The organism is Neisseria sp. HMSC065C04 (assembly GCF_001815375.1).
In the GTDB taxonomy this organism is placed as follows: domain Bacteria; phylum Pseudomonadota; class Gammaproteobacteria; order Burkholderiales; family Neisseriaceae; genus Neisseria; species Neisseria flavescens_D.
In genome coordinates, this window is the sequence record NZ_KV820393.1 from 1 (window position 1) to 82,067 (window position 82,067).

Annotated in this window: 74 protein-coding genes and 2 pseudogenes; 37 read left to right on the top strand and 39 right to left on the bottom strand. The window is 48.2% G+C overall.

Translation table 11 applies throughout. The annotated features are described in order from the left end of the window. Positions 1-109: 109 nt before the first annotated feature. From HMPREF3022_RS02055 to HMPREF3022_RS11235, 8 genes and pseudogenes are all read right to left on the bottom strand, one after another. Positions 110-847: pseudogene (locus HMPREF3022_RS02055) on the bottom strand (IS110 family transposase); the annotation flags it as partial. Between the two features lie 407 nt (positions 848-1,254). After that, positions 1,255-2,244 (bottom strand): zonular occludens toxin domain-containing protein, encoded by a 990-nt coding sequence (locus tag HMPREF3022_RS02065; protein WP_239669536.1) that lies wholly within the window; start codon positions 2,242-2,244, stop codon positions 1,255-1,257. Then, positions 2,241-2,426, bottom strand: a complete 186-nt coding sequence (locus HMPREF3022_RS11840; protein ID WP_239669537.1) for a zonular occludens toxin domain-containing protein — start codon at positions 2,424-2,426, stop codon at positions 2,241-2,243. Before HMPREF3022_RS11840 ends, HMPREF3022_RS02065 begins: the two co-directional genes overlap by 4 nt. Before the next feature lie 12 nt (positions 2,427-2,438). Beyond that, complete coding sequence (locus HMPREF3022_RS02070) at positions 2,439-2,717, bottom strand: DUF2523 domain-containing protein (RefSeq protein ID WP_004520288.1); 279 nt, start codon at positions 2,715-2,717, stop codon at positions 2,439-2,441. A gap of 2 nt (positions 2,718-2,719) precedes the next feature. Continuing rightward, a complete protein-coding gene (locus tag HMPREF3022_RS02075; protein ID WP_160311356.1) occupies positions 2,720-3,634 on the bottom strand; it encodes an IgG-binding virulence factor TspB family protein in 915 nt (304 codons plus the stop codon). Next, positions 3,603-3,785, bottom strand: coding sequence for a hypothetical protein (locus tag HMPREF3022_RS02080; protein WP_049330979.1), 183 nt, complete (start codon positions 3,783-3,785; stop codon positions 3,603-3,605). The genes HMPREF3022_RS02075 and HMPREF3022_RS02080 overlap by 32 nt, the downstream gene beginning before the upstream one ends. A gap of 16 nt (positions 3,786-3,801) precedes the next feature. Then, positions 3,802-4,706 (bottom strand): annotated as a pseudogene (locus HMPREF3022_RS02085) (phasyl DNA replicon protein arp). Then, positions 4,703-4,921 (bottom strand): hypothetical protein, encoded by a 219-nt coding sequence (locus HMPREF3022_RS11235; RefSeq protein ID WP_079454217.1) that lies wholly within the window; start codon positions 4,919-4,921, stop codon positions 4,703-4,705. Before HMPREF3022_RS11235 ends, HMPREF3022_RS02085 begins: the two are co-directional and overlap by 4 nt. 208 nt (positions 4,922-5,129) lie before the next feature. Between HMPREF3022_RS11235 and HMPREF3022_RS02090 the strand changes: the two genes are divergently transcribed. Both HMPREF3022_RS02090 and HMPREF3022_RS11680 read left to right on the top strand, forming a co-directional pair. Continuing rightward, positions 5,130-6,566 (top strand): NAD-dependent succinate-semialdehyde dehydrogenase, encoded by a 1,437-nt coding sequence (locus tag HMPREF3022_RS02090; protein WP_049330980.1) that lies wholly within the window; start codon positions 5,130-5,132, stop codon positions 6,564-6,566. Positions 6,567-7,056: 490 nt separating this feature from the next. Next, positions 7,057-7,197 carry a hypothetical protein gene (locus tag HMPREF3022_RS11680; protein WP_168166409.1) on the top strand — a complete coding sequence of 47 codons (141 nt, stop codon included), beginning with the start codon at positions 7,057-7,059 and terminating at the stop codon, positions 7,195-7,197. A 68-nt stretch (positions 7,198-7,265) separates the two neighbouring features. On the opposite strand, the gene HMPREF3022_RS02095 is transcribed toward HMPREF3022_RS11680, so the two are convergent. Together HMPREF3022_RS02095 and HMPREF3022_RS02100 are read right to left on the bottom strand one after the other, a co-directional pair. Beyond that, a complete protein-coding gene (locus HMPREF3022_RS02095; RefSeq protein WP_049330981.1) occupies positions 7,266-8,252 on the bottom strand; it encodes a malate dehydrogenase in 987 nt (328 codons plus the stop codon). 121 nt (positions 8,253-8,373) lie between these two features. Next, positions 8,374-9,348: a PhoH family protein gene (locus HMPREF3022_RS02100; RefSeq protein WP_003746557.1), complete on the bottom strand. Its 975-nt coding sequence runs from the start codon at positions 9,346-9,348 to the stop codon at positions 8,374-8,376. 102 nt (positions 9,349-9,450) lie between these two features. Between HMPREF3022_RS02100 and HMPREF3022_RS02105 the strand changes: the two genes are divergently transcribed. The 3 genes from HMPREF3022_RS02105 to rlmB all read left to right on the top strand — a co-directional run bounded on the left by HMPREF3022_RS02105 (position 9,451) and on the right by rlmB (position 11,278). After that, the gene (locus HMPREF3022_RS02105; protein WP_049330982.1) at positions 9,451-10,161 is read left to right on the top strand and encodes an AzlC family ABC transporter permease; all 711 of its coding nucleotides are present in this window, start codon (positions 9,451-9,453) and stop codon (positions 10,159-10,161) included. Continuing rightward, positions 10,158-10,466, top strand: coding sequence for an AzlD family protein (locus tag HMPREF3022_RS02110; RefSeq protein WP_049330983.1), 309 nt, complete (start codon positions 10,158-10,160; stop codon positions 10,464-10,466). Before HMPREF3022_RS02105 ends, HMPREF3022_RS02110 begins: the two co-directional genes overlap by 4 nt. Before the next feature lie 62 nt (positions 10,467-10,528). Continuing rightward, positions 10,529-11,278 (top strand): 23S rRNA (guanosine(2251)-2'-O)-methyltransferase RlmB, encoded by a 750-nt coding sequence (gene rlmB / locus HMPREF3022_RS02115; RefSeq protein ID WP_049330984.1) that lies wholly within the window; start codon positions 10,529-10,531, stop codon positions 11,276-11,278. 53 nt (positions 11,279-11,331) lie between these two features. On the opposite strand, the gene HMPREF3022_RS02120 is transcribed toward rlmB, so the two are convergent. The 3 genes from HMPREF3022_RS02120 to pdxH all read right to left on the bottom strand — a co-directional run bounded on the left by HMPREF3022_RS02120 (position 11,332) and on the right by pdxH (position 15,016). Next, positions 11,332-12,924: a vWA domain-containing protein gene (locus tag HMPREF3022_RS02120; RefSeq protein ID WP_049330985.1), complete on the bottom strand. Its 1,593-nt coding sequence runs from the start codon at positions 12,922-12,924 to the stop codon at positions 11,332-11,334. A 241-nt stretch (positions 12,925-13,165) separates the two neighbouring features. Further along, positions 13,166-14,224 carry a pseudouridine synthase gene (locus HMPREF3022_RS02125; protein WP_070765065.1) on the bottom strand — a complete coding sequence of 353 codons (1,059 nt, stop codon included), beginning with the start codon at positions 14,222-14,224 and terminating at the stop codon, positions 13,166-13,168. A gap of 159 nt (positions 14,225-14,383) precedes the next feature. Next, on the bottom strand, positions 14,384-15,016 hold the full coding sequence (gene pdxH / locus HMPREF3022_RS02130; RefSeq protein WP_003686383.1) for a pyridoxamine 5'-phosphate oxidase: 633 nt from the start codon (positions 15,014-15,016) through the stop codon (positions 14,384-14,386). Positions 15,017-15,127: 111 nt separating this feature from the next. Between pdxH and dut the strand changes: the two genes are divergently transcribed. From dut to guaA, 3 genes are all read left to right on the top strand, one after another. Beyond that, a complete protein-coding gene (gene dut / locus HMPREF3022_RS02135) occupies positions 15,128-15,580 on the top strand; it encodes a dUTP diphosphatase (RefSeq protein ID WP_003680707.1) in 453 nt (150 codons plus the stop codon). A gap of 186 nt (positions 15,581-15,766) precedes the next feature. Next, on the top strand, positions 15,767-16,093 hold the full coding sequence (locus HMPREF3022_RS02140) for a hypothetical protein (protein WP_039862324.1): 327 nt from the start codon (positions 15,767-15,769) through the stop codon (positions 16,091-16,093). 148 nt (positions 16,094-16,241) lie between these two features. Next, positions 16,242-17,807 carry a glutamine-hydrolyzing GMP synthase gene (gene guaA / locus HMPREF3022_RS02145; RefSeq protein ID WP_049330986.1) on the top strand — a complete coding sequence of 522 codons (1,566 nt, stop codon included), beginning with the start codon at positions 16,242-16,244 and terminating at the stop codon, positions 17,805-17,807. Positions 17,808-17,877: 70 nt separating this feature from the next. Here guaA and gloB read toward each other — a convergent pair whose 3' ends face one another. The 8 genes from gloB to HMPREF3022_RS02185 all read right to left on the bottom strand — a co-directional run bounded on the left by gloB (position 17,878) and on the right by HMPREF3022_RS02185 (position 30,768). Then, positions 17,878-18,627 carry a hydroxyacylglutathione hydrolase gene (gene gloB / locus HMPREF3022_RS02150; RefSeq protein ID WP_049330987.1) on the bottom strand — a complete coding sequence of 250 codons (750 nt, stop codon included), beginning with the start codon at positions 18,625-18,627 and terminating at the stop codon, positions 17,878-17,880. A gap of 23 nt (positions 18,628-18,650) precedes the next feature. Beyond that, positions 18,651-19,736, bottom strand: a complete 1,086-nt coding sequence (locus HMPREF3022_RS02155) for a hypothetical protein (RefSeq protein WP_070765066.1) — start codon at positions 19,734-19,736, stop codon at positions 18,651-18,653. Between the two features lie 362 nt (positions 19,737-20,098). After that, on the bottom strand, positions 20,099-20,917 hold the full coding sequence (locus HMPREF3022_RS02160; RefSeq protein WP_070765088.1) for an HNH endonuclease: 819 nt from the start codon (positions 20,915-20,917) through the stop codon (positions 20,099-20,101). 125 nt (positions 20,918-21,042) lie between these two features. Next, on the bottom strand, positions 21,043-24,969 hold the full coding sequence (gene purL, locus HMPREF3022_RS02165; protein ID WP_070765067.1) for a phosphoribosylformylglycinamidine synthase: 3,927 nt from the start codon (positions 24,967-24,969) through the stop codon (positions 21,043-21,045). A 306-nt stretch (positions 24,970-25,275) separates the two neighbouring features. Beyond that, on the bottom strand, positions 25,276-27,276 hold the full coding sequence (gene rep, locus HMPREF3022_RS02170) for a DNA helicase Rep (RefSeq protein ID WP_070765068.1): 2,001 nt from the start codon (positions 27,274-27,276) through the stop codon (positions 25,276-25,278). A gap of 90 nt (positions 27,277-27,366) precedes the next feature. Then, positions 27,367-28,302, bottom strand: coding sequence for a dihydroorotate oxidase (locus tag HMPREF3022_RS02175; RefSeq protein WP_070765069.1), 936 nt, complete (start codon positions 28,300-28,302; stop codon positions 27,367-27,369). 227 nt (positions 28,303-28,529) lie between these two features. Continuing rightward, complete coding sequence (locus HMPREF3022_RS02180; RefSeq protein ID WP_070765070.1) at positions 28,530-29,711, bottom strand: aspartate aminotransferase family protein; 1,182 nt, start codon at positions 29,709-29,711, stop codon at positions 28,530-28,532. A 112-nt stretch (positions 29,712-29,823) separates the two neighbouring features. Further along, positions 29,824-30,768, bottom strand: coding sequence for a class I SAM-dependent methyltransferase (locus HMPREF3022_RS02185; protein ID WP_070765071.1), 945 nt, complete (start codon positions 30,766-30,768; stop codon positions 29,824-29,826). A gap of 336 nt (positions 30,769-31,104) precedes the next feature. On the opposite strand from HMPREF3022_RS02185, the gene HMPREF3022_RS02190 reads away from it, so the two are divergent. Then, positions 31,105-32,514 carry a DEAD/DEAH box helicase gene (locus tag HMPREF3022_RS02190; RefSeq protein WP_049330994.1) on the top strand — a complete coding sequence of 470 codons (1,410 nt, stop codon included), beginning with the start codon at positions 31,105-31,107 and terminating at the stop codon, positions 32,512-32,514. A 127-nt stretch (positions 32,515-32,641) separates the two neighbouring features. Here HMPREF3022_RS02190 and leuB read toward each other — a convergent pair whose 3' ends face one another. The 7 genes from leuB to leuC all read right to left on the bottom strand — a co-directional run bounded on the left by leuB (position 32,642) and on the right by leuC (position 38,260). Beyond that, entirely contained in the window at positions 32,642-33,712 is a 1,071-nt protein-coding gene (leuB, locus tag HMPREF3022_RS02195; protein ID WP_049330996.1) for a 3-isopropylmalate dehydrogenase, read from the bottom strand. A 250-nt stretch (positions 33,713-33,962) separates the two neighbouring features. Further along, the gene (locus tag HMPREF3022_RS02200) at positions 33,963-34,424 is read right to left on the bottom strand and encodes a NanQ anomerase/TabA/YiaL family protein (RefSeq protein WP_049330997.1); all 462 of its coding nucleotides are present in this window, start codon (positions 34,422-34,424) and stop codon (positions 33,963-33,965) included. Between the two features lie 35 nt (positions 34,425-34,459). Beyond that, on the bottom strand, positions 34,460-35,185 hold the full coding sequence (locus tag HMPREF3022_RS02205) for an SH3 domain-containing protein (protein ID WP_049330999.1): 726 nt from the start codon (positions 35,183-35,185) through the stop codon (positions 34,460-34,462). A 127-nt stretch (positions 35,186-35,312) separates the two neighbouring features. Next, positions 35,313-35,954, bottom strand: a complete 642-nt coding sequence (gene leuD / locus HMPREF3022_RS02210) for a 3-isopropylmalate dehydratase small subunit (protein WP_049331000.1) — start codon at positions 35,952-35,954, stop codon at positions 35,313-35,315. A gap of 48 nt (positions 35,955-36,002) precedes the next feature. Then, complete coding sequence (locus HMPREF3022_RS02215; RefSeq protein ID WP_049331002.1) at positions 36,003-36,368, bottom strand: VOC family protein; 366 nt, start codon at positions 36,366-36,368, stop codon at positions 36,003-36,005. Between the two features lie 103 nt (positions 36,369-36,471). Beyond that, positions 36,472-36,726 carry a hypothetical protein gene (locus tag HMPREF3022_RS02220; protein ID WP_049331004.1) on the bottom strand — a complete coding sequence of 85 codons (255 nt, stop codon included), beginning with the start codon at positions 36,724-36,726 and terminating at the stop codon, positions 36,472-36,474. A 124-nt stretch (positions 36,727-36,850) separates the two neighbouring features. Continuing rightward, complete coding sequence (gene leuC, locus HMPREF3022_RS02225; protein ID WP_049331005.1) at positions 36,851-38,260, bottom strand: 3-isopropylmalate dehydratase large subunit; 1,410 nt, start codon at positions 38,258-38,260, stop codon at positions 36,851-36,853. A 264-nt stretch (positions 38,261-38,524) separates the two neighbouring features. Here leuC and gshA point away from each other — a divergent pair, with 264 nt between their 5' ends. The 7 genes from gshA (at position 38,525) to HMPREF3022_RS02260 (ending at position 47,941) form a co-directional block, all read left to right on the top strand. After that, on the top strand, positions 38,525-39,883 hold the full coding sequence (gshA, locus tag HMPREF3022_RS02230) for a glutamate--cysteine ligase (protein ID WP_049331007.1): 1,359 nt from the start codon (positions 38,525-38,527) through the stop codon (positions 39,881-39,883). A gap of 102 nt (positions 39,884-39,985) precedes the next feature. Continuing rightward, entirely contained in the window at positions 39,986-41,056 is a 1,071-nt protein-coding gene (gene corA / locus HMPREF3022_RS02235) for a magnesium/cobalt transporter CorA (protein ID WP_049331008.1), read from the top strand. Positions 41,057-41,170: 114 nt separating this feature from the next. Continuing rightward, the gene (locus tag HMPREF3022_RS02240) at positions 41,171-41,653 is read left to right on the top strand and encodes an acyl-CoA thioesterase (protein WP_049331010.1); all 483 of its coding nucleotides are present in this window, start codon (positions 41,171-41,173) and stop codon (positions 41,651-41,653) included. A gap of 127 nt (positions 41,654-41,780) precedes the next feature. Further along, positions 41,781-44,552, top strand: a complete 2,772-nt coding sequence (gene gyrA / locus HMPREF3022_RS02245) for a DNA gyrase subunit A (RefSeq protein WP_070765072.1) — start codon at positions 41,781-41,783, stop codon at positions 44,550-44,552. A gap of 64 nt (positions 44,553-44,616) precedes the next feature. Then, positions 44,617-46,458: an excinuclease ABC subunit UvrC gene (gene uvrC, locus HMPREF3022_RS02250; RefSeq protein WP_049331012.1), complete on the top strand. Its 1,842-nt coding sequence runs from the start codon at positions 44,617-44,619 to the stop codon at positions 46,456-46,458. A gap of 27 nt (positions 46,459-46,485) precedes the next feature. After that, positions 46,486-47,235: a type I 3-dehydroquinate dehydratase gene (aroD, locus tag HMPREF3022_RS02255; protein WP_049331014.1), complete on the top strand. Its 750-nt coding sequence runs from the start codon at positions 46,486-46,488 to the stop codon at positions 47,233-47,235. A 136-nt stretch (positions 47,236-47,371) separates the two neighbouring features. After that, the gene (locus tag HMPREF3022_RS02260; RefSeq protein WP_049331015.1) at positions 47,372-47,941 is read left to right on the top strand and encodes an acetate uptake transporter; all 570 of its coding nucleotides are present in this window, start codon (positions 47,372-47,374) and stop codon (positions 47,939-47,941) included. Positions 47,942-48,017: 76 nt separating this feature from the next. Here the strand turns inward: HMPREF3022_RS02260 and yfaE are convergent, their stop codons facing one another. From yfaE to nrdA, 5 genes are all read right to left on the bottom strand, one after another. Beyond that, positions 48,018-48,317, bottom strand: a complete 300-nt coding sequence (yfaE, locus tag HMPREF3022_RS02265; RefSeq protein ID WP_049331016.1) for a class I ribonucleotide reductase maintenance protein YfaE — start codon at positions 48,315-48,317, stop codon at positions 48,018-48,020. Between the two features lie 61 nt (positions 48,318-48,378). Continuing rightward, complete coding sequence (locus HMPREF3022_RS02270; RefSeq protein WP_049331018.1) at positions 48,379-48,756, bottom strand: DUF6979 family protein; 378 nt, start codon at positions 48,754-48,756, stop codon at positions 48,379-48,381. A 75-nt stretch (positions 48,757-48,831) separates the two neighbouring features. After that, positions 48,832-49,965: a class Ia ribonucleoside-diphosphate reductase subunit beta gene (nrdB, locus tag HMPREF3022_RS02275; protein ID WP_049331034.1), complete on the bottom strand. Its 1,134-nt coding sequence runs from the start codon at positions 49,963-49,965 to the stop codon at positions 48,832-48,834. 153 nt (positions 49,966-50,118) lie between these two features. Continuing rightward, complete coding sequence (locus HMPREF3022_RS02280) at positions 50,119-50,871, bottom strand: hypothetical protein (RefSeq protein ID WP_049331019.1); 753 nt, start codon at positions 50,869-50,871, stop codon at positions 50,119-50,121. 66 nt (positions 50,872-50,937) lie between these two features. After that, entirely contained in the window at positions 50,938-53,217 is a 2,280-nt protein-coding gene (gene nrdA, locus HMPREF3022_RS02285) for a class 1a ribonucleoside-diphosphate reductase subunit alpha (RefSeq protein WP_049331020.1), read from the bottom strand. Between the two features lie 392 nt (positions 53,218-53,609). Here nrdA and HMPREF3022_RS02290 point away from each other — a divergent pair, with 392 nt between their 5' ends. Further along, on the top strand, positions 53,610-53,942 hold the full coding sequence (locus HMPREF3022_RS02290) for a hypothetical protein (RefSeq protein ID WP_049331022.1): 333 nt from the start codon (positions 53,610-53,612) through the stop codon (positions 53,940-53,942). 51 nt (positions 53,943-53,993) lie between these two features. Here the strand turns inward: HMPREF3022_RS02290 and HMPREF3022_RS02295 are convergent, their stop codons facing one another. After that, the gene (locus HMPREF3022_RS02295; protein ID WP_049331023.1) at positions 53,994-54,728 is read right to left on the bottom strand and encodes an epoxyqueuosine reductase QueH; all 735 of its coding nucleotides are present in this window, start codon (positions 54,726-54,728) and stop codon (positions 53,994-53,996) included. Positions 54,729-54,828: 100 nt separating this feature from the next. Further along, a complete protein-coding gene (locus HMPREF3022_RS02300) occupies positions 54,829-56,286 on the bottom strand; it encodes a patatin-like phospholipase family protein (RefSeq protein WP_070765073.1) in 1,458 nt (485 codons plus the stop codon). A 139-nt stretch (positions 56,287-56,425) separates the two neighbouring features. Here HMPREF3022_RS02300 and recO point away from each other — a divergent pair, with 139 nt between their 5' ends. The 10 genes from recO (at position 56,426) to HMPREF3022_RS02355 (ending at position 68,403) form a co-directional block, all read left to right on the top strand. Beyond that, positions 56,426-57,169 (top strand): DNA repair protein RecO, encoded by a 744-nt coding sequence (gene recO, locus HMPREF3022_RS02305; protein ID WP_049331026.1) that lies wholly within the window; start codon positions 56,426-56,428, stop codon positions 57,167-57,169. A 70-nt stretch (positions 57,170-57,239) separates the two neighbouring features. Beyond that, positions 57,240-57,968 (top strand): pyridoxine 5'-phosphate synthase, encoded by a 729-nt coding sequence (gene pdxJ, locus HMPREF3022_RS02310; protein WP_049331028.1) that lies wholly within the window; start codon positions 57,240-57,242, stop codon positions 57,966-57,968. Between the two features lie 88 nt (positions 57,969-58,056). Continuing rightward, on the top strand, positions 58,057-58,434 hold the full coding sequence (acpS, locus tag HMPREF3022_RS02315) for a holo-ACP synthase (RefSeq protein ID WP_070588493.1): 378 nt from the start codon (positions 58,057-58,059) through the stop codon (positions 58,432-58,434). 156 nt (positions 58,435-58,590) lie between these two features. Continuing rightward, positions 58,591-59,394, top strand: coding sequence for an NUDIX domain-containing protein (locus tag HMPREF3022_RS02320; RefSeq protein WP_283119031.1), 804 nt, complete (start codon positions 58,591-58,593; stop codon positions 59,392-59,394). A 1-nt stretch (position 59,395) separates the two neighbouring features. Further along, the gene (locus HMPREF3022_RS02325) at positions 59,396-59,818 is read left to right on the top strand and encodes a hypothetical protein (RefSeq protein ID WP_070765075.1); all 423 of its coding nucleotides are present in this window, start codon (positions 59,396-59,398) and stop codon (positions 59,816-59,818) included. Between the two features lie 764 nt (positions 59,819-60,582). Next, positions 60,583-61,458, top strand: coding sequence for a methylisocitrate lyase (gene prpB / locus HMPREF3022_RS02330; RefSeq protein ID WP_070765076.1), 876 nt, complete (start codon positions 60,583-60,585; stop codon positions 61,456-61,458). An 86-nt stretch (positions 61,459-61,544) separates the two neighbouring features. Beyond that, positions 61,545-62,699, top strand: a complete 1,155-nt coding sequence (prpC, locus tag HMPREF3022_RS02335) for a bifunctional 2-methylcitrate synthase/citrate synthase (protein ID WP_070765077.1) — start codon at positions 61,545-61,547, stop codon at positions 62,697-62,699. A gap of 400 nt (positions 62,700-63,099) precedes the next feature. Then, complete coding sequence (gene acnD, locus HMPREF3022_RS02345) at positions 63,100-65,706, top strand: Fe/S-dependent 2-methylisocitrate dehydratase AcnD (protein ID WP_070765079.1); 2,607 nt, start codon at positions 63,100-63,102, stop codon at positions 65,704-65,706. 102 nt (positions 65,707-65,808) lie between these two features. Continuing rightward, complete coding sequence (gene prpF, locus HMPREF3022_RS02350; protein ID WP_049330884.1) at positions 65,809-66,978, top strand: 2-methylaconitate cis-trans isomerase PrpF; 1,170 nt, start codon at positions 65,809-65,811, stop codon at positions 66,976-66,978. Between the two features lie 213 nt (positions 66,979-67,191). Next, complete coding sequence (locus tag HMPREF3022_RS02355; RefSeq protein WP_049330885.1) at positions 67,192-68,403, top strand: acetate kinase; 1,212 nt, start codon at positions 67,192-67,194, stop codon at positions 68,401-68,403. A gap of 74 nt (positions 68,404-68,477) precedes the next feature. On the opposite strand, the gene purM is transcribed toward HMPREF3022_RS02355, so the two are convergent. After that, positions 68,478-69,512: a phosphoribosylformylglycinamidine cyclo-ligase gene (purM, locus tag HMPREF3022_RS02360; RefSeq protein ID WP_049330887.1), complete on the bottom strand. Its 1,035-nt coding sequence runs from the start codon at positions 69,510-69,512 to the stop codon at positions 68,478-68,480. Positions 69,513-69,714: 202 nt separating this feature from the next. On the opposite strand from purM, the gene HMPREF3022_RS02365 reads away from it, so the two are divergent. Together HMPREF3022_RS02365 and HMPREF3022_RS02370 are read left to right on the top strand one after the other, a co-directional pair. After that, positions 69,715-70,785 (top strand): AI-2E family transporter, encoded by a 1,071-nt coding sequence (locus tag HMPREF3022_RS02365; RefSeq protein WP_049330888.1) that lies wholly within the window; start codon positions 69,715-69,717, stop codon positions 70,783-70,785. Between the two features lie 65 nt (positions 70,786-70,850). Then, the gene (locus tag HMPREF3022_RS02370; protein WP_070765080.1) at positions 70,851-71,567 is read left to right on the top strand and encodes an S-methyl-5'-thioinosine phosphorylase; all 717 of its coding nucleotides are present in this window, start codon (positions 70,851-70,853) and stop codon (positions 71,565-71,567) included. 46 nt (positions 71,568-71,613) lie between these two features. On the opposite strand, the gene HMPREF3022_RS02375 is transcribed toward HMPREF3022_RS02370, so the two are convergent. The 3 genes from HMPREF3022_RS02375 to HMPREF3022_RS02385 all read right to left on the bottom strand — a co-directional run bounded on the left by HMPREF3022_RS02375 (position 71,614) and on the right by HMPREF3022_RS02385 (position 73,989). After that, positions 71,614-72,108, bottom strand: a complete 495-nt coding sequence (locus HMPREF3022_RS02375; RefSeq protein ID WP_049328665.1) for a hypothetical protein — start codon at positions 72,106-72,108, stop codon at positions 71,614-71,616. 146 nt (positions 72,109-72,254) lie between these two features. Beyond that, on the bottom strand, positions 72,255-72,689 hold the full coding sequence (locus HMPREF3022_RS02380) for a hypothetical protein (protein WP_049322347.1): 435 nt from the start codon (positions 72,687-72,689) through the stop codon (positions 72,255-72,257). Next, complete coding sequence (locus HMPREF3022_RS02385; protein WP_070765081.1) at positions 72,682-73,989, bottom strand: homoserine dehydrogenase; 1,308 nt, start codon at positions 73,987-73,989, stop codon at positions 72,682-72,684. Before HMPREF3022_RS02385 ends, HMPREF3022_RS02380 begins: the two co-directional genes overlap by 8 nt. 206 nt (positions 73,990-74,195) lie before the next feature. Between HMPREF3022_RS02385 and HMPREF3022_RS02390 the strand changes: the two genes are divergently transcribed. The 8 genes from HMPREF3022_RS02390 to HMPREF3022_RS02425 all read left to right on the top strand — a co-directional run bounded on the left by HMPREF3022_RS02390 (position 74,196) and on the right by HMPREF3022_RS02425 (position 81,974). After that, positions 74,196-74,570: an Mth938-like domain-containing protein gene (locus HMPREF3022_RS02390; protein ID WP_070765082.1), complete on the top strand. Its 375-nt coding sequence runs from the start codon at positions 74,196-74,198 to the stop codon at positions 74,568-74,570. A gap of 151 nt (positions 74,571-74,721) precedes the next feature. Next, entirely contained in the window at positions 74,722-75,609 is an 888-nt protein-coding gene (locus HMPREF3022_RS02395; protein ID WP_070765083.1) for a ParA family protein, read from the top strand. Beyond that, positions 75,606-77,156, top strand: a complete 1,551-nt coding sequence (locus HMPREF3022_RS02400) for a ParB family protein (protein ID WP_070765084.1) — start codon at positions 75,606-75,608, stop codon at positions 77,154-77,156. Before HMPREF3022_RS02395 ends, HMPREF3022_RS02400 begins: the two co-directional genes overlap by 4 nt. Beyond that, positions 77,156-77,758: an STY4526/YPO1902 family pathogenicity island replication protein gene (locus tag HMPREF3022_RS02405; RefSeq protein ID WP_083315820.1), complete on the top strand. Its 603-nt coding sequence runs from the start codon at positions 77,156-77,158 to the stop codon at positions 77,756-77,758. Before HMPREF3022_RS02400 ends, HMPREF3022_RS02405 begins: the two co-directional genes overlap by 1 nt. 8 nt (positions 77,759-77,766) lie before the next feature. After that, positions 77,767-78,513 carry a hypothetical protein gene (locus HMPREF3022_RS02410; protein ID WP_283119029.1) on the top strand — a complete coding sequence of 249 codons (747 nt, stop codon included), beginning with the start codon at positions 77,767-77,769 and terminating at the stop codon, positions 78,511-78,513. Next, positions 78,513-80,036 carry a hypothetical protein gene (locus tag HMPREF3022_RS02415; protein ID WP_070765086.1) on the top strand — a complete coding sequence of 508 codons (1,524 nt, stop codon included), beginning with the start codon at positions 78,513-78,515 and terminating at the stop codon, positions 80,034-80,036. The genes HMPREF3022_RS02410 and HMPREF3022_RS02415 overlap by 1 nt, the downstream gene beginning before the upstream one ends. 247 nt (positions 80,037-80,283) lie before the next feature. Beyond that, positions 80,284-81,333 (top strand): AcaB family transcriptional regulator, encoded by a 1,050-nt coding sequence (locus HMPREF3022_RS02420; protein WP_070765087.1) that lies wholly within the window; start codon positions 80,284-80,286, stop codon positions 81,331-81,333. Positions 81,334-81,428: 95 nt separating this feature from the next. Further along, on the top strand, positions 81,429-81,974 hold the full coding sequence (locus tag HMPREF3022_RS02425) for a hypothetical protein (RefSeq protein WP_283119030.1): 546 nt from the start codon (positions 81,429-81,431) through the stop codon (positions 81,972-81,974). The last annotated feature ends 93 nt before the right edge of the window (positions 81,975-82,067 follow it).

Consider the following 82,067-nt stretch of genomic DNA (forward strand, 5'->3'; position numbering starts at 1 on the left):
GTATCCAAGGGGGAATTAAGGGGGTATTTGAGTATAATCAGTGCAAAAACAGCCGAAAATCTGTGTTTAAGTTTCGGCTGTCTGGGGAAGGACTTTTTTGCAAAGGTCTCATTCTGCTTTTTCTGTTTACGCTTGTTCCTGATTGATATTTTCTAGGGTCTAATCCTAGATAAGCCGTGAACTGTTTTGCATTTTTAAATTCATGTCTTTTATAGGTTGATAGTAATACGGCTGTAGCTTGCTCGCCTATGCCTGTTATTGTTTTCAGCCTTTTGCGCAGGTTGTTGTAACTTGGATTGTCTTTGTAGAACTGAAGTAATTGCTTTTTGACTGTCTGTATTTGTGCTGTCAGATTTGAAATAGTTGTTTGAATATGGGATTTGATGTAGTCGGGTGCTTCGTGTTGTTTGGCTTTTTCTGTTGCGCGTTGCTGTTTCAGATAGTCTAAATATCGGGCGATTTCTTGTAATTGCTTCTGTTCTTTTGCCGGCGGTTGCCATGCTTTTAATTTGTGCTTTCGGTCTTGGCAATATTGCGCTATCAACTTTGCGTCTTGTGTGTCTGTTTTGGATCGTTGTAGTTCTGCTATCGCATATCCTTTTATCTTTCGTGGATTCTCTACGGTAATTGTATATCGTGAATAAAGATATTCGGCTAATGCTTCGTAATATGTGCCTGTTGCTTCGCAAACGCAATGGAGCTTATCGGTTACTTTATGACTTTGTAGCCACTTTATTAATTGTTCAAATCCTCCTTTATTGTTCTGAAACTTCTTTTGATGATTTTGGCCGTCTGCAATCAAACAACAATCTATTGTGAGCTTTGAAACGTCTATTCCTAAGTACATGGTTTAACCTTATTAATTCGGGCTTTTTGCCCTAGATAGTGTTCAAACTTAAGATGTACGAAAGCCCACGCTTCTATCTTTGCTACAAGCTGTACGCTTTGGCCGTACTTACGAAGTCGTGGGCTTTACTTGGTGTTTCGTCAAACGCCAAGCCCTCAATGGGCTGATTTACTCATTCAGGGCTTGAAGCTTATCGTGTGCTTGCCTTCGGCGACATTCGCCATGTGGCAGGGGTTGGCGCAAAAAACCGCACCAACCCTTCTTTAAAGCGTTTTGGGGTGGGCTAGCGTCAAGGGGGTATCCAAAAAGATTTATAAAGACGATAAAGCTGTCTTTACACATCTTTCTGGACGTCCTCCCCCTGACTTGATTAATGGTTATTGGTTTAGGTTCAATCCTGATCGGATTCATGAACCTGTTTTAGCGCCATTTTGTGCGCCTATTTCGTTTCCTTTTTCAACATAGCCTTCATACATTAGATTCTGTTGACTTTTACCGCCCATAGATGAAACTTGTGGCTTTTCTATTTCTTGTTCGGTTTCTTTAACTTCTGCTGTTTCGGTCTTTTTGGCTTTATAAGGATTGAACGGCAAGCCATCTTTGATATAACTTAAACAGGTTTTTTTGCTTATTTCCGCAATCTTAGAGCCTTGGTATGTATAGCAATTACAGCCATTATCACTTTTTACGCACGCGGACGGCCAAGGCATGGCAGCTATTGATTTGTTCATGCCGTCATATATTGGCGCAGTTTCGGGTCTATCTTCAATTCTCGGCTTGTAGTCATCTTCTGATAGATGTGGCTTTGGCGGTTCAGGAATAGCCGTTTGTGGCGTGTATTGCCCTTCTGCGTTGGTGCCGTTTGCTGTTGGAACAGCAACCGCCCCCACCGCTTCAGGGCTTGAGGCTTGCGCCTCAATTTTTGGCTTTTCCTGTTCTGACTTCATCGTATCTATCCGATTATTCCAGCTTGAATAGATATACCAACCAGCGGTAATTAATAGGGCAAGCACAGCAGGGAAGATATATACAACACGGCTGATTTTGGTGTGTTCTTCGGCTGATTTATATACGCCAAAGGCTTTTTTATCCAACGTATAAACGCTTTTTACAGCAGATGATACGTCTCTTGCTGATGTTGGGTCTGCGCACCTTTCCCATTCCAGCATACGGCGAACGCCTAAATTTGTTTTTCCGATATGGCAATGATGGCCAACCAAGGTGCGGACGTTACTATCAATTAATCTAGGATGTTGGGTTAATAGAAAGATATCAATGCCTTTATGGCGGTGTGTTTCTAGTTCGGCCACGAAATCGGGGACTTTTGAACCGCTTGGGCATGGCCTAAATACGCGCTGGCATTCGTCAATAACGAGTATTACGCAGTGGGTGCTCATTTGTGCCACGTCTGCATTGTTTCACCTTCAGGAATAGGCAAATTTGGAATAATTTTTTCATCTACTTCAGGAATGCCGTCAAGATATAAAGGACGGTTTTTTAAGTCTTGACGTGTCATCAAGTCTGAAATCATCTTCAGGGTCTTACCCGAACCCGGAACACCTGTAATTAAATAAAGCATACGTTACCCTTTTTATTTTTTACTGATAGAAGCTGACAATTTAGAAAGACTTTTAAGCGAAACAACAAATGCGAATGTACCAAAAATCCAGTTCAGACAAACACCAATTCCAGCAATATAAGCTAGGTTCATGGCGTCTGAAGGAATACCGCCTATCTGCGATTGAACATGCGACAACAGAAAGCCTTGAATTTCATTTAGCCCTACATAACTGACGAATGACAGGCCAAGCGCGGTTATAACTTTTCCTGCAACGGTCATTAAAACGCTTGTGATTAATTTGCCCCACATGATTAAAGCTCCTTAACTGCGTTGAACGCAAAGAATCCGCACATTATGATCGTACCTAGAATTAATATAGGACGAAGCAATCGGGCGATATTACAGAAATAATCATAGGGAATATCAAACGTTCCTAATACGCCTAAACTAAAAGTCGGGTTTGCTGGACAGGTGCCGTTTGTGCTAAAAACGTCCAGCGGTTTCAGTTCAAGGTTAATTGCTTTTTCAGGGATTTCTAAGTCTTTATAGTCAGTATCTCCTAAGTCTTTACATGCCGAGGCTTCGGGGTGTTTTTCACAAAGTTCTTGGGCGTCTTTGCCGTCCTTACCGTCTTTGCCATCAGGCTTATCATCGGGTTTGCCGTCAGGATTGCCATCAGGTTTACCGTTAGGATTGCCATTAAGTGCAGGACTTGTATTGGTTTGAACAGTAGCTTCGCTACTTCCGCCATTAGTTGGATTTGTGAAGGTTACTGTATAAGTCTTTTTACCTTTGGGCGTTTCAATAGGGCCGATTGTAACGACTGTTCCGGCAGGGACTTTAATGTTTTCTTTATATTCAGGTTTACCCGTGCCTTCTACAAAAGGCGTAGGGTTTGCGTCAATATATGGGGTAGCGATTTGTAGGAATTTTTCATTGTCGAGGACTTCTGTGTCTCTTATTTTTAAAGAAAATCCAACGCTTCGTCTGTAATCATTTCCCAGTTTCACATCACAATAACCACCATTCCAGTCAAAATGACAAGAATCTAAAACATATTTAGTCCATTGAACTCCTCCGAAAGTGTTGCTTTTTCCTCTTTTTCTTTTTCCCAAAATGGAATAGCCAGTTTTTCCATTTGAGCCTGCATCAAATACTCTACTTCTTTTTGTTTTATCTATTGTTCCCTTTAATCTAACAACAAGGGTGTTTGGTGCGAACTTCACAAAGGCGCGTTTCAGTTTCGCTACGGATAATCAGGCCGACATAATGCGTCTTGGTAAATGTGCCGTCTTGGTTTTTGCGTTCACGCGTGAACATTCGGTCAAAAGAGGCGATAACAAACATACCTTGTCGGCGTTCGGTTTCTTGTGTCATGTTTTTTCCTTTCTGTTTAAATCAGATTTACTATGGTTTCTCGGTTTTTAAATGCCCATTTCGGGCTTAGGTAATCAGATAAAATGTGGTTGTAATTGTCCTGATTGATTGCTTCGTATGGGCGCAATTTATAAAGGGGCATTGACTTTAAATAAGAGTCAATGCGACTAATCCATTTCCTTAGCTGTTCTCGCCATTTGCGAGAACCAGCAGATACAAACGAAAAATTACTGTTTGCCATCTTCCAAAGGTGCTTTTTGTCAATTGTCGTTCTAATCAGGCGGAATCCTTTATCTTCAGGCAAACGGCTATCGATATGCTTTGCAATGTATTTCGCAACATATCGGGCAAGACCTTTACTATTGGTTTTAACCGGCAGTAATTCAGAACGGCCAAAGCCATATTTACCCATGTTTTCACGGAGAAAGACCCAAAGCTGGCGAAGTGCTTTGCTTGCGCTTGAGTAATTTTTAGCTTGAATTTGGCGGAAATTGAGACCGTTTCTGATGTTTTGTCTTGTGTTTACGATTAAGTGAAAGTGAATACGACCGCTTTTCATGCGCTCGTAAACGCAGATATAGTGTTCAAAATGGCGTTTCAGAAAGTTTGTTCTAAGGCTATGAAAACGGCGACTTGCTTCTTTCACGTCTTGAACATCATCGGTAAAAGTCAAAGTAAGGAAGCCCACGTTATCAATTCCGAAAGCTTCGATGAATTGATGAACATTCATTTCTAAGGCTGAAGCAGATTTTTTGTGCGAAGTTGAAAATTCGTTTAGGTTTTCATTTGATTTAGTGAATTTTTCCGCGTTTACTGGAAATTGTTTTCCTTGTTTTCCAAAGAGTTTTCGATCTCAATGCAGTTGTTACTATTTAGACAAGGAAGAGCGCGTTCCGCGCTTGCTGAAGCTGAACGGTTCATGCGTTTTCCTCCTGATTCATGAAATCAGTAACGCATAACTCGCCATATAAAGAAGCGGTTTCTTCTGTTGCTTTTGGATTTTGGGGATTAGTTACAGGGAAGGCTCTTGTATTAATGAGCTTGGAATAGCCGTTTTTATCGGAGAAAAGACGGACGATGTAGGCAACTGGATTTTGTTCCGGTTGTGGTGTGATAGTGTAGAAACAAATTGACATTTTAGACCCCTCTCAAATATCGGTTAAAAATATTTGTCAAGGGGTTTTAACTAAGATTTAGGCCCCTTGCTTGAGGCGTAATATATAAGGCCGTCTGTAAGATATTCAGACGGCTTTTGCTGTTGTCTTATTTTGCGATTCAGTTGCGCTTTCATGGTATGAATATGATAATGAACACATATTCCAGATTTTAGAAAGTTAGTTTCTCATGAAAGATTTTGCCCGTTTGCTCAATCATCCCGATATTTCCTTTGTTTCGATTCCAGATGCCATTAGAGTTGATAACCCTGCAACAGGTGAGGCTTTGGCGTTTGTCCGTAAGACTGATTCAGACGGCCTGAAGCTTTTGATTCAAAAGGCAGAGGCGGCACAAAAATTATGGGCGGCAAAAACCGCGTTGGAGCGCGCTGATGTGTTGTGGCGTTGGTATTTTTTGATTAAGGAAAACAAAGAAAAACTAGCGCGCATCATGACGATGGAACAGGGCAAAAGCCTGACTGAGGCGCGTGGTGAAATTGATTATGCGGCTTCGTTTGTGCGCTGGTTTGCCGAAGAAGCGCGGCGGATTGACGGCGATGTGCTGACGAGTGTGAAAGCGTCGCAAAAACTGGTTGTATTGAAACAGCCCGTCGGCGTTACCGCTGCGATTACGCCGTGGAATTTCCCATCCGCAATGATTGCGCGCAAGGCTGCACCTGCTTTGGCGGTGGGCTGTGCGATGATTGTCAAACCTGCATCGCTCACGCCTTTGAGTGCGTATGCATTGGTCGTTTTGGCTTATGAAGCCGGCGTGCCGCAGGATTTGTTGCCTGTTGTCAGCGGTAGTGCTTCGGAAATCAGCCATGAATTTGCCACAAATCCGACTGTACGCAAAATCAGCTTCACCGGATCTACCGAAGTTGGCGCAAAAATTTTTGCCGACAGTGCGGCAGACATTAAAAAACTCAGTTTGGAACTGGGCGGCAACGCGCCGTTTATCGTGTTTGACGATGCCGATTTGGACAAAGCCGTTGAAGGCGCGCTTGCCAGCAAGTTCCGTAACAGCGGTCAGACCTGCGTCTGCACCAACCGCGTTTACGCTCAATCAGGTATTTACGACGAATTTTGCCGCAAATTAAGTGAAAAAGTGGCTGCGCTCAAATTGGGCAACGGCTTGGAGGATGGAGTGAACCAAGGGCCGCTGATTGAGGAAAAAGCGGTGGAGAAAGTCGAGCAGCACATCGCCGACGCGCTTGCTAAAGGCGCAAGTTGCCTGACCGGCGGCAAACGTAGCGCGTTGGGCGGAACGTTTTTTGAGCCGACTGTTTTAAGCGGCGTTACGGCGCAAATGGCGGTAGCTTGCGAGGAAACCTTCGGGCCTTTGTGTCCGGTGTTCCGTTTTGAAACCGAAGCCGAAGTCATTGAGGCTGCGAACAATACGGAATACGGTTTGGCGGCCTACCTCTTCACCGCCGACACTGCCCGCCAATGGCGCGTCGGCGAAGCTTTGGAATACGGTATGGTCGGTATCAATACGGGCTTAATCAGCAATGAAGCGGCACCTTTTGGCGGCGTGAAACGCAGCGGTCTGGGACGTGAAGGCAGCAAATATGGTGCGGATGAATATTTGGAATTGAAATATTTGTGCATTGATGTAGCGGAATAAAGCTGCACAGTAAAGGCCGTCTGATAGTTGGTTTTCAGACGGCCTTTTTTAAACGCAGAAAAGGTATTGGGTAATTTTCATATTATGAGAACGAGCTTTATAAAGAAGCAAAACCATAAGAAACAAAGTTGCAAAAAATTTGTCACATGTCTATAAAATTAGTTTGATAACTATTTTATATGTTTTTAATTGCATTAGATGTGTATTCCAAATTTCTGGCAGTAGTTTTTCTTTGAGTGATGGCAGCGAAATTTTGGCACATATATCGGCGGCACAATTAGTTATATACACAAATGTGGGCAAGGCGAGATTGGTTCTTTTTGCTCACACGGTGTGGCTCATATCGATAGCGTGGGAACTTTATCTAGGTTGCAATTTTTGGGTATGATTTTTATAAAAAAGGTGATGTGAATGTTGAAGAAATTTTTAATCCTGTTTTGCGTAGCTTTCACCGGCGCATGCAGTTCCTTTGATGGAGACGGTTTGACAAATGGCTCATATTCTCAAGGGAAACGGCTTGACCCGAATTGTGATCATTATGCTGTCGGCGGTAGTGGTGGCGGTTGTACACCGTCAGGCCGATGGCATCTTAAAGATAAGCAAGGACAAAGAGTGCCATTCTAGCTTTTAAAAATGATTGTAGAACGGGCATTTAATTATTTAGGCCGTCTGAAATTTGGTTTTCAGACGGCCTTTGTTTTAGAGTAGATCTTGGATGGCTGAACGTTCTTCTTCTAATTCGGCCAGTGTGGCGGCAATACGTTTTTGGCTGAATTCGTCCGACAAATCTAAGCCTTGGACGATGCGGTAGCTGCCTTCGTCACAAATGACGGGGAAGCCGAAAATCAAACCTTCGGGAATGCCGTAAGAGCCGTCGGATGGAACGCCCATGGTTATCCATTTGCTGCTGCTGCCGAGCAACCAGTCGCGCAGGTGGTAGATGGCGGCATTGGCGGCGGAGGCCGCGGATGATGAGCCACGTGCGGCGATAATGGCGGCACCGCGTCCGGCGATTTTCGGCATGAAGACTTCGGTGTTCCAGTCGGGTTCGGTAATCATGTCTTGGACGGACTCGCCGTTGCTGGTGGCGTAGCGGTAGTCGGCGTACATGGTCGGGCTGTGGTTGCCCCAGACGCACATTTGCTCGATGGAAGTAATCGGGCGGTTGATTTTTTCGGCAATTTGGCTGACTGCGCGGTGGTGGTCGAGACGCATCAGGGCGGTAAAATTTTCCGGCGGGATGTCGGGTGCGGATTTCATGGCGATGTAGGCGTTGGTATTGGCCGGATTGCCGACGACGAGGACTTTAACGTTGCGATGGGCAACTTTGTTCAACGCCGCGCCTTGTACTTTGAAAATTTCGCCATTGGCGTGCAACAAGTCGGCACGCTCCATGCCTTGCGTGCGCGGACGTGCTCCAATCAAGAGGGCAATGTCGGCATCTTTGAAGGCGACTTCGGGGTCGTCTGTGGCAAAGATGTCGGCAAGGAGCGGGAAGGCGCAATCCTGCATTTCCATAATCACACCGCGTAATGCCTGTTGTGCCTGCGGCAGGTCGAGCAGCTGCAGGATAACAGGTTGGTCGCGTCCGAGCATGATGCCGCCGGCAATACGGAAGAGGGTGGCGTAGGCGATTTGGCCTGCCGCGCCGGTAACGGCGATTCGGACGGGTGGCTTGAGGGTCATATTTTTCCTTTTGAAGTCGTTGTTTTACTTGGTTTTCGGATTATAGCAGTGTTATGTGGCGAATGATGTAGAAAGGCCGTCTGAAATTTAATTTTCAGACGGCCTGAAGTGTTTGAAAAGATTATTCGTCGTTTTTCTTTTCAGCTTGTTCTTCCGCTGCTTCATAGGCTTCGACGATTTTTTGCACCAAAGGATGGCGGACGACGTCTTCGCTGGTGAAAGTGTGGAAATACAGGCCTTCTACGTCGCGCAGTTTTTCTCGTGCATCTTTCAAGCCGGATTTGATGTTGCGCGGCAGGTCGATTTGGCTGATGTCGCCGGTAATGACTGCTTTGGCACCGAAGCCGATACGGGTCAGGAACATTTTCATTTGTTCGGGCGTGGTGTTTTGCGCTTCGTCCAAAATGACATACGCGCCATTTAAGGTGCGGCCGCGCATATAGGCCAGCGGCGCAATTTCAATCAAACCTTTTTCCATCAGTTTGGTTACGCGGTCGAAACCCATCAAATCATACAGTGCATCGTAAAGCGGTCGCAGGTAGGGATCGACTTTTTGTGCCAAATCGCCCGGCAGGAAGCCTAATTTTTCGCCTGCTTCAACTGCTGGGCGCACCAAAACGATGCGTTCGATTTGATGTTTTTCCATGGCATCGACGGCGGCGGCAACGGCAAGATAGGTTTTGCCCGTACCGGCCGGGCCTAAGCCGAACACGACATCGTGGTTGAGCAAGGCGCGGATATAGCCGTTTTGGCGCGGGGTACGGCCGCCAATACTGCCGCGTTTGGTGCGGAAATAGTATTGTTGGTCGTGGTGTTTTTCTTCGTGTTTTTCATCTGCGGTTTTTGCTTCAACGGCCGCAAGACTGATGGCGTTGTCGTCCAAGTCGCCTTTTTCTGCGGCTTCGGCAAGCGACAGCAAGGCACGACGGCCGGCGTGTGCCAGTTCTCCCATGAAGGTGAAATGTTCGAAGCGGCGGCTGATTTGGATATCAAGGGCTTTGCCTAAGGCTTCGAGATTGCTGTCGAGCGCGCCGCACAGGCGTTGCAACACGGTATTGTCAATTTCTTCAAACTGCAGATGGACGGTGTGGGTCATATCGGTTTCCGTAAATAAATCTAATTTTTCCGTATTATACCCTTGTTCAGACGGCCTGATTTATAATACGTCGCTTCTTTTTAATAAACCGTTTCAATCAAAATGAATCACACTGCTTCTCCTCAATCGGAATTTCTGCGCGGTATCAAAGAATGTTCCCCCATGCTGATCGGCTTGTTGCCGTGGGCGCTGATTTTGGGCATGCAGGGCGGGCAGAAAGGCATGAGCTGGCTGGAAATGCTGCTGATGACGGGCATGAACTTTGCCGGAGGTTCGGAATTTGCCGCAGTCAATTTGTGGGCAAATCCCTTGCCGATTATACTGATTGCAACGGTTACATTTATGATTAATTCGCGCCATATCCTGATGGGGGCGGCGATTGCGCCGTATATGAGGGATATGTCGCTGAAAAAGGCAATGCCCGCGCTGTTTTTTATGTGTGATGAAAGCTGGGCGATGGCATTTGCTGAAATTCAAAAGCGTAAGGCGGCAGGTTTGCCAGCGTTCAATATGCCGTTTTATGCCGGTGTGTGCTTTATTTTGTATGTAACGTGGATTGGTTTTGCTGCATTTGGCGCGGCAGTCGGCCCGATGTTCGGCGATGTGGCGGCTTGGGGCTTCGGCATGGCGTTTCCTGCGGTGTTTTTGGTGTTGCTGCGCGGGATGTGGAAGAGCTTTGCGGCTTCACGCCCTTGGTTTGTTAGCCTGATTGTGGCGTGCGCAACCTATTTGACCGTGGATAGTGCATGGTATGTTCCAGCCGGAACGTTGTCGGGCTTGTTGGCGGCGTATGTGTGGGGAGAGCAAAAATGAAGGATTTGTTGTCGCTGCAATCGTTTCTGCTGTTTTTAAGCATGTTGGCCGTTACTTATTCAACCCGATTAATCGGCTTTTTTGCATTGCGCAACCGTACATTGAGTCGTCGTGCGCAAGTGGTGATGGAGGCTGCGCCGGGCTGCGTGTTGATTTCTGTGATTGCGCCTTATTTTGTATCGGACAAACCGCATGAGCTGATTGCCATTGCTTTGACGGTATTGGCCGCCAGCCGGTTTTCAATGTTGGTGACGGTAATAATCGGCGTTGGTACTTCAGGCATACTCGGTTATTTGATGAAATAAAAAATTTTCAGACGGCCTTACTTGCTATAATGGCCGTCTGAATTTTTTGATAAAGCAAAAACATGGCAAACCAACGACTCATCTATGGCTTTCACGCCGTCAATGCCCGTTTGTGGCAAAACCCGAAATCGATTACCGAACTCTATATCCAAGAGGGCAAATCCGATGCGCGCACCCGCGATGTATTGGATAAAGCAGCCTCTGAAAACGTACGTGTGCATTTTGCTGATGCCGACCGCCTGAATGCCATCAGCAAAGGGGCACGTCATCAGGGCGTGGTCGGGTTTATCGATGCTTCCAAAAACCATGTTCATTTGGAAGATGTATTGGAAAACCTGAGCGAACCGCCGTTTTTGCTGGTATTGGACGGCATTACCGATCCGCACAACCTCGGCGCGTGTCTGCGTACTGCCGATGCGATGGGCGTACATGCCGTGATTGCGCCCAAAGACAAAAGCGCCGGCCTGAATGCGACTGTCAGCAAAGTTGCCTGTGGCGCGGCGGAAACCGTGCCGTATATTACCGTAACCAATCTTGCACGTACTTTGCGTGAGCTGAAAGAATACGGTATTTGGATTGTCGGCACGGACATGGGCGGCGACTCCGACCTTTACCACTGCGATTTGCCCGACAGCGTGGCCTGGGTAATGGGCAACGAAGGCGAAGGCATGCGCCGCCTGACGCGCGAGCATTGCGATATGTTGGTATCGATTCCGATGTTTGGTACAGTCGAAAGCATGAACGTTTCCGTCAGCGCAGGCATGGTATTGAGCGAAACCTGCCGTCAGCGGGTGTTGAAATCGGAAAAATAAAAAGTTTAATTAAAAGGCCGTCTGAATGTTTTTCAGACGGCCTTTTTCAGGTTTTATTCTTTAACCAAAGGACCTGATTTCTTTTCGCTACCGGCGGCAATGCGGACCAATTGTAGAAATTCCGATTTCAGTTCAAACGGATCATCGCCTTGGACTTTCTGTACCATTTTTTCAATGTCGCTCCAGCCAAGTTTGCCGTTGTATTCGCCGCCGCGCAGGGCTTGGGCATAGGAAGCTGCGGCCAGGGCGAGCAGGGTGTCTTTATCGGCTTGCTCCAGCGGTTTGCTGCCAACGGGAATTGCTTGTTCCATCAGCTTACTGTCTTTTTCCCCAGGCAGTTTGTAGCGTACTTTGACAAAGGCGTATTCGTTTTTACTGCCTTTAACGGCAGGGGCTTTTTGATAGCGTGATTCGTTCAGCCAGCCGTTTTTGCCAGCCGGAATGATTTCATAGATGGCGGTCACGCTGTGGCCTGAGCCGATATCGCCTGCATCTACTTTGTCATTGTTGAAGTCTTCATTGCGCAAGGTGCGGTTAGTGTAGCCGACCAAGCGGTATTCTTTGACAGTGGCAGGATTGAATTCGACTTGGATTTTGACATCTTGCGCAACGGTGGCAAGCGTGGAAGTCAGTTGCTGCTGCAGAACTTTTTTCGCTTCTTTTTCGTTGTCGATATAGCTGTAATTGCCGTCGCCTGCATCGGCAATTTGTTCCATCATGTCTTCGTTGTAATTGTCCGTACCGAAGCCTAGCGTGCTGAGTGAAACGCCGGTTTTACGTTTTTCGGCAACCATGGATTTGAGCGTTTCGGTATCAGATACGCCAACGTTAAAGTCGCCATCGGTCGCCAGCAGGATACGGTTGATGCCGTTGTGTACGAAGGCTTTTTGCGCTTGCTCATAAGCCATTTGCAGTGCGGATTCGCCGTCTGTTGCGCCGCCTGCTCGCAGCTTGTCGATGGCGTTCAGGATGGTTTCTTTATTTGCACCTGATGTGGGCGGGAGTACCAGATCTTCACCTGACGCATAGGTAATCAAGGTCACTTTGTCTTGCGGGCGCAGTTGTCGGGTTAGGATGCGCAGGGTTTCTTGAACCAGCGGAAGTTTGTTTTCTGCATTCATACTGCCGGATACGTCCACAAGGAAAACGAGGTTGGCAGGCGGCAAGTCTTTCTTTGCCGTGTCTTGTGCTTGGATACCGATTTTGATCAGCTTGGCTTCCGGTTGCCATGGAGAATCAATGGTTTCAGTATGAACGGCAAATGGACGGCCGTCAGTAGGCAGCGGATAGTTATAAGGGAAGTAATTGACGATTTCCTCAATCCGTACAGCATCTTTAGGCGGCTGTTTGCCGCTGTTCAGAAATCGGCGGACGTTGGCGTAGCTACCGGTATCGACATCGATGCTAAATGTGGAAACGGGTTCTTGAGCAACGGATTTGACCGGTTGGTCGGGTTGGTCTTGGTAGCGTTCGGTGTTTCGAACCTTGACAGTAGGTGTTTTAACCTTCTGTATGGCAACAATTTGGCTTTCCTTGAATCCTAGAGAGGGACCAAAAGAGGGGTTCGAGTATTCTTTTGAGTCAGAACATGCGGTCAAGGCTGTCAAAGTGAGTATGGAAACGGTTTTCAGGAAGAAACGGGGCATGATTTAAGCTCCTGGGAAATATCACATGCTGATTATTAAAAGTGTTGATGGCAGTGTATTGGCAGAGTTAACGCTGGCGCTGAGTCACTTTTTTTGAGTTTTAATGTGTGAATATTTAAATCAGGACAAGGCGGAGCAATGCGGTACTGGTTTAAACTTAACCCACTATGTTTATGACTTGTGCAAGATTTTGTCGGGCTGAGACGATTTTGTAAAGGCCTCAGCCCCGATTTGTCTTACATTAACTTTTCTTCCGTCGACGTTCGCCCGGCAGCAGCATATCCGCCCATTTGATGATGTTGGCGACTTCTGCCGGATTGAGTTCGTAGAACTGGCCGCGTTTGAGGCGGTTTGGCAGGCCGATGGGGCCGAAGCCTACGCGGACGAGGCGGCTGACGGTCAGTCCTTGGCTTTCAAAAATGCGGCGTACTTCGCGGTTTCGGCCTTCTTTGATAACAACGTTGTACCATTTGTTCGCGCCTTCGCCGCCTTGTTCGTAGATGCGTTCGACTTTTGCCAAACCGTCTTCGAGCATGACGCCTTCTTCAGTCAGGACGCGCATTTGTTCGGTGGTCAACTCGCCCAATACGCGCACGGCGTATTCGCGTTCGACTTCAAAGCTGGGGTGGGCAAAGCGTTGAACCAGTTCGCCTGAAGTGGTCAGGATCAAAAGGCCGCTGGTATTGATGTCCAAACGGCCGATGGCCACCCAGCGGCTGCTGGCTGCTTGCGGCAGGCGGGCGAAAATGCTGACGCGGCCTTGCGGGGCATCGCGAGAAACGATTTCGCCTTCTTGTTTGTAGTAGAGGATGATGCGTGGCAGGCGGTCTGCCCATTTGAGTTTGATGATGCTGCCTTTGACGGTAACGTGGTCGTCGGGCGTAACTTTTTCGCCCAGTTGGGCGACGCGGCCGTTGACCGTTACCCAGCCGTTGCTAATCCATTCTTCCATTTCGCGACGGGAGCCGACGCCGGAGGCGGCCAGGACTTTTTGCAGGCGCTCGGGTTCGAAGCGGGAAAGGTCGCTGCGGCGTTCTTTCAAATCGCGGGCGTGCTCCATGATTTTTTGATTGGGGTTGCGGACCACCAGTTTTTTGGCTTTGGCGGCACGTTGTTTTGGGGCGGTATTTTGAGCTTTTGGGCCGTCTGAAACTTTTTGGCCGTAAGGTTTGCCTGATGTTTTTCGCTCATCGTCTGGACGTTTTTTATTGGCAAAGGATTTGGCCGGTTTGGAAGGTTTTTTGGCGGTAGATGATACGCCGTCGCGCCATTGGCGTTTGCTGGAAGGCTGTTTGGACATGATTTTTCCTAACTCGCTTGAAAAAGCGGTTCTTCTGCGGCGGTTGCGGCAGGGGTTGGATTGGGGGAAAAGGCCGTCTGAAAATCAGATTCAGACGGCCTGCCGATGAAAAGCTGTATTGTAACTCAACCAGTAAATTTTTGTTTGAAAATCCGAAAATTATGGCGAAAGGCGTTCGCGTATCCAGTTGCCGTCAACCAGGCGGTATTGGATGCGGTCGTGCAGGCGGCTGGGGCGGCCTTGCCAGAATTCGATGCGGTCGGGAATGACAAGGTATCCGCCCCAATGCGGTGGACGGGGAACATGCAGGGGATGTTTGACACCGACGGCCGCGGCCTTGGCCACCAATACGGCTTTGCTGGAAATCACTTCGCTTTGCGCGCTTGCCCATGCGCCGATACGGCTGGTATACGGGCGGCTTTCAAAATATTCGTCCGAAGCGGCGGCGTCGAGTTTTTCAATGCGTCCTTCAACACGCACTTGGCGTTCGAGTTCCGGCCAGAAAAAAGTCATGGCGGCAAAGGGATGTGCCGTATAGGAGCGGCCTTTGCGGCTGTGGTAATTGGTAAAGAAAACAAAGCCCTTTGGGTTGACTTCTTTCAGCAGTACCATACGGCTGTTGGGCCTGCCGTCTTCGCCTACGGCGGCAACGTTGACCGCTGTCGGCTCGTTGACTTCGGCGTGAATCGCTTCGTTCAGCCATTGCTCAAATTGGACAATCGGGTCGGCGTGGCATTCGGCTTCCGACAGCTCGCGTTTGCTGTAATCTTCGCGGATATTGTGCAGATCCATGATTTTTCTCCTTAGGTCTGACTGAATCATACTCCGTTTTTTCAGACGGCCTCAAGGGCATTTGTGTATAATCGTAGCCATTTCCAATATAGAACAATACGGAGTCCTGTCATGCAAACCGAAGTCGAACTGAAAATCTTAAATCCGAAAATGGCCGATTCCCTGCCTGCTTATGCAACGCCCGGTTCTGCCGGTTTGGACTTGCGTGCCTGCTTGGATGAAGCTGTTGTATTGCAGCCAGGCGATGTGTATCTCGTGCCGACCGGTTTGGCGGTGCATTTGGCCAACCCTGCTTACGCAGCCGTTTTGTTGCCGCGTTCCGGTTTGGGCCATAAACACGGTATTGTTTTGGGTAACTTGGTCGGTTTGATTGACTCGGATTATCAAGGTGAATTGAAGGTTTCTCTGTGGAACCGTGGTAAAGAGGCGTTTACCATCGAGCCGATGGAGCGCATCGCGCAAATGGTGATTGTGCCGGTTGTCCAAGCTGCGTTTAAGGTTGTGGACGAGTTTGCCGCCAGCGAGCGCGGTGAAGGCGGATTCGGCAGCACCGGCAAAGCCTGATGATTTAAAAGGCCGTCTGAAATAGGATAAATTGAAATATTCGATTTCGGTTTGCCACGGTTCAGACGGCCTTTTTGTTGAGCCAACCTTTGCATAATTACACACAAGATTGCATTTTTATATCTTGCCTGCATGGCCGACGCACCCAATAATACAGGCCGTCTGAAACCTTTACGGAGCGTTGTTATGTCCCGCCCCTCACTTTTTCTGCCTTTGTTTTTGATTATCTTTGGTGCGATTTGGTTTTTGCGCGCTACGGATATTTTGCCTGCGACATCGACCATGATTGCCGGCGCATTAATTATTTTGGGCTTTGCCGTGTTGATTATGGACGGCATCAACAAACAGTCCATCGTTTCCGGCCCGATGTTGGTTTATATCGGTACAGCCATTTATCTGCACATGAGCTACTGGATTTACCTCTCGCCGTTGCTGGCCATCGGCATGGTCGTGTTGGGTTGTCTACTGTTGCTCTCGCGCAGCGATATGATTCCTGAGAAACACACAAAATAGAAAGATGAGAGATTTGGGTTTTGCCCTATAAAGGCCGTCTGAACAATGGTATAATCCGCCGTTTCAGACGGCCTTTTTTATTGTGGTTTAAATTTGAAATTTACGCTCCCGGCCGCACCGTTTTCTTACATTTTGCAAAGTTTCCGCCATGACCCAAGACAAAATCCTTATTCTCGACTTCGGCTCGCAAGTTACCCAGCTGATCGCCCGCCGCGTGCGCGAAGCCCACGTTTACTGCGAACTGCATTCTTTCGATATGCCTTTGGAAGAAATCAAAGCCTTCAACCCGAAAGGTATCATCCTCTCCGGCGGCCCTAATTCCGTTTACGAATCCGATTATCAAGCCGATACCGGCATTTTTGATTTGGGCATTCCGGTTTTGGGCATTTGCTACGGCATGCAATTTATGGCGCACCACTTGGGCGGCGAAGTTAGCCCGGGCAACCAACGCGAATTCGGTTATGCGCAAGTTAAAACCATCGACAGCGAGCTGACACGCGGCATTCAAGACGATGCGCCAAACACGCTCGACGTATGGATGAGCCATGGCGATAAAGTTTCCAAACTGCCTACCGGCTTCTCTGTCATCGGCGACACCCCGTCTTGCCCGATTGCCATGATGGAAAATGCTGAGAAACAATTCTACGGTATCCAATTCCACCCTGAAGTGACCCACACCAAACAAGGCCGCGCGTTGTTGAACCGCTTTGTCTTGGATATTTGCGGCGCACAACCAAGCTGGACCATGCCGAACTACATCGAAGAAGCCGTTGCCAAAATCCGTGAACAAGTCGGCAGCGACGAAGTGATTTTAGGTTTGTCCGGCGGCGTGGACTCTTCCGTAGCGGCCGCGCTGATTCACCGCGCCATCGGCGACCAACTGACCTGCGTGTTTGTTGACCACGGTCTGTTGCGTTTGAATGAAGGCAAAATGGTGATGGATATGTTTGCCCGCAACTTGGGCGTACGCGTGATTCACGTTGATGCCGAAGAGCAGTTTTTGGCGAAACTGGCCGGCGTGACCGATCCGGAGAAAAAACGCAAAATCATCGGTGCGGAATTTATCGAAGTATTTGACGCTGAAGAGAAAAAACTTACCAACGCCAAATGGTTGGCGCAAGGTACGATTTACCCTGACGTAATTGAATCCGCAGGCGCGAAAACCAAAAAAGCCCACGCCATCAAATCCCACCACAACGTCGGCGGCCTGCCTGAAAACATGAAGCTCAAATTGCTTGAACCATTGCGCGACTTGTTCAAGGACGAAGTGCGCGAATTGGGTGTGGCTTTGGGCCTGCCTCGTGAAATGGTGTACCGTCATCCGTTCCCCGGTCCCGGTTTGGGCGTGCGTATCTTGGGCGAAGTGAAAAAAGAATACGCCGACTTGCTCCGTCAAGCAGACAATATTTTCATTCAAGAATTGCGCAATACTACCGATGAAAACGGCACATCTTGGTACGACCTGACCAGCCAAGCCTTTGCCGTATTCCTGCCTGTGAAATCCGTCGGCGTGATGGGCGACGGCCGTACTTACGATTACGTCGTAGCTTTGCGTGCCGTGATTACCAGCGACTTTATGACTGCGCACTGGGCTGAGCTGCCTTACTCGCTGCTTGGCCGCGTGTCCAACCGCATCATCAACGAAGTCAAAGGCATTAACCGTGTGGTTTACGATGTCAGCGGCAAACCGCCTGCCACGATTGAATGGGAATAATCCCTAAATAATAAAGGCCGTCTGAACAGATATTGTTCAGACGGCCTTATTCTTTGGGAACTAAGCCCAATTAAAATTGATTTTTTAATTCACGCAAAGCGGCGAAGACTTCGAGTTCGCTGTTTAATTTTCGTCCGCTCAATTCTTCGGCGCGTGCCTGAACTTGGGGCAAATGTATGCGGAAAAACGGGTTGACTTTGCGTTCGTGCGCAAGGCTGACAGGCAGTGTCGGCGTATGTTCGGCTGCGGCCAAGGCCGTCTGAATGTCGGTGTTGTCCGGCTCGATATGCAGGGCGAAGCGCAGATTGGAGGCTGTATATTCGTGCGCCGGATAAAACAGTGTTTCTTCGGGTAGCTGGTTGAATCGGTGGAAGCTGTCGTAAAGCTGCTCAATCGTTCCGGTAAATACGCGGCCGCAACCGGCTGAGAACAAGGTATCACCGCAGAAAACGTGCAGGCCGTCTGAATTTTCCAACAGATAGCTGATGTGGCGGTCGGTATGGCCAGGGGTTGCCCAAACGGTAACCAAGCCTTCGCCAAACGGGAACTGCGTACCTGCGGTGACGGTATGCGTTGCTACGTCGATGTCGCTTTCGCCATAGATCGGGGATTCTAAAAAGCCGTGGAACAGGCTTTTTGCGCCGCCGGTATGGTCGGGGTGCGGATGGGTAATCCATGTTTGCGCCAGCATCAGATGGTTGTGGACGAGGAATTTCAAAACGGGTGTGGCATCAGACGGATCGACGCAGGCGGCATGGTTACCTTCTTGAATCATCCAGATGTAGTTGTCGTTTAGGGCTTGGATTGGCGTGATTTTCATATGCTTTCTTCTGGTTAGGGGTTTCAGACGGCCTCTAAATAATCTTTGATATTTGGGCTTTGGCCGAACACGGCTTCATGGGCTTGATGGATGCACAGTCGGTTGAACAGCAATCTTTGGGTTTGGTCGCCGTCGATAATCCGCACTTGGCCTTGCAGTTTGGGCGCGTCGTGATGAAAGGTATTCTTAAACGCGTGCCAACGGTCGGTTTGCAGATGGACGATAGCAAACATATCGTGCGAGATATTAACGCCGACACTGAATAGCTTGGCCGAGGCTTGCAGGCAGAAACTGCTGTCGCCAAACAGGCACAGCCCCGTGTTTTCCGGATAGCGGAACAATTCGATTTTCACGGCTTCGGGTTCGGCAAAGATGTTGCAAAACAGCCGTTCAAACAACGACGGCTGCGCCACGCCTTCGCTCAACATGCCGTAAAGCCCGCCCAGCCAATCAACATAGCCGAGAAAGGTGAAACGGTAATCCTGCATAATGGCTTCGATGCGCTTGGGGTCGCGTTTGCTGATCAAGCGGACAAATTCAAAACCGACTTCCGGTAGCCGCGCTCGAAGTGTTTGGTGCAGGCGGTGGGCAAACAGGTTTTTGTGGTTGTGCGGATTGCGCAGAATGCCGAGAAATTTCAGCCGCAATATCCGCCACAAGGCATCCGGTACTTTGACGGTATCGGCATTTGCCATAGGTGTTTTCAGACGGCCTGCAGGTAAGGTACGCAGGTGGTTGCAGGCCTCTTCGTAGCCGCTTTCATGACGGTTGAACCAGCTTTCCAGATTATATTGGTTGGCAGAGTCTTCGACAAAGGTCAGCGTATAGAGGTTTTTCGCCGCCAAGTTGCCGATGATGTTGACGCTGATCGCTTCGCTGCGGTTTTGTTCTTTGCCGCGGGCTTTTTCGCCAGTATGGAACATTGACAGCGGCAGGCGGTAAACGTTTTGATTCTGCGGGCTGACCTGCGGATTATGCGCATGCTGCCGCTGCTCGGTTTGAGCGATGAAGTGGTGTTCCTTCGTCGGATTCGCGGTCAACAGGGCGTAAGGCTTTTCGCCGCATTCGGAAAATTCGCAATCGCTGAGAATAAAGGCTTGTCGAGTCATAATGTCGGGAAAGACCGTCTGAATATGTCGATTATAGCTGATGGGGAGCTAAGGGGGATTATGATTATACGGAATGATGCTTCTGCTTGCAGAATATGCTAATAGAATGCCGATAATGGGAATCCAAAAAACACTTCGCCGCCGTCATTCCCGCGCAGGCGGGAATCCAGAAGTTTGGATTCACAGTAGTCTTTAAATATTTCTGAAATGCAGAGGTCTGGATTCCCGCCTGCGCGGGAATGACGGCGGTTGGTTAGTATTCGTATACAAAAGGACGCAAAAAGGTCGTCTGAAAACAAATATAGTGGGGTTCGCTAAATCGTTTTCAGACGACCTTAAATCAACGGACTGTTCAACACTATTTATTCTTCTTTTTGGAAAACATGGTTGCGGTGATACTCGAAATATTTTTCGCTTTCAGGTTCGATTTTTAATTTCATATCGCGAGAAATTCCAAGCCGCTCTTGATTTTCCGGATCGATTTTTGGACTGATTTTTATCGTACCGTCGATATCAAACGTAATCAGACCGCTATCGAATAATGCGTCGATATTGGGTGCGAGCATCAGACCATTGGAGGGATCTAAACGCTCTTCATTGTTGCACTTGCTCCAAGGTTTAATATGGCTGGCAATAAGTAAAGACTGAATATCTAGACCTGTTAGCGGGCAGCTCGGATATAGTTTGAGTAGGTCTTGTCGGAATTGATCTTGCCCTCTGCGGACTTTTATTAAGATTTTTAGTTCGGTTTGCTTTTCTGGGCTAGTTTCGGAGGCTAAACGGTTTTTGAGTTCAGCTATATTTTTTCCTAAGTGCGGGATAGAATTCGTGTAAAAATTTTGCTCTTCAGTCAGCCAAGCTGTCTTTTCTTCGTTTAATTCCTTTTTAAAACAAGTTTTACATCTGTTTTCTCTATCGTATTCACTCCAACTCCACTCACTGAGTTTCTTACGGGAGTTGGAACAAACTTTAAAATAATCTGCATCATTTGTCGTCCAATTTTTGTCTTTTCGTTCAGTAGGAAAGCTGTTACAGCCACCACTAGCTTTGTGTAACATAGGGTATATGGATTGGGTTCCACCTTTGTCTATGTTTAGTACAAAACCATTTTTATTGTTCTTAAGCCAGTCAATATAAGCTCCATCATCTGGCTTATCTTTAAAAATTTTTATATCAGACATAAGTTTCTCCAAATTGTTTTCCATAATTTCTATGAAGTTGTTTATTTTCAAAAAGGTCGTCTGAAAACCTTAATTTGAGGTTTTCAGACGACCTTTTCTTGCCAATCAGTCAATCAGGGCACGATTTAGCCCAAAGCTTTTCTTGCGCCGGCAAAGAGGCGATACCAGCCGGACAATTCCGTCCAGTCTTCCGGTTTCCAGCTCATTTGCGCGGCACGGTATACGCGTTCCGGATGCGGCATCATGATGGTCACGCGGCCGTCGGCGTTGGTCACACCGGCGATGCCCTGCGGCGAGCCGTTAGGGTTGAGCGGATAAGTTTGGGTTACTTGGTTTTGACCGTCTACATATTGCAACGCAATACCCAAATCGGCAGAAATGTTGCCGCCGTGAAGCGCGAAGTCGGCGCGGCCTTCGCCGTGGCTGACCACGACAGGCAGGCTGGAACCTTGCATTTCGTTCAGAATCAGCGACGCAGATTTCGGAACATGAACCATGCTCAGGCGCGCTTCAAACTGTTCGCTCAAGTTGCGTTTGAACTTAGGCCATGTTTCTGCACCCGGGATAATCTCGGCAAGGTTGCTGACCATTTGACAGCCATTGCACACGCCCAATGTCAGCGTGTTCGGGTCGGCAAAGAAGGCGGCAAATTGGTCGCGCAGAGCAGGGTGGAACAGAATCGATTTCGCCCAGCCTTCGCCTGCACCGAGTACGTCGCCGTAGCTGAAGCCGCCGCACGCCGCCAGCATTTTGAAGTCGGCAAGGTTGACGCGGCCTGCCATCAGGTCGGACATATGCACGTCGTAGGCATCGAAACCGGCGCGGGTGAAGGCGGCTGCCATTTCGATTTGGCCGTTTACGCCCTGTTCGCGCAGGATGGCGATTTTGGGTTTCGCGCCGCTGTTGACGAAAGGCGCGGCGATGTCTTCGTTTACATCAAACTTCACGTCGGCAAACAATGCGCTGCGTTCGTTGTCGCCAATCAGGGCGAACTCGCTGTCTGCGCAGGCGGGGTTGTCACGCAGGCGTTGGATGGCGTGGCTGGTTTCCTGCCATGCGCGTTGCAGGTCGGTAAGGGATTGATTGAAAATTTCTTCTCCTGCATTGATGATCATATGGCCGCTGTCGGCAAACTCTCCCAAATGGTGCAGCGTGAGATTCAGTTTCTCGCACAAATTGAAAATATATTCGTGGTCGGCAGCGTGAACAGCAATAACGGCTCCTAATTCTTCGTTAAACAGGGTAGTTAGGACAAATTTTTGCCATTCTTGAGGCGAGTAATACTCGTTTTGAACGTTAATATTTTTACTTACCATTGTCAGTAGGTCGAGATTCATGCCACGGCGAGAAGCAAATGCCATTTCTGCCAGAGTCACAAACAAACCGCCGTCGCTGCGGTCGTGGTAGGCCAGCAACTTATCTTCTTGAATGAGTTGCTGAATTAACTGATAAAACGCTTTCAGATGGCCTGCATCAATATCAGGTGCTTCGCCGCCGCTTCGGTTATACACTTGAGCCAGTGCAGACCCACCCATACGGCACTTGTTGTTGCCTAAGTCAATCATCAGCAGAATAGTGAACGAATTGGCATTGTCTTTTAATACGGGCGTAACGGTTTTGCGTACGTCTTGAACTGGCGCGAACGCGGAGATAATCAGGCTCAACGGCGAGACGACGGATTTTTTCTCTTCGCCGTCCTGCCACACGGTTTTCATTGACAGGCTGTCTTTGCCTACGGGGATGCTCAGATCCAATGCCTGACAGGCTTGGGAGACGGCTTCGACGGTGCGGTAAAGTTTTTCGTCTTCGCCTTCGTTGCCGCATGCCGCCATCCAGTTGGCGGAAAGTTTGATGTTGCCGATGTCGCCGATATTGACCGCCGCGATGTTGGTAATGGCTTCGCCGATGCACATTCTGCCCGAAGCAGGCGCGTCAAACAGGGCGACAGTCGGTTTTTCTCCCATAGACATCGCTTCGCCGCGATAGGTATTGAAGCCCATCATGGTCACAGCGCAGTCGGCTACCGGAGTTTGGTATTTGCCGACCATTTGGTCGCGGTGAGTCATGCCGCCGACACTGCGGTCGCCGATGGTAATCAGGAAGTTTTTAGCCGCTACGGTAGGCAGGCGCAGAACGCGGTAGGCGGCTTCGGTAATGTCGATATCGCCGGCGTTAAACGGTTTTTCAGACGGCGTAACCGTTTTGTCGGTGCGCGTGGTTTTGGGTGGTTTGCCAAGCAAAACGTTCAACGGCAAATCGACAGGGTTGTTGGAGAACAAGTCGTCGCGTACTTTCAAATGGCCGTCGTCGGTCGCCGTGCCGACTACGGCAAACGGGCAGCGTTCGCGTTCGCAGATGGCGCGGAAGGTCTCCAAATCTTTTTCCAAAATCGACAACACATAACGCTCTTGTGATTCGTTACACCAAATCTGCAATGGATTGAGGCCGTGTTCTTCCAGAGGCACTTCGCGCAGCTTGAATACCGCGCCGCGGCCGGCATCGTTAACGAGTTCGGGGAAGGCGTTGGACAAGCCGCCTGCGCCGACGTCGTGGATGGAGATAATCGGGTTTTTGTCGCCAAGCTGCCAGCAGCGGTCGATGACTTCTTGCGCGCGGCGTTCGATTTCGGGGTTGCCGCGTTGTACGGAGTTGAAGTCCAAAGACGCATCGTTCGTGCCGGTATTCATGGAAGAAGCCGCGCCACCGCCCAAGCCGATGAGCATACCCGGGCCGCCCAGTTGGATCAGCAATGCGCCTTCGGGTATTTCGTCTTTGTGTGTTTGTTGTGCCTGAATGCTGCCCAACCCGCCTGCAATCATAATCGGTTTGTGATAGCCGCGAACCTGACCGTCAAATTTTTCTTCAAAGGTACGGAAGTAGCCCAAGAGGTTTGGACGGCCGAATTCGTTGTTGAACGCTGCGCCGCCGATGGGGCCTTCAATCATGATGTCTAAAGGGGAAGCAATATGGCCGGGTTTGCCGTAGGCTTGTTCCCAAGGCTGTTCCAAGCCGGGGATATTCAGGTTGGAGACGGTAAATCCGGTCAAGCCTGCTTTCGGACGCGAACCTTTGCCTGTTGCGCCTTCATCACGGATTTCACCGCCCGCGCCCGTTGCCGCGCCTGCAAACGGCGCGATGGCGGTCGGATGGTTGTGTGTTTCCACTTTCATGATGATATGGGTGTCTTCTTCGTGGAAACGGTAGCCTTGGTTTTCTGCCGCATTTGGATAGAAACGCTCGACTTTTGCGCCTTCGATCACAGACGAATTGTCTTTATAGGCAACGACTGTGCCTTCGGGATGCGCGTTGTGCGTGTCGCGAATCATGCCGAAAAGGGATTTCGGTTGTTTTTCGCCGTTGAGGATGAAGTCGGCGTTGAAGATTTTGTGGCGGCAGTGTTCGCTGTTTGCCTGAGCGAACATCATCAATTCAACATCGGACGGATTGCGGCTTAAAGCCTGATAGTTTTCAACCAGATAATCGATTTCATCGGCTGAAAGCGCCAAACCCATTTCGGTATTGGCTTTGACCAATGCCTCTTTACCGCCACCCAATACATCTACGCTGGAGAAGGTTTCCGATTGGATATGGTGGAACAGTTGCGCCGCTGCATCGATGTCGGTCAACACGCTTTCGGTCATGCGGTCGTGCAGCAGGGCTGCCCATTGTTGTTTTTGCCCGTCGGTAAGCGCACCTTCCAGCCATACGGCCATGCCGCGTTCAATACGCTCAATGCCTTCCAAACCGCAGTTTTCGGCAATATTGGTTGCTTTGGAAGCCCAAGGCGAAATGGTGCCCAAACGGGGTGTTACCAAAAATAAATGCAAGCCCTCGCGCGCTTTGGGCGTTTGTTCAACGCTTTGCGCTGCCAGTAAGGCTTGCAGTTTTTCGACTGTCGCGGCATCAAGTGTTTTTTCGCTACCGACAAAATACCAAAATTCGCTGCTTAATTTGACTTCGGGCAGGCCGAGTGCGGCTGCTTTTTGAAAGAGTTTTTCAACACGGAAATCGGAAAGGGCGGTTACACCGCGCAAGGGCAGAACAACAGACATGGATTCAGCTCACAAAATGCAGTTGGGGAATCCATTATTATACCTGAAAAATGCAATTTTGCTTGTGAATTTATACTTCAAGTGTTGACAATTTTTGCTTGTAAATTGAAGGGGGATGAGGCGATCGTGTCACCTGCTTTTTTATTTTGTACCTGATTATTCGATTATTTTTGTTTATTTTTGAAGAATCGGGAGGAATGGGAATAGATGGGCATAAAGGTATAAAGTAAAAATTATTTAATTGTTGTCTTTGACATTTTGCTGACAATAAGGCCGTCTGAAACCTTACTTTCAGACGGCCTTGCCTTATCCTTTTCTTTTGTTTCCCAGCATATCCAGCAAACCTGCCAGATTGCTTTTTCCTTCTTCCTTGCTCACAATCGGCTCGCCGCCTTTGCGGCCTAGGATTTTGATGTCTTCCTGCGGCATTTCGTCTATGAAACGGCTCGGCTCGGGGAATTGCCATGTGCCTTGCTTTTTACGTTTGAGGCAGTGGGTCAGTGTAAGCTGGCGTTTGGCGCGGGTAATGCCAACATACATCAGGCGGCGTTCTTCTTCGACATTGTCTTCTTCGATGCTGTCGTTGTGCGGTAGGATGCCCTCTTCGCAACCGACAAGGAAGACGTAGGGGTATTCCAAACCTTTGGAAGCGTGCAGGGTGGAGAGTTTGACGGCATCGACTTCTTCTTCGCTTTTGCCCTCCAAAAGTGTCATCAGGGCGATGGTTTGGGCAAGCTCGATGATGTTTTTGCCGTCTTGCTCGCCTTTGCGTTCCAGCCAGCCGGTCAGGTCGGTAACGTTACGCCATTTGATTTCACCTGCTTTGCCTTCCTCATTGGCCAGCAAGTGGTTTTCGTAGTCGATTTCTCTCAGCAGGTTATGGATAAGCTCGCCTGCTTCGCTGGTTTCGGCTTTGGTGCGGTAGTTTTCAATCATATCCATGAAGGCTTGCAGGTGTTGGCGGTTGGTATGGTTCAATAGGGCAAGCGCTTCTTCGGTTTGCGCGGCTTCATATAGGCTGCATTCGTGTTCGTGCGCGTAGGTGTTGAGCTTGCCCAGGGTCACCTCGCCGATACCGCGTTTGGGCGTGGTTACGGCGCGAAGGAAGGCGGGATCGTCGTTGGGATTGGCAAGCAGGCGCAAATAGGACAAAACGTCTTTGATTTCGGCTTTGTCGAAAAAACTCTGTCCGCCGGAGAGCTGGTAGGGAACGCGTGCGCTGCGCAAGGCTTCTTCAAAAATCCGTGCCTGATGGTTGCCGCGGTATAACACGGCGAAATCGGCGTATTGGGTTTTGTCGCCGCCGACCAGCTTCTGCTTGACGATTTGGCTGACGACCCAGTCGGCTTCGTGCTGCTCGCTTTGGCAGGCAACGACTTTGACGATTTCGCCTTCGCCGAACTGCGACCAAAGTTTTTTGGTGAAGAGTTTGGGGTTGTTTTCAATAACTTTGTTGGCGATTTTGAGAATGCGTGCGGTGGAGCGGTAGTTTTGCTCCAGTTTGATGACTTTCATCTGCGGATAGTCTTCCTGCATTTTACGCAGGTTTTCCATGTTTGCGCCGCGCCATGCGTAGATGGACTGGTCGTCGTCGCCGACGGCGGTAAACATGCCTTCCGCGCCGGTCAGAAGCTTCATCAGGGTGAATTGGCAGGTATTGGTGTCCTGACATTCGTCAACCAACAGATAACGCAGCCGCCGCTGCCATTTGTTGCGCACTTCGCTGTTTTGCTGCAAAAGCACGGCAGGCAGGCGGATTAAGTCGTCGAAGTCCACCGCCTGATAGCTTTGCAGGGTTTCCTGATAACTTGCATAGACGCGCGCTGTTTGCTGTTCCCACACATTGGAGGCCGTCTGAACGACATCTTCAGGCGTTTTTAAATCGTTTTTCCAAAGGGAAATTTGATGCTGCGCTTTGAATATGGCTTCTTTGCCCGTACCGCCCAAGAGCTCGCCGATGATTTTGGCGCTGTCGGTAGAGTCGAGAATGGAAAAGTTTTTTTTGTAACCGATTTGATTGGCCTCTTCGCGCAAAATCTTCATACCCAAAGAGTGGAAGGTGCAAATCGTCAGCCCGCGCGTTTGCGACTTGGGCAGCATTTTAGAGACGCGCTCCTGCATTTCCGTGGCGGCTTTGTTGGTAAAGGTAATCGCGGCAACGGTATGCGGCAGATAGCCTACATTGACGATCAAGTGCTTGATTTTTTGCGTAATCACGCCGGTTTTACCGCTGCCTGCGCCGGCAAGGACGAGCAGGGGGCCGCCTAGATATTTGACTGCGGCTTGCTGTTGGGGGTTGAGTTTCATTGAAGGGGAAGACGGGTAATGTGGGGAGCAATTATACAACAAGGCCGTCTGAAATTTTCAGACGGCCTTGGGCGTCTTTTAGAGTAAACCTTATTCAAAATATTTCAATTTGCCTTTGAAGTCTTCCAGCTTCTCATAGCCTTTTTGCGCCATGATGGCTTTTAACTCAAGGGAAACACGTTCAAAAATGTCTACGCCTTGCTGGTGTAGCGCCGTGCCGATCTGCACCATGCTGGCGCCGCACAAGATGTGTTCAAACGCATCACGACCGCTGTAAACGCCGCCTGTTCCAATAACTTGGATAGACTGATCCAGTCTTTGATAGAACGCGTGGATATTGGCAAGCGCGGTCGGTTTGATGTATTGGCCGCCAATGCCGCCAAAGCCGTTTTTCGGGCGGATGACGACGGATTCGTCTTCGATATACAGACCGTTGCCGATGGAGTTGACGCAGTTGACGAATTTTAGGGGATAGCGGTTGAACACTTTCGCCGCTTGATCGAAATGGGCAATATCGAAATACGGCGGTAGTTTGATGCCCAAGGGCTTGTCGAAGTAGGTAAAGGCATTATCCAAAATCATCTCGGTTGTTTCAAAGTCGTAGGCGATTTGCGGTTTGCCGGCGACGTTTGGGCAGGATAGGTTGAGTTCGGTAATGCCGTTGAACCCGCTGTTTTGCACCTTTTCCAACAGGATATGTGTTTCACCGGGCGACAGGCCGACCAGTGATAGGAAAAATGTCCGTTCCGGCTGAGACTCTTGAAGGGTAAGCAGGTAATCCAGATAGTAATCAATGCCTTGATTCGGCAAGCCCATCGAATTGATGCTGCCGAGAGGGACGTCCCGATAACGCGGTTCGGGATTGCCTTGACGAGGGGTAAGCGTTGCAGTCTTGGTAATGAAGGTGCCAGCAGCGGATTGTCTGACCTTTTCCAATTCCTCAACGGTCATACATGACACACCAGCCGCATTCATCAGGCAGTTGTCAAAAGAAAAACCGGCGATTTGGGTTTTCAACGATACCATCTCCTGCTCCTTTCCTTCGTAAAATCAAAATGTTTGACAAGCGTAACACGAAGAGGCGGTACGATTTTTAACAAACATCAAATGACAAAGCATGTAGGCAGATGTTGTTTTCAATATTGAAAAAAGGCCGTCTGAAAAACTCAAACGGTCTTTCAGACGGCCTTCGCTATATGGCATCAATTAGGGAATAAAAGCTGTCGGCTGATTTGGATATTGGGTTTTGAAAATCAGGCCAACCATTCGACCAAAGCCGCTTCAAAACGTTTCAAGCCTTCTGCCATATCTTCGTCGTTCAGCAGCAGGCTGGGAGCGAAGCGCACAACATTGGCTCCGGCAACCAGTACCATCAGGCCGTGTTTTAAAGCGGCGGCGGTAATTTCCGATGCCTTGCCTGCGTATTCGTCTGCCAACACGCAGCCGAGCAGCAGGCCCATGCCGCGGACTTCTTTAAATACGCCGGTCTTTTCGCCTATTTCACGCAAGGCCGTCTGAAGTTTTTGGCCTTGTTGTTTAACGTGTGCCAATGTTTCGGGCGCATTGATGATGTCAAACGCACGGCTGCCGACCGCACACGCCATCGGATTGCCGCCGAAGGTTGAGCCATGTGTTCCGGGGCCGAAGGTTGGGGCGATTTTATCGGTGGTCAGAATCGCGCCAATCGGGAAACCGCAACCCAAGGCTTTGGCGGAGCTGAGGATATCGGGTGTTACGCCGTAATGCTCGTAGGCAAACAGTTTGCCCGTATGACCCATGCCGGTTTGCACTTCGTCCAAAATGAGCAAGGCGCCGTGTTTGTCACACAAACGGCGTGCGGCTTGCAGGTATTCTTGGGTGGCAGGCAGGATGCCGCTTTCGCCTTGAATCGGCTCGATAATCACGGCGCAGGTTTTGTCGCCGACGGCCGCTTCCAATGCGGCAACATCATTGAAGGGAACGTGGGTAATGTCGGCCGGCAGCGGCGCGTAGTCTTTGCTGTATTTGGGCTGGCCGCCGACGGATACGGTAAACAGCGTGCGGCCGTGGAAGCTGTTGAGGCAGGAGATGATTTCGGTTTTGTGTTCGCCAAAATGATCGCGGCCGTATTTGCGCGCCAGTTTCAGCGCGGCTTCATTGGCTTCTGCGCCGGAATTGCAGAAAAACACTTTGTCGGCAAAGGTGTTTTCGACCAGTTTTTTGGCCAATTCTTGCGCCGGTTGGGTGGTGTAGATATTAGAAATGTGCCAGAGTTTTTGCGATTGTTCGGCCAAGGCTGCGACCAAATCGGGATGGCAATGCCCCAGCGCGTTTACTGCAATACCGCCTGACAGGTCAATGTATTCTCGTCCTTCGGTATCCCAAACCTGGCTGCCGAGCGCACGTTCCGGAATCATGGGAGCGAATGAGAAATTGGGCGTCAGGTAGTTTTGCATGTTCTTTTCCTTTTGATATTGTCAACAATCTCTTGAATTATGCGCCTATTGGTTGAGAGATTCAATATGGCAATCAGGCCGTCTGAAAACTGGCTTTCAGACGGCCTGATGCTTATTTATGCTTGATTTCCCAGCATTGATGGATTTTTTTGTTGCGGAAATCGTCGGGAACGGACTGTTTGGAAATGTCTTTGACGGCGTATTGTTCCGCGACCGAATCGTCCAACACAAAACTGCGCAGGTTGTTGGAGAAATACAGAATGCCGTCTAAAGCGAGCAGGCTCATTGCGCCGTCGATCAGCTTTTTATGGTCGCGCTGGATGTCGAGGATGTCGAGCATCTTTTTGCTGTTGGAAAAGCTGGGCGGATCCATGACGATGAGGTCGAACTGTTTGCCCTCGGCGGCGGCATTTTGCAGGTATTGGAATACATCGGCACGGACGATTTTGTGTTGTTCGGAGTCGATGCCGTTGAGTTCAAAATTGCGTTTTGCCCACACGAGATAAGTGTTGGATAAATCGACAGTTTCACTGGATAACGCACCGCCGGTTGCGGCATAGACGGTGAAGCTGCCTGTGTAGGAAAACAGGTTGAGGAAGCGTTTTCCTGCTGCAGTTTCGCCGACTTTTTTGCGCGTGTTACGGTGGTCGAGGAAAAGGCCGGTATCAAGGTATTTGTCGAGGTTGACCCAAAACTTGCGGCCGTTTTCAGTGATGACGAAATCGTCGCCGGTTTTGCCGGTTTTCTCGTATTGTTGTAAACCTTTTTGACGTTCTCGGCGTTTGAGGTGGATTTGTTCGGGCGCAAAACCGGTCACAAAACCGATGGCTTCCAATACATCGGCAAGCCATGCTTCGTATTCTTCGGGCTGCATCAGCCAGCCGGTATCGTATTCCTGAAGATGGATTTGGTCGCCGTAAACATCGACGGCAAAGGGAAATTGGGGAATATCGCGGTCGTAAATGCGCCAGGCTTCGATATTGTTGCGTTTGGCCCATTTCATAAGATGTTTGATGTTTTTGCCCAAGCGGTTGGCAAAGGGGGTAATGTCAGTCATGGTTTCAGACGGCCTGAATAAGTATTGGGAAGGGGTTGGATTTTAACGCACTTAATTCCTTTTTGCTTGACTGTTATCCATAAAATCTATATTATCCGCCGTTCGCCTTTTGATACGAAGCCATCGTCATCCAACCTAAACCGCCGTTTCGGGCGCGTTTCTTTTATTGCTTGCATATTTGCAAAGCCTTTTCTGTGCAGGTTGTCGTCGATGTTAACCACAAGCAAGATGCTTGCGACAACCCTGTAACTTCACATTTCCCGTATCGTTACTTTCCTTTGCTTCAGGTCGTCTGAAATTGTTCAGGCGTGCGCGTTGTTGTCTCTTAGGATAGATATGTCTATTAAATTTGCCGATTTGAACCTTGATAAAAACATTTTGTCTGCCGTACGCAGCGAAGGTTATGAAAGCCCGACCCCGATTCAGGCGCAAGCGATTCCGTTTGCTTTGGACGGCCGTGACATTATGGCTTCGGCACAAACCGGTTCAGGCAAAACTGCAGCCTTCCTGCTGCCCACTTTGCAAAAACTGACCAAACGCAGCGAAAAACCGGGCAAAGGCCCGCGCGCTTTGGTATTGACCCCGACCCGCGAACTGGCGGCTCAGGTGGAAAAAAACGCGTTGGCGTATGCTAAAAATATGCGTTGGTTCCGTACTGTCAGCATTGTAGGCGGCGCATCTTTCGGCTACCAAACCCGTGCTTTGAGCAAACCGGTTGACCTGATTGTCGCTACTCCGGGCCGTCTGATGGATTTGATGCAGAGCGGTAAAGTTGATTTTGATCGTTTGGAAGTGCTGATTCTGGACGAAGCCGACCGTATGCTGGACATGGGCTTTATCGACGACATCGAAACCATCGTGGAAGCCACCCCGACCGACCGTCAGACTTTGTTGTTCTCCGCTACTTGGGACGGCGCGGTGGGCAAACTGGCGCGCAAACTGACCAAAGACCCTGAAACCATCGAAGTTGAGCGTGTGGACGATCAAGGCAAAATCGAAGAGCAGTTGTTGTACTGCGATGATATGCGCCATAAAAACCGCCTGCTCGACCACATCTTGCGCGATGCCAATATCGATCAATGCGTGATCTTCACATCCACTAAGGCAATGACCGAAGTCATCGCGGATGAATTGTACGAAAAAGGTTTTGCCGCCAACTGCCTGCACGGCGATATGCCTCAAGGCTGGCGTAACCGCACGCTGATGGACTTGCGCAAAGGTCGCTGCAAAATTTTGGTTGCCACCGACGTTGCTGCACGTGGTATCGACGTACCGACCATTACCCACGTTATCAACTACGACTTGCCGAAACAGGCAGAAGACTACGTTCACCGCATCGGCCGTACCGGCCGCGCAGGCCGTACCGGTATTGCGATTACTTTTGCCGAAGTGAACGAATACGTCAAAGTACACAAAATTGAAAAATACATCGGCCGCAAATTGCCTGAGCTGACCATCGAAGGCATGGAGCCGACACGCAAACGCAAATCTGCCGGCGGCAAACCGAAAGGTAAAGGCGGCTGGGGCGATCGTAAATCCGGCGGTTGGCGCGGCGATAAGAAACCGGCAAAAGAAGGCTTTGGCGGCAAATCACGCGGCGAAGACCATAAAAAAGACGGCTTCAAAAAAGATGGCTTTAAGAAAGACGGTTTCAAGAAGTCTGAAGGTTTCAAAAAAGGCGGCGAAGGTTTTAAAGGCAAGCGCAAGTCTAACGACGGCTTTGGAGGCAAACATAAAAAAGGTTGATTGCTTCAATCTTAAGGCCGTCTGAAAAAGATATAAGGGCGTGTGAAGACACGCCCTTTTTTATGGTTTCAAGTTTTTAGATACAAAAAAGCGCGGGATTGATCCCACGCTTTTTTCAGACGGCCTCTTACAAAGCGGCCAATACGGCATCGCCCATTTCGGAGCAGGAAACCAGTTTGGTACCTTCTTCGTAAATGTCGCCGGTACGCAAGCCTTGTTGCAGTACTTTTTGTACGGCGTTTTCAACTTGTTGAGCGCGTGCCTCGTCATTTAGGCTGTAACGCAGCAACATGGCGAGGGACAAAACGGTTGCCAGAGGATTGGCCTTGTTTTGACCGGCAATGTCAGGAGCAGAGCCGTGAGACGGTTCGTACAGGCCTTTGCCGTTTTCGTCCAAAGAAGCGGAAGGCAGCATACCGATGGAGCCGGTCAGCATGGAGGCTTCGTCAGAGAGGATGTCGCCGAAGATGTTGCCGGTGGCAATCACGTCAAATTGTTTGGGCGCACGTACCAACTGCATGGCGGCATTGTCGACGTACATATGGGAGAGCTCGACATCAGGGTATTCTTTGCCGATTTCTTCAAAGATTTCGCGCCACAGTTCGGTGGTTTCCAAAACGTTGGCTTTGCCTACGGAGCAGACTTTTTTACTGCGTTTTTGGGCGGACTGGAAGGCAACGTGGGCAATACGGCGGATTTCGCTTTCGCTGTATTTCATGGTGTTGTAGCCTTCGCGTTCGCCGTTTTCTAAAACACGGATGCCGCGCGGTTCGCCAAAGTAAATATCACCGGTCAGTTCGCGTACGATAAGGATGTCGAGGCCGGCTACGATTTCCGGTTTCAGAGTAGAAGCATTGGCCAGCTCTTTATATAAAATGGCGGGGCGCAGGTTGGCAAACAGGTTCAGGTCTTTGCGGATTGCCAATAGGCCGCGTTCAGGACGCAGCGGGCGGTCGAGGTTGTCGTATTGCGGGCTGCCAACCGCGCCGAGCAGGACGGCATCGGCTTTGCGGCAGAGGTTTTGCGTAAATTCGGGATAGGGATGGCCGTATTCGTCGTAGGCTTCGCCGCCCAATGGGGCGTATTCGTAGCTGGCGTCCAAGCCTTGGGCGATGAGTTTGTCGAGTACGCGGACGGTTTCGGCGACGATTTCGGGACCGATGCCGTCGCCTCGGAGGATGGCGATATGTTTGGTCATGGCAAAATCCTTATGAGGGTTTGGAAAGGGGAAGGTCGTCTGAAAACGGCGATGCGTTTTCCATTTGTAAGGATGGTGTTTTCAGACGACCTTTTGTGTCTGTTTGTAGGTCGGTTTGCTTGAACGAGGCTGATTGTACCATTGCCGCATCGAGAAAGCTGCGTGGAAATCATGCAGGCGGATTTTTCGGGAATGCGATGGGCGATGTAGCCAAGTTTCTATTTTGTATTGGTTGAAGGGGTGGAGGAAATTAGGAACGTTCTGCTTCGATACGGATTTTAAATACGGCTTTGCGTATGGATTTTTCTTTGCCCACCAGCGGAGCATGCGCGTCGTTGGGAAAGAAGAGAGTAAACTCGCCCGGTTGGAGCGTGAGCCAAGTTTCCGGTTCGCAGTCGAAAAATTCGATGTCGCGCTTTTCGTCGTAGCCCAAACCGTTTTTCAGACGACCTCTGTCTATCCAGCCGTAGGTTTCCTCTCCGCTGATGGGGACTTGGATGTCGATGTGTTTCAAATGCGCTTCGGGCTTGGCATCGGCTTTGCTCCTCATTGGTTCGCTGCCGATAAAGAGGCGGATATTGGGATTTGCGCACGGCACTTGACCGTCGGGCAGGGCGGCGAAATCCAGCGTTTGCAACAGGCGGACGGCGTCGGCAAAGTCAGGGTGCAACGCGGCGTAGCGGGCGGCGTTGCTGATGATGTCGGTAATCATGTTTTGCAGAAAGAGATAAAAAGGCCATCTGAAAATTAAACCTCAGGGTGTAGCGAAGCCAATACGTTCTTCAAGATGCCTTGCCGGAAGACAAATAAGACTTCAGTATAGGCGGCACCATCTCCGATGATGGTCGTTAAGAAAAGGGTATCGTCTTTAGCACGGTAGTAACAGTGGCTCAGTTGCGTATTATCGCCTGCCTTTTCAAAATATGGGTCGAACAGGTGGTCATATTGGGCTCGGGGAGCGATTTGTGTTTTACCGTTGCGGAAAAAGGCAATTTCACGATAGTGGCTGAATGGAATTGTACCGTCAGTGCCGAACATTTCTTTTCCGCGATAATGGGAAAGTCCGTATTGATCGTGTGTAAACAGATGTTTTTCTTTCTTATAGTTGAAACGTTCCGATTTAATGCGCACGCCCATACCGTTTTTTTGGCAGGTAAAGCCGTCGGCAGTGGCCGTAACGGGGATGCTTTCATAACGCGACAACGGAATCAGTCGCGAAGTATGCACCCAGCCATCTAGCTTTTTTTTGCCGCGCAAATCGTAGGTCATCTGCCAACCGTGTTCTAAATGAAGCTTTCCGTCCATCTCGGGGGTATAAACATGGGTACCGTTTGGAATTTTGGTCAGGATTCGGCTTTGGGTGTTCGGTTTTTCGCGTAAGTTGCTGTATCCGTCAGGATCTTGAATTTCTGAGAATTCCGCATGTGCGGCGAGGCTGATAAAAAGTATAGGGAGCAGGATAATTTTTTTCATGGTGTTGTGTGTGAAATTGTTGGGTATGTTTTTCTATGATGGTAAAGAGTAACGACCTGATTGTGTGTTAATAAAAGAGGTCGTCTGAAAACTCGTTACGCTCGTTTTCAGACGACCTCATCGTTTATCAACCGTTAAACAGCCAAGGCTGGCTTTGGCGGCGTTTTTCTTCGAAGGCGTGAATTTCGTCAGCGTGTTGCAGGGTCAGGCCGATTTCGTCCAAGCCGTTTAAGAGGCAGTGTTTGCGGTGTTCGGTAATGTCGAATTTGAACGTTTCGCCGCTTGGTGTGGTCAGGGTTTGTTCGGCAAGGTCGATGGAGAGCTGATAGCCTTCGTTGGCTTCAACTTCTTTGAAAAGCTGGTCAACCTGTTCTTCTGTCAAAACGATAGGCAAAAGGCCGTTTTTGTAACAGTTATTGAAGAAGATGTCGGCAAAGCTAGGAGCGATGACGGCGCGGAAGCCATAGTCGTCCAATGCCCAAGGGGCGTGTTCGCGTGAAGAGCCGCAACCGAAGTTTTTACGCGTCAACAGGATTTGTGCGCCTTGATAGCGTGGCTGGTTCAGGGAGAAATCCGGATTCAACGGGCGTTTGCTGTTGTCCATGCCAGGTTCGCCGTGGTCGAGGTAGCGCCATTCATCAAAGGCATTGGGGCCGAAGCCGCTGCGTTTGATGGATTTCAGAAATTGTTTGGGGATGATGGCATCGGTGTCGACGTTGCTGCGGTCGAGCGGGGCAACGATGGCGGTAATTTTGGTAAAGGCTTTCATGTCAGATTCTTATAGTAATAATGGGAAATTATTTTATGGCTATTCGGGTTAGCGTGTGCTGTGCAAACCGATTCGGTTGCCTTCTGTGTCTTCGATAAATGCTGCAAAGCCGTTGGCAATGCGGAATTTCTCTTGTAACAGTTTGCCACCTGCTGCAACGGCTTTTTCTGCTGTTTCGGCGCAATCCGGGCAATTGAAGAAAATGGTTGTACCACCGTGGCCGGGCTGGGCGTTGCTGTCATGCCAAATCATGCCGGCCGTACCGTGTTGGGTGTAATCGGCTGGGAAAATGATGAAACGGAATCCGTTGCCGCCAACGTCTTGCAGGGGCTTGCCGAATACGGATTCGTAAAAGGCTTTGGCGCGATCCAAATCATGAGCGTGAATACCAAACCAGCTTGACGGATTACTCATTGTTTCTTCCTTTGCTTGGAATCGTGAAAATGTCTGAAAAATTAATAATGTATCAGACCGTCTGAAACGGAGTCAGGAGCTTCAGACGGCCTGATTTACCGAATTATTCGGTAGCGGCTTCGATTTTTTCTCCAACATGGCTCATGCCGCGGCCTACTGCATTGCCGCCTTTTTTAACGGCTTCTTCAGTTTTATCGGCTACGCGTTCAGCGGTTTCTTTGGTTTTGTCGGCTACACGTTCTGCAGTTTCTTTGGTTTTGTCCCAATTGCGGTTGGTATCGTCTTTTGCGCCAGACCAAGTGCTGGAACAAGCTGACAGGATGAGGGCTGCGGCAGCTAATGCAAACAGTTTTTTCATACTAGATTCCTTTCAAGTTATCAATGATTAAGAAGGTTTTCGGACGTTTTGCGCAATAGGAAAATTTACTTGTGCAAGGTATTGTTTCAGACGGCTTGATCAATAAAGGCCGTCTGAAAATACTTTAAGCCATAGTGCGGATGTCGGTAAATTTACCGTTTACCGCAGCGGCAGCAGCCATAGCGGGGCTGACAAGGTGCGTACGTCCGCCGTTGCCTTGGCGGCCTTCAAAGTTACGGTTGGAAGTAGAGGCACAACGTTGTCCCGGGGTTAGGCGGTCGGCATTCATTGCGAGGCACATAGAGCAGCCCGGCTCGCGCCATTCAAAACCGGCTTCGATAAATACTTCGTGCAAGCCTTCTTTTTCGGCCTGTTCCTTAACCAAACCGGAGCCGGGAACAATCAATACACGTTGTACATTGTCCGCTTTTTTACGGCCTTTGGCGATGGCGGCGGCTTCGCGCAAATCTTCGATACGGCTGTTGGTGCAAGAGCCGATAAAGACGATATCGACAGGGATTTCGTTTAATGGCGTACCGGCTTCCAAACCCATGTATTCAAGGGCGCGTTCCATGCCGCTGCGTTTGACCGGATCGGCTTCTTCGGCAGGATTAGGCACTTTGCCACTGATGTCCAAAACCATTTCAGGCGATGTGCCCCAAGTCACTTGAGGCTCGATGTCTTCGGCTTTGAAGTGGTATTCTTTATCGAATACTGCGCCTTCGTCAGACACCAGCGTGCGCCAGTATTCGACGGCTTTATCCCATGCTTCGCCTTTAGGTGCGAAAGGTTTGCCTTTTACATAGTCGATGGTGGTTTGGTCGACGGCAACCATGCCTGAGCGCGCACCGGCTTCAATCGCCATATTACACAAGGTCATGCGGCCTTCCATAGAAAGGCTGCGGATGGCTTCGCCACCAAACTCGATGGCGTAGCCTGTACCGCCGGCCGTACCGATTTGGCCGATGATGTAAAGTGCCACGTCTTTGGAAGTAACACCGGGTTTCAGACGGCCTTCAACGGCAATCAGCATGGATTTGGATTTTTTCGCAGTAATACATTGGGTTGCCATGGTGTGTTCGACTTCGGAAGTGCCGATACCGTGAGCCAATGCGCCGAATGCGCCGTGGGTAGAAGTGTGAGAGTCGCCGCAGACAACGGTCATGCCGGGCAGGGTAGCGCCTTGTTCCGGACCCATAACGTGTACAATGCCTTGACCTTTATCCATAAACGGAAAGTAGGCGAGTGCGCCAAACTCTTTAATGTTTTTGTCCAAAGTATCGACTTGCAGTTTGGAAATCGGGTCTTGGATGCCTTTGTCCCAGTCGCCGGTCGGGGTGTTGTGATCGGCTGTGGAGACTACGCTGTCGATACGCCAGAGTTTGCGGCCGGCCATTTTCAAGCCTTCAAATGCTTGCGGGCTGGTTACTTCATGAACCAGGTGGCGGTCGATGTAAAGCAGGACAGTGCCATCTTCTTCTTCGCGGACGACGTGGCTGTTCCAAAGTTTATCGTAAAGGGTTTGTGCGCTCATGATGAGTATTCTTTGCTATTGGTAGGTATGAATGATGGTTTGCGTTTATGGGCGGATTTTAGGCTTTTTATAGGGGCTGTGCAATAGAAATTTGTCCAATTTCTAAAATTTGTCGCAAAGTTTCAAAAACACTTATCAAAAATTAGACAAATTGTAGAATTATTGACAAAAAGATGCATCTTATCTGAAAGAATGCTTGTCGAAATGCACTAAAAAGTTCTATCATTCTCACTCAACATCCACACTTACCAAGAGGTATAGAGAATGAAATTACCGGTAATGGCTCCTGAGTATCTGACTCAATTACGGGAATTTGAGAAAAAAGTCCTTGCCAATCATGCTAAAATCGAAGCATGGTTCCGTTCGCATTGGAACGAACACCGTCCGCCGTTTTATGGTTCGGTTGACATCCGTAATGCCGGTTACAAAATTTCATCTATCGATATGAACCTGTTTCCAGGCGGCTTCAATAATTTGAATCCCAACTTTATCCCGCTGGCGGCGGTTGCCGCGCAAGATGCGGTACAGCGCGCATGTGAAACGGCAAAATCCGTATTGATTATTCCTGAAAACCACACGCGCAACACATTCTATCTGCAAAACGTTTACGCACTCAGCGAGATTTTGCGTTCGGCAGGATACGAAGTGCGCTTGGGCAGTTTGAATCCTGAAGTGACTGAGCCAACCGAGTTTGAAACCGCGTTGGGTGACAAAATTTTGCTTGAACCTTTATTGCGTACCCGTGAGCGTGTACATCTCGCAGACGGTTTCTCGCCTTGCGTTGTTTTGTTGAACAATGACTTGTCTGCGGGTGTTCCTGAAATCCTTAAAGGTATCAACCAAACCGTTTTGCCACCATTGCATGGCGGCTGGACGACTCGCCGTAAAACCGAACATTTCGGCGCGTACAACCAAGTTGCTGCCGACTTTGCCAAATTGATTGACATTGACGAATGGCAAATCAATCCTTATTTTGAAAAAATCAGCGGTTTGGATTTCCAAGAGCGTGAAGGCGAAGATGCGTTGGCAGGCGCGGTAGAACGCGTATTGGCGAAAATTCAAGCCAAATACGATGAATTGGGTATTACCGACCAACCTTTCGTTATTGTGAAAGCTGATGCAGGTACTTACGGCATGGGCGTGATGAGTGTTAAATCTGCAGATGAAGTGCGCGGATTGAACCGTAAAAACCGCAACAAAATGGCAAAAGTCAAAGAAGGCTTGGAAGTTAGCGAAGTTATTGTCCAAGAAGGTATTTATACCTACGAAACCATGAACGGTGCCGTGTGCGAACCCGTCGTGTATATGATGGACCGTTTCGTAATCGGCGGTTTCTTCCGCGTACACGAAGGGCGCGGTGCAGACGAAAACCTCAACGCCGGCGGTATGGTATTTGTGCCACTGTCCAACAGCATTCCCACCGGCAGTGGCGACAATTCCCAAGAAGCGCCCGAAGCCTGCAAGCGCGTATTTGAACAATGGGATTCGCTTGGTATGCCGCGCTCTGAAAAAGACTGCGACGTCGATAATGAACACAACCGCCTCTACGTTTACGGCGTAATGGCGCGTCTGTCCTTGCTTGCCGCTGCATTGGAGTTGGAGAAAACCGCGCCCCAAGCCTAATAAAGCGTTGATCGATATTGTCAGGCCGTCTGAAAATTAGTTTTCAGACGGCCTTTTCTGTCTGTACAATTCATTCTAACTAAAAAAACATGATTTATTTTTATGAGCAAACCAGCCAATCCTGTTGAGACAATCGACAATCTGCAAGATCAAACCATGCAGCGCAGCAATACCGACAATGCGCCGCGTTCTGCTATCCATCAAACCTTGTATTCCGCCGACACCTTTATTCAGCATGATTATCTTGCCGGAAAAAACTTGCCCGATATTGTCCGTCCGCAAGAAGGTCAAATCAACTGGCTACATTTTGTCGGCATCAATGATGTTGCCTTGCTCAAACACGCGCTTGAGCCTTATGGCATCCATGAGCTGGTTATTGAAGATATTCTCAGCCGCAAGCAGCGTCCGAAAATTGAAGACTACGGCAGCTATGTTTTTACTGCCGCACAGGTTTACCATTATACCTCCACAGGCAAGCTCCATTCCGACCAAGTGTATGTGATTATCGGCAAAGATTTTGTGTTGTCTTTCCAACAAAAACCGTTGGGCTTATTCAGCCATCTCCGCCGGCAGATGCACGAAAATCCGCACAATATTTTGAACAAAAATACGGCGTTTCTTGCTTATTGCCTGCTCGACCGTATTGTGGACGACTATTTCATTGTTTTGGAGTCGTACAACAACCGTGTCGAAGTAATAGACAAGTCGCTGTTTAAAAATGAAAACAGCGATATTCTCAGTAAGATTCACCGACTCAAACGCGATGCCGTCCGTCTGCGGCGCACACTTTTGCCATTGCGCGATGTGTTCTACCAACTGGCCGTACGCGGCGATTTTGCCATTTTCAAAGGCGAATCGACCGTCTATCTGCGCGATGTGTACGACCACAATATGCAGCTTATCGAATCGCTTGATGCCTCGCGTGATATGGTGTTGAGCATGATGGACATCTACCTTTCCTTCCAATCTAACCGCATGAACCAGCAAATGCGCGTGTTGACGGTTATTACCATCATCTTTATGCCGCTGACCGTCATCACCGGCATCTACGGCATGAACTTCGACAATATGCCCGAGCTGCATTGGCATTACGGCTACTTCATGGTTTTGGGTGTGATGCTGTGCATTATTATCGGACTGCTGATTTTCTTCTCACGTAGAAAATGGCTGTAAACAGGAAGGCAATGGGTTGAAATTCAACGATTAAAAACGGTAGAATGATTTTGCACACGTGCAGTCTGAAGTTTTCAGACAATTTTAAAATAAATATCAAAAGGAGAATAAACGATGAAACCGGAACGCCAACTGCCTTCCCATGAACTGATTATGTCCGAGCTGATGATGCCTTATACGGCAAACTTCAGCGGCAATGTTCACGGCGGCGATCTTTTGCGCCTGCTTGACCAAGTGGCATATTCCTGCGCCTGCCGTTACAGCGGAACCTATTGCGTTACTCTGTCTGTTGATAAAGTATTGTTTAAAGAGCCTATTCATGTCGGTGAGTTGGTAACCTTTTACGCCAGTATCAACTACACCGGCCGTACTTCTATGGAAGTCGGTATCCGTGTGGAGGCGCAAAACATCCACACCGGCGAAGTGCGTCATACCAACAGCTGCTACTTCACCATGGTTGCCGTTGAAGACGGTAAGCCGGTTCCTGTACCGCCTTTGGAAATCAATACACCGCGCCAACGCTGCCGTTATGAAAGGGCTAAAAAGCGCAAAGAGTTGAGTTTGCAGGCTGCGAACGAAGATTCTGGCTGCAACTAAATTAAATTTATTAAATAATGAAGGCCGTCTGAAATCCTGTTTCAGACGGCCTTCACGCAAAAGCCATAAACCGCTTGTTTTGTGGTAGAATCAACAAGATTTTTGCCATACGAAATTACAGATAATCATGACCGACGCAACCATCCGTAACGACCATAAATTTGCACTCGAAACCCTGCCTGTCAGCCTTGAAGACGAAATGCGCAAGAGCTACCTCGATTACGCCATGAGCGTAATTGTGGGGCGAGCCCTGCCGGATGTCCGCGACGGTCTCAAGCCGGTACACCGCCGCGTGTTGTACGCGATGCACGAGTTGAAAAACAACTGGAATTCCGCCTATAAAAAATCGGCGCGTATCGTCGGCGACGTTATCGGTAAATACCACCCTCACGGCGATACAGCTGTTTACGACACCATCGTCCGTATGGCGCAAGACTTCTCCATGCGTTATGTACTGATCGACGGTCAGGGCAACTTCGGTTCTGTCGACGGCTTGGCCGCAGCAGCCATGCGTTATACCGAAATCCGCATGGAAAAAATTTCCCATGAAATGCTGGCGGATATTGAAGAAGAAACCGTTAATTTTGGCCCCAACTATGACGGCAGCGAACATGAGCCGCTGGTATTGCCGACCCGTTTCCCTGCGCTGCTAGTCAACGGTTCGTCCGGTATTGCCGTCGGTATGGCAACCAATATCCCGCCGCACAATTTGGGCGATACCATCAATGCCTGCCTGCGCTTGTTGGATGAGCCTGAAACTGAAATCGACGAGCTGATCAACATCATCCAAGCGCCCGATTTTCCAACCGGCGCAACTATTTACGGCTTGAGCGGCGTGCGCGAAGGCTATAAAACCGGCCGCGGCCGTGTAGTGATGCGCGGTAAAACCCATATCGAGCCTATCGGCAAAAACGGCGAACGCGAAGCCATCGTTATTGATGAAATCCCATATCAAGTAAACAAAGCCAAGCTGGTTGAGAAAATCGGCGAGTTGGTACGCGAAAAAACGTTGGAAGGCGTATCCGACCTGCGCGATGAGTCCGATAAATCCGGTATGCGTGTCGTGATTGAATTGAAACGCAATGAAAATGCCGAAGTCGTTTTGAACCAACTCTACAAACTGACCCAGCTGCAAGATAGCTTCGGTATCAACATGGTGGCCTTGGTTGACGGCCAGCCGCGTTTGCTGAACCTGAAACAAATTCTGTCCGAGTTCCTGCGCCACCGTCGCGAAGTCGTTACACGTCGTACTTTGTTCCGCTTGAAAAAAGCGCGTCATGAAGGCCATATTGCAGAAGGTAAAGCAGTTGCTTTGTCCAATATCGACGAAATTATCCGTCTGATTAAAGAATCTGCCAATGCGCCGGAAGCCAAAGAAAAACTGCTGTCCCGCCCATGGCGCAGCAGCTTGGTTGAAGACATGCTCAGCCGTACAGATTTGGACCTGCAGATGATGCGCCCTGAAGGCTTGCCAGAGAATTTGGGGCTGCACAGCCAAGGCTATTATCTGAGCGAATTGCAAGCCGATGCCATCCTGCGTATGAGCCTGCGCAACCTGACCGGCCTCGATCAGGAAGAAATTGTCGGCGAATATAAAAACCTGATGAGCAAAATCATTGATTTCGTGGATATTCTTTCCAAACCTGAGCGTGTTACCCAAATCATCCGCGAAGAATTGGCAGACATCAAGTCCAACTTCGGCGACGAGCGTCGCAGCGAAATCAATCCGTTTGGCGGCGATATCGCCGATGAAGACCTGATTCCGCAACGCGAAATGGTCGTTACCCTGACTCATGGCGGCTACATCAAAACCCAGCCGACCACCGACTATCAGGCACAACGTCGCGGCGGCCGCGGCAAACAGGCAGCGGCAACCAAAGACGAAGACTTTATCGAAACCCTGTTTGTTGCCAACACGCATGATTATTTGATGTGCTTCACCAATTTGGGCAAGTGCCATTGGATTAAAGTGTACAAACTGCCGGAAGGCGGCCGCAACAGCCGCGGACGTCCGATTAATAACGTTATCCAATTGGAAGAGGGCGAAAAAGTCAGCGCGATTTTGGCTGTCCGCGAGTTCCCGGAAGACCAATACGTCTTCTTCGCCACTGCACAAGGCATGGTGAAAAAAGTCCAGCTGTCTGCGTTTAAAAACGTCCGCAGCCAAGGCATCAAAGCCATCGCGCTTAAAGAAGGCGATTACTTGGTCGGCGCAGCGCAAACCGGCGGTGCGGACGATATTATGCTGTTCTCCAACTTGGGCAAAGCCATCCGCTTTAATGAATATTGGGAAAAATCCGGTAACGATGAAGCAGAAGATGCAGATATCGAAACCGAAAACGAAGATTCAGACGGCCTGGATGATGAAAATGCCGAAAACGCATTGCCAAGCGGCAAACACGGTGTCCGTCCGTCCGGTCGCGGCAGCGGCGGTTTGCGCGGTATGCGCCTGCCGGCCGATGGCAAGATTGTCAGCCTGATTACCTTCGCCCCTGAAGCCGAACAAAGCGATTTGCAAGTATTGACTGCTACCGCCAACGGCTATGGCAAACGCACCCCGATTGCCGATTACAGCCGTAAAAACAAAGGTGGACAAGGCAATATCGCCATCAATACCGGCGAGCGCAACGGCGATTTGGTTGCCGCGACTTTGGTCAGCGAAACCGACGACCTGATGCTGATTACTAGCGGCGGCGTCCTGATTCGTACCAAAGTTGAGCAAATCCGCGAGACCGGTCGTGCAGCCGCCGGTGTCCGCCTGATTAATCTGGATGAAGGCGAAACCTTGGTCAGCTTGGAACGCGTGGCCGAAGAGGCTGAAGATGAAACCCCTTTAGAAACCGATGCAGCTGAAAACCAAGTGGTAGAAGCTGAAGATACTCCGTCTCAAGAATCTTAAACGTCAATGAAAAAGGCCGTCTGAAAAGTTTTCAGACGGCCTGCTTATTCCAAAAGAAAATCCCGTGAGCGCAACCGAACCGTTCGATTTACCTCTTTTTCTGAAAAATCTGCCCAATCTGCCGGGCGTGTACCGTTTTTTTGACGAAGACAATAATGTTTTGTATGTCGGCAAAGCGGTCAATCTCAAGCGGCGCGTTTCCAGCTATTTCCAAAAAAACGACCATTCGCCGCGCATCGCATTGATGGTAAAACAGGTTCATCATATTGAAACCACCATCACGCGTTCCGAAGCCGAAGCACTGATTCTCGAAAACAACTTCATTAAAGCCTTGTCGCCGAAATACAATATCCTTTTCCGCGATGACAAAAGCTATCCTTATTTGATGCTCAGCGGCCATCAATATCCGCAAATGGCGTATTACCGTGGCACGCTGAAAAAGCCTAATCAATATTTCGGCCCGTATCCGAACAGCAACGCCGTGCGCGACAGCATTCAAGTGTTGCAAAAAGTCTTTATGCTGCGTACCTGCGAAGACAGTGTATTCGAGCATCGCGACCGTCCTTGTCTGCTGTACCAAATCAAACGCTGCACCGCGCCTTGTGTCGGCCACATCAGCGAAGAAGATTATCGCGACAGCGTGCGTGAAGCCGCGACTTTCCTCAATGGCAAAACCGACGAATTGACGCGCACCTTGCAACACAAAATGCAAACCGCCGCCGCGAATCTACAATTTGAAGAAGCTGCCCGTTACCGCGACCAAATTCAAGCACTCGGCATCATGCAGAGTAATCAGTTTATCGACAGCAAAAATCCGAACAATCCAAACGATATCGATTTGCTTGCGCTGGCAGTTTCAGACGGCCTGGTCTGCATACACTGGGTCAGCATCCGCGGCGGGCGGCACGTAGGCGACAAAAGCTTTTTCCCCGACACCAAAAACGACCCCGAACCAAACGGACAAGATTACGCCGAAGCCTTTGTCGCCCAACATTATCTGGGCAAAAGCAAACCCGACATCATCATCAGCAACTTTCCCGTTCCCGATGCGCTGAAAGAGGCTTTGGAAGGAGAACACGGCAAGCAGATGCAATTTGTCACCAAAACCATAGGCGAACGCAAAGTCTGGTTGAAAATGGCGGAGCAAAACGCACAAATGGCGATTGCCCAACGCCGCCTGCAACAAAGCAGCCAGCAACACCGTATTGATGAACTGGCCAAAATCCTCGGCATGGATTCAGACGGCCTCAACCGCCTTGAATGTTTCGATATCAGCCACACGCAAGGCGAGGCTACTATTGCGTCCTGCGTTGTGTACGATGAGCAAAACATTCAGCCTTCGCAATACCGCCGCTACAACATCACGACCGCCAAGCCCGGCGACGACTACGCCGCCATGCGTGAAGTGTTGACGCGCCGTTATGGCAAAATGCAGGAAGCCGAAGCCAACGGCGAGGCCGTCAAATGGCCCGATGTCGTATTGATTGACGGCGGCAAAGGGCAAATCGGCGTCGCCGTATCCGTATGGGAAGAACTTGGGCTGCACATTCCTTTGGTCGGTATCGCCAAAGGCCCCGAGCGCAAAGCCGGCATGGAAGAACTCATACTGCCTTTTACCGGAGAAGTTTTCCGCCTGCCGCCCAACAGCCCGGCTTTGCATTTATTGCAAACCGTACGCGATGAATCGCACCGCTTTGCCATTACAGGCCACCGCAAAAAACGCGATAAAGCGCGCGTTACTTCCTCACTCAGCGAAATCCCCGGTATAGGTAGCAAACGCCGCCAAGCATTGCTCACCCGATTCGGCGGCCTGCGCGGCGTGATTGCAGCTAGCCGCGAGGATTTGGAAAAAGTGGAAGGCATCAGCAAAGCCTTGGCGGAAACCATTTACGAGCATCTGCACTGATTGGCTTGAACAGCAAAAAGGAACAATATGAAATCTGTCATCATCAAAAATATCGAGATCGGCAAAGGCCTGCCTAAAATTGCCGTACCGCTGGTGGCTGCCAATACGCAGGAATTGGCGCAGGCTTTGCGCGTATTGAAAGAGACGGCTTTTGACATCATTGAATTTCGTGCGGATTTTTTTCAAGAAGCGCTTGATGCCGATTTTATTGCCGAGCAATTAAGCATTGTTCGACAGGCTTTTCCTGACAAGCCCTTGTTGTTTACGTTTAGAAGGGCGCAAGAGGGCGGCAATACGCCTTGTTCGGAAGACTATTATTTTAAATTATTGGAGAAAATCATCTGTTCCAAACAAGCCGATATTATCGACATCGAGCTTTTTGCCGAGGAGGGCGGCGTCAAAAAAATCATCGCATTGGCACATGAACATCAAACTGCCACCTTGCTTTGCAATCACGCTTTCCAAGCCACGCCGTCTTTAGCAGACATTACAGGCCGTCTGAAAACAATGGCCAAGTGGGGCGCGGATATCTGCAAAATTGCCGTTATGCCGCAATCGCCGCAAGATGTGTTGACCCTGTTGCAGGCGACATATAATGCTTCACAAATTATCGACCGCCCGATTATTACCATGTCCATGGGTAAAACCGGAGCTGTCAGCCGCTTGGCCGGTTCGACTTTCGGCTCGGCCGTTACCTTTGGCGCGGCACAAAAAACGTCGGCGCCCGGCCAAATTGATGCTAATGAATTGAGGAAAATCTTGGCAATTTTGGGATAATTTAATTATTAATATTCAAGGCTGTCTGAAAAATATTTTTCAGACAGCCTGATTTTTTTTAAATTTATTTCTTTTAATTTTGAATTAAACCTGTAACAATGGGTTTCCTATTTCTAATAACTAGAGGAGAAATAAAATGACTGCTACTAAAGAAAACCTGGCGAACCCAGGTCCAGTAGGCCTGTGTGGCTTTGCATTGACAACTTGGTTGCTCAGTCTGATTAACGGCGGCTTTTTTACTGCTCAAGAGGGTGTCGGCTTAGTTTTGAGCATGGCTCTCGCCTTTGGTGGTATCGCCCAAGTTATTGCCGGTATGTTTGAGTTCAAGAAAGGCAATACGTTCGGCTTTACCGCTTTTATCAGCTATGGCGCCTTCTGGTGGACATGGGCTTTGTTTACCATCTTTTTTAAAGGTGAAACAGCCCCGGCATTTATCGGTTGGTATCTCTGCGCATGGGGTATGTTTTCGCTGATGATGTTTGTGGCTACCTTGACCAAGCCTAAAGTATTGAGCGGTATTTTCTTTTTCTTGACACTGACTTTCTTTGCCCTGGGCATTGGCGATGGCATGGAAAATCATAGCATTGTCCATATCGGCGGTTGCTTAGGCTTGGTAACTGCACTTGGTGCGTTCTACTTGGCAGCGGCAGAGGTTATCAACGAATCTTTCGGCAAGACGGTTTTGCCGATTGGCGAACGTAAATAAGCTTGACCATACAAAATGCCGTCTGAACGGTGGAAATGAAATCAAAGATTTCGGCTACAATGTTCAGACGGCATTTTTATTTGTCTTCAAATAAATCGACATCAAATAAATCCGGCTCTTTGATGCGCTCCCGACAATCGAGCTTGATGTCTTCAGTAACCCGACAGCAGCACGGCAAAATTTCTCCGGGCGCGATGAAGGCGAGCGGAAAATTATCATAAGACACTTTCCCATCCAAGATTTTGACCCGGCATGAACCGCAATAGCCGCTGCGACATTGGTATTCAACCTCGTGTCCGGTGCGCTCCAAGCCCTCCAATAAGGTTTCGCCTTGTTGGAGTTGGAAGGTTTTGTCGTGTGTGCTAATGAGTGCCATGTGTGTTTTAGGGCATAGAGGCCGTCTGAACAATGTTTCAGACGGCCTTAAATATATAAATTCAAATAATCAAGCCTTTTTCCCATAAGGCCAAAACGACATGAAGCTGGCTGTTATATTTTTTTTCATTACCCACAATTTCGCGCCAGAAAACGGATTTTTTCTGATTTGCCCATTCGGGATCATTTTTTAAAAGGCTGACCGCTGCAACGGTATATTCTCCGTTTTTGGAATGTTTGGTTTTGACTTTTTCCGGGTTGATTCCTTTAACCAACCCCGCACGACACAATCCCAAAAATGCATTCTTTGGGCATCCTTTTTTTCTAATTGACTCCTTGATGGGAAATGATGCCGCAATCTCTGTCCAAGCTTGTTCCATATCTTCATATTTAGAATATGATTCAGCTGCTTTTACCGCAATGTCGCCATAAATCTTCATTTTTGGTTATACCTTGAGGATTGAAAAGAGATTTTCAGACGGCCGGTTACGCCCAAAGGCCGTCTGAAACGCGGTTTACAGCTCGAAATCGCCCAAATCGTCCGCGCTGACTTCCGAATCAATCTGACCGATTAAGTAAGAAGAAATTTCCACTTCCTGCGGCGCAACCTGTACATTGTCAGAAGACAGCCATGCGTTGATCCAAGGAATCGGATTTTGGGTCGCACCTTCAAATCCGGCAGGAAGGCCAACCGCCTGCATACGCAGATTAGTAATGTATTCAACGTATTGAGCCAGAATTTCCTTGTTCAGGCCAATCATTGAGCCGTCTTTAAACAGATAGGCCGCCCATTCTTTTTCCTGCTCGGCTGCTTTTTTGAAGAGGTTGAAACACTCGTCCTGCAATTCATTCGCAATTTCAGCCATTTCAGGATCATCGGCACCGGCACGCATCAGGTTGAGCATATGCTGGGTGCTGGTCAGGTGCAGGGCTTCGTCACGGGCAATCAGTTTGATGATTTTGGCGTTGCCTTCCATCAATTCGCGCTCGGCAAAGGCGAACGAGCAGGCGAATGAAACGTAGAAGCGGATGGCTTCCAATACGTTGACGCACATCAGGCAGAGATAGAGCTTTTTCTTTAACTCACGCAAAGATACGGTAACAAGCTTGCCGCCGATATTGTGCGAACCTTCGCCCAACAGATTGTAATACTGAGTGTATTCAATCAAATCATCGTAATAGCAGGCAATGTCTTCAGCACGGGCGATGATGTATTTGTTTTGCACAATATCATCGAACACGACTGACGGATCATTTACGATATTGCGGATGATGTGGGTATAGCTGCGCGAGTGGATGGTTTCGCTGAAGCTCCACGTTTCAATCCAAGTTTCCAGTTCGGGAATCGACACCAAAGGCAAGAACGCAACATTCGGGCTGCGGCCTTGGATCGAATCGAGCAGGGTTTGGTATTTCAAATTGCTGATGAAAATATGTTTTTCGTGTTCGGGCAGATTGGCGTAGTCGATACGGTCGCGCGACACGTCGATTTCTTCCGGACGCCAAAAGAAAGATAATTGTTTTTCGATCAGTTTTTCAAATACTTCGTATTTCTGCTGGTCATAACGGGCAACATTTACCGGTTGACCAAAAAACATCGGCTCTTTCAGCGCATCGTTTTTGGTTTTGGAAAAGGTGCTGTATGACATAGACAGGTGTTCGCAGGACATGGTTTTTTCTCGGTTTGATTACAATTTATGCAGATGGATTTCAGACGATCTTCTAAACTTATTTAGCTAAATAATGCGTCTTAAACTTACATGCCTTAAATCTATAAAATTTGCTAAACTATAATAAATATTTTAATTTAGCAATAACTTCGTTTTTTCTATAATTTCTAAAAAGCCCTTAGTAGCAGTCATAATTACTATGATATCACTAACCTTCTGCATAATGCTGCTACCTAAAGGTTCTTTAGTCATAAACTCCCTATATTTAGAATCAATAGTCATATGACCAATAGTTAATTCTATTGCCTCCAAAACTGCCTCACTACCTGTAATCCAATATTCTTCAAGAGTTTGAATTAGTCTGGATAAATATTTCAATACTGATATTTTTAATTGTTCATTTAAATCAGAATTCAGAACTTCTTCATACAATTTTTTAATACTTCCATTAATATCTTTTATTTTATTGGTATCTAGATTTTTCAAATGATTATTCTGAGTTTTATCTAGATTAAAATCTATAATTTGGACAGTCATTCTTAGGTATTTTATTGTATGCTCATCTATATAACATATGGAATCAGCCCATGATTTATTCAAGTTACTCAAGTTACTCTGGGCCAAGAAGTACAAAACTTGAGTAGTCCAATAATTATTGTCTTCAAGACTATTCGGTGCTGTTACCTTAATAAATTCATTCACTTCTTCTAACAGTTTATAAAGCTTACCAATTTTCATCAAAATGTCTTTTGTAGCAGTATCATCAGACAAATCGAATATTTCTCTCCATGCCGAGAATGCACTTTCATTTATAGGGATAAGCTTAGCCTTTGTGAGTATAGTCAATAATCTACGTGCTGGGTTATCAAAATATGTAATAGACATTTTATTATTCCCTTAATCTTTTCAGACGACCTTTTTAACCAAAAGGCCGTCTGAAAATCCCCCTTATTAAATCTTACAGGCCCCACCTGCGCAGCCGTCATCCTGAATATCGGTCTGCGTATCGTCCGCACCGTCACGGGTGTTGTGGTAGTACAGGGTTTTGACGCCGTATTTATAGGCGGTAAGTAGGTCTTTCAGCATTTGTTTCATGGAAACTTTGCTGCCTTCAAATTTGTTCGGGTCGTAGGCGGTATTGGCGGAAATCGATTGATCGACGAATTTTTGCATTACGCCGACAAGTTTCAGGTAGCCTTCGTTGCCGGGAAGCTGCCACAGGGTTTCGTAGGCATCTTTCAGGGTTTCAAATTCCGGTACGACTTGTTTCAAAATACCGTCTTTCGATGCTTTAACCGTTACCAATCCGCGTGGCGGCTCGATGCCGTTGGTGGCGTTGGCAATTTGCGAGCTGGTTTCAGACGGCATGAGTGCGGTCAGGGTAGAGTTGCGCAGGCCGTATTTGACGATGTCGGCGCGCAGGCTTTCCCAGTCGTAGTGCAAAGGCTCGTTGCACACGGCGTCCAAGTCTTTTTTGTAGGTGTCGATAGGCAGTTTGCCTTGCGAATAAACGGTTTGGTTGAACAGCGGGCATGCGCCGTATTCTTTGGCAAGGTTTACCGATGCTTTGAGCAGGTAATACTGCATGGCTTCAAAGGTGCGGTGGGTCAGGCCGAGCGCGGAGTCGTCGCTGTAACGTACGCCGTTTTTTGCCAGATAGTAGGCGTAGTTGATGACGCCGATGCCGAGTGTGCGGCGGTTCATGGTTGCGGTGCGTGCTGCTGCAACCGGATAGTCTTGATAATCCAAGAGGGCATCAAGTGCTCGTACGGTCAAATCGGCGAGTTCTTCCAGTTCGTCCAAGTTGTTCAATGCGCCCAAGTTGAAGGCGGACAGGGTACACAAGGCAATTTCGCCTTCTGCGTCGTTGATGTTGTCCAGCGGTTTGGTTGGCAGGGCGATTTCCATGCACAAGTTGGACTGATGAACAGGCGCAACGCGCGGATCAAACGGGCTGTGCGTGTTGCAGTGGTCAACGTTTTGGATGTAGATACGACCGGTACCGGCGCGTTCCTGCATCAGGGTGGAGAACAATTCTGTTGCCGGCAAAGTACGTTTGCGGATGTTTGGATCTTGCTCGTATTGAGTGTAGAGGCGCTCGAATTCGTCTTGATCGGCGAAGAAGGCATCATACAAACCCGGAACTTCATTCGGCGAGAACAGGGTAATATTGCCGCCTTTGATCAAACGGGTGTACAGCAGGCGGTTGATTTGTACGCCGTAGTCCAGTTGGCGGATACGGTTGTCTTCTACGCCGCGGTTGTTTTTCAATACCAACAGACTTTCGGCTTCGATGTGCCACAATGGGTAGAACAAGGTTGCCGCGCCGCCGCGTACGCCGCCTTGCGAGCAGGATTTAACCGCCGCTTGGAACATTTTGAAGAATGGGATACAGCCGGTGTGTTGTGCTTCGCCGCCACGGATTTCGCTGCCCAAGCCGCGGATACGGCCGGCATTGATGCCGATGCCTGCTCGTTGGGAAACGTATTTTACAATCGCGCTGGTGGTGGCGTTGATGGAGTCGAGGCTGTCGTCGCATTCAATCAATACGCAGCTTGAGAATTGACGGGTAGGCGTACGCACGCCGCTCATGATGGGTGTAGGCAGCGATACTTTGAATGTGGAAACGGCGTCATAAAAACGTTTGACGTAATCCAAACGGGTCTCTTTCGGATATTTGCTGAAGAGACACATGGCCACCAAAATGTATAAAAACTGCGGCGTTTCATAAATTTGGCGGGTAACGCGGTTTTGAACCAGATATTTGCCTTCCAGCTGTTTCACGGCAGCATAAGAGAAGGTCATGTCGCGGCTGTGGTCGATATAGGCATTTAGCTCGTCGAATTCTTCGCAGCTGTAATCTGCGATGATGTGGCGGTCGTATTTGCCTGCTTCGGTCAGTTTTTTAACGTGATCGTAGAGGTGAGGCGGTTCGAATTCGCCATAAGCGATTTTGCGCAGATGGAAAATGGCGAGGCGGGCAGCCAGATATTGATAATCGGGCGTATCTTGTGAGATCAGGTCGGCCGCGGCCTTGATGATGGTCTCATGGATGTCGTCGGTACGGATACCGTTGTAAAACTGAATATGTGATTTGAGCTCGACTTGCGATACGGAGACGTTTTGTAAGCCTTCCGCCGCCCAAGTAACAACACGGTGGATTTTGTCTAAATTGATATCTTCCAAGCGTCCGTCGCGTTTGGTTACTTTAATATTCGTTGCTGCATTCATTGTTCAGTCTTCCCATTAAAAAACACAAGATACGGTATGTGATTGCTTTGAACGGCACAATATAATGTATTTTTCTTTGTTTAACTAGACTTGACAATGCGCTTTTTTCGGGGTGTGGATTAGGGGATGGGAGGCTTAAACTAGATTTTATGTGGCTTTGTGGCGATTTGGCATTATTTTGCGTTTGCATCACATTTGGCCAGACATTGGCTAGAGGCTTATGAAATAAAGAAATTTATATTCAGGTTTCGTCTAAATGGAAGGTGTGTTAAATTTTGCAAAGCAAGTAGTATGATGTAGTAATTAACCACATTTTTGTCATGTAAAAAATGGGTGTTTTGCCGGTGCCCTGGCGAAACATACTAATGGAAAAACTATTTAGGAGGCGAATCATGTTAATGTTGAAAAATTTAGGTTCCGCACTGGCGGCGGTTGCCGTATTAAGCTTGGGCACTTACTCTGCCGAAGCGGCGGCCAAACCGCATGGCCATCATGTGAGCAAACACCAGCAGGCGAAGAAAAACAAATTGCATCCTGCCTGTAAGAGATACCTTGAGCGCCGTGCCGCTTGGTATCGCTACAAAGGCAACAAGGCCGAGTTGAGGGAAAACCATAAAGCGGCAAAAGCGTTCCGCGGTTTGCCTTATGCCGAGCAAAAAATTCAATGCCAAGCCGCTTATCAGGCATTTGATGATTTTGATCACGGCAAATTCCGCCGCCGTTAATCGGCTGATTTGAATAAAGGCCGTCTGAATGTTTCAGACAGCCTTTAATTTTTATTTCTCAACGATGATTTTGTTTTCGGCTTGAGGCTCGTATTGGGTGGATTCATCGCCGTAATACAACACGCCCAGCTTGATGGGGATGCGGCCTTGTGATTTGCGGTGGGCATTGGAGTCGCGCAGGGAATAGGCGCAACCGCAGTATTCTTGTTGGTAGAAATGTTCGCGTTTGCTGATTTCAATCATGCGTGCGCTGCCGCCGCCTTTGCGCCAGTTGAAATCCCAATAAACCAGGTCATCGTAAGGCTCAGCAGCGCGATGGCCGCAGCCGTTGATCTGTTTCATGTCTTTCCAGCGTGAAATGCCCAGTGAGCTGGTGAATACATGGAAGCCGTTTTCATGGGCGTATTGGGCTGCTTTTTCAAAACGCATATCGAAACACATGGTGCAACGGATACCGCGTTCGGGTTCAAATTCCATGCCTTTGGCTTTGGCAAACCATTCTTTGCGGTCGTTTTCGTAGTCGTCGTCTTTGTCGATGAAGGGAATGCCGAATTTATCCGCAAAGCGCATGTTTTCTTCTTTGCGCAGCATATATTCTTTGTGCGGATGGATATTGGGGTTGTAAAAATAAATGGTGTAGTCGATGCCGCTGGCAAGCAGGGCTTCCATTACTTCGCCGCTGCACGGGGCGCAGCAGGAATGCAGCAGGACTTTTTTATGGCCGCCGGGCGGAACGAGGATGGGGCGGTCGATATCGGTAACGATAGGCTTGTTTTTTTCGGTCATGGTTGTATACTGTTTTTGATATTTTGTTTCAGACGGCCTTTATCTCTGAGGCCGTCTGAAGGGGTTGAGATCTATTTTTCTATTTTAACAGAGCAATACTTTATGGAACAGATTGTTTCTGTGTTTCTTTTTCGTTTAACGGTTTGAAATCTTTAGCGTCCGGCGGCGGTTCGGCAAAGATGGCGTCGGGATTGTGGTGTGCTGCAAATTCTGTCAGCAGGTTGCGGTAGTCCAACGATTGCTTCATCAGTTCGGCAGCGGCGGTACGCAGGTTGTCCACATCTTCCGGCGGCAGATAAAAACTGGTCGGAATGTTCAATACTTTTTCCCTTAACTCGGAAGGAGGGAGGTCTTTGAGGTTGAGGCTGACGAAGGAGAAACTGATGCCGTCAGTCTGTTTGTCTTTATTCCACTGATCGACGAAGGCGCGGAAACGGCGCAGGGATTCTTGCGAGTTTTGGTCGATGGGGATATTGACGATGGAGGAGACGACGTCGCGGAAACCGGGAACGGCCGCGGTTTTGTCCAAATTGCTGCTGACTTGGTTTTGCGCATTGACGTTGATGACAACGATATGGCGGATGTTGTTTTGCAGGATTTTGTTTGTCAGGATTTTTTCCGGATACATTTCCGTCATATCCAAAAGGCTGCGCATGCCCAGATTGTCAGTCAGGCCGCCGTCTATCAGGTGGATGTAGGGTCGGTTTTTCCCGTCTGCGTATTTTTGGAAGCGCTCGTAAAATTCTTTTATGGTGCGGCTTTGTTGTCTGCCTGTTTCGCTATCTTCTGCATCTTCGATTTTAATCGGCGGCGTGTAGTTGCAGCGTCCGCCGTTGTTGTTTAGGGTAATCGGTGCAAAGACCATGGGGACGGAGCTGGATGCGGCGACGGCGCGGGCGATGCGGAGGTTGCCCAGGTCGATACACATCGGATCAAAGTATTCCTGCGTGAAGTTGAAGCGTTCGCCTATGCCCATATCGGTGGCGGAAATGATGGCAAACGGGCCTTTGCCGTGTTTTTCCAAATCGCGGAAAGTGGCTTTGCCGAAAAGATAGTTTTCAAACTGCTCCTGCAACAAATCTCCGCGTCCGTATTCAGGCGAGGCCAGTCGGGGCAGGTTGGACATGGAAAAGGCTTGTTTGATGACTTGGCGTTGGAAGTTTTGGTGTAGGAAACGTTTATAAAACAAGGGAATGGTTTCTTCGCCCTTGAGTGCAAAATAAGCTGCCAAAACCGAGCCGCCAGATACGCCAACAACGACATCGACGTTGGCCAGCAAGGATTTTCTTTTGCCGCCGATGGTTACCTGCTGCTGGTTGAGCTGTTCTAAAACGCCGTAACCCAACGCCGCCGCACGTGTTCCTCCGCCTGAAAACATGACGACAATTAAGGTATCGTCATCGTCTTCCCGCTGGAGTTTGCTGGTTTCAAAGCGGTAGCCTTGCTTCAAATCGACTGCATCAATACCAGCAACGGGTTGGTATTTCACCAAGGAGCAGGCGGGTAACAGGGCGAGAGAAAGTATGGAAAGCGTGGATTTGAGCTGGAATTTCGGCATAAAGTCAACAAAATCGGAAAATTATTGAAAACGGATTATAAAGGTTTTCAGGCGTTGTTCACAGAAGCAGGCCTTTCAGACGGCCTTTTGTGTCGATTTTCCGTTATAATCGACACAATCTTTATCTTTCCAAACCCTTATGGCGCAACCGAACCGCATCAACCACGAACCTATCTTTCTGCTTGCCTCCGCCCCGTGGCGCGAGAGCAGCTTGTGGGTGGAGACTTTCAGCCGCCGTTATGGGCGGGTGGCTTTGTTGGCTAGAAGCGCGCGTAAACGACAGAGCGAATTGCGCGGCGTGTTGGTGCCGTTTGTGCCGGTGAGCGCGTCTTGGTATGGCTCGCAAGAGTTGAAGACCCTGCATCGCGCCGAATGGATAGGCGGTTGGCCGCAGCCGCAGGGCAGAGCTTTGTTCAGCGGATTGTATGTGAACGAGCTGATGCTGAAGTTGACCGTCCGCGAAGATCCGTTGCCCGAGCTTTACGATGTTTTGGCGGAAACCATGAAAACCATTTGTTGCGAGGCCAACCACATTGCCGCTTTGCGCCGTTTTGAATGGACGCTACTGACACGCTTGGGCTTTGCCCCCGATTTGTTCCATGATGGCAACGGCAATGAAATCAACGGCGAAGAAACTTATTGGCTCACACCGGAAGAAGCTGTGGTGCCCCTGGCCGAGGCCGACAGTTTTCACGCGATCAATAAGGGCGTTGCCGTATTGGGTGCAACTTTAATCGATTTAAGGGAAGGCAGTTTTGTTCATCAGGAAAGTCTGGGGCAGGCTTTGAAAGTAACGCGGCTTTTGATTGACAACCTTCTACCCGAGGGCATCAAGTCTCGGCAGGTTTTGCAGCAGTTGCAGCAGTTTGGCTTGGGCAGTTGAATTTTTTTCAGACGGCCTTTGATAGGTAATGGCTCAGGCCGTCTGAAACCTTAAAGAAAGGACATTAATTATGTTGTTAGGCGTAAACATCGACCATATCGCCACCATCCGCAATGCGCGCGGTACGATTTATCCCAGCCCTGTCGAGGCGGCGCTGATTGCGGAAACCCACGGCGCAGATTTGATTACCATGCACTTGCGTGAAGACCGCCGCCATATTAAAGATGCTGACGTGTTCGCCGTTAAAAACGCCATCCGCACGCGTCTGAATTTGGAAATGGCGCTGACGGAAGAAATGCTGGAAAACGCGCTCAACGTCATGCCGGAAGATGTGTGCCTCGTGCCTGAAAAACGTCAAGAAGTAACTACCGAAGGCGGTTTGGACGTATTGGCGCAACAGGATAAAGTGGCTGAGTTCACCAAAATTTTGACCGACGCAGGTATCCGCGTGTCCTTGTTTATCGATGCCGACAACGCGCAAATCCAGGCCGCTTATGATGTCGGCGCGCCCGTTATCGAGTTGCATACCGGTGCGTATGCCGATGCACACGGCCACGCCGAGCAGATGAAACAATTCGAGCGCATTCAAAACGGTGCGCATTACGCCAGCGATTTGGGCTTGATCGTCAACGCCGGACACGGCCTGACCATTCACAACGTAACGCCGATTGCTCAAATTCTCGCCATCCGCGAGTTGAACATCGGTCATTCGCTGATTTCCCAAGCACTCTTCCTTGGCCTGCCTGAAGCGGTCCGCCAAATGAAGGAAGTCATGTTCAGAGCCAGAATGCTGCCTTAACGGCATCAGCCATACAGGCTAAAGCGGTTTGCTTTGGCCGGTATCCACACTTTCAGACGGCCTGACTATTTAAATAAGGAGCAGACCCATGATTTACGGAATAGGTACAGACATTGTTTCCCTCAAACGTATTATCCGTTTGAACAAAAAATTCGGACTGGCATTTGCGCAACGCATTCTCAGCCCGGAAGAGCTGTTGGAGTTTCCACAGGCAGGCAAACCGGTCAACTATCTTGCCAAACGCTTTGCCGCCAAAGAAGCTTTTGCCAAAGCCGTCGGTACGGGCATACGCGGCGTAGTCTCTTTCCGCAATATCGGTGTCGGACATGACGCATTGGGCAAACCTGAGTTGTTTTTTGCACCGGTTTTGAGCAAATGGCTGGAAGAACAGGGTATCCGAAGCTGCCATCTCAGTATGAGCGATGAAGAAGATACCGTTATGGCTTTTGTCATTGCGGAAAAATAAGGCCGGATTTAAGTATTCTGAAATAGAGCATCCTTTTCAGACGGCCTGAAGGGTTAGGTATTTGTTGAAAGTCGGGCGCATAGGCCCGACATCGTTTTTTTTTACGCATAAATCGGCAGGTGTCGCCGCCTGCCGCATATTAAGAATAATCTCATGATGACTGAAGACACACGTCCCTTGGTGCAAGTGGTTGCCGGAATTTTGCTCGACCAAAACGGCCGCTACCTGCTCAGTTCCCGCCCGGAGGGCAAGCCGTATGCCGGCTATTGGGAATTTGCCGGCGGCAAGGTGGAAGCCGGCGAAAGCGATTTTCAAGCTTTGCAACGCGAATTTGAAGAAGAACTCGGCATCCGTATCCTTGCCGCTACGCCGTGGCTGACCAAAGTCCATTCCTACGAACACGCACATGTACGCCTGCATTTTTTATGGGTAGAAGCCGACCAATGGACAGGCGAAATTCAATCGAGGGAAGGGCAGAAATGGGCATGGCAAAAGGCAGGGGATTTTACCGTTGCGCCGATGTTGCCTGCCAATAGCGCATTGTTACGCTCACTATCTATTCCGCGCCAGCTTCAAGGCCGTCTGAAAAGCGGCTTGAGCGGTCAAAACAACATGGGCGAATATCATGTTGTGCCATATATGTTGACTCAGTATCAAAGCGCATCTGCCGTATTGTTGGAATTTGCCGATTGGCAGCAAGGCAAACCTATAGAAGCGCTCAGTGTGTGGCCAATCATTGAAAATGCCGAACAATGGCGGCAGGTGCAAAATGCGGATGCCGTTGTTTGGAAAGTGGCTGATGAAGCGGCCACCGGGCAAGTTGCCGATATTTTGGCGCAAGGCGTGGCGATGCCGCTGATTGTGGCAGCTCCGGAAAGTCTGGTTTCCATTTATCGCGAACAGTGGCAGAGCATGGGTGCGCATGCCGTTTTGACCGATAATGACATTGAGGCCGTCTGAAATGAGTAAAAATCAAAAGCTTTTGATTGCCGCTGTTTTACTGATTGTGTTTGCGGCGGCCAAACTTCTGCTCTTGGATTGGTGGCAGCAACAGCAATCAAAAACAAAAGTAGTCGAATGTAATTTAACACAAGGCTGCGTCCTGCCTGACGGTTCAAAAGTGCGTGCGACATCCATCAATACGCACGAGCCGTTTGATATCGTGATAGAGAATGTTCCGCAAAATACGGGCGCGGTCAGTATCAGTTTCAGTATGAAAAACATGGACATGGGCTTCAACCGCTATAACCTGACTAAACAATCTCCGCGAAGCTGGCAGGCTTTGCAAATCCGCTTGCCATTTTGTGTCGAGGGCCGCCATGATTACACTGCCGATATTACCGTCGGCAAACAGACTTTTCAGACGGCATTTAGCGCGAATTAGCCATCCGGAGAAGGCCGTCTGAACGGCCATAGGCTAAAAAAATCTAATTTTTTTGATAACGTATTTAAAAATTCCTTATAAATGAATCAATTATAAATTATTTTTTGATGGATTGTTTACAATCATTCTGACTATAAACCAAAAATACAAAACGGACAGAAGCCAGGCTACATCAGGGTTTGATGTGGCAGGGACTGTCCGTTTTTTATGTTTGTTGCTAAAGAATCATTTATTAGTAACTGAATTTTTTATAAAATTTTTGAAAAAAGTGTTTGACAAGTCCGATTTTATTTTTTAAATTTGTTTCCATAAATAAAAAACTACATCGCACTACAAAGGAACATCATCATGAATCTGTATCAAACCACTCTCTCTTGTTATAGATTTTCTCCCCTCTCCGCCGATCCCGTCGTCGTCTGCTTATTGCCAGTCGCGGCGGTCTGAAGGCTCTCAACCCGAATCTAGTTTCCGCATTCCCACAAACACTTCGGGTTTTAAAACTTCTTTCCCCTGTTGCATTCATATACTGATTAATAATATTTAAAAAACAAATACCTCCGCTTCAGCCTTATTGTATTCAATAGTTTTGATAACTATTTGTTTTTATTAATTTTAAATTTTTAGATGGTTGATAATGGAAATTTTACAGGCCGTCTGAAAACAGTTTTTGAAACGATTGTTTCTTTTTAAACGGTTCGTTTCTGGTTTGGAGAAAACCGAGCCGTCCGATTGATACTGATAAAAGTCTATAAAGGAGAAATATGATGAGCCAACACTCTGCCGGAGCGCGTTTCCGTCAAGCCGTGAAAGAATCGAATCCTCTTGCCGTCGTCGGTTGCGTCAATGCTTATTTTGCGCGATTGGCCACCCAAAGCGGTTTCAAGGCGATTTATCTGTCCGGCGGCGGCGTGGCAGCCTGCTCTTGCGGTATCCCTGATTTGGGCATTACCACAATGGAAGATGTGCTGATCGACGCGCGACGCATTACGGATAACGTGGATACGCCTTTGCTGGTGGACATCGATGTGGGTTGGGGCGGAGCGTTCAATATCGCTCGTACGATTCGCAACTTTGAACGCGCCGGTGTTGCAGCGGTTCACATCGAAGATCAGGTAGCGCAAAAACGCTGCGGCCACCGTCCGAACAAAGCCATTGTTTCTAAAGATGAAATGGTCGACCGTATCAAAGCTGCCGTCGATGCGCGCGTGGATGAGAACTTCGTGATTATGGCGCGTACCGATGCGCTGGCGGTGGAAGGTTTGGATGCCGCCATCGAACGCGCCCAAGCTTGCGTGGAAGCCGGTGCGGACATGATTTTCCCTGAAGCCATGACCGATTTGAACATGTACCGCCAATTTGCGGACGCGGTGAAAGTCCCTGTATTGGCCAACATTACCGAGTTTGGTGCTACACCGCTTTATACCCAAAGCGAGCTGGCTGAAAACGGCGTGTCGCTGGTGCTGTATCCGCTGTCATCATTCCGCGCCGCAAGCAAAGCCGCTTTGAATGTTTATGAAGCGATTATGCGCGATGGCACTCAGGCGGCGGTGGTTGACAGTATGCAAACCCGTGCCGAGCTGTACGAGTATCTGAACTATCATGCCTTCGAGCAAAAACTGGATAAATTGTTTCAAAAATGATTTACCGCTTTCAGACGACCTTTCAGCAAATCCGCATCGGCCGTCTGAAAAAATAAAACCCCATAAAAATACAAAGGAGAAATACCATGACTGCAACTACGCAAACCCCGACTTTCAAACCTAAAAAATCCGTTGCGCTTTCCGGCGTTGCGGCCGGTAATACCGAATTGTGTACCGTTGGCCGTACCGGCAACGATTTGAGCTATCGCGGTTACGACATCTTGGATTTGGCACAAAAATGCGAGTTTGAAGAAGTCGCCCACCTGCTGATTCACGGCCATCTGCCCAATAAATTCGAGCTGGCCGCTTATAAAACCAAGCTCAAATCCATGCGCGGCCTGCCTATCCGTGTGATTAAAGTTTTGGAAAGCCTGCCTGCACATACCCATCCGATGGACGTGATGCGTACCGGCGTATCCATGCTGGGCTGCGTTCATCCTGAACGTGAAAGCCATCCGGAAAGCGAAGCGCGCGACATCGCCGACAAACTGATCGCCAGCCTCGGCAGCATCTTGTTGTATTGGTATCAATATTCGCACAACGGCAAACGCATTGAAGTTGAAAGCGACGAAGACACCATCGGCGGCCATTTCCTGCACCTGTTGCACGGCAAACGTCCAAGCGAATCACACATTAAAGCCATGCACGTTTCACTGATTCTGTATGCGGAGCATGAGTTCAACGCCTCCACCTTCACCGCCCGCGTGATTGCCGGTACGGGTTCGGATATGTATTCCTGTATCACCGGTGCAATCGGCGCGTTGAAAGGTCCGAAACACGGTGGTGCGAACGAGGTGGCTTACGATATTCAAAAACGCTACCGCAATGCCGACGAAGCCGAAGCCGACATCCGCGAACGCATCGGTCGCAAAGAAATCGTGATCGGTTTCGGTCATCCGGTGTACACCATTTCCGACCCTCGCAACGTTGTCATTAAAGAAGTGGCACGCGGTTTGAGCAAAGAAACCGGCGATATGCGCCTCTTTGACATTGCCGAACGCTTGGAGAGCGTGATGTGGGAAGAGAAAAAAATGTTCCCGAATCTAGACTGGTTCTCCGCCGTTTCCTACCAAAAATTGGGCGTACCGACCGCTATGTTCACACCGCTGTTCGTGATTTCCCGTACAACCGGTTGGAGCGCACACGTTCTCGAGCAACGCAAAGACGGCAAAATCATCCGTCCGAGCGCAAACTACACAGGCCCTGAAGATTTGGCATTCGTGGAGATTGAAAACCGCTGATACACATCACAGCAGGGTGGGCCGCCTGCCCGCCCCATCTCGAAATGCCGTTTGAAAACAATGAATAAATTAAGTTTTCGTTTTTCGACGGCCTAGTGCAGTATGCGAGAGAGAGAGCCGGCCGTTTGGAAAACATGCTGCTCTGCTGTCGTCATTCCCATACAGGCAGAAATTCAAAAGTTGAAATGTTCTGCTATAAAGAGTGCTGAAAGATTTAGTTTGGATTTCCGTCTATACGGGAATGATGGTAGCGGAGCAGCAATTTTTTTTCATACCGCGAATAGATTTCAGACAACAAGCAATAAAACAGAATTTATGGTTTCAGACGGCCTGAAGGTCCGAATCAACAGGCCGTCTGAAACTCCAAAACCAAAAAAAGAATAGATTTAGGAGAACCGACATGACTGCCAACCAACGTTACCGCAAAGCTTTGCCCGGTACGGATTTGGAATATTACGACGCGCGTCAGGCGTGTGAAGACATCAAACCAGGCTCTTACGACAAGCTGCCTTATACAAGCCGCATCTTGGCTGAGAACTTGGTCAACCGCGCAGACAAAGTCGACCTGCCTACGCTGCAAAGCTGGCTGGGCCAGCTGATTGAGGGAAAACAGGAAATCGACTTCCCTTGGTATCCGGCGCGCGTGGTGTGTCACGATATTCTGGGTCAGACAGCGTTGGTGGATTTGGCAGGCCTGCGCGATGCGATTGCCGAAAAAGGCGGCGATCCTTCCAAAGTGAATCCTGTGGTGCAAACCCAGCTCATCGTCGACCACTCTTTGGCCGTTGAATGCGGCGGTTACGATCCCGATGCCTTCCGCAAAAACCGCGAAATCGAAGACAGACGTAACGAAGACCGTTTCCACTTCATCAACTGGACAAAAACCGCCTTTGAAAATGTGGACGTGATTCCGGCGGGCAACGGCATTATGCACCAAATCAACTTGGAAAAAATGTCTCCGGTTGTCCAAGTCAAAAACGGCGTGGCATTCCCTGATACCTGCGTCGGTACTGACTCACATACGCCGCACGTCGATTCATTGGGCGTGATTTCCGTAGGCGTGGGCGGTTTGGAAGCCGAAACCGTAATGTTGGGTCGTGCCTCCATGATGCGTCTGCCTGATATCGTCGGCGTTGATCTGACCGGAAAACGCCAGCCGGGCATTACTGCCACCGATATCGTGTTGGCACTGACTGAATTCTTGCGTAAAGAGCGCGTGGTTGGCGCATTTGTCGAATTCTTCGGCGAGGGCGCAAGAAGCCTGTCTATCGGCGACCGTGCCACCATTTCCAACATGACCCCTGAGTTCGGCGCGACTGCCGCGATGTTCGCTATTGATGAGCAAACCATTGATTATTTGAAACTGACTGGTCGCGACGACGCGCAAGTGAAATTGGTGGAAACCTACGCCAAAACCGCAGGCTTGTGGGCAGATGCCTTGAAAACCGCCGTTTATCCTCGCGTATTGAAATTTGATTTGAGCAGCGTAACGCGCAACATGGCAGGCCCAAGTAACCCGCATGCCCGTTTTGCGACCGCCGATTTGGCCAGCAAAGGCTTGGCTAAACCTTACGAAGAGCCTTCAGACGGCCAAATGCCTGACGGTGCAGTGGTTATTGCCGCAATTACTTCATGTACCAATACTTCCAATCCGCGCAACGTTGTCGCCGCCGCGCTGTTGGCACGCAATGCCAACCGTCTTGGCTTGAAACGCAAACCTTGGGTGAAATCTTCATTTGCCCCGGGTTCAAAAGTAGCCGAAATCTATTTGAAAGAAGCAGGCCTGTTGCCTGAAATGGAAAAACTCGGCTTCGGTATCGTTGCCTTCGCATGTACCACCTGTAACGGCATGAGCGGCGCGCTGGATCCGAAAATCCAAAAAGAAATCATTGACCGCGATTTGTACGCTACCGCCGTACTGTCCGGCAACCGCAACTTTGACGGCCGTATCCATCCGTATGCGAAACAAGCTTTCCTCGCTTCGCCTCCGTTGGTCGTTGCCTACGCGCTGGCAGGCAGCATCCGTTTCGATATTGAAAACGACGTACTCGGTGTTGCAGACGGCCGCGAAATCCGCCTGAAAGACATCTGGCCTACCGACGAAGAAATCGATGCCATCGTTGCCGAATATGTGAAACCGCAACAATTCCGCGACGTTTATATTCCAATGTTCGACACCGGCACAGCACAAAAAGCACCAAGCCCGTTGTACGACTGGCGTCCAATGTCCACCTATATCCGCCGCCCGCCTTACTGGGAAGGCGCATTGGCAGGGGAACGCACATTGAGCGGTATGCGTCCGCTGGCGATTTTGCCCGACAACATCACCACCGACCATCTCTCACCGTCCAATGCGATTTTGTCCAGCAGTGCCGCAGGCGAATATTTGGCAAAAATGGGTTTGCCTGAAGAAGACTTCAACTCTTACGCAACCCACCGCGGCGACCACTTGACCGCCCAACGCGCAACCTTCGCCAATCCGAAACTGTTTAACGAAATGGTGAGAAACGAAGACGGCAGCGTACGCCAAGGTTCGCTGGCACGCGTTGAACCTGAAGGTCAAGTGATGCGTATGTGGGAAGCCATCGAAACCTATATGAACCGTAAACAACCGCTCATCATCATTGCCGGCGCGGACTACGGTCAAGGCTCAAGCCGCGACTGGGCTGCAAAAGGCGTACGCCTAGCCGGCGTGGAAGCGATTGTTGCCGAAGGCTTCGAGCGTATCCACCGCACCAACTTGATCGGTATGGGCGTGTTGCCGCTGCAGTTCAAACCGGGTACCAACCGCCACACCCTGCAACTGGACGGTACGGAAACCTACGACGTTGTCGGCGAACGCACGCCGCGCTGCGACCTGACACTCGTGATTCACCGTAAAAACGGCGAAACTGTCGAAGTTCCGGTTACCTGCCGCCTCGATACCGCAGAAGAAGTGTTGGTATATGAAGCCGGTGGCGTATTGCAACGTTTCGCACAAGACTTTTTAGAAGGAAATGCAGCGTAAGTCAAAATACCCAGGCTACGCTCAAAAAGGTTTTCAGACGGCCTCGAATGTTTGAGAGGCCGTCTGAAAAAACCATACTAGAAATACAAAGGAGAACTCGAAATGCCGCAAATTAAAATTCCAGCCGTTTACTACCGCGGCGGTACATCCAAAGGCATTTTCTTCAAACGTACCGATCTGCCGGCTGCTGCGCAGGAAGCAGGCGAGGCACGCGACAAAATCCTCTTGCGCGTACTCGGCAGTCCCGACCCTTACGGCAAACAGATTGATGGTTTGGGTAATGCCAGTTCGTCCACCAGTAAAGCCGTGATTTTGGATAAATCCGAACGCGCCGATCACGATGTCGATTACTTGTTCGGACAAGTTTCCATCGACAAACCTTTTGTCGATTGGAGCGGCAACTGCGGTAATCTGACCGCCGCCGTGGGCGCATTTGCCATCGAACAAGGTTTGGTCGATAAATCCAAAATCCCTTCAGACGGCCTGTGTACCGTCAAAATTTGGCAGAAAAACATCGGCAAAACCATTATTGCCCATGTGCCGATGCAAAACGGCGCAGTTTTGGAAACAGGCGATTTTGAGCTTGACGGCGTAACGTTTCCGGCAGCCGAAGTACAAATCGAATTTCTTGATCCGGCCGACGGCGAAGGCAGTATGTTCCCAACCGGCAATTTAGTCGATGAAATTGATGTGCCGAATATAGGCCGTCTGAAAGCCACGCTTATCAATGCCGGCATTCCAACCATTTTCCTGAATGCCGCAGATTTGGGCTACACAGGCAAAGAGTTGCAAGACGACATCAACAACGACGCCGCGGCTCTGGAAAAATTTGAAACCATCCGCGCATATGGTGCGCTGAAAATGGGCTTGATCAGCGATGTATCCGAAGCCGCCACCCGCGCCCATACTCCGAAAGTCGCTTTTGTCGCCCCTGCGGCCGATTACACCGCTTCAAGCGGCAAAACCGTCAAAGCTGCCGACATCGACTTATTGGTACGCGCGCTGAGCATGGGTAAATTGCACCATGCCATGATGGGTACCGCTTCAGTCGCCATCGCTACCGCCGCCGCCGTGCCGGGAACGCTGGTCAACCTTGCAGCCGGAGGCGGAGCGCGTAAAGAAGTCCGTTTCGGCCATCCGTCAGGCACACTGCGTGTCGGTGCAGCCGCCGAATGTCAGGACGGACAATGGACGGCCACCAAAGCGGTCATGAGCCGTAGCGCACGCGTGATTATGGAAGGACAAGTCCGAGTGCCGGAAGATTGCTTTTAAGTTTTCAGACGGCCACTCCACTAAACAAGGCCGTCTGAAAACCAAATAAGCAAATTTTAGTCAGGTAGCGATACCTGCAATGGAGATTATGGTTGGGCATAAAGCCTGACTAAACACCAAACCAAAGGCAATCTGGAAAGCTCTCAAATGTTCTTGCTCTTTTCAGACGGCCTGAAGCCAAAAAAACAATCAAAAATTCAAAGGAGAAACACCATGTCCAACCAACTCATTCTTGTTCTGAACTGCGGCAGCTCTTCACTCAAAGGTGCCGTTATCAACCGTAAAAACGGCAAAGTTCTCTTAAGCTGTCTCGGCGAACGTTTGGGTACGCCCGAAGCAGTCATTACGTTCAGCAAAGACGGTAAAAAATGCCAAGCTCCCTTGGCAGGGCGCAACTGTCACGCCGGTGCGGTGGGTATGCTGTTGAAAGAGCTTGAAAAACACGGCCTACACGACCGCATTAAAGCCATCGGTCACCGCATCGCGCACGGCGGCGAAAAATACAGCGAATCTGTTTTGATCGACCAAGCAGTAATGGACGAACTCAATGCCTGCATTCCGCTCGCTCCGCTGCACAACCCTGCCAATATCAACGGCATTTTGGCTGCACAAGAGCATTTCCCGGGCCTGCCCAATGTCGGCGTGATGGATACTTCGTTCCACCAAACCATGCCGGAGCGTGCCTACACTTATGCCGTTCCGCGCGAATTGCGTAAAAAATACGCTTTCCGCCGCTACGGTTTCCACGGTACCAGTATGCGTTACGTTGCCCCTGAAGCCGCACGGATTTTGGGCAAGCCGTTGGAAGACATCCGTATGATTATTGCTCACTTAGGCAACGGCGCATCCATTACCGCCATTAAAAACGGGAAATCCGTTGACACCAGTATGGGCTTCACGCCGATTGAAGGCTTGGTGATGGGTACCCGTTGCGGCGACATCGATCCGGGCGTATACAGCTATCTGACTTCACATGCCGGTTTGGATGTTGCCCAAGTCGATGAAATGCTGAACAAAAAGTCAGGATTGCTCGGTATTTCCGAACTCTCCAACGACTGCCGTTCTTTGGAAATCGCGGCGGACGAAGGCCATGAAGGCGCACGTTTGGCTCTGGAAGTAATGACTTACCGCCTTGCCAAATATATTGCTTCGATGGCTGTGGCTTGTGGCGGAGTAGATGCGCTCGTGTTCACCGGCGGTATCGGCGAAAACTCGCGTAACATCCGTGCCAAAACCGTTTCCTATCTTGATTTCTTGGGTCTGCACATCGACACCAAAGCCAATATGGAAAAACGCTACGGCAATTCAGGCATTATCAGCCCGACTGATTCCTCTCCGGCTGTTTTGGTCGTTCCAACCAATGAAGAGCTGATGATTGCCCACGATACGGCTCAATTGGCCGGCTTTATGGAAGAAGCAGGCTAGGACGAAGATTTTCCTAGACCATAAACAATAAAAAGTGCGGATTCATCATCCGCACTTTTTTAATTTCAACTCAATCAAGCCACTTGGGTTTGATGTTCGTCGCCGTTGCGCTCACGAACTGCGCCCAAGCGGTAAACGGTTTCGCCTTGTTCGCTCAAGAATGCTTGTACTGCATCGGCATCTTCTTTGGCAATGATAACGACCATGCCGATACCGCAGTTGAATGTACGGTACATTTCTTGGGTTTCCACATTGCCTGCTTTTTGCAGCCATTGGAACAGTTTAGGCAATTCCCACGCTTTGGCATCGATTTGTGCAACGGTATTTTCAGGCAAAACGCGAGGTACGTTTTCGGTAATGCCGCCGCCGGTAATATGGGCCATGCCTTTAATGGTAAATTTTTCCAAAGCGGCAAGGATAGGTTTCACATACAGGCGGGTAGGGGCGATGATGGCTTCACGCAAGGTTTTGCCGTTGTCGAATTTCGCGTCCAAATCGGGATTGTCGCGCTCGATGATTTTGCGTACCAAAGAGTAGCCGTTGGAGTGTGCGCCGTTGGAAGCCAAGCCCAAAACAACGTCTCCGGCCTGAATGCTGCGGCCGTTAATCACGCGTTCTTTTTCAACCACGCCGACGGCAAAACCGGCCAAGTCGTATTCGCCTTCGGGATACATGCCCGGCATTTCGGCAGTTTCACCGCCAATCAAAGCGCAACCGGATTCTTCGCAGCCTTGGGCAATGCCTTTAATCACATCAGTCGCGCGGGCAACGTCCAGCTTGCCGCAAGCGAAATAATCCAAGAAGAACAAAGGTTCTGCACCTTGAACCAAAATATCGTTGACGCTCATGGCAACCAAATCGATGCCGACGGTATCGTGTTTGTCCCAGTCGAAAGCCAGTTTCAGCTTGGTGCCGACGCCGTCCGTACCGGAAACCAATACCGGATTTTTGTATTTTTTGCCGATTTCGACCAAAGCGCCGAAACCGCCCAAATCACCCAACACTTCAGGGCGCATAGTACGCTTGGCAAAAGGTTTGATGTTTTCGACCAGTTGATCGCCTGCGTCGATATCCACGCCTGCGTCACGATAGCTCAAAGAAGTGCTCATTGGATTTCCTTATTCGGGTATGGGTAGATTGTCGGAGCGTATTTTATCTTAAATTGGAGGATTCAGGCTGAATTTTTTGGCATTATTGTCAACAATTTTATTTTATCTTAATAGCCGTCACGCGTTCAGACGGCCTTTGTGAATCTGTTATACTGCTTATTTATTTTGAAGACCTTAAGCATCAACTGGGGAACACCTTTTTATGTATCAAAAGAAAGCGCGCGGCGCAAAACCGTGGATTATTATGGCTTGCGTTATCGCAGCCTTTATTTGGCTTTTATATGCCTTAGGCGATGTTTTGACGCCGTTTATCGTGGCCGCCGTTTTGGCCTATGTTTTGAATCCCTTGGTCGAGTGGCTGCAATTAAAGCGTATCCGCCGCGCACCGGCCTCTATGATTATTATGACGTTTGCCTTGCTAGTGTTGCTGTCGTTGGCGTTGATTATCGTGCCTATGTTGTTGAACCAGTTTAACAATCTGGCCGAACGCCTGCCGCAAATCGTGGGCTTTGTTCAAAACAAACTGCTGCCGTGGCTCAACAGCGTCAGCGGGGATTATATTCAAATTGATCAAGAATCAATCATCGCATGGTTGCAGTCGCATACGGATGAGTTGAGCAATACGCTCAAAGCATGGATTCCTACCTTGATGCGCCAGAGCGGCAACGTAATCAGCGGCGTCAGCAATTTGGTGTTGCTGCCTTTGCTGTTGTATTACTTTTTGTTGGACTGGAAACGTTGGTCTTCCGGAATCAGCAAATTGGTTCCACGCCGTTTTATCGAGACCTACACGCGTATCAGCAGCAATATGGACGAAATCTTGGGCGAATTTCTGCGCGGACAGCTGATGGTCATGATGATTATGGGCTTGGTTTATGGATTGGGCTTGATGCTGGTCGGTTTGGATTCCGGCTTTGCCATCGGTATGATTGCCGGTATTTTGGTATTTATTCCGTATTTGGGTGCATTTACCGGCCTTTTACTGGCAACAGTTGCCGCGCTTTTACAATATGGCTCATGGCAGGGTTTGTTGATGGTCTGGGCTGTATTCGGTGTCGGACAATTCTTGGAAAGCTTTTTCATTACGCCTAAAATCGTTGGCGACCGCATTGGTTTGTCTCCGTTCTGGGTGATTTTCTCATTGATGGCTTTCGGACAACTGATGGGGTTTGTCGGTATGCTTGCTGGTCTGCCGCTTGCCGCCGTAACATTGGTTTTATTGCGTGAAGGCGCATCTGCCTATTTCGGCAGCCATTTCTACAAACATAAATAATCGATAATATTAAGGCCGTCTGAAATCCAAGTTTCAGACGGCCATTGATAACAAAGGAAGTCTATATGTTAGCCATTATCGGCGGCAGCGGTTTGACCAAACTGCCGGAACTTGAAATTACTGAACGAAAAATTGTACGCACTCCATACGGCTTAACCAGCAGCCCTATTTTATTCGGCAGATTGGGGCGCTTGGATATTGTTTTCCTTGCACGACACGGCTTCAGCCATACCATCGCGCCGCATGAAATCAACTACCGCGCCAATATCTGGGCGTTACATTCTTTATGCGTTGAAAACATCATTGCCATTTCTTCAGTCGTCGGTATCAATCCCGATTTTGAAAACGGCAGTTTGGTGTTGCCGGACGATTTGATCGACTATACCTATGGCCGTAAAGATACTTTTTTTGAAGGCCAAGAATGCCCGGTTGTCCATACTGATTTTTTCAACCCTTATAGAAATGAGTTGCGGCAAGAATTATTGAACATCACAAAAGCACACAATGTGCCGATTTACGACGCCGCCGTTTATGGCTGCTTGCAAGGCCCGCGCCGCCCGACCCATGCCGAAATCGCCCGTTATCGCCGCGACGGCGTAGATGTACTCGGTATGACCGGTATGCCAGAAGCCGTTTTGGCCAGGGAGTTGAAAATGGCCTATGCCCACTTTTGCAGCGTCAGCAGCATTGATTGTTTTGATAATGGAAAAGGGAATGAAGGCTGTAACGAACAGGTTTCTATGACAATGACCAAAATCCGACAGTTATTGAATGGTTTGTAATTGATAATGCCGTCTGAAATAATGTTTTCAGGCGGTATTGTTTTATTTAAGAAGCTGTTTCACGTGCCCAATGGGGTAGGGAAGCTTTTTGTTTGCGGAACGAGGCAAGTTGCATGCCCCGACATTTTTCAAAAATCAATTCGACCCCGCTTTGCAGCTGTAAAATCAAATTGGTATGCGTTTCCGTTTTAATAAAATCGATATTGCGTTGTACCAAGCGTTGAATGACGGCATATACATCAAGGCAGCCATTTGCAAAAAACCACGGATTCAACTTTACCCAACGGCCGCCGCTTAATGCAGCATCAGGCTGAAAATCAGCACGAATCTGTGTCAAACGATTGTCGGAGAAATGCAGTTCGATATCGCCATAAAGCCAAATATTCCAGCCTTTTTGCACCAACAAGCCTTTAGGGACGCAATCAGGTGCAGGAAACATCTGCAAAATAGACTCTGCCGATTGTCCGATTTCCAGATAGTCAAATCGGCCGGTATACAAAAAATCATAAATATCGACGGCAATAGGAAAGTGGTAACGCATGGCAACAACCATAGAAAAGCAATTAACCAAGCTATCTTAAACTTAAAATATAATGAAATCAATTCTTATTACTACTTAATTTATATAAGAAAGGCCGTCTGGAATTTCAGACGGCCTTGTAGGCTTTGATTTAAATCGGTATTGGTTTACTCAGCCTTTAAATCAGCCACGCATTGCTTATCGCGTGCCTCAAAAGCTTCCGCACCACCCAAGAGTTTGAGTTGCTCCTCAGGGCTGATTTTGCCGAAGTTTCGAATTTGCTCGTCAGAGAGTTTGCTTAAAGGCTGATCCCACATGCAGACGCAATAGTCTTGAGCTAATTTCTCGTTTTGCGCATCCAAACCTTTTGCCTTCAAATCAGCTTGCCATTTTTCAGCAAAAGGAATGTTTTTCACACAAGACTCCACCACATTTTGTTTCATCTGCGGCTTGTTCATGGCGCATTGTGAGAGCAGGGCAGTCAGAGCCAGCAAAGACAAAATAATCCATGCCCAAATGCGGATGGTACGGATTTTTGCCTTGGCTTTTTTTCTGGCTGCCAGTTGCTCTTCAGACGGCCTTTCCGTTTGTTGCTCAGTCATGCAGGCTTTCCATGCGGATCATGGTGATCGGAGCATCCACGCAGCTCAGAGCTTCAATCGCTGCGATAGCGCGGTTGACGTTGTGTTCCACTGTGGTGTGGGTCAGAATCACAATTTCGGCAGTACTTTGATTAATCACGCCTTTTTGAATCAGAGCCTCAATAGAAACATTTTCTTTGGCCAAGAGTGCGGCAATTTGACCCAAAGTGCCCGGTTCGTCAGTTGCTTGAACACGCAGATAGTAGCTGCTGGTAATTTCATCCATAGGCAGAATATTTTGCGCTTGAACTTGCGAAGGCTGGAATGCCAAGTGAGGGACACGATGGTCAGTTTCCGCTTCAATCAGGCGGGCAATATCAATGATGTCGGCAACTACGGCAGAAGCAGTCGGCAATGCACCGGCGCCCGCACCATAATACAAGGTTTCACCAACCATATCGGCATTAACGCGGACAGCATTCATCACGCCGTTAACGTTAGCCAGCAGACGGCTTTCAGGAATCAGAGTAGGGTGTACACGCAACTCGATGCCTTTGTCGGTTTTACGGGTAATCCCCAACAACTTGATACGGTAGCCAAGCTCTTCAGCGTATTTGATATCGCGGCTGTCGAGTTTGCTGATGCCTTCCAAATAGCAGGCAGAAAAGTTCATCGGCGTACCGAATGCCAATGCGCTCATGATGGTGATTTTATGGCCGGCATCATGACCTTCGATATCAAAAGTAGGATCAGCTTCTGCATAGCCCAAAGCCTGAGCTTCTTTCAATACGTCTGCAAACGCGCTGCCTTTTTCACGCATCTCAGTCAGAATGAAGTTGCTGGTACCATTAATAATACCCGCAATACTGCGGATTTGGTTCGCAGCCAAGCCTTCACGCAAAGCCTTGATAATAGGGATACCGCCGGCAACAGCAGCTTCAAACTGTACCATGACATTTTTTTCTTCTGCCAAAGGAAAAATTTCATTGCCGTATTCAGCCAGCAATTTTTTATTGGCAGTAACAATGTGTTTGCCGTTTTCAATTGCTTTCAATACCGCATCTTTGGCAATACCGGTGCCACCAAACAATTCAACAACAACATCAACATCTTGATGTTGAACCAGCTCAAACGGATCTTTAATAAAAGCAGCATTCGGGCAAATTTGTTTGGCTTTTTCTTCGCTCAAATCACAAACAGCAGAAATACGGACTTCACGTCCCAAACGGCGGCTGATTTCCGCAGCATTATCCTGCAATACAGTAGCCGTACCGCCACCGACTGTACCCAAACCTAAAAGACCGATATTTACTGGCTTCATTGTGTCTCCTTTTGAGCCGATACTTTAAAATAATCACGAAAAACCAAGGCTTGTTATAATCGCTTGCAATCGTAAATTCAGAGCAAAGCACCAATGCACAAGGTCAAACGTTGAATCCTACCTGATATTGCTTGATTTTGCACCTTTTTTTGCAAGTTTCCAGAGGCCGTCTGAAAAATCGTTCTACCATAAAAACAGGAATTGCCATGAAAATTACAGAAAACCATATCGATGAAGCCACATCATTTTTTTCATCCTCACAAGGCATATTGCAAATCGGAGAACAAACATATTCAGAACCCATTTGCTGGCAAGATGGCAAAGTAAGCATCATTCCTCAAACAACCATCGAAGAATTAAACGAACAAATTTTTGTATCAGCAATTGAGGCAGCAGAAAACCGTCCTGAAGTCATCATTATCGGTACCGGAGCGAAACAACAATTTCTGCATCCCAAAATTGCTGCAGCCTTATCAGCCTACGGAATCGGCCTCGAATGCATGAATACAGCCTCAGCTTGCCGAACTTTAGTTTTGCTGCAAGGCGAAGGACGAAGCGCATGGGCTTGGTTATGGCCATAATTTGTAGAAAAGACTATTGCATCATGCTAGTTCAGGTTCGCATAATTTATATTATGTTAAATTTCCTATTTAAGATGATTTAAGCATATTCTTCGCATCTTAATTCACCTCTTCTCGCTGACGTTGTTCCTTGATTATACAAGGAAATATTATGTCCGCACCCGTAATATTGTCTGCGGCCGCTACCAAAGGCGGCGTAGGCAAAACAACACTCATTGCTAATGTCTCCGGCGTTCTCGCTGATATTGGACTCCGCGTCCTAATGATCGACTGCGACGTTCAGCCATCACTGTCTAAATACTACCCAATAAGCCACCGCGCTCCAAATGGTATTGTCGAATTGCTTCTCGGCGAAAATACTGAAGAAGTCATCCGCTCAACAATATCCAATACCATTTTTCCGAATTTAGACATCGTTATTTCCAATAACATTTCTGCTTTAGTCGAGACTGAAGTAACTTCTCGTCCAGATCGTGCCTTTTTACTGAGAAGTAAACTGTATTCCCAATACATTCAGAATAACTACGATGTTGTTTTGATCGATACTCAGGGTGCAGTCGGCCCTCTCTTGGATACAGCTGCCTTCGCTGCTACATGCTTGCTTTGCCCGATCATGCCTGAAGTTCTGAGTGCCCGTGAGTTCCTTACAGGTACACAAGAACTTCTGAAGCGACTGCAAAGAGGCGAAGCGATGCGTATTCCAATGCCTCAATTACGAGCCATCATCTACGCACAAGATCGTACCAATGATGCAAAATTCGTCGCATCTCATATCAAAGACTTCTTTAACAACACCTTAGACGACAGACGTAAATTGTTAAGCGTAGCTGTTCCTGCTGCCAAAGCATATAAGGAAGCTACCACGTTACGAGTTCCTGTTCATTGCCATGAGCGTAAACAGCTTGGAAAGATGCTGTCTGCTTATGAAATCATGCACCGTATTGTTTATGAGATTTTCCCTGGTATCGAAAATAAAAAATTGCGTGGAAGCTGTTTCAACGACATGACCAGCCTGCTGCAAGAGGAGGTACAGTCATGAATCTGGACCAGACCAAAGCAGCTTTGAGCCTACACATCGGTACACCTGCACAGACAAATATGAGTTTTGGCCTCGAGGATACTCCTTCTCAGGGTATGTTAATGTCGTTGCCAATCAGCGAGATCGATTTCTTTGACAAAAACCCACGCCGTTTACATGATGTTTCCAGCTATGAGGCCATCAAAGAGTCCATTCGTTCTTCAGGTATTCAACAACCGGTACACGTTACCCAGCGACCTGGTGAAAGTAAATATGTACTGGCACAGGGTGGTAATACCCGTCTCAAAATCTTGCGCGAACTCTTGGAAGAAACTGGCGATAACCGCTTCCGTATGATGCCGTGTATTTACATCCCCTACTCTGACGAAACTACATTGCAGGTTGCGCACCTTGTTGAAAACGAACTGCGTGCTGAAATGTGTTTTTGGGATAAAGCCTGCAAATACGCCGAAATTCGCGATATTTTCCAAGATGAATCTGACTCAGGGAAACTTTCTTTGCGCGAACTGGAAGTGATGTTTTCTGATAAGGGCCTTACAGTTTCTCATAAAACTCTAGGACTGTTCTTTTTTGCTTCTGATAATTTACAGGAGCTGCAAGAATACGCATTCAAGCTTTCCCATGCAAAAGTAGAAGAAATAAAAAAGCTTCACTCTACCCTGTTCTCAATTTCAAAATCAATTCAGTTGGATGATTCTTTCCAATATTTATGGTCAGATGTGCTGGAACAGTGGCATAACCAATATTCTGCAACAGACTTAGACGTACATGAGCTTTGTCAGTTTGTACTCGCCAAATTCAAATTTGAATATGGTGCTGAAGCCTTTCCTGAAACAGAAAATTTATCTGATAAGAACAAATCTGAAACAGCTGTCAAACAAGATGTCAATTTGCATCAAAAAGAAACATCTGAAAAAAACACTGAGTCAGAGGATTCATCTATTAAATCTGTGCCAGCTAAAGAAGATAGCCTAGAGGCTGATGCAGGGAATGAGCCGAAAGGAACTGAACAGACAGGGTTCGATGCCCTGGATGTTCAGAATCATCAGGTTACTTTGGAACAAACTAGCAAAAAACTGTTTTCTGCGGTTCGTAAGTTGTTGGCCAAAGTGAACCTGTCTGATTGCTTTAAAACCCACAAAGACTTCGCATACGGTTGGTATGTCGAGTATCCAGCATTTGAGCATATTTCAGGATCCAGTGCCGAAAATGCAATCTATGCTATTGATGTTTTACATGAGGAAGCCGGCAATGTTTTTACATTCCTGTGGAAGCTTTGCGGTATCGATAACTTCATGTTTGATGTTGGCGATAGCTCTAATCCCCTGCTTTCGCTGAAAAATGATTCAAAACTTCGTATTGCCTACGAAGATCCCGACAAATACGACGAATATACAAACTGCGGCATTGGCAACAAAGAGAACATCATTGCCTCTGTGTTGAATTGGCAGACAAATACTGAGCATGAATTTCACGCCAATGTGGTAGAAATTTTATCTTTGAGCACACAGTACAACAATTTAAAAAATAGAGGGAGTGAGGAGTAATGCGTAAGCCGTTTATTAGTAACCCCGTATATCGACTGTTCAATACAGATCCGGTTTATACGAATCTTGCACTGACAAGATTGGCATCCGCGCCAAATACGCCGCGCGAAGCCTCTTACAATGCTTTGGTCGCGCGTGAACATGAAGATGTTTTGAATACTCTCAAACGGATGAACCCAAAGCGAATTGAGAAATTGGCATCAATGTGCCCCGATGTCGTGACCTATTCTATTGATCTGAAAATTTTGCAAAACAAAATTGCGGAAATGGAAAATCACGAACAAAGATTTTCCCAGCAAATGCAGCGGCTCCGATGGATGTTGAAACATAAGGCCAGTAATCAAATGATCATGAACTTATGTTCCTTGATTTCTACTGCAGAAATTAAAAAGGCGCGTTTGGAGTTGAATACTCCTGTCGTTAAAGGGCGAATTGTTATGCCGTCTATTGAGGTTAGACTCAAAGTTTTGAAGGCATGGAGTAAGTCAGAAAAAGAAAGTGATATTTTTATTCGCTATCAGCAATTAATCGATGAATTCCCCGGCTATAGCCTTGCACAGTTACATTCAATCATCAACGATGAAAAGTTTTTTGGAGCATGAGCATGTATATGGATTTTTCTACTTCCTACGATTATGAGACTGGTTTTGTACCTGCTAAAAGCATGTCAACCAATGACTTCATGCGAGGCTTGGTTGCTTTGTGGGAAGAGCCAGCCACATATGTGCGTCAGTTTGCTCAAGCGGTCGGTTCTGTATCCGAGGGATATTTTTTGAGTTGGTTTGTCGAGAAATGTCTGCCAGGCGAATGGGTAAGCTTGAATAATGATCTGTTGTTTAATGAAGCAGGTATTACCGCGAAACAGTGGCGAAATATTCGGAGTAGTCTTCTGCAGAAAGGTGTTTTACTCAATCGGAGAACTGTAGCACCAACCGAATCCCAATTTACTTTGAATGATGCACTGTTTGAGGAATTGGTGCGCAAACATAGTGAATCAACCGATGTACTTGATATGGTTGCGCCCCCTATTTCGATTAATAAACTTCATCTGAAGACATTGGCCGACAGAGGACTTTCTTTTGTGTCCGTCTTGTATTTGTCGTTTCTTCAAAGTGAGGCTGAATATCAAGATTTGAGTAAGCGTGGTGACTGGTCGCCTTGGACTCATGCAGCTGAAAAGCATGTTTTTCATTCAACTATGTTGTCTAGGCGACAACAGGAAAGAGCTATTGCCGAATTAACCTCTTTTGGTTTGATTGAGAGCTGTGTTGATGGTATGCCGGCAGCGCGTCGTTGTAGATACAGTTTAAAGATGCTTGCTGATCTTACCTCTGAATATTTGAACGGATGTGTGTGATGGTTACCGCCACAAAATTACCCCCACCGAAAGTGTTCAATTCTGAGCTGACACAATGCTGGCAAGCTTTGCAAGGTAGTCGAAGAGTCGCCATCTATCGCTGTTTGATTGAAATCACAGGATCTCTGAAAGCTGCAGCCATGCTTTCGCAGTTGATTTATTGGACAAGAGTGAGCAAAGAGGTTGCCGAACGGGATGGTTGGATTTTTAAATCTATTGCTCAGATGGAAGCCGAAACGGGTCTGACAGTGAGAGAGCAACGCACTTGTAAGATTAGGCTTCTTGATACAAACCTTATTCAAACATGCCGTAAAGGTGTGGGTGCTGCTTTGGCCATCAAAGTGAACTTGGATACCATGGCTGAGATGATCGCGAAATCTAGTGGTACTGACGATCAATTTGGACTTACGCTGGCTGATTTGCAAAACACAAGTTCCCTCTATTTTAGAAAACACTTTTCTAAGAGAATTGCTTATCACCGTGACCTTGTTTCTCTTACAGGCTGTATTAACTCGGCTGTATTGTTGTCATGTGTTTTAAATGATGCTGTTGGTTTGGTTTCTCAACACCCACATTTACAACGTCACGCCTTTGCTACTTTGACTGCTGCTGATTGGGAAGAACGAACCTCTCTCTCTTATAAATCTCAATTAACAGCTCGAAATAGGTTGAAGAATTTGAATCTCATTTATGAGAAAAATTTCTTGGCCAGTCGCCGTATTTTTACACTGGTAAATGGTCACGATATTGTTAGAGCCATCAAAAAACTTCTTGCTGGCAAACAGGACGACGGCTTCAATCCATATAACACCAAAAAACGTGAAATTCTCAGTTTGGCGGAAAGGGCCAAATGTGATTGGCGGAAAGGGCCAAATGGATTGGATAAAGGGTTTCAGGGCAATTTAGAACGTGATAATCCCCTATTTTCTAATATGACATTCAGAAGTGTCGAAAGGGAATATTCGGAAGCGTCGAATAGGAATTTTAAGAAAGGTCATAGTGGGAAATTCACAAGCGTCGATTGGGAAAGTTCAGAAGTGTCGAATCGGCAGATTATTTATTATATAAATTACAAAGGGGTTTATAACTACAACTACATAACTGTTGAACCCAACAAGTCATGTTCTCCCAAACAAGATCATGTAGTAGTGGTTGATGCTGATGTTGATTTGATTTATCCAAGGCTCTTCAACGTGCAAATGCGTCAACAGGCAGATTTGATTTTTGCAAAACATCTTTCAAAAAGTTCCTGGGGTTTGAAGCAGGAAATCTTGGATGAGATAGAGGGGCAGAAAAAGGAAGTTACTAGCCCACTCGGCCTTTTAGCTAAACTCTGCCAACTTGCTTCGCAAGGTAACTTTACTGCCATTGTTGCACCGCAGGTTAAATTTAATCGTGAGCAAGCTCAGAAATTACGGGTATCTCTTGAAAACCAAAATAATTCAGAGAATATCCAAAAAAAGGATTCTTCGGATATTGAGGCTGCCCGCGCTAATTTGAGAAAGTTTTACGCTAAAAAGTAATATTTAAGTTTAATAATATATAAATCAATAAAATAAAATTTCATCTATTTTTGTCTTACGACAATTTTATGATGTTTATTTGAAAAGCTGTAACGGGGCGTTACAGAACTGGATCCAAACATGGCCACTGTAACGTGTCGATCCAGTCATCGGCGAAGCGGGAAGACGATGGTGTTTGCCGCCTGAGAATATGCTGCGCTGAAAGGGGCTTTACAAGAACTTTCTGATAACTTGATAGGATTTGAAAATGGAATTTGCGAAACAGAGATATATTGTCAAACCTGGTGCGATTCACGTCGCTCAGCAATTTGATCTCAAAGTCACGACAAAACAGTCACCTTTCAGCGACGGTTACGATATGGCTCGTGCTGCTTTGGCTTTGGGGGGTAAGGTCAATCAAAAGTTGACTGAGGATGACGAACAGTTCCAACAGTGGGAAGAGTTTAAAGCCCATGAATTGCTGCTCAAGCAACATCTTCAAAAGGAGACAGGTCGAAAGCATCACTTGGTTTGGGGGGAGTATGAAATTCTTTCTTCTGAGAACGACCGGTTTAAAAATATTGGCAGCTTGACCTCTTCCGGTGATGATGGTTTTTTTATGCATACCAAGCAAGGTATCCGTATGTGGGAAGGCAATAACAACAAGAAAAACGGCCCACGTTGGCCAGGTATCAGATATGGTCTGACACTCAGTAACGAGTTGTTCGGTATGGCTATGTCCGATAATCCTTATGCCCAAAGTCGGTTATTGCAGATTGAAAAACAGATGTCCGAAATTGAGGAATTTTTTGAGACTGTAAAAAAACAAGTTCATGCTCAGATTGATAGTTTGGCCGCTGCCGGCATGAAGATTACCTTGATTCAGAACAATAACCCTGTTCATATCAGATTGAATGCTTTAAGAGCTTATGGTTTCAAACTGGTTAAATTGTTGCGGGATTACGATAGTTTTGTATGTGCCGTTAAGACTCTCAATATCAAAGGCATGATGGCTAATAAACAATGTAATGACACATTGTATAATGGCGGTCGGATGATGAGGAAGTTACTGAATGATTTGTATATAGCGGTTATGGAGACTAGAGCCATCAAGAACATTCGACGTGACAGTCTGCTTGATCCAGAACAGTTAGCGAAGTTGAAGTCTGCAGTTGACCAAGAAATTCTTCCTAGAATACCACTATCTGTTTGGGTATATGAGTCACAACCCTCTTTGGTTTATATCCAGAAAAAAATGAATCAGGAGGATCTCAATAAGTTGGTTGATATTGTTCGTGACAATGGGTTGTCAGGTTAGTTGGAACGGGGGGTTACAATCGAGTGTTAGGAGAGTTACGGTTGGCCCCTTTTTTGTTTGGATTTGTTTTTAGAAGTATGGCTGATATGAATAATATGAATACTCAAAAATCAGGTAAGGATAAATACTTAAAATTTTGGGAATATAAAAGGCTTTTAAGGGTAAGGGGAATTGAAGATATAGAAACAGAAATTGAATTAAAATTAGCTGATCTTGAAAAGTTGATCGATGAGGCACAGTCTTTCCACGAAGCATGTCAGGAACTTGATCTTGTATATCCAATCGTGAGAGAACATTTGAAATTGAGTAATAAATGCCTGGTTAGCTTAGATCTGAAAAAATACTATATTCCCAACATGCTGTTTTTCAAAAATGTGGTTTCTTCCAGTGGGCGTCAATCGCGTAAAAAGTTTTTTAAATGGGCAGATATTAGTACGGCTTTGGATAATACAAATGCCAGCCTTGATGAACGATTACTTCATATGAAGATTTATTTTGATTGCAGACAGTATTTCTCTCGAGGTAGGCAGATTGCCGGAGATTTGGCAGAATTGTTTTCGATGAAAGAAGTTTTTGAAGAAATTTTGAAAGTTGAGAATTTGGAACGAAGAAATCTTCCTAGTAACATCATGGTTAAGTAAAAATTAAACTACCTTTTTTGAATCGTTTGCCATCACATATGTGATGGCTTTTTTTTGGTTGACTGTAACGCCCCGTTACAGTTTCCGGTGGCG

Coding starts and splice junctions, on each gene's coding strand:
- leuB (WP_049330996.1), bottom strand. CDS start 33,712: ATGACCAAACATATCGCCATCCTCCGAGGCGACGGCATCGGTCCCGAA.
- yfaE (WP_049331016.1), bottom strand. CDS start 48,317: ATGGCACTCATTAGCACACACGACAAAACCTTCCAACTCCAACAAGGC.
- HMPREF3022_RS02100 (WP_003746557.1), bottom strand. CDS start 9,348: ATGACCCACACCGTCCATCTGCAGTTTGAAGAAATTGACAATACCGTG.
- HMPREF3022_RS02070 (WP_004520288.1), bottom strand. CDS start 2,717: ATGTGGGGCAAATTAATCACAAGCGTTTTAATGACCGTTGCAGGAAAA.
- HMPREF3022_RS11235 (WP_079454217.1), bottom strand. CDS start 4,921: ATGTCAATTTGTTTCTACACTATCACACCACAACCGGAACAAAATCCA.
- HMPREF3022_RS02160 (WP_070765088.1), bottom strand. CDS start 20,917: ATGTCTGATATAAAAATTTTTAAAGATAAGCCAGATGATGGAGCTTAT.
- leuD (WP_049331000.1), bottom strand. CDS start 35,954: ATGAAAGCCTTTACCAAAATTACCGCCATCGTTGCCCCGCTCGACCGC.
- HMPREF3022_RS02385 (WP_070765081.1), bottom strand. CDS start 73,989: ATGAAGCCAGTAAATATCGGTCTTTTAGGTTTGGGTACAGTCGGTGGC.
- gyrA (WP_070765072.1), top strand. CDS start 41,781: ATGACCGACGCAACCATCCGTAACGACCATAAATTTGCACTCGAAACC.
- HMPREF3022_RS02110 (WP_049330983.1), top strand. CDS start 10,158: ATGAAGGATTTGTTGTCGCTGCAATCGTTTCTGCTGTTTTTAAGCATG.
- HMPREF3022_RS02185 (WP_070765071.1), bottom strand. CDS start 30,768: ATGACTGACATTACCCCCTTTGCCAACCGCTTGGGCAAAAACATCAAA.
- HMPREF3022_RS02180 (WP_070765070.1), bottom strand. CDS start 29,711: ATGCAAAACTACCTGACGCCCAATTTCTCATTCGCTCCCATGATTCCG.
- pdxH (WP_003686383.1), bottom strand. CDS start 15,016: ATGGATCTGCACAATATCCGCGAAGATTACAGCAAACGCGAGCTGTCG.
- gloB (WP_049330987.1), bottom strand. CDS start 18,627: ATGAAAATCACGCCAATCCAAGCCCTAAACGACAACTACATCTGGATG.
- HMPREF3022_RS02095 (WP_049330981.1), bottom strand. CDS start 8,252: ATGACCCTCAAGCCACCCGTCCGAATCGCCGTTACCGGCGCGGCAGGC.
- aroD (WP_049331014.1), top strand. CDS start 46,486: ATGAAATCTGTCATCATCAAAAATATCGAGATCGGCAAAGGCCTGCCT.
- HMPREF3022_RS02320 (WP_283119031.1), top strand. CDS start 58,591: ATGACTGAAGACACACGTCCCTTGGTGCAAGTGGTTGCCGGAATTTTG.
- HMPREF3022_RS02215 (WP_049331002.1), bottom strand. CDS start 36,368: ATGAGTAATCCGTCAAGCTGGTTTGGTATTCACGCTCATGATTTGGAT.
- HMPREF3022_RS02270 (WP_049331018.1), bottom strand. CDS start 48,756: ATGAAGATTTATGGCGACATTGCGGTAAAAGCAGCTGAATCATATTCT.
- HMPREF3022_RS02300 (WP_070765073.1), bottom strand. CDS start 56,286: ATGCCGAAATTCCAGCTCAAATCCACGCTTTCCATACTTTCTCTCGCC.
- HMPREF3022_RS02405 (WP_083315820.1), top strand. CDS start 77,156: ATGCGTAAGCCGTTTATTAGTAACCCCGTATATCGACTGTTCAATACA.
- rep (WP_070765068.1), bottom strand. CDS start 27,276: ATGAAACTCAACCCCCAACAGCAAGCCGCAGTCAAATATCTAGGCGGC.
- HMPREF3022_RS02205 (WP_049330999.1), bottom strand. CDS start 35,185: ATGAAAAAAATTATCCTGCTCCCTATACTTTTTATCAGCCTCGCCGCA.
- HMPREF3022_RS02370 (WP_070765080.1), top strand. CDS start 70,851: ATGTTAGCCATTATCGGCGGCAGCGGTTTGACCAAACTGCCGGAACTT.
- recO (WP_049331026.1), top strand. CDS start 56,426: ATGGCGCAACCGAACCGCATCAACCACGAACCTATCTTTCTGCTTGCC.
- prpB (WP_070765076.1), top strand. CDS start 60,583: ATGAGCCAACACTCTGCCGGAGCGCGTTTCCGTCAAGCCGTGAAAGAA.
- HMPREF3022_RS02140 (WP_039862324.1), top strand. CDS start 15,767: ATGTCCCGCCCCTCACTTTTTCTGCCTTTGTTTTTGATTATCTTTGGT.
- HMPREF3022_RS11840 (WP_239669537.1), bottom strand. CDS start 2,426: ATGCTTTATTTAATTACAGGTGTTCCGGGTTCGGGTAAGACCCTGAAG.
- prpC (WP_070765077.1), top strand. CDS start 61,545: ATGACTGCAACTACGCAAACCCCGACTTTCAAACCTAAAAAATCCGTT.
- guaA (WP_049330986.1), top strand. CDS start 16,242: ATGACCCAAGACAAAATCCTTATTCTCGACTTCGGCTCGCAAGTTACC.
- HMPREF3022_RS02125 (WP_070765065.1), bottom strand. CDS start 14,224: ATGTCCAAACAGCCTTCCAGCAAACGCCAATGGCGCGACGGCGTATCA.
- HMPREF3022_RS02120 (WP_049330985.1), bottom strand. CDS start 12,924: ATGCCCCGTTTCTTCCTGAAAACCGTTTCCATACTCACTTTGACAGCC.
- corA (WP_049331008.1), top strand. CDS start 39,986: ATGAGCAAACCAGCCAATCCTGTTGAGACAATCGACAATCTGCAAGAT.
- HMPREF3022_RS02200 (WP_049330997.1), bottom strand. CDS start 34,424: ATGATTACCGACATCATCAGCAACGCCGCCCGCTACGCCGCGTTGCAC.
- HMPREF3022_RS02175 (WP_070765069.1), bottom strand. CDS start 28,302: ATGGTATCGTTGAAAACCCAAATCGCCGGTTTTTCTTTTGACAACTGC.
- HMPREF3022_RS02105 (WP_049330982.1), top strand. CDS start 9,451: ATGAATCACACTGCTTCTCCTCAATCGGAATTTCTGCGCGGTATCAAA.
- HMPREF3022_RS02380 (WP_049322347.1), bottom strand. CDS start 72,689: ATGACTGAGCAACAAACGGAAAGGCCGTCTGAAGAGCAACTGGCAGCC.
- HMPREF3022_RS02240 (WP_049331010.1), top strand. CDS start 41,171: ATGAAACCGGAACGCCAACTGCCTTCCCATGAACTGATTATGTCCGAG.
- prpF (WP_049330884.1), top strand. CDS start 65,809: ATGCCGCAAATTAAAATTCCAGCCGTTTACTACCGCGGCGGTACATCC.
- HMPREF3022_RS11680 (WP_168166409.1), top strand. CDS start 7,057: ATGGCTCATATTCTCAAGGGAAACGGCTTGACCCGAATTGTGATCATT.
- HMPREF3022_RS02190 (WP_049330994.1), top strand. CDS start 31,105: ATGTCTATTAAATTTGCCGATTTGAACCTTGATAAAAACATTTTGTCT.
- acnD (WP_070765079.1), top strand. CDS start 63,100: ATGACTGCCAACCAACGTTACCGCAAAGCTTTGCCCGGTACGGATTTG.
- purM (WP_049330887.1), bottom strand. CDS start 69,512: ATGAGCACTTCTTTGAGCTATCGTGACGCAGGCGTGGATATCGACGCA.
- HMPREF3022_RS02420 (WP_070765087.1), top strand. CDS start 80,284: ATGGAATTTGCGAAACAGAGATATATTGTCAAACCTGGTGCGATTCAC.
- HMPREF3022_RS02415 (WP_070765086.1), top strand. CDS start 78,513: ATGGTTACCGCCACAAAATTACCCCCACCGAAAGTGTTCAATTCTGAG.
- HMPREF3022_RS02355 (WP_049330885.1), top strand. CDS start 67,192: ATGTCCAACCAACTCATTCTTGTTCTGAACTGCGGCAGCTCTTCACTC.
- HMPREF3022_RS02220 (WP_049331004.1), bottom strand. CDS start 36,726: ATGAAAAAACTGTTTGCATTAGCTGCCGCAGCCCTCATCCTGTCAGCT.
- dut (WP_003680707.1), top strand. CDS start 15,128: ATGCAAACCGAAGTCGAACTGAAAATCTTAAATCCGAAAATGGCCGAT.
- leuC (WP_049331005.1), bottom strand. CDS start 38,260: ATGAGCGCACAAACCCTTTACGATAAACTTTGGAACAGCCACGTCGTC.
- HMPREF3022_RS02390 (WP_070765082.1), top strand. CDS start 74,196: ATGAAAATTACAGAAAACCATATCGATGAAGCCACATCATTTTTTTCA.
- HMPREF3022_RS02290 (WP_049331022.1), top strand. CDS start 53,610: ATGTTAATGTTGAAAAATTTAGGTTCCGCACTGGCGGCGGTTGCCGTA.
- nrdA (WP_049331020.1), bottom strand. CDS start 53,217: ATGAATGCAGCAACGAATATTAAAGTAACCAAACGCGACGGACGCTTG.
- HMPREF3022_RS02395 (WP_070765083.1), top strand. CDS start 74,722: ATGTCCGCACCCGTAATATTGTCTGCGGCCGCTACCAAAGGCGGCGTA.
- HMPREF3022_RS02410 (WP_283119029.1), top strand. CDS start 77,767: ATGGATTTTTCTACTTCCTACGATTATGAGACTGGTTTTGTACCTGCT.
- HMPREF3022_RS02375 (WP_049328665.1), bottom strand. CDS start 72,108: ATGCGTTACCACTTTCCTATTGCCGTCGATATTTATGATTTTTTGTAT.
- purL (WP_070765067.1), bottom strand. CDS start 24,969: ATGTCTGTTGTTCTGCCCTTGCGCGGTGTAACCGCCCTTTCCGATTTC.
- HMPREF3022_RS02425 (WP_283119030.1), top strand. CDS start 81,429: ATGAATACTCAAAAATCAGGTAAGGATAAATACTTAAAATTTTGGGAA.
- pdxJ (WP_049331028.1), top strand. CDS start 57,240: ATGTTGTTAGGCGTAAACATCGACCATATCGCCACCATCCGCAATGCG.
- HMPREF3022_RS02090 (WP_049330980.1), top strand. CDS start 5,130: ATGAAAGATTTTGCCCGTTTGCTCAATCATCCCGATATTTCCTTTGTT.
- HMPREF3022_RS02155 (WP_070765066.1), bottom strand. CDS start 19,736: ATGACTCGACAAGCCTTTATTCTCAGCGATTGCGAATTTTCCGAATGC.
- HMPREF3022_RS02065 (WP_239669536.1), bottom strand. CDS start 2,244: ATGAGCACCCACTGCGTAATACTCGTTATTGACGAATGCCAGCGCGTA.
- acpS (WP_070588493.1), top strand. CDS start 58,057: ATGATTTACGGAATAGGTACAGACATTGTTTCCCTCAAACGTATTATC.
- HMPREF3022_RS02080 (WP_049330979.1), bottom strand. CDS start 3,785: ATGACACAAGAAACCGAACGCCGACAAGGTATGTTTGTTATCGCCTCT.
- rlmB (WP_049330984.1), top strand. CDS start 10,529: ATGGCAAACCAACGACTCATCTATGGCTTTCACGCCGTCAATGCCCGT.
- HMPREF3022_RS02400 (WP_070765084.1), top strand. CDS start 75,606: ATGAATCTGGACCAGACCAAAGCAGCTTTGAGCCTACACATCGGTACA.
- nrdB (WP_049331034.1), bottom strand. CDS start 49,965: ATGTCATACAGCACCTTTTCCAAAACCAAAAACGATGCGCTGAAAGAG.
- HMPREF3022_RS02295 (WP_049331023.1), bottom strand. CDS start 54,728: ATGACCGAAAAAAACAAGCCTATCGTTACCGATATCGACCGCCCCATC.
- gshA (WP_049331007.1), top strand. CDS start 38,525: ATGAAATTACCGGTAATGGCTCCTGAGTATCTGACTCAATTACGGGAA.
- HMPREF3022_RS02260 (WP_049331015.1), top strand. CDS start 47,372: ATGACTGCTACTAAAGAAAACCTGGCGAACCCAGGTCCAGTAGGCCTG.
- HMPREF3022_RS02365 (WP_049330888.1), top strand. CDS start 69,715: ATGTATCAAAAGAAAGCGCGCGGCGCAAAACCGTGGATTATTATGGCT.
- HMPREF3022_RS02280 (WP_049331019.1), bottom strand. CDS start 50,871: ATGTCTATTACATATTTTGATAACCCAGCACGTAGATTATTGACTATA.
- HMPREF3022_RS02325 (WP_070765075.1), top strand. CDS start 59,396: ATGAGTAAAAATCAAAAGCTTTTGATTGCCGCTGTTTTACTGATTGTG.